The sequence below is a fragment of the Paenibacillus sp. FSL R7-0313 genome, assembly GCF_037969885.1.
Lineage (GTDB): Bacteria > Bacillota > Bacilli > Paenibacillales > Paenibacillaceae > Paenibacillus.
The window spans coordinates 3112293-3227635 of record NZ_CP150219.1 but is presented as its reverse complement, the minus strand read 5'-3'; the positions used below and the strand labels follow the sequence as shown (position 1 = coordinate 3227635).

Genomic DNA, 115343 nt, shown 5'->3' with positions numbered 1-115343 from the left:
GGCATATCTTCCATTAATTCATCATACACATAGGCAAATTTCCGGTAAGACATGTCAGGCACCGCACTTTCAATTTCATTTTCGAATTGATCTATATAAATTGAACTAAAGAATATTTACACTGGACACTCCAATGACAGAACAACCTTCCGATCGCTGTTATCCCCAGATTTTTTTGATTCCTTTTATAAAGGATTAAATCCGGGGATAAAGGCGAACGCTATACTTCTTCAGGTTCTTTCTGTCCTCTCCGTTTCGTGTAAATGTTTAGTTCAATTTATATAACAAAAGCAAAGACAGGGGTATCCGGTATTTACCCAGCCTAGCCCTGCCTTCTCCGAGTTTCATATTACGAAATATTCAATCAAGAAAATTACTTATTTTCATTCTGATCCGCAGGAGCAGATTCGGACAGATACGTCCAGCTTTCCTTTTGAACCACCAGTCCGTCCTTCATCAATTTGCCCAGGGCACGCTTGAAAGCGGACTTACTGATGCCAAAGCGCTGCTTGATGATATCCGGCGGAGTTGCATCCGAGTAAGGCATGCCGCCCATAGGACGCTCTTTCATAAAGGCGAGCAGCTTGTCTGCATCTTCGTTACGTCCAACTTGTTTGAGTTGAGTCATGGCCAGATTCACACGTCCGTCTTCACGTACCAGTGTAACCCGACATTTCACTTTCTCACCAAGACGCAACATATGACTACGTTCGGATGAATGAATCATACCAATCGCGCCAAAGCCCAGCACACCGCCCTCTACAAGTACAAAAGTACCCATCTGCAGTGGCTTGTATACCGTCGCTTCAACCCACTCGTTTAACCATGAAGTTGGAGCATGGAAAGCCAACGGTGAAAGCTCACGTTCCCCGGCCAATTTGGCACGCAGACGTCCCTGCTTGTCATGTTCCATGATTACAAAGACTTCATCCCCCACTTGAGGACGAAGTTCTTCCAGTTCAGGCAATTCACGAATAGGAAGCAGCAATTGCCGTCCAAGTCCCATTTCCAGGAAACAGCCCAGTCGTGGGTGAACATCAGCCACAACCAGTCGTGCCATTTCGCCAAGCATGAGATAAGGCTTTTTCATCGTTACGGCAAGACGATCTTCTGTATCAAAGAATACAAATACCTCAAGCGTCTCACCAATTTTAATATCCCGTGTTAACTCGGTGTAGTGAAGCAGTACATCTTCCGATCCTGTCGTCAAAAAGAAGCCAAACGGAGACACTTCACGTGAAACCGGCAGAGAGACGACTGTTCCAGCAATCAAACTCATACAGTTTCCACCACTTTGGCATCAGACCATAGTCGTTCAATGTTGTAGTATTCACGCTCGTCACGGTGGAAGATATGAACAACAACATCGCCCATGTCCATCAATACCCAACGTGCGGAATCCATACCTTCGATACCTTTAATCGTCGCTCCGGCTGCATGAGCCTGTTTGCGAATTTCAGTGGCAATGGCTTGTACCTGTGTATCGGAATTCCCGTGACAAATAACAAAATAATCTGCCACCAGAGAAACATTAATCAGATCCAACGCTACAATATTGGATGCCTTTTTGTCGTCAGCGGCAGCAACCGCCATATTCATAAGTTCTTTCGATGATACTGTCATGAACCAACCTCCATAATCTATAATTGTGTGTTCAAAAAGATCAGTTTTCAGTACCGAGAAGATGGAATAAAGCTAGAAATGGAGTAGCGGAGCGTAGGCAAACTACGTGAGCAACGGACATTTCAGCTGAATTTCATCTTCGATGCTGATGATGCCGCTAGGCATCCTTCGTAATCAAAAGTGGACTTTTTGAACAACCTCTATAATTGTGCAATTAAGTCATTCCGCGACAGCATGGTCAAAGGATAAATGACACGTCGCTGCGAGATCAGCAAGCTGATCGTCGAATCGAATCCGGCAATTAAACCTTCCTCCAGACTACGTTCAGCCTGTTCGCGAATGTGTTCCACTCCCGGGAAATCCCGTCCCGGTTCAATGTAATCGGCAAGACATACCACTTTGTCCAGTAAGCTCATGCCTACCCGACCCGAGGTATGCCACCGGATGGCATTAATCACTTCGGAATCCTCTACACCGTAATCACGCTTGGCTACAAAAGCACCGACTTCCGAATGCCAGAGCTGCTTGTCATGCTGCAGAAGTTCCTTGTTTAATCCGTTATCGCGGATGACCGCTTCCATCTCCGCTACGGGCCAGTACTTCGCCACATCATGCAATATCGCTGCCAGATCCGCTTTTACAGGATCAGCACCGTATTTTTCAGCCAACATCACTGCCGACTCCATCACGCCAAGTGTATGCTTCCAGCGTTTTTCCGGCATTTGCCCGGATACGGCTTGTATTAGTTTCTCACGGCTTAGTCCCATATAAACCGCTCCTTACAATGTATTGGTGCACCTCATCAGGAATCATGAAGCGTACCGAATGACCTTTGGCAAGACGTCTGCGTACGGCTGTTGATGAAATATCCACCAAGGGCATCTCGGCCAGCAAGACCCGATCCTGTAACTCGTCTGGTAGATCATCCAGATGTAACTGGAAACCCGGCCTACCAACCCCGATAAAGGTTAGGCGTTCGGCAAGTTCTTCAATCTGCTCCCATTTGGGAAGATAGTTCACCATATCCGCCCCGATAATGAAATAAAATTCATGTTCAGGATGGCGCCGCCACAGTTCCTTCATCGTATCAATTGTATAAGACACTCCGCCCAATTCCATCTCAATACCCAGCACCTCATATTGCTGCACACCCTTCACAGCCGCTTCCGTCATATCGAGACGTTGTTGTCCCGAAGCTCCGGCTCCGCGTTTGTGAGGTGGAACATGGGAAGGCATGAACCAGATCTCATCCAGTGCATGCGAGTCCCTTGCCGCTTCAGCTGCCAGGAGGTGTCCCATGTGGATCGGATCAAACGTACCACCCATGATGCCGATCTTCACCTGCGTCACGCTCCCTTATCTAGGTAGTTCGATTTGTTTGTTATCGCGAGATTCTTTGTACAGGATGATTGTGTTACCGATGAGTTGTACAAGCTCACTTCCCGTTTCACGGGCAACTTCTTCTGCCATCTCTTTTCTGTCCTCGTCATTGTTGTTCAATACTTGCACTTTCATCAATTCGCGCTTCTCAATCGCATCTTCGATGTGACGGAACAGGTGCTCATTGGTTCCACCTTTACCAATCTGAAATACAGGGGTCAGGTGATGTGCCTGTGACCGCAAAAAGCGCTTTTGTTTACCGTTTAACATGAATACTCCATACTCCTTATGTTGAGCAGGCCCTGATCGACAGCGCAAAAACTGTCCGGACCTGACCATTCAATTATTATTTTTCAATGGTGAAAATGATCACTGAGTACACAAGGTGACTCCGATTGCAGTACCATCTTCCGATCGCTGTTATCCCCAGATTTTTCTGATCCCTTTTCACAAAGGGAAAATCCGGTGATAAATGCGACCACTTCGTTTCTTCAGATTGGTTCTGCACTCGTTGTCTGCCTGTACTCTTAATATCATTTTCACACTTCAAAACTTTTTAACACCGCTCGTCTCATCGTCTCCACAGGAGCCGGGATGCCAAGCCAATGTTCAAAGGCCACTGCGCCCTGATATACAAACATCCCCAGACCACCGTGAACCGTGCATCCGCGCATCCGCGACTCTCGAAGCAGACGGGTCTCCAGCGGATTGTAGATCAGATCACTCACCGCTGATCCTTCACGGATCATTGCAGGATCAACCGGTACGTCATCAACATGCGGATGCATTCCGGCAGCCGTTGTGTTAATCACGATATCAGCCGTAGCCAAGACCGTCGCAGCGTCTTCCATGCCACTGCCCGAGATTTCTCCCAAGCCATGGCCCCGCAAATCCGAAGCAAGTGCAATAGCCCTGTCTGCTGTACGGTTCAAAATGTGAATCCGCTCAGGCTTCTCCAGTGCAAGTGCGTATATGACACCTCTCGCTGCTCCACCTGCTCCCAGTACAGCAATACGCTTGCCCGCAAGCTCAGGCACTGCCTCTTCCTTCAGGGATCGGACATAGCCAATACCATCGGTATTGTACCCTGTCAGTGTTCCACCTTCATTAACGATGGTATTCACCGCACCAATCAGGCGAGCACTTTCATCGATCACATCCAGATACTGCATCACCTGCTCTTTGTGCGGGATGGTGACATTGACTCCACGATAGCCAAGTGCCACAATTCCCCGAACTGCTGCTTCCAGTTGATCCGGATGAACATGCAGTGGCATATACATTCCATTCACTTCTGCAGCCTGCAGAGCCGCATTGTGCATTGCCGGAGACTTGGAGTGAGCAATCGGATCACCCATAACACCAAGCAACACAGGAAGTGAAGAGTTGAATTTGTTCTGCTCAGACATAGGTCCGCCTCCGATCCATCTGATGTACAGATTCTGAGAATTTACTAGATCAAGGATGGGCGGATCTGTACACGAATGCCTTTTGGAGCATGAACCGCAACCAGCGCTCCAATATCGCCATTAACCTTAATCCAGCCCAAGCCAGAGATGAAAACATCGGATTGACTGCCGCGTTTGATGCGGAATTCATGTCTGGTCCATTCAGCCATCTCTGCTGCATTCTCACGGGTTGGCGGAGATAACAATTCTCCCAGGTGGTCGCGGTACAGATCATCTGCACGCTCCAGCTTCGTCCGGTGAATATCAAGCGCAGTGCTGATAAAACAAGTGAACGACTGGCGATCACCTTCCACAAAGTCAAATCGAGCCATGCCGCCAAAGAACAGCGTCTGACCGGAATTCAACTGATACACAGCCGGTTTAAGCGGTTTTTCCGGCATGATGGCAGCGAGATCCTTACGTGAAACAATCTCGCTGAAACGCCATGGATATACGATTCCAGGCGTATCAATAATATATTTTCCATCATCCAGCGGAATGTTCACCATATCCAGCGTTGTTCCCGGATAACGGGATGTGGTCAGTTCCTGCTCCAGATCGCTGTAATCACGGATCAGACGGTTAATCAGTGTGGATTTGCCCACATTGGTACCGCCAACCACGTACACGTCACGATCTTCGCGATACGTTCCTACAAGCTCAAGCAGTCGGTCGAAGCCCTGATTTTGCTTTGCACTGCACAAGACGACATCCACGGTACGCAAACCCTGTTCTTTGGCTTGCTTCTGTACCCAGTTGCGAACCTTGTTCCAGTTGGTTACTTTTGGAAGCAAGTCCGTTTTGTTCACAGCAAGCAATACCGGATTGTTGCCTACAAAACGTTGCAGACCGGAGATAATGCTGCCATCAAAGTCAAACAAATCAACGATATGGATGACAAGTGCATCCTTATCCCCGATTTTGCTAAGCAGCGCCAGGAATTCGTCCTGATCCACCGTAACGGATGATGACTCATTGTAGTTTTTGATGCGGAAACAGCGCTGGCATATAACCGGTTCACGATCCAGTGCCTTCTCGGGGATAAACCCTGGTAATTCCGAATTTTCTGTTTGCAGATGCACGCCGCATCCGCTGCACCTTACGGCAAGATTGCCGTTATGCGGTTCTGTCATTTCTTCTTTTCCTCCTCAAGCCATAAGCCTTTCCTGCGTAAACTCGTTAGAGCAATCCGTTCCACGCGTCGATTGAAGCGGGTCATAAAACCTTCGTCCCCAATGGAGATTGGCAGTACCAGAACGGTATATAACCCCATTCGGTTCCCTCCATAAACGTCCGTAAGCATCTGATCGCCTACTACAATCGTGTTTTCAGGAGATAACTCCATCATTTTCATTGCTCTACGAAACGGTACATTCGATGGTTTGCGTGCACTATGCACAAACTGGATATCCAGCGGGGTCGCAAACAGGGATACACGATTCAAATTGTTATTGGACACAATCATCAGCTTGAAACCTGCCTCTTTCACACGTGCAAACCATTCAATCAGTTCGGGCGTAGCGTCAGGGGCTTTGGCTCCAACGAGTGTGTTATCCAGATCAGTTATAATTCCACGGTAGCCTTGAGCGTACAGCTCTTCCAGATTAATGTCAAAAACCGTGTCTACACGCAGCTTGGGCATTAACATTTTAAACAAAGAAGTCACCTCAGTTTCATACGACACACTATATCACAAATCCGTCTTTCCTGAAAATGCATACAGCGCCTGATGGCATAGGAAAAAAGGAAAAACGGGACGGGCAACAACTATGCCCGTTCCGCTTTCAGTTCCTTCCGCAGCTTCAAGGCGGTCTGATAGACGGCCTTCCAGTCGTCGGCTTTTACGGACGCCGGACTGTAACGAGTCTGTTCAAACTTCGTGAGAAGCTCATGCAATGTAGCTTCTGCAGTAGGTTTTGCCTGGCTCCAGCGGGTTACCGATTCACGAAGTGTCTCGTCTCCGCTCCGGGTCAACCCTTTGCGTTTCACATACTGAATCCAACGCTCGGTCTCTGCCACTACCTTCTGTTCAGGGGTGAGCGGTCCACCTGTCCGTAGACGAAGCAGGAAGAATCGCATGGAGAAACGATTACGCCAGAACATATAGGCTACCCACAATACAATAATGGCTCCTGCAGCCCAGATAACAAAAGTCGGGATGGCAGACGATGTCTGCTCAGGTGCAGGGGTCTGCTCTTCCTCTTGTACCGGCTCCTCTTCTGGCTCTTCTTCTAACTCATCTACAGGCTGTACATCAGGCTGTTCCGTCAGCAGCGGCATATCAAAGCCCGGCGTTGCTTCAACAGGAATCCATCCATACTCACCAAAATAAACCTCTGCCCAGGAGTGTGCATCTGCATTCGTAACGGTGTAGGTCGTCTCAATCTCAGCGCCAGGTTGACGTGGAGCCTGCATGTCCGAATTCAGGGACAGTTGTCCAGGCGCATAACCTTTAACCCACCTTGCAGGAATGCCCTCCGAGCGCGCCATCATCACCAGCGCAGTCGAGAAGTAATCACAGTAGCCTTCCATAATATCGAACAGGAAACCTTCCACAAAGTCGCCGCTTACTTTTCGAGATAAATCCGGATTGTTCGTGTATTCAAAATTAGTTTGTAAATAGTTTTGCAGTAATGCCACTTTTTCATACGGCGTATTCGCAGATGCCGTTATCTCGGCTGCCAGATTCGACACCCGGTCAGGGAAACGGGATGGTAACTGCAAGTACATATCATCTGCCGGATTACTGTTATACAGATCTTCAAATGACTTTGTACGAAGCTCATCTTCCACAATCACAGGGGCTTCCGATACGATAGTATATGTCTTGGGATACTGTGGTTGCTGACGGTCTGTCACCACATGCAGTTCAGCCTGTTCGGCATTCCACAACATCCGATCCGTTCTGTCTTCACCATTAATCGAGCTAACTTCCGAGATTGAATAAGCACCAAAGAGAATCGGATAGACATTATCATTCAGCATCGTTACGTTCTGAGTCACTTGTTTGGTATTCACATTACCGGATTCTTGGTTCTCGAGAGGCTGTCCGGCTTCAACATTCTCTGTCGCACCCCGTCCACGGTCATCCCAGCCTGTACCTGTATACTCTGCACGTGTCTCACCACGCCAGTAACTGCGCTCATTGGTGGTGACAGACATAACAGGGGTATAGTCGAAGTTGAATCCTCCACCAAGCTGATTGTCTTCCCTGCTGTATCCCGATTCGGTAGCCGCGGGAATATCAAGGTTTCCGTTACCAGCCTGACTTGTGGAAGTTCCGGTATAGTTACGCCACGCCGTATATGGGTCCGTCAAGGTGGGTGGAATCTCCGGCATATTGACGCTGGCTACAATAATCAAAGAAAAGATAATGGCAATATTGGCCAGGACTTTATAAGGATAACGGATGATTCGTTTCCAACCTTGTGGATACTGTAGCTGATAGTTACGGAAATGCTGGCATACGAGCCATCCCATCCCCGCAAACATCACCCAGGCGATTTCAATCCAGAGTGGAATCTGGGTGAAAGAATCGAGAATCCCCATCGAAATGATGTTGACTCCCAGAAAAACAAGAATGCGACGTGTTGTGGTCACGAGTCGAAGCGCAGCTTCAAGCATCACCCATGCACACAAGGAGAACCAGATGTACGGCGTCATATGCAATATGAATTGCTCCGCTCGGTCTGTTAAAGAGCCATAAGGGATGTACACCGTATAATCGATCAGCGTTTTATGCAAAATGTAACCAACAACGACCGACTTGATCATCGCGCGATATATCGTTTTGAAGGGCAGAATGACCTCCAGCACACTGACTGCTGCAAGTGTCCATAACACCAGAGAAGTGGTCTCCGTGTACCACGATTCCTGCGTGAATGAAATCCACTGCATTCCAATGAGGAAAATCCAGAGCAATGACGCTGCATGATACCAGGATCGTTTGCCTGCAACATTTTCATTTCCTTTTGTACTCATACAGAACCTCCCCCCATCACCGTTGGAAGCTCCTGCAAGTGAGAAACAGTGAATGACCTCGTGCCTCTTCCACGCAACATGGCATTCCACTCGGCACTCCGGCGGGATTCACTGGTATCGATCAGAATATGACATGGAGTCATGCCCCGCGTATCGGCCCAGCGCAACAGTTCCATTATTTTTTCATCCTTCTGGGGAGAAATGACAACAAAATAAGCTCCCTGAGGCAGTTGACGTGCGATTCTTTCCACGCCGGGCAACAGATGGGTATCCTGACCGTTATATTGAATATCCACCAGATGATGCATCATCTTCTGTCGTTCCATCAGACTTTCACTGGGGGCCATGAAGGATGTCTGGTCTGACAATGTCAACAACCCCATCCCCATTCGTTCCCTGACACCATACTCCAACAGAGAGGCAGCCGTGGAAACGGCAATTTCAAATGCATCCCCATGTTCGTAACTTGATGCCAGCGCATCCAGAACCAGAATGGTTTTGGGCACAGACTCATGTTCAAACTCCTTGGACTTCCAGTTCCCTGTCTTTGCCGTTGCATTCCAGTGAATGCGGGAAAGTCGATCTCCGTATACGTAGTCACGTACACCATTGATCTGAGTGGTCTCTCTCCGTGAACGGGTTAACGCCGTCTGAGGACCGGATAACCGTGATTTTCGGTCGTAAAGCTGCCAATATGGAATAAATACCGTTCTTGGCAGGACGCGAAACTCACCTTTGGCCTTAAACTTTCCTCGATGTTCGATCAGTCCAAATATGTCCTCGCTGGCACATTCCGTTTCTGAAAAAACATACTTCCCCCGCTCAAGTGGTGGCGTCTGGAATGACAGCTCTCCATTACCTCGCATATTGGGAATCAAACTTTCCTTGAACGACCACGATTCTCCGTTATGCCGATGCAGCATTTCACGCACAACAACATAGGGAAGCGGGAGGAATCCCGGAATCGTCAGACTCAGCTGTACTTGAACCTGGTCACCCGCATGCAGCAATTCTTCGTGGTCTGGACCAGAAGATAACCTACGAACTCCTTGAGCGCGTCTTACCCCGCTAAATCCAGCAATGGCAAGGTACACACAGAGCAGGGTCACCATCGACAGCAACATAAGGGATGTCTTCCCGCCCTGAAACAAAACATAAGCCAGACAGCACATCCACACCATTGCGATGCTCCATACGCGTGGGTGGCGTAACCCTCTATTGACTGTTCTCAAAAGCGGCTTCATGAACTATTGCCCCATGGAGACGGGCACGCGTACTTGCTGGAGTACGGCATTCAAAACGGCCTCGGAACTCATACTGTCCAGTCTCGATTCGGGACGAAGCACAATACGATGAGAGATCACATAAGGGGCCATCGTTTTCACATCATCCGGAAGCACATAATCACGTTCCTGCAAGAAAGCAAAGGCTTTTACGGCCATCATGAACGATATGGCTGCCCGTGGGCTGGCACCCAGCAATACAGATGGGTGGGAGCGGGTTTGACGAACAACATCCAGCAAATAGTCCATAACCGGATCACCGATAAAGACCTCTCTAATCTCCTGTTGAATTGCAGAGATCTGATCCATATGAGTCACGGATTCAAGACGATCTACAGGCTGACCGAGCTGATGCTGTTTCAATAGGATTTTCTCAATTTCCTTATCGGGATAACCTAGACTTATTTTCAACATAAACCGGTCGAGTTGTGCTTCCGGCAAAGTATACGTACCTTCAAAATCAATAGGATTCTGAGTTGCACAGAGCATGAATGGATGTGGCAGATCATACGTATCACCATCAACGGTTACGCTGCGCTCCTCCATAACTTCGAGCAGAGCCGATTGGGTTTTTGTTGTGGCCCGGTTAATCTCATCAGCTAGCAAAATGTTGGTCATAACAGGACCTGGCCGGAAATAAAAACGCTCATCCTTCGGATGGAACACAGATACGCCCGTAATATCACTAGGTAAAATATCAGGATTACATTGAATACGCCGGTACTCACCACGCATGGATTTCGATAATGCCTTGATCAACTGCGTTTTGCCAGTTCCCGGTACGTCTTCAATCAGAACGTGCCCGCCTGCAAGCAAAGCTGTAAGTAAAAGTTGAATTTCAAAGGATTTCCCCATAATGCAGGATTCCAGATTTGAACGAACTGCGGATATGATTTGGATCGACTCTTTGCGCACAGGCATGTGGTCTAACCTCCTAAAAAAGCATACAGATTTCCTTTTATTGTACATGATCCAGAGTCACGAGTACACTCGAAGGAACTCACAATTTGTTTCCAGCCCGTCAGATTCACCGCAGTTCTCGCATGAATACGACAAAAAAGGCCCGGATAGAAGTTATCCGAAGCCTCTGCTGAATCGCAATATGTTCAAGTAGATTTCCCATTCTATGTTAGCCTTTTGGCCTAACCACCAATGCCGCGAGAAAAGAAAAGATGATCGCTGACGAAATTCCCGCCGCAGTCAGATCAAATATCCCCGTAATCACACCCAGCCATCCCTCTTTTTCCAGCTCCGTCAATGCCCCGTGCACCAAGGAATTACCGAAACTTGTGATGGGGATTGAAGCACCCGCACCTGCAAATTTAACCAAGGGGTCGTACAGGCCAAATGCATCCGCAAGCGCACCTGCTACAACAAGTGTGCTCATCGTATGTGCCGGTGTCAGTTTGACACCATCCATTAGAAGCTGTCCGACAACACAGATCAAACCGCCAACAATAAATGCCCACAAGAATTGCATTACCTTTATCCCTCCTTTTCTATGGCTACCGCATGAGCAATACAGGGAATACTTTCACCCTGCTGGTACGAAATCGGAGATAACAGCGCCCCCGTAGCAACGACGAGCACCCGTTTAAGATCACCCTTCTGCATCCGGTTCAAAATGTGACCATAGGTGACGGTGGCAGAACATCCGCAGCCACTTCCCCCGGCAACAACATAAGGCTGTTTCTCCCGATCATAGATCATCAGGCCGCAATCATTAAAAACCGTCTGTTCCATGGGAATGCCTTCTTTTTGCAAAAGCTCTTTCGTAATTGGCAGACCGACGGAAGCCAGATCCCCAGTCACAATGAGATCATAATAGCCGGGTTCCAATCCCGTATCCCTGAAATGAGAGATTATAGTGTCGGCTGCTGCTGGCGCCATGGCTGAACCCATATTAAAAGGATCTTTGATGCCCAAATCCATAATGCGTCCAATAGTGGCTTTGGTAACAACGGGACCATCACCAGTACGGGAGACCACACCACACCCTGATCCTGTGACGGTATATTGCGCATAAGGCGGCTTCTGGGAGCCATACTCCGTCGGATACCGAAATTGTTTTTCAACCGTACAGTTGTGGCTCACCGTTCCTGCAAGGACATAATCTCCAGCTCCAGAGTCAACAATCATGGACGCTAACGCTAACGTTTCCATGGAAGTAGAACAGGCTCCAAAGACACCTAGGTAAGGCACACCCAGTTTTCGCGCTGAAAAGGAACTGCTGATAATCTGGTTCATCAGATCTCCACCAACAAAAAATTGAAGCTCTTCCTTGGTGATATTTGCATTTACCAAAGCCAGCTGAGAGGCCTGTTCGAGCAGTTTGCGTTCTCCCTTTTCCCACGTTTTCTCGCCGATCTCGAGGTTGTCGTAGACATAATCGAAATCAGATGACAGTGGACCCTCGCCTTCTTCTGGTCCTACAACTGCGGCTTTACCGATGATCCGCGGACGATTCTCAAACTGCCATGTCTGGCGACCCAATCGTTTCACAGGTGCCCACCTCCAAATCCCAAAAAGGCGTAAACAATCCCTACGACAAATGCTGCCACGACACCAAACACGATAACGGAACCAGCAAGTTTAAACATGTTGGCCCCTACACCGAGCACCAGTCCTTCAGCACGATGTTCCAGTGCAGCAGAACACATGGAATTGGCAAAGCCGGTAACCGGCACAGCAGTTCCTGCTCCTGCCCATTGAGCCATTTTATCGTAAACGCCGAGACACGTTAGAATAACCGATATGAGAATCATGACCGCCACCGTAGGACTGGAAGCTTCCTTCGATGTCATGTCGAAACCGGCCATAAAAGCCTCTTGAATGGCCTGTCCAATCAAACAGACGGTACCCCCAACCAGAAATGCTTTGAGGCAATTTTTCAGGATTGGACGAGGTGGCTCATGTTTTTTTGCGACTTTTTTGTACTCCTTTTCATCCATGGACAGGGACGATGATTTTTTTTCGCTTCCGGATGCAGATTGAGCTGGCAAGATACAAGACCTCCTCTATGTGAAAATGGTTCAAAGCTACGGCTGAATGCCAATGTGTGTAATCCTATATTCATTGTTTGTTAATAATCGGAAGGTTATGTATCCGGCGACAGACAGTATATGTTTCCAACAAGATCATGTTGTGGAAGCAAGATGGGAATACGCCGGTTCTGAGGACTTTTAGATACGTTCTATAAATAAAGAAGAACAATCACGAGCAAGATAAAAAGAACGATAAACAGTACTTTTTCCGTGCCCTCTTCTGGAGGCTTCATTGGATATATAGCTCCTTCCTATAAACAGACAAACAAATATTGAAATAAAGAACTTCACAAAATGATGACATCTCCTCCATATATTCATATTCATTGAAGTGGCATCAGGACTGCGACTACAGCGGATAGAGTCATGAAACTTGGACACGGTAAGCGCCCAAAATATGCCTTAAATACGTGACATAAACATGGACAATCACTTGCGCAAGGTTCATACTGTAATGTGACCAGTGGTTAAATAACAAGTCCTCAGCACATTAAAGTGCATGTTCAAAAAGATAAAAGACTTTTTGAACTACATCTTAAAAGGACAACAGGCGGGTAGCCGTTCTACTGTGACCTGAAATACATACCAACAGAGGAGTTGTTGACACATGAATGAAAAAACGATGGATATGTTCCGTACGTTGACGGAATTTCCTTCCGCATCCGGTTTTGAACGTGAGCTTCGCGGCTGGATGAAAGATAAGCTTTCTGCTTATACCGATGAGTTCGTCCAGGATCGCCTGGGGAGTCTATTTGGTGTATTACGCGGGGAGGAATCCGGTCCTAAAGTTATGGTAGCCGGACACTTTGACGAAGTTGGTTTCATGACTACAGGCATTACGGAAACGGGTATGGTCAAATTCCGTCCACTGGGTGGATGGTGGAGTCAGGCTGTACTGTCTCAGCGATTGGAAATCATCACACCGGATCGTCGCATTACCGGAGTTGTAGGTTCTACACCTACACACTTGTTGGACGAGTCCCAGCGGAACAAACCTGTTGATCTGAATTCCATGTATCTCGATATTGGGGCAGACAACCGTGCGGAAGCAGAATCCTGGGGCATTCATCCAGGGATGCAGATCGTACCAATCTGTGAATTCACGCCGATGGCAAACCCGAAAAAAATCATGGCCAAAGCATGGGATAATCGTTACGGCGTAGGACTTGCACTTGAACTGGTTGAAGCGTTGCACAAGGAAAAACTGCCTAACACGCTTTACGCTGGTGCAACGGTTCAGGAAGAACTGGGGCTTCGCGGTGCACGTACGGCGGCCAATCTGATTCAGCCTGATATTTTCTTTGCACTTGACTGTAGCGCGGCGAATGATATGACAGGTGACAAACAGTCATTTGGACATATCGGAGAAGGCGCATTGCTTCGTATTTTTGACCCGGGTATGTTCACCCATCGCGGAATGGTGGAATATGTTCAAGATACGGCTTCATCCAATCAGATCAAAATGCAGTATTTCATCTCACCAGGTGGTACCGATGCAGGTCAAGTACACCTGAGTGGAATTGGTGTACCATCAACAGTTATTGGTATCTGCGCACGTTATATCCACACCTCTTCTTCCATCATTCATACGGATGACTACGATGCGGCCAAAGAACTGATCGTGAAACTGGTCAAAGGTCTGGATCGGACAACAATGAATACCATTATTAATAACGCGTAACAGTTGACAAGAGACCTCCTAACTATTCGGGAGGTCTCTTGTTTATATCCACAACTATATCCGTTGGACACATTTACACGAGAAAGGCTATTCTGTCATTCGGAGTGGCACGTGAAAATATTTTTTAGTTCAACGTACGTAGATTAATAGGTCGAACATTATAGGGAATTACACATAAGATACAATAACGGAAGATGAATTAAACACCAACCAGTGGGGGACCTGTTATGGCAGTGGGAAGGAACGGAAAATCAAATAAAGGTTCTAACAAAAAACCAAATGCTGCTAATACCCTCCTTAATGGAAGCCTTAAAGGGAAAAATCTCGAACTGATTGTAGCAGCGCTATTGGTGAGCGGAAAGTTGAGAGTGGATGCAGTCACGTTGTTTCGTGAGGCTACATTGGTTGTAGAATTGGTTGGTCAATATAAAACACTTCAAAAGGTCACACCCTCCAATTCAGACAAACTGGTACAATTCCTGGATGAAACTGGCGGCGATATGACGCTTAATGATGTTATACAGGCATTTCAACAGAGAATTAATTCCTAAACGCCAAGAAATGAGGTTGAAGTGATGTCTGACTTTGACGGAAATGGGTTCGCTGAGCTACTGATCATTGTCATTCTTGTTGTTTTATTTGTATTTGGTTCTTCCGATATTGACGACCTTACTGATTCACCATCTTAATCCTGAATTGGCTAGGTTATTACGATCCATTCATTATGAAATGCATACCTATAAACGCCAGCCCACAATATGCAGGCTGGCGTTTATAGGTATGGCTACAGAAATAGCGGCGAGAATGCAATCCAGGCCAAAATAAGGGTAAGCACAATGCAGACATTCTCTACAACGGCCCCACGCTTGGTCCCTGTACTCATCAGATCCACCCGTATGCGCCACTTGAGCGGTGGTAACGGACGAATCCCCCGATTGGTTAGTGAATCGGCCAACAGATGCATCGCATATGCCGTGCCTCCCGCTACCCAGATCTCCGGTCCCTGCTGCTGGGTCGTGCTGTAAAGTAAGCCGGCCCATATCGCAGTTCCATATAAGGTATGCGTCAATCCCCTATGAGTTAGCGTGGTGCACAGCATAAGCAGGCTACCTGCAATCAGATTCCACGGGGCAAATGCGTGACCGTAAAACACCAGTCCGAGTCCAATCGCAAACATCAACACTTTGCGAAGCGAACGCGAAGGCAGGAATGACACAAGCGCAATGAGGATCGCAAGCAACAGGTTCCATGGTTTGGCATGAACATAAAAGTACACAAAGACAGCTGTAGGCAACAGAATCGTCTGTAATAACCTGATCAGACTGTTAGGCAAGGCTCTGGATACCAGCAGCGAATTTGGCTCATCGATGTCAGGCAATAACGAACCAATCAGAGCAACCGTAACGGCCGGCGCAGTCACCGGCATACCGGCCAACTGCAGAACAGAAAGCGACACGCCTGTCCCGATAATGAGGTGGGATCTTCCCATCATGATGCAAAAACGTCCTTTCGAAGAAATCGGGAACAATACGGCCCTGTTCCGATTTTACAACGAAAACAAAATAAGAACAATAGTTCGCATTTCTTATTTTAGTGACGATCAATTTGTCAACAACACGATACGGGAATGCCTATCCTTTCATACAACACGGCTTCACACGCCATCTCCGTACCTTTCCGACAACAGAACGGCAGATTCCAGACTGGTCATTTGTAGTGCAGCAGTACGTGCCTTAGCAAAAGCCTCTCTCGCCAGATCTGACAAAACCTGTCCCGGAGGCATCTCCAGAAAAAGTCTTCCTCCCAGTTCATAAATTAGCGTGGACACCTCATCCCAACGAACGGGATGTGCAATGTTGGTTGCAAGATCCTGTCCAATGTCATTGGCCGTCCGCAGTACACGTCCTCTGACGTTGCCCGCGTAAGGAATAAGAGGTTCATTCATTTGAATATGACCGATGACTTCCGTTAACTTCAAGGAAACGGGGTCCAGCAGCTTGCAGTGGGAAGGCACGTTCATATTCAGCCGTATGCCTTTGCGGGCTCCGTTCTTAAGACATGTAGCGAGCACCTTGTCGATGGCCTCCAGTTTGCCTGCGATCGAAATCTGGGTAGGTGCATTCAGATTCGAGATGTACACCGGATTCTCTTCAGTATGAATCTGATTCACCACAACCTCTACCTCACGCCGAAGAAGTCCGGTCACAACGCCCATGCCATAACCTTCGGGGTAAGCTGTCATCATGCCTTCACCTCGTAACCGGACCAACGGCAACGTGTCCTTGAGCGTTATTGCACCCGATATAACCGCTGCCGCAAAAGCCCCAGCAGAATGACCCGCAACATAGGCCGGCTTCACGCCTTCCTCCAATAGGGCCCGAGCCACAGCAACGCCGCTGATACATAATGCCAGTTGTACGTGGTCGGTTGTTTCCAGTGATGCCTGTGTGTCCAGTTCCAGCACGTCCATGTTCAGAATCTCACTGGCCTCATGCAGTGTCGCCTGAATTGCCGGATGAGAGGGTAATTCATGGAGCATGCCTGGACGCTGGGCTCCCTGACCAGGGAATAAGAAGACTACGCTCATTCCATTTCTCCTCCCTTATTTCGAAATCTCCCATGGATCATTCGTAAGTATAGGACCTGAGCATGTTTTTAACATCACCTTCGAGCCCCCTCTGGCCCACTCCGCCAGCGAGAACGATCCTGCCGCAGTTTCTGCCTGAATATCCAGCCGAACTCCGCTCCATTTATCCGAGATGCTCAACGGTGAAGTTAGCTTTGCCAGCAATTCTGTTGCCTGCTCAGGTGTAAGTCGTTCGGGTAAACGAAGAATCAGATCCAGATCGCTTTCCGGACGTGTGACCTCTTGCCCTGTAGCCAGCTCAAATCCAACACTGCCTCCCGGACCCCAGATCCGTTCCGTCCTGCTCCAGAGTTCAGCAACCTGCTGTAGCATACCGATCGCAGGAATATTCCAACGTTCCTCCGGGAGGTTATACCATGCTTGATCTGCCACCAGCTGCTCAGGGCTTACCCTGGCAATTACATCGTCCGGCGAGATGGAAGCGGCCCAGCGTAAATGCCGCGCTGGCCCTCGAACACCAACTGGAATGTTCCCCGCCGTCTGTTCTGCCCTGCGAACTACAACCCAAGGGTTTTTCCTCATCGTAGTGGTGACCCACGCTGGAACCGGCTGCTCTCCTCTCAGCACGGCATTCCCGTGAATCTTTAACAGGTCATGCACTTGAAAAGATCTAGCTATTGGTTCCACTGTTCCTTCAGCAGCTTGCGCACATGAACGGAAGCTGCACGACCAGACTGAGCCGCCTCGGAGGTCAGACGGGAACGGAGGTCCACCGGGGACTGACGTATTTCCTGTATGGTATCCGTAAGAATACGCTGAACCTTCTCTACATCAGACGGACCGGGTGAGGATGCGTTAATCCCATCGACCAGTTGGTGTAGGGCACCCAATTTGGCAAAAGACTGCACATCATATGCCGCCCCTGGCACTTTGGTCGCTGCTTCATTAAGCTCATCAATACTGCGACGAGTGATGCGCGCGGCAGATTGTTTGGACATGACCTGAACCGTAACCTCTGGGTCATTGAATGCGATAAGGCGATTGGACTGCATTCCGTGTGCCAGGAAAGCACCGGAGATCGCGTTGCCCACAATCAGGGCAATCACCGGATGGCCTGCTAATCGAGCCGATGCATAAGCATCTGCTGCTGCTGCGCAAGCCAGGTGTATGCCTAGCAGTTCCTCACGATAACCATAGGCCTGACTTGGTACATCAACGATGGCTACAATTGTACGGCGCTGACCATCTTGATCTGCTTCCATGGCTTCACGCACGTAAGCTGCAATACTCCAGCCCTCGTCCAGCCCCACTTCGCCGTTGCGGGCACGAACAAATCTGGCATTGGGATCAGGAACAACCGAGATAAATCTGACGTTTTCCTCACCGATCCGTCCATCTGCGCACAGCACAGAAGGGGCTTCTCCCTGTCTGATATCGCCATGATCCGCCAGCAGGTTAAACCACTTTTCTCCCCGTGTACCTGACGCATTGGAAATGGAGGCCCATCCTTGACGAAGCTGCTCCAGCTTCTCTGCGCCCGTCTCGTCCCTGTGATTCTTCCACAACTCGCGCACATCTTCCGGCTTGAGATTCTCAGCGCTGCCAATCTCGGCAAGCAGATGCTGATAGAGCTTCACTTGTGCGCTCCGGTTTATTTTTTTGACACCTTGCTCGAATGAATCCCGAATGGCTTGTTTAATCTGGCCGATATCATCTTCAACCAACTGATCTGCAAATCCGGCTTCAACACGCTGTTTACCACCCACCATGGACCAGATCTTTTGTTTGTCACCCGAATCGAGTTCGGCGATCCCTGCCTCTTGTTCAATAACCTCGGACCCGTTCAGCTGCATGCGGCCCTGACGTGTCATGATTAGATGACTGGACAAACCTGCTGCACAGATTGACATCCCGCCGTAACAGCCAATCATCCCCGAGATCACACTGACGACAGGTGTATGCGGACGCAAAGCAACAATCGCTGCGCCAATCTCGGCAATAGCCAGCAGACCATAATTCCCCTCTTGCAGACGTACCCCGCCGGTTTCAAGCAATAACACGGGACGTGTCGGCACACCCTGTTCATGATCCTGCAACGCCAGCTCCAGAGCCCCGGCGATTTTGGCACCACATACCTCGCCTATACCGCCCCCCTGGAATGCACCCTCAAGCGCAATCACAACAGCAGGTTGTCCATCAATGGTTCCCCGAGCAGTAACTACACCATCATCACTTTGCGGGACGATGCCCTGAAGCGGAAGATGGGGGGATTCCACACGCTGAAACGGATCAATCAATTCGCGGAATGTGCCTTCGTCCAATACCGACTTGGCACGATCACGCGCACGCAGCTCAATGAAGCTCTCTTTTACCGCCATCCATTCTGCCTTATTGTTCATTGGTCAGCACCTCCATCGCTTGGGCCAAACGCAGATTCACAACACCCGGCGTTGCGCCGAAATCATTGATTTGGATCGATACCGCCACGTCGTGCTTTTGAAAAAAACGGTCCAATCCTGCCCGCCATATATCGCCAAATCCTTTGGCCGTTGTTCGGATCTCGACATGTGCCTGCCCGTCCGCAGACGGTTCCATCAACAGCTCCAGATCTCCTGAACCAGCTACCCCTACATGGGCTTTACCTTCCAGCTTACGTGATGTTTTATAATTAAAAGTCATGGTTTCCATGGTGTCCTGCACCTCCAAATTGTTTCTGTTATAACTGACTCGTTGCGAGCGGACATGCACCAAGCTCGGTTGACGCACTCTGATCTATGCGGTCGAGAAACAAGACCGCAGCCAGCAAGTCCGCGCTTCCGCCAGGGGAAGCGCCGATGCCAACAAGGCGGCTGCCCAGTTGTTCCAGGGCAGCCATGCCTTCCGCGGTGCCGCTGCCTCCCAGCGACAGCACGGTGGCGGCACCGCTTCTTGCGGCGGCGAGGGCTTCGTGCCCGCCGCGGTGCAGCAGGCAAGTATCTTCGAGACTTGCCATGATGGCCAAAAGCGCATCCAGACGCGCCTGCGTCTCTGTGCGCCCTGCACTCCGGGCTGCGCGTAGCGCTGGCAGCCCGATGTCCACGACGTGCGGGAAGCCTGCTTCGGCTTCTTCCCGCGCGCCGCGTGCGCCGTAGCGGCGCTGCACACGCTGCCCGTTCGACGTCCGCTGCTGCGGAGCATGCCGGTCGGGCAGCCTGGCAAGCGCCCCGGCGACGGCTGCAATCTCAGCCGCGCTATGGCCGGGCCCACTCACCGCGGCAGCGCCGGTGAGCAACCCAAGTGCCCACACAGCTCCGCGATGTGTGTTGGTCCCGCCTGTGGCTGCGAGCATGCTGGCTTCGCCGTCACGCCCAATCGCAGCCAGGCGTTCACGCAGCGATTGATCCGCAGGCTGTGCCCATCCTGCCTCACCCATCGCTGTAAAGGCAGGCCGCAGCGCCCGTGCCGAGCGGCGCATCAGCTCCACGTTCAGATCTGTATGTGCGCCATTGTCACGCAGATCTACAAGCCCCGGTTTTGGCGTCAACTCCGCCTCATCAATCAACGCCTGCACGGCCAGTTCACCGAGCAGCACGCCGCATCTCTGTGCTGCCGAACTGGCCCAAGCCAGCTTCATTGGCTTCAAGTCCTGCCACATAGAGACAGGTGTATTCCTCTTAGGGCTTACCAACTGCGGAACTTGGATGGTGGATTGTACAGTCCACCGGACCATTCCACCAACTCCTCGACACTTTTGGCCGCCAGAAGCGACCGTTTGGCATCCGTGCGGCGAATGTCCAGTTGTTCCGGGAACGCAATCAGTCCATCACTGATCAGACGTTCATTCAAGCTTGCATCATGAGCCTGTCCGAGCGGAGTAACACCGGCAACCGCCGCGAGTGCAAGTTTGCGTTCTTCAATGTTCTGTGCCTTGTACAGATAGGCAATTCCCTCTTCCGTCACCACATGTGTTACATCCTCACCGTAGATCATGACAGGTGCAATGGGCAGATGCGCTTCCTGACCGACATGAATGGCATCCAGGGAATCTACAAAGGTTGGCCGCTCTCCGTTCTGGAATGTTTCCACCATCTGTACGACCAATTTTTTACCCCGAACCAGCGGACCATCTCCATTCATCATGTTCAGCCAGGCTTCGGTATCATGTCTGCGTCCATGTGGATCATGTCCCATATTGGGCGCGCCGCCAAATCCACTGAGACGACCGGAGGTCACCGTTGATGAGTTGCCCTCGGGATCGATTTGTAATGTTGAACCAATAAACATATCTACTGCATACTGACCTGCCACTTGGCAGAGTGCACGGTTAGAACGCATGGAACCATCAGGTCCTGTGAAAAATACGTCCGGACGAGCCGCTGTATACTTCTCCATCCCTACCTCGCCGCCAAAAGAATGGATACTTTCAATCCAGCCACTCTCAATTGCCGGAATTAATGTGGGATGGGGATTCAGCGCCCAGTGTTTGCATATTTTGCCGCGCAGTCCAAGTGACTCCCCGTAAGTCGGAAGCAATAATTCAATTGCCGCTGTATTAAACCCAATGCCGTGGTTCAAAGATTGAACATTATGTTTGGCGTATATACCTTTGATCGCCATCATGCCCATGAGAATATGAGTCTCTTTGATCTGGCGCGGGTCCCGTGTAAACAGAGCTTCCAACTGATACGGCCGATCCGATTCAACAACCAGATCTACCCATGCGCCAGGAATATCTACCCGTGGAACCTCATCCACCAGTTCATTCACTTGCACGATGACGATTCCGTTACGGAAGGCTGCTGCTTCGATAATGGTTGGCGTTTCCTCCGTATTGGCTCCGGTGTACAGGTTCCCCTGACGGTCTGCTTTATCCGCCGCCACGAGCACCACATTTGGAATCAAATCAATGAACAGTCGACCATATAACTCCAAATAGGTGTGAATCGAGCCAATCTCGATACTGTTATCCTCAATCATCTGCGACATGCGGAGACTTTGTGAACCCGAATAGGAAAAGTCAAGCTTGGAAGCGATCTTTTTTTCAAAGATGTCCAGATGATCCGGACGTGAAATACTCGACATAATCATGTGTAACTGATTGACCTTCTCCGGATCGACCTGAACAAGTGCAGCGGACAAAAAACTGGCCTGTTTCTGATTATTTCCTTCCAGTACAACACGATCACCCGGTCGGATGAGCAACTCAAGTGCATTTACAATTTGCTCTGTCGGCAGTACCTTTCCCTTAAGTAAAGACTCTACCTTCTGCATTCTGTTATGTTTCTCATCTCTTCTGGTCGTCCAGCTTGATGGGCCCAAGGGCTGTTGCTGCTGTTTGGTCGTACTCATCTCTGACCAGCCTCCCTTAACTATGATTTAATGTTCATCTGCCATTTGGTTTCATTATCATGTTCTCTAATTCAATCTGAAATTCGTTCATTCACATGCGGTACAGGTTTTATTTTACTCCTCACATTAATAATGTATAATATATAGTTATACATATATACATAACCAAATTGATATGGATGGTGATTGACATGGATTTACTTCAACTTCGTTATTTCTGCAAAATCGCCCGGCTGGAGCACATTACACGAGCGGCAGAAGAACTGCACGTCTCCCAGCCAGCTTTGAGCAAAACGTTGAAACTGCTGGAACAGGAATTAGGAACCGAATTATTCGATCGAACAGGAAAGTTCATCCGGCTGAACAACTATGGTCGTGTATTTCTGAAATATGCCGAGCAATCTCTTGAAGCACTCGAAAATGGAAAACGGGAACTTGCGGATATGTCATCTGGTCAGGCAGGCGATATCCGTCTTGCATTCCCTGTAGGCTCTCACGTGGTTCCCGCCCTGTTATCCCGATTCAGACAACAATATCCGGATATCACATTTACGTTAATCCAGCATTTTGGTCCTTCTGATCCTCCGAGGTTTGATCTCTGTATCTCTTCGCTGCCCTTGCAGATTCCCCGAGTGGAGAGCTTACCTCTTCTGACAGAGGAACTGTTCCTGGCTGTGCCCGCTGACCACAAGCTCGCCGGGAAAACATCCATCCGACTGGAAGATGCAGCTGAGGAACACTTTGTCACGCTACGCGCAGGGAACGACCTTCGTGAACGAACCGACAGCCTGTGCCGGATTGCCGGTTTCAATCCGAAACGTATTTTCGAAAGTGATGATCCGGCAACCGTACGTGGACTCATTCGCGCTGGACTTGGTATTGCACTTGTTCCCGCGGTATCCTGGGACGGATCTGTGGGTGAACATGTACGATTGATTCGGATTGAACAGCCTGTATGCGAACGAACGATTGGGATTTCCTGGTTGGAAGATCATTACCTGTCCAAAGCTTGTCTGATTTTTCGCGAGTTTACGGTCGCTTATTTCCGTGAGCTGGCGCTGGCTGATGCCCCTGGTGATTCCTCGCTCTGAGAAGTCGCATCACTGCCTTGCACAATTTCTCAATGTAATACACCATCGTGAAGGCTAGAATCGCAGTGCAAATCAGCAAAAACACGATGCTGATGCCGAGCGGCATCTCCTTCACATAACTGCCCATCATCCAGATCGTCAGATTCAGTGCAAAATAACTGGCGAGATATGCCCGAAACGCATATTTGGCAATCCAGCGAAAAGCAGGCAGGAATCGGACATTCATACGAATCAGTCCCGTTGCACCAGCGTACAGGAGCAAGATTAGCGCCATGTTAAACAGCACCATCGACGGTTTCAGATACGAAGACTTCAACAAATTCATATCCTCAAATCCATAAGCAAACAATTCCCGGTTCACCCAAATAAACAACAGCACACCGATGGGCAGCAGTGCCCACTTCATTTTGTCCAACCAGACAAGGCAAACTTCCTTATATATGGATGTACCCATTCCCAGCAATGCAAATAGTCCATACATGGCAAAGATTCGATCCGTGTAGACCAGATCGGGATGCAAAAGATCCAGCAGAACATATCGGTCATAGAGCAGAATCAGAATGGCATACACGATGATGGATACTACCCATGCCACAGCTGCTTTTTTTCGATTCCGAATCATGAGCAGAGCCAGTGCAGTCACCAGCGGAATGAGCAAATGATATTGGAACATCATGACCGTATACCACAAATGCGGGGCTGCCGTTCCCAGCAGAAAGGCTTGTACAACATCCCCCACCTGCTCATATCCGCCTGCATTCACCGTTAATATATATACGGTAGTCCAGAAGAGATAAGGCCCGATGATCTCTTTGGCTTTATGCCATACATAGTGTCCATACTTTACGTCTCGCAGTTGTGCCACATCATACAAAATGGCAAAAATAAAGGCAGGTGCCGAGAACTTCGCCAGATTGTACAACATGCCAATCTCTATTCTGTGAGATACATCGGGAAACTGCTTTAAGAGAACCGACAGGATCAGCTGCATCATCACAGCAGTTACTGCAACCGCTTTAATAATCTCCGGCTGTGTTGCAGCCGGTGAGGTATCGTCCATTCTTTTTACACCCATAGGTGATCTCCTTTCAGCCATGTCAACACAATGAGAATTCACGTCCCCATCTTCACTTCTGAAACTTCATTAAGCCCTAGTAGTGTGTTTCGTGTTAGCAAAAAAAATACCAAATTTTGAAAAGATCATATCGACGCGTCGTTATGCCTCGTAGTATATGCCTTGATTAATCAGCCTGTATAATATCCATTTGGATATGTATATATGTCGCTCTGGAAATATATATAAAAATCTGTGACCGGGATCACACCAACGAATAGTTGACTGAACTATCTTTATTAGTGAATTAAATCACATAAACTGTCGTCAACTACTTGTATAATTTCAAATATAAACCACTAAAATTTTGAGTAATGTACAGCGTCTATTCAAGGAGGCATACACACATGAACGGAAAAAAAGAGAACCTCATCATCATTGGTAACGGTATGGCAGGAATCAGTACTGTTGAACAAATTCTGAAATTAACTACGCGATTTGATATTACCGTTTTTGGCACCGAGCCCTATCCTAACTACAACCGCATTATGTTGTCGTACGTACTGGAAGGAAGCAAAACGCTGGACGATATCGTGCTGAACGACCTTCACTGGTATGAAGATTACGGCATTACATTGCACACAGGCACAACGGTTACACGAATCGATGCCGAGACACATGAAGTTGTAACTGAAGATGGAACTCGCGTTCCTTACGACAAAATCATCATTGCAACAGGCTCCAACTCCTTTATTCTCCCCGTACCGGGGCATGACAAAGAGGGTGTTGTCGGTTTCCGTGATATCGCCGATTGTAATGTCATGCTGGAAGCTGCTAAGCAGTATAAACGAGCGGCCGTTATCGGGGGCGGTCTGCTGGGTCTTGAAGCTGCCAAAGGTTTGGTACAACTCGGCATGGAAGTTACCGTAGTGCATCTGATGGAAGATCTGATGGAGCGTCAGCTTGATCCGCAAGCTTCAGCCATGTTGAAGGCAGAACTCGAACGTCAGGGTATCCGGTTCAAAATGGGTGCGCAGACTTCCGAACTGCTGGGTGGCGAACGGGTTGAAGGAATTCGTTTTGCAGATGATACGGTTCTGAATGTTGATTTTGTGGTCATGGCTGTAGGCATTAAACCCAATACGGCTGTAGCCCGCGAAAGCGGTATGGAAGTCAACCGGGGTATTGTCGTGAATGACTATATGCAGACTTCACTTGAGAATGTGTATTCGGTCGGGGAATGTACAGAGCACCGCGGGGTATGTTACGGCCTCGTTGCCCCATTGTTCGAGCAAGGCATGATTCTCGCGAAACATATCTGCGGAGTTGAGACGGCTCCGTATGAAGGTTCTGTGGTATCCACGAAATTGAAAATTTCGGGTGTGGACGTGTTTTCAACTGGTGAATTCATTGACAGTCCTGAGCACACCGTCATTTCGCACAAAGACGACTGGAAACGGACTTACAAAAAAATTCTGCTCCGCGATAATAAAATGGTTGGTGCCGTTCTCTTTGGTGACATTACGGATTCTGCCGAATTGCAGAAACTGATCAAACAACAGGCCGAAATGACCGAAGAATTGTATGGTTCACTCATGGGTACAGACTGCGGCGGTCATAAGAAAACCACCTCTGTAGAAACGATGGCTGAAGACGAGATTGTCTGTGGCTGTAACGGTGTAACCAAAGGAACGATTGTTGATGTCATTACCAATCAAGGACTAACCAGCGTAGATGAGATCAAAGCCTGTACAGGTGCAACACGCTCTTGCGGTGGATGTAAACCAGTTGTGGAACAGATTCTGCAATATGTACTTGGTGACAGTTTCAGTACTGGAGCCAAACAGGGCATCTGCGGATGTACTTCCATGGGACGGGATGAGATTGTAGCTGAGATTCGTGCAAAGGGATTACAAACAACCAAAGAAGTCATGAATGTTCTGGGCTGGAATCAACCTGAAGGTTGTTCCAAATGTCGTCCGGCAATCAACTATTACCTTGGCATGATCGCACCGGATACTCACGAAGACGAAAAGGAATCCCGTTTTGTTAACGAACGTATGAACGCGAATATTCAAAAGGATGGAACGTATACGGTTGTACCTCGGATGTACGGCGGGGTGACTACTCCAGCGGACCTCAAACGCATCGCTGACGTTTCAGTCAAATATGATGTGAAAGCAGTCAAAGTTACTGGCGGTCAGCGTCTCGACTTGATTGGTGTTAAAAAAGAAGATCTGACTAAAGTCTGGGCTGAACTGGATATGCCTTCAGGTTATGCATACGCCAAATCGCTGCGTACGGTCAAAACATGTGTCGGCTCCCAATTCTGCCGATTCGGTACACAGGATTCCATGGCCATGGGCGCTCGCATCGAACGTAAATTCGAACGTCTGGATCTGCCAGCCAAGTTTAAATATGCCGTCAACGGTTGTCCACGGAACTGTGCAGAGGCATGTACCAAAGATATCGGTATCGTTGGTAACGACGGAGGCTGGGAAATCTTCATCGGTGGTAACGGCGGTATTAAAGCAAGACTTGCTGATTCCTTATGCAAAGTGAAAACAGATGAAGAGTTGATTGAACTGTGCGGAGCCATCATGCAATATTACCGCGAGACAGGTAACTATCTGGAACGGACTTCCGAGTGGGTGGAACGCATGGGTCTGGAGCATATTCGTTCGGTTGTCGTGGATAACCTGGAGGAACGCAAAGCGTTGATGCAGCGGATTGAATTTGCACTTGAGCATGTTGAAGAACCTTGGCAAAAAGCGATTCGCAATGAGGAAGGCGAAAGCAAAATGTTCCATGGAATCGAAGTATCGGCTCGTCCATAAGCAAGCTTGCAGGATTAATACTGGAGAATGTTAAATAGATAAGGAGTGGTTTAAGATGACGACAAAACAATCAGGCATCTACTTCCCCGCCGGAGTAGTTGAAGAATTCCTGCCACGAATTGGAAGAGTAGTTGAGATTCGGGACCATCAGCTTGCTGTCTTTCGTGCATCGGATGGCACCATCTTCGCCGCTGATAATCACAACCCCCACCCCAAGGGTGGGCCGCTGGCAGAAGGCATCGTGTCCGGACATTATCTGTACGATCCGCTGTATGATTGGAAAATTGACTTGACTACCGGTGTTGTGCAAGCACCGGACAATGGGCAAGTGCAGATGTATCCGGTGAAGGTAGAGAACGGCCAGGTCTGGATTGAAATATAGCTCCATCGAAACGTTCAAAGATTGATGCAAAATAATGGGGGAAACCGTGATGTATACACCAAGTGTTGAGGGAATTATTGAAGCTGCGGTTAAAAAACGGGATCAGATGAACTCAAATCTTTCACGCTACATGGTTGCCGCCTTAATGGCGGGTGCCTATGTAGGGCTTGGCATCGTACTGATCTTCAGTATTGGTGCCCCGCTCCTTGCGGCACAGTCACCACTGCAAACCATGTTAATGGGCATGTCCTTCGGACTCGCCCTCACGCTGGTCATCTTTGCCGGATCGGAACTATTTACAGGCAACAACATGTTTTTCACCATGAGCACGCTCGCAGGCCGGACCACAGTTAAAGATACACTGAAAAACTGGGGACTCGTCTTCCTCGGCAACCTGCTAGGTGCGATCCTGCTCAGCCTGCTTATTGTAGGCAGCGGCCTGTTCAAAACGGCTGCGCCTGAACATCTTTTATTTGTCTCTTCTGCCAAAAAGATGGCCGCTCCCGTATCGGAGTTGTTCTTCCGCGGCATTCTCTGTAACTGGCTCGTCTGTCTGGCGATCTGGATGGCAGCTCGCACAAAAGAGGATATCGCCAAAATTGCTCTCATCTGGTGGTGTCTGTACGCCTTTATTGCAAGTGGGTATGAGCACAGTGTTGCCAATATGACTTTGCTGTCCTTGTCCTGGCTGTTGCCAAACCACCCGGATACCATTACTCTGGCGGGCTGGTTTCATAACATGATCCCAGTGACGCTTGGTAATATCATCGGCGGTGCCCTCTTTGTCGGAATGGCGTACTGGTATACTTCACCGGTACGTAAAAAAGCATAATTTTTTATTCAACTGAACTTATGTAGCACTAGGTAACACAACATCTACACACTAAAGCCACGATGGATGCTGAACTCACGTTCAATCACACATCGTGGTTTTTTATTGTTTGTTGATAACCTGCGTACTCTCTCGTACGTTCCCTTTCATCCTCTCGTCCTTCTATAGAATTAAAACTTCATTTTACCTTCGTCGCTATCCGCGTTAATCCACAGTTGACATAACTGGCGTATAGTCGATGGATACTCACACTTATACTCAACCAGCAAAGGATGAACGCTTATATGGGAATTCACACATACTTCAGGTCACTAAACGATCTTGAACGTATTATTCGTACACCTGGCAAATTCAAATTCGAAGAACACAGCGTATCCGCCCATTCCTGGAAAGTGGTACAGTACGCCAAAACGCTCGCAGATATTGAGGAGCAGCATGGAGTCACCATTGATTGGAAGAAGTTATACGAAATTACGAGCAGTCATGATTATGGCGAAATCTTCATCGGTGATATCAAAACACCAGTCAAACATTATTCACTGGAGCTGCGATCGATGCTGCAAAAGGTGGAAGAAGGCATGGTTGAACATTTTATTAATGAAAATATTCCTGAAGAGTTCCAGCCTATTTTCCGCAGACAGCTGCGTGAGGGTAAAGACCAATCGGTTGAAGGACTGATTCTCGAAGTCGCAGACAAGATGGATCAGGTATATGAAGCCTTTGCCGAACTCCAACGTGGCAATACGGAGAAAGAATTTATCGTTATGTACCGTTATGCCTTGGTCAAAATCAAAAATATCGACCTCCACTGTGTGCAGTATTTCCTGGAACAGATTCTCCCCGACATGATTGAAGAAGGTATCCGCTCCCCGTTTGATATTCGCAAAATAACCGAAGAAGCTCTGGCCCAGTGATCAGCTCAAGTCAACATGGTTCTCATCATCCATGGACAGGGCTTTTTTTCGTTCCTGCAATTGCAGTCGGTACTCGCTAGGGTACATGCCCGTTTTGTTTTTGAAAATCCGGCTGAAATAGTGGGAATCACTGTACCCTACCGCTCCACCAATGGTCTTGATATCCATATTCTCGTGTGTGACGAGCATACGCTTCGCTTCATTAATCCGCAGACCTGTCATATATTTCAGCGGAGTCTCGCCCGTTACTTTCTTAAAACACTTTCCCAGATAGTCCACACTAAAATGCATCTGTCCTGCCATGTCCTGGAGTGTAATCTCATGCATGTAATTCTGCTTCAAATACAACTTAACGGCCTCTGCGATATCCTCCGGCTTCACCTGTTCATCCAGCACGGCACTGATATGGGCAAGCGAATCCACAGCGCTCCCAAGCTTCAATTCCATCGCATCCAGCAGTGTCCGAAGCTGTTCTTCCGATAATGGTTTGAGCAGATAATCCTCCACCTTGTAACTGATCGCCTGCCGCGCATATTCGAATTCATGATAACCACTCAGAATGACAATTTTCACATGCGGATAGGCAAAATACAGATGTTTGGCGAGTTCCAATCCATTCATTACCGGCATCTGTATATCCGTTACAACCAGATCAGGTACGGATTGTTCAATGAGCTGTAACGCTTCCTGACCGTTCCGCGCCTCACCAATCACCTCGAACCGGGTGTCCAACTCTCTGAATTTGCGTGAGACATTCCGGCGAATCAGGGCTTCATCTTCCACAATAATCGTTCTATATTTGATTGTCATGGGTTCAGTCATGCTCCTTTCGAATGGAACCACCTATGGTAATCTGGACACCGCCGGAAGGCTTGTTTGTAATCAGCATGTGGGCTGCCGTGCCATACCATAATTTCAATCGGACCCATATATTCTTGAGTCCCATTCCGTTAATTTCAAGGTCAGGCATACGCTCCCACTCCTGTGATTGTTCGATGTAATGCATGATCTTGGCAAGTGCTTCTGGTTCCATGCCAGGCCCGTTGTCTTCCACGTGAATCTGCCAGGTCTGCTGTACCGCATCCATATCTCCAGTAATATTCAGTTTCCATGGAGGGGTATCGCCCAGTCCATATTTCATGGCATTTTCGAGGAGTGGTTGTACCATCAGCATCGGAACCTGAATAAGCTGCATTTCTTCCGAAATATGAAACTCGTAGTGCAGATCATCCTCGAACCTAATCTTCATACACTCCAGATATCGCTCACAATAATCCAGTTCTTGGGACAGTGGAACCCCATTCTTTCCCGGAGTAGAAATATAACGCAGCATAGACGCAATATTGGCGCAGAACGCAACAATCTGCTCATTCATGCCTTCTTCCGCCATGATGCTGATATTTGTGATGTTGTTATAGAGAAAATGCGGGTTCATCTGGGATTGCAGAGCCAGTAATCTTGCTTCTGTCTCCTGAGATTTCATCGCCAGCCTGTCCTGAAAAGACTGCACAAGCTGTTGATTCAGCCGGATAAACGTATCATTCAGCTCATCCATCTCCCGGATAGAACCGGGATGCTCCAGTTTGAACAACTGACCGGATTCCTGTCCCGATAACAGATCATTCTCACCCGTTTTCTGAATAATGCGCTGCAAACGATGCAGCGGCAAAGTGACCCGTTTGGAAATCAGATACGAGAGAACCAGAATCAGCATGAGAGTAGCTAGCGTGGCACCGATAAACATCACAGCCATCCGGTTGAGACTGGCGAAAAGGGACTGTTTGGACTGCATGACAATAACGGTCCATCCCGTCTCCTGTGACGTCATGTACGTCATCATTTGTTTGGACTGACTCAAAGGATCGGTGATCTCCTGCATCGTATCCGGTGGAAATGAAAGATTCTGAATCAAGTCCACATCATCGAAGTGGCTAGCTTGAGAAGCATCATCAACCGAAGAAAGTGGATACAACCGTGTATTTTGTTCATCCACTACATAGATCCGAAGATCATCGTTACTCGCCTGTAAATCATTCAAATGCTGGAACAGGGTTCCGGCATCCTGCAAAATCTCAACAACACCCTGGCTGACATAGTTGCCATCTTTGTACACCCGAGTAAGGGAAATGTAGGATTGATCTGATTTCCCCTCACCTGTTGGCATGGGCAAAGCTCCCCCCTCTAACAGTTGAATCACCCGCCAGCCGCTCCGCTCCCAGGTTTCCTTGTACCACGGTCGCTTAGTCAGATCCACAGACAGTTGACCGTTGAATGCACCCGCTCCCAGCATCTTGCCATTTACATCATAGATATTGGCCTGTTTGGCTGTATTGGAGCTGCTAATGATCGCGAGAATGACATCAATTAGTGTGGTTGTATCCTTATACAATGCCGGATCACTCGTCATTGTCTGCTCGCTATCCTCCGCTGGTGCCAAGTAGTGACTGAAGTGTTCTTTGACCAGATTGGAGTACACGATATTCATGGAGAAGTTGTTCATTTTCACCACTTCCTGATCCAGGTTACTGACGATTGACACCCCCAGTTGTCTCTGTTGTTCTTCACTTCGATGACGAATGTCACTTGCGAGAAAAACATACAGAAGCCCCGCCACAATCAGCGAAAAGATAATAAATACCGCAGAGTAATAGGCAAACAGACTTTGCTGAAGCGTTCCAAATCGATATCGCAATTCCCACACACCTCGTTCTATGATGATATCTGTCACACCATTCGAAAATGTCCACCCAACTGAACGCTTTTGTCTATTGAGCACATCCGCTGTTCACAGTAAAGTTATCCACATAAGAATACGCTTACATTAAGCGTTTCGGCAAGTGACAATTTTCTTTATATTCCGGGAGGTTTAATGATGAGAAAACGATTTCTATTTTCGCTTGCAAGTGTGCTCCTGCTCTCCACTCTGCTGCTTGCCGGGTGCAACTCAGGTAAAAGTACGGAAGGTTCGGGTAAGGTGACGCTCACGTTTGGAACAAGCCAATCCGGTATACCGCGTACAGGCATCATGCAGACGATGGCCAAGGAATATGAGCAGGAGACCGGTGTCAAAATTGATTTTCAGGTCGTACCTGACGCACAGTGGCGTGACCTGATCAAGGTAAAGCTGGCCTCTGGCGAAGCACCTGACATTTTCAATGTCGATGTGGACCCACTGAGCATGCCGGCTAACGTAAGACCGGAGGAAAATGCCATTGACCTGACCAATGAGGAATTCACAGGTCGGATGTCTGAAGAGATTTTGCCAACCGTCAGTCACAATGACAAGGTATACGGGGTTTCTTTTGCCCCATCGAAAATCTGGTATGTGTACTATAACAAACGTATCTTCGCAGAGCTTGGCATAGAGCCTCCTACATCCTATGCCGAATTCAAGGCGATCAGCCAGAAAATTAAGGATAAAGACATTATTCCGTTCTATCAGGCACCTGCCAGCGGGTGGTATCAGGTTCTGCCTTTGTTCGAAACGGGACCTAACTATGAGCAAACAACAGCGGGAACCTACGAGAAATTAAACAACAATGAGATGAACATCGCAGATATGACGCAACTCAAGACGGTCATTGAACAATTGAAGGAATTTGCGGATCTCGGTTATTTCGGCAAAGACTTCTTGTCCAATACGGTAGAAGCGGGAATTGAAGCGTTTGGTCAGGAAAAAGCTGCTATGTTGCTGCGGGTTCCAGGGACGGAAAAGGAAGTTTCCGAAGCGTATCCGGCAATGAAAGACAATATGGGGTTCTTTGTCATGCCGTGGGGAGATAATCAGACGATTGGTGTGAATCCCGGCGGTTCAGCTGCCATGTTTGGTAACAAAAACAGTAAACATTCTGAAGAAGTGCTGAAATTCTTCCGCTGGATTACCGAGCATGATCATCTGCAACGTGTGTTCGACGAAGGTGAAGGTAATCTGACGATCTGTTGGCCGGAAATCGAACCAAAGCTGACACAGGATTATATTGATTATGAGAAAAATCATGAAAAAGGTACGGTCATGCAGGCCGCTGTGAAATATATTGATCCACAATGGATGGATATTGGCAAGGACTTATCAGGTATGTTCGCCGGAGCCATGACACCGGATCAGATTCTGCAAAATATTGATAAACGTCGTGCTGAACAAGCCAAAGTGCTGAAAGATGAGAAGTGGCAGTAACAGCGCATATTTCAGATAAATATAAACGCTGAACAGTGTTACATGCAGCGGGCGTTTGCCCGCTCATGTATTTTGGCAGGAAGGAAAGGTGTTACCGGTTATGAATGCAAACAAAATCTATCCCTGGTATTTCTCATCTGGAGCGATTGTATTATATCTGCTGTTCATCGTTGCTCCCGCCCTGCTGGGCATCTATTATTCCTTCACTGACTGGAATAGTTATAGTTCGGAGAAGAACTTTATCGGTCTGGAGCATTTCCGCACTATTCTGGCGGGTGATCCGACCTATCTGCTTTTTATCAAAAACACAGTCCTCTTCACCCTGGTTACATCCATCGCCAAGACGGTTCTCGGCTTGTTTCTGGCCCTGCTGCTGGTCAGCGGTGTAAAGGCCGCGAATCTGCACCGGATGATCATCTTCTCCCCACAGGTGCTGTCGTTCCTGATTGTTGGGCTTGTGTTCAAAAGTCTGCTCGACCCAAACAACGGGTTCGTTAACGTAACCCTGCGTTCATTAGGGCTGGATGTTCTCGCCCAGAACTGGCTGGGCTCCCTAACCTGGGCCATGCCATCCATCATGGCAGTGGACACGTGGAAAGGCATGGGGTACATCATGGTGCTGTTCATCGCCGGACTGCTCGCCATCCCCCGGGATTATTACGAGGCAGCGTCCATTGACGGCGCCGGATTTGGGCAAAAGCTGTTCCGGATCACCATTCCGATGCTGATGCCTACCATTACCATCGCCACGGTACTCAATATTACGTATGGGCTGAGAGTATTCGATGCCGTATACGTGCTAACCAACGGTGGCCCCGGTAACGCAACAGATGTCATTAACACGGCTGTCTATTCCTCTTTTGCCAAAGGGTATTGGGGACTGGGGAGTGCGCTATCTACCATTCTGTTTGTCATCATGGCGATCATCTCCTTTTTCATCATTCGTTTGATGAACCGAAAGGTGGAATACTGACATGCGATTGAGAAAAAGATTGGCTTCGATCGGGTTAAATGCACTCGCCTGGCTGCTTAGCCTGATGGTCTTGATTCCTTTTGTGGTCATTGTACTGAATTCATTCAAGTCGGACGCCGAGGCCAAAGTGCTGAAGCTGACGCTGCCCGAGAAGTTTATCTTCGAAAATTACAAAATCGTCTATGAACAGGGACACTTGGGCGGTTCTTTTTTCAACAGTCTGCTGCATTCCGGGGCTTCTTCTCTGCTACTGGTGTTTGTTGTGGCCTTCTCAGCCTTCACGTTATCACGCAACCATTCGAAGCTCAGCAAGTTTCTGTACTTCTTCCTGATTCTCGGTATCACACTGCCGCTAAACTACATTCCGCTGATGGAAGTCATGAAGTCCATGGGTATGATCAATTCACATGTCGGCATGATTCTGCTCTACACGGCTATGGGTATTCCAATCTCGCTGTTCATTACGTATGCGTTTGTGTCTAACATCCCGAAGGAGCTGGATGAAGCCGCGATCATGGACGGATGTAATGGGATCAAGCTGTTCCTGAGAATCATTGTACCTTTGTTAACCTCGGTGCTGGTAACGGTATTTGTTCTTAATTTCCTGAGTGTCTGGAATGAGTTTACTGCCCCACTCTATATGCTGAATACAGTGGAGATGTGGCCGATGACACTGGCTGTATATAACTTCTTTGGGCAATTCAGTGCCCAGTGGAATCTGGTCAGTGCCGATATTGTGCTCACCTCATTGCCTGTGTTGATTGTGTTCCTCATTGGGCAAAAGTATATTGTAGGAGGACTAACTTCTGGGGCTGTTAAAGGGTAAGCTCCACCGACAATCCAATACACAAACACATCTTGTCTAATTACATCTGCTGACTCCTCAGCACAAAAAAGCCCTTGTCTGCTCATCGTGTGAATAACTTCTTCGTACAGAAGAAGCATCACACGCTGCTGCGGACAAGGGCTTACGCTGTTGGATTCGAATTAATCGTGCGCCAATCCGCCAACATCGGATGGAGTCGCTATATCTGGGCTCTGCTCCAGAGATTTGATCATTTTCAAACGGGATGTGATTATTGCGATCAGAATAACAAACAGACCCGCGATGATAAACAGAAAGGCAATACCTCTGCCTGGCCCAGTTCCAATAATTTGACCAACAGACGAAGCCAGTGCTCCCCCCTCCATCAGCAACGGATTAAACACATGGTCGGCCAGAAATCCAGCCAAACTGTACGCGATAATAAACCCGAGTTGTGACAGAATACCAATGATTCCCCATACCCTGCCCTGCTTATCGTTGGCGATATTGTTTCGCACCAGCACATCTGCGCTCATATTGACAAACGGCAGTGATGACAGGAACAGAAAACCTGCGAAGATAATAAAATAAATGTTGGTGGATATCCCCAGAAGCGAAAAGGACAAACCGCACAAAATCAGACCCATCACAAGCACACTTGCATATCTCTTTGTTATTGTAAATATGCCGATGCACAAGCTGCTAATCAGCATGCCGATGGCGCTAACAGACTGAAACGTTCCAAGTGTCTTTGCATCCGTGAATGACAGAAGCATCGGACCAATGAGTGTCTCCAGGAATCCCAGATAAAAGGTGACAAGTGAAATAATCACCACCAGCAACAGTACTCCCTTGTTGGTTACAACTTCCCTCCAGCCCTCTTGCATATCGGTGATCCAGTTTTTGTCTTCTTGATCCTCTCGCTCCACCTTCATGCTCTTCCGAATAACCAGCACAGCCAGAATGGCAACCAGGAATGTCAGAATATTAATAACCAGAATGACTTCAATGGTTGTTATACTAAGCAGAATGCCCGCAATGATGGGTGAAAACAGAAACTTCGAGGATTCAGCCAGTTGTACAAGACCGCTTCCTTTCGAGAACTGATCCTTATCCAGCAGGTCCGTAGCAGAGGCCTTATATGCCGGGCTCTGCAGCGCGGAAAACACGGAACTAAAGGCCACTCCCACATAGATATGCCATAATTGGATATCACCTGTGAGCATAATCGACAGAATGAAAATCAAACCGGCTGCCGACCCCAGGTCGCCGATAATCATCATCGTTCGACGGTCGAATCGGTCTGCCAGTACCCCTCCAATAGGTCGAAGCAGGATATTCGGCAGAAACGTGAATAAGGTAATCAATGCAACACTTGTTGCCGTATTCGTTTTTTCGAAGGCATACACCCCCAGGGAGAAGGCTGTCAGTCCAATCCCAATCATGGAGATGAGCTGACCGAACCATACTACCAGAAACTTTTTAAATGATTTTTGAACGGTATGTTCCATGGATGATACTCCTTTCTCGGCTAACCTTGATTCGGAAAATAAAGACGAGTGACGTAGGCGAAGCTTCCTTTTTCTGCTCCCAGCACACGTTCCATAATATGTGTGAATGCTTCAACCTTTTTTTGGAGTTCTTCCTCCTCCCATTGAAAGATGCCTCGATCCAGCAAAAATTGTGACGATACAAGCAGGAATTCGATGGATTCCTTTGGGTTAGGTGTATGAAATACCCCCTCCTGAATACCCTGCTCTACCACCTCGGCCAAGATGGGACTTAATCGAATTACCGTCTCTACAAGACTCTTTTGGTGCATCTCCACATTATGAACACTGTGCAATTGCTCGATGAGATCATGTTTTCTGCCGTCTGGCTGATTCTGCGCCATCATGATGCGAAAAATTTTGTCATGGGCATTCAGTTTGGGATCGGACACCACGTGCCTAGCCGATGCCTCCCCGCTCAGAATAAAACGCATAACGATGGCGTTCATAACCTCTTCCTTGGACTGAAAATAATAATAAAATGTACCCTTGGCAATGTTGCACGCCTGAAGGATATCCATGACCGTAGCTTTGGTATATCCTTTTGTCACGAACAGAATCTCGGCGGCATCCAAAATCTCGTTCCTGCGTTCTTCCGGGTTTTTTATCAGTCTCATATCCTGGCCTCCGATACGTTCGACCGACTGTCGGTCTATTGTAGTCATGGAGTTCTTTTTTTAGAACCCCATTTCAGTCAACCATTGCGCCAAATGGCTTTCCCTTGTTTTTAGATCCTGACGCTCTCTTGCATATTTTCCAATATTTTTGTCTGCAACCAGCTTACCGTCCATCATAAACAGTACACGTTCCGATCTGGCAGCGACTTTCACATCATGGGTCACCAGCAGAATGGTTGTACCCGTTGCATTAATATCGCCCAGAATATCCATGATCTCATACGTTGATTTGGAATTCAGCGCCCCCGTTGGTTCATCGCCGAATAAAATATCTGGATTATTAATCAGTGCACGGCAGATGGCAATCCGTTGAAGCTGTCCGCCTGAGGCTTGGGTGATGTTATGCCCAGCCAGCTCATCAATCCCCATTTTTTTCATTAATGACATCGCCCGTGTATTAATCGTTTCTCTGCTGCTATTCTTGGCCAGATACGCGGAAAGTACGATATTGTCTAACAGATTCAGATTTTTGAGCAGATGAATATTTTGAAAGATGAACCCCATTTTGGTCAAACGTAGACTTGCCAGATCTCTCTCCTGGAATGCCGATATTTTTTTGCCATTAAAATAGACACTTCCAGCACTAATCTGATCCATACCACTTATGTTGTAAAGTAAGGTAGACTTGCCTGAGCCAGATGGCCCCATGATGGAAACAAATTCTCCCTTTTTTAATTGAAGGTTGATATCTTTCAAGATGTTATGTTCTTCATTCTCGCCGATCGCTACCGATTTATTCACGTCTTTAGCCTCAAGTATAGTTGTCATCGTTGATCCTCCCTATTCGACAATCATTTTGGATATGCTCGTTTCCTTGATCGATTGGATGCTAATCCATGCTGTTAGTACAATCGTGCCTGCAAGTAACAATGGACACAAGATATATGCCTGTAACGGGTTAACAACAAAAACAATATTGGAAGCACCGAACGTCGACATAATGGCACTAACCAGCAACGGACCCAACGTATTCGACAATATCGTTCCAGTAACAACCCCTAAGATTAATATGACAAGTGACATCACGACATACTTGAACTTGATTTTAGACAAGGCAAACCCAAGGCTTCTTAGTACAGCAATGTCGTTGTTGTCCTTGGCTACTAACATCTGAAGGAACAGTGCTGTAATTAAAATAGATATGAAGACACCGATGACCAAGGCCAGCATCGTCACCAATTTCAATTGTTGGATGGTTCCGCCTAACGTCTGATCCAGATAACCTTGAAGATCGGTTACTTTGGCTGGCGAGAAAGCCGACTCATATTCAGCAATTTTGGTAGCCATGTCCCCGCGATTATTCAGATCCAAACTGACCACATACCACAACACACTATCCTTGTTGTAAGGTAATAAGGCCTTCGCCGTTTTGCCACCATTCGTAACGTCCTGGTATATTCCGCTGACCGTCATCATCTGGTCCTTGCCATTAACCAGCAAGGTAAGTTGCTCACCAGTCTTCAGGTGCAGCTCGCTACTGTTTGCATCAGATAACGCAATTTCATTCTCGGTTGTTGGCGCATTACCGCTAACATAAGACAATGGGAAAATACTGAAATCCCCAGTTTCTACACTCAGATTGTCGTAACTTCCTTCCGCATTTTTAATCTTGAACTGGCTTGTCACCAATGGGGAATACGTTTTGATGTCTTTATCATTTTGGATCTGGGCAACCAGATTGTCATAACGCTGCTCCACATCATCTGTGTGCCTCAAGTCAATGCGAATATCACTTTGTCCAACACCCATATAAGAGATAAAACTTGGCGCCTGCAAAGTGTTCAGGAAGTTAACCGGCACAATCATGATAAATGAACTGACTACAAAGACGAACAACAATAATCGGAACATCTTGATTCGCTGTATCACTTCCTTCAGACCAAGAAAGACAGGTACGGAAGACCAGCGATTGCGGGACAAACTGAGCCGGTTTCGAATGATCTGTGTATCTCCAAGGCTCCCGGTACGTAGAGCATCCACTGCGGAGATGGAACGAAAACGCCTCAGTACCGTTCGACAGAACAGAACAACCATGGCAAATATTATTCCAGCGGCTAATAACGGAATCGCGAAATGCAACAGGGTTGCAGGTGCTTTTCCCATATACAACATGATATTGGAAACAAATAATCTGTTAACGCCAAGTGATGCAATGTAACCAAGCACGGATGCAAATCCAGCCATAAATACATACTTCATCAGATACAGTCTCTTAATATCCTTCTCTGCGATCCCTATCGCTTTCATGACACTAATCTCACGATAATCCTCTTCGATGGTCGCAAGCATTGTGAATCGGATGCAAAGCATCGCGATCAGAATCAGCACAAGACTGACCAAAATAATAACGGCTGCAATAACTCCGTCGGTCATGGCATTCAGTACCTGGAACAGCCCATAGGTTACGACTGGACCCGCGTTGGGAAGTCCGGCATTTTGGTAAGCCTGGGTAAATTCACTCGTCAGTCCGGGATCCGTCAACCGGAATTCGATGAGATACTCCATCTCTCCGATGCTCTGCTTCAATTCCTGCAAATTCCCATCACTCACAATAAAACGTTTGGAGTGCACAACCGATGGATTCATCTGAGCATCACGGACAAAATCAACGATGGTGTAAGAACGCTCAAATTGACCATTATCGATCCGAACCTGGTCGCCCACGCTCAATTTATTTTGCTGCATGTAATATACCGGAACCGCGATCTCGCCATCATTAACCTGAATAATCTCACTGTCCAGATTCAACAAATAGTCGAAACCCTGATTCTGTGTAACAAAGTCAATGTCCATAACACTGTTCTTTTCGGACTCTGCTCCGAGAAACAGATTAGAGCCGTCAATGTTGACCATTTCCACAATCTGATGCTGCTGGACCATGGCATTTTCTTCAGCCCATGTGTTCACTTTGGCCTGATCGAGTTCTCCGGCATGCATTTGCACAAAGTGTGGTGTTTTGGATTCAGAAAATAGATATTGGATGGAACTCGTCAGTTCCATAATCATTCGTGACCCCGAAGATACCAGCAAGGCGGCCAGCAGTACAAAAATAAATAACGCAGCCGTAATCCCTTTTTTTCTCGTTATATCGTTTCTCAGCATTCGTAGCAGCATAAACGAACATGGCTCCTCTCATCTACAAGTTGTTCCTATTTATCTGGAGTCATAAAGCTTGTCAGACAATGCGCCACCGTTGAAGGTTGATGCATCATGAACATGTGAGCACCCTCTTTGATGGTTTGAAGCTTCATGGATGATTCAAAATATCGGCCCCATCTCAACGCTGATTGAAGGGTAACGGTACGATCTCGTTCTCCCCACAGATACAACACCGGCAATGAGAGTGGCTCATACTCAAGCGTTGCTGCAGATTCCAGCATCCTGAAATCCGCCCGGATGACGGGCAGAAAATAATTCAATAATTCTTTTTCGTGTATCAGTTCTTGCGGAAGAGCTTCATAGGAAAACAGATGATCAATCAGATTTCCGTCTGACATCCGATCATAATTCTGCATCCCGCATTCGTCAGGCGTGTTGCAGGCAGATAAAACAAGCCGTAGCGTTTTAGCTACATCTGGACGTTCCTGACATAAGCGCTGCGCAACGAAGTAGGCTGTAATTCCTCCCAGACTATGTCCAAATAACAGACTGCCGGGCTGTATAACATCCAGCAGCTTGCTGGTATACAGTTCTACGAGTTGCTGCATATGCTCCAAGGGTGTTTCGGTGTTCAGACCATGACCCGGGGGCGTAAACGCCCAAATTTCCGTGTCAGGAAGGTACGGCACTAGGGGCTGAAAACTGTTGGAGTTGCCACCGAGATAAGGAAAACAGACTATCTGTCTGTTTCCCTCCCCCTTTTGTAGCTGCTCCAAATAGATCGGTTCCATCACTTATTCACCACCATAACCAGGCTTACTTTCTTTCCAGAACATATGCAGGGAATGTCTGAAGTGAAGTATCCACATTTTTACGCTTGAAGATGACATGTATGACAATAGCCGATATTACAAAAAAGAAGAATTGCATAATTTGAACTTGCGGATTAAAGTAGTACAAATCAATTTGACTTCCTGTAGCTACAAGCCAAAATGCAAGCAGATAAAACAGAAGTGTACCTTTGGTTGCATTGAAGATATAACTTTGGAACACGATAAATGCCATAAGCTGAACAACGTAGTATATGTAAGTGGTTGAGGTGCCAAAAGAGGAAATCAAGTATCCCGGAAGCACCCATAATCCGAACAACAGGCCGGTAATCAGACCACTTGTTATATTATTTTTTAACTTCCCTTGCAAGAATGGAAGCAAAAATCCGATCCAGCCAAACAGCCCACCAATCAGCCCCGTCTCCTTGATCAGATTCACAATCCCCAACCAGATCATTTCAGGTACACTATATGTCAACTCAGGGACCGGTATGCCGAATAACAAGGAACCAAAGTGCATTGTTGATGCAAAGATGATGGAAATTCCAATAATGAGCGGTATCCAGAACAGGTCCTGTCTGCGCGGAACCAGCTTCATAAACATTCCTTTTAATGCTTCCGTTCCGCCCATCACATAACATGTAATTAATCCGGCAATGGAAGGTGAATACAGAGCAACGATCGCAAGTGGATGCATCAGGGTTAACTCACCTGTTATGGGTACAATAAAATCCGCAAAGAACATGAACAAACTTGCGATTCCATAACATGTGCCAAAGGAAATTCCCAAAAACAAATACATATATTTGTTGGACGGGCTGGTTGCCGGACTTGTGACTGGACGAATGGATGCCTGATTAGCTGTAATCATAGTGCCGCCTCCTTCTCAGTCAACTTTCTCTCAATAAGATCATGCAAACGGTTAATTGTGCAGAAATTCGCCAAATCCAGATCTTCATTTGCTATCTCAATCTGGAATCTACGCTCTACAAAGTCCACCAAACGCATCGCAAAGAGCGAATTGACGAACCGCTGCTCAAAATAATTGTCATTATCATTAATCTGAGCGTCCTCATGATCCATGGTGAGATTGTTCCCGATAAACTCCCGAATTTCCTGACGATAATCCACTGCCCTTCCCCCTTGTTATTGATGTTGCCCCTCGGGCACTAAAACCTCAATGTAGTCTGGAAACTCTACAGCCTGCTGCAAATCATGATGAAACAGTACTCTTCCTTCCTGATCTGCAGATTGCTGCTTGAAACCGGCAAAGCGATAGCTGATATTCATCATCCGGTTCCTTCCGGTATCCCTGAAGTCCGCAAGCATCTGTTTGCCCTGCTTCTGAGCTTCACGCATGATATACGTTAGCAGTACACTCCCTGCACCCCTGGACATCACTCTGCAAGACATCAGAAGCATGTTTAGCCGCCATACTTTCTGCTGCATGTGAATAAGTGCAAGCCCAATTTTGCCATACGTCCCGTATTTGTCTTCGAGTTCACACACCAATAACATATGGTCCTGCGAGGTCATCAGTTGATGCAGCTCCTCGTAACTGTAGGTAATTCCGGTTGCATTTAGCTGATTGGTGCGAACGGTAAGTTCCTCTGCACGTTGAAGATCATCCTCAGTAGCCTCGTAGATGGAAAATTTCATGCCCAGCGTAGCCAGAAATTGTTCTGAAGGTCCTTCATACTGTTCCTCAGCCTGTTTACGGAGCGTATCCGCCTGATACATCTGCCTTCTGCACGCAGAGTCGGCTGTAATGAATCGGGGCATCAGCCTTGGGTCATCAAGCATGGTTTCATATTGATCCGCATGAAGTACCTGAATGTCAGCATGTACACTTTGCACTTCTTCCAGTTCAAAAGGTTGATCATCCACAAACAGAATGGCATCCATACCGATATTAATGTTCTGCTGAATCCGCTGAACAGAGACAGACTTCGCATCCCAATGGATTTCGGGATATAGAAAATATTCGGCGATGCCCAGTTCGTTTAGTTTCGTCCAAGCCAGCTCTGCATCATTTTTACTGGCAACAGAATGCAAAATACCTCGCTGGTCCAGTTTTTCAATCACCTCCTTTAAGCACGGCTTCAGTTGCACATCTGCAGATTCAAGCAAAACTCCATCCCATATGGTGTGGTCCAGATCCCAAACGATGCATTTGATATCCTTGAGCTTTTCCATGGTCATGCCACCCTTCATCTTAGTAGGCATAGAATCCTTGACCCGTCTTCCGCCCCCACTGTCCTGCATCAACCATTTTCTGCAACATCGGACAGCATCTGAATTTGGGGTCCTGATAGCTGTCGTACAATACTTTCAATGAATGCACGACCGTATCCAGACCAATCAGATCCGCCGTCTCCAGCGGCCCCATCTGATAATTGAAGCCTTTCTTCATAATGGCGTCCACCTGCTCGGGTGTAGCGATTCCATCCTGTACAATGTACGCCGCTTCATTCATTAACAAGTGCGAGAGGCGATTAGAGACAAACCCAGGCAGATCCTCTATGACAACTGGACTTTTATCAAGAGTTTCCAAAAACGCTACCATCTCATGTTCCGTTCCCTGCGTTGTATGATGTCCTTTGATCACCTCCACCATGGATTTAACGGGAACCGGATTCATCAGATGCACCCCAATGACTCGACCTGGGTCAGGCAAAAATGAAGCGAGCTTTGTCACGGAAATACAGCTTGTATTTAGCGCAAATAAAGCATCCGGACGAACCTTGTGGGACAAGCGTGCGTAAACTTCCTTTTTCAACTCCAGGTTTTCGGTTACATTTTCAATAATGATACTTGCCTCTTCCACACCTTCATCTTGTGTCTGGAACGAGATTCGTTCCATGATCTGATCCAGGGGAACCTGACCGTACCCTTGCTTCAGAAAGCAAGCTGAACGATATTCACGACGTATAACATCAGGGGCATGTTCGATGACCGACGCCGAAATATCCTGCAAAATTACACGATAACCAGCCCTCGCGACATCCAGTGCCGTGGCGCATCCCATCACCCCTGCGCCAATGATTGCAATGAGTCGATTATGCATACCTAATCACCTCCGTATTGAGCTACCATCAGACCAGCTCGTCGTAGAGCTCTTTCATTTCTGCAAGTGCTGCAGGGACACGCTCACTGAACCAGGCAACATCTTGCATATCAAGCAGGATATTCGGATACATCCGCGAGAGCGTAGATACCAGAATACCGTGCTCAGCAAGCTTGCTATTTAGCAAAATATCAAAAGACATCAATTCAAACGTATAATCAGCCGTATCCGTAAGCGGCTCCGTGCAGCAGTGATAAGAAGCACAGCCGGACGGCCCCTGAACAATTAAAGGCAGACCCACCTTCACTGCTTCCTGGCAGAGTATGTCATGCATCATCTCAGCGTGGCGGTTCATGCTGTGCATCGCCTGTCCTCCATTGCGTCCTAACATTTCCAGCGTAGCTTTTACAGCAGCTGTACCTAATGGATAGCCATTAAACGTACCCGCATGAATTACTTTTTTGTCTACAAGCAACTTCATGATATCTGCTCGGCCAACCAGGGCTGACACCGGAACTCCGCCACCGGCGATTGCCTTCCCAAGTGTAGTCAGATCGGGTGTTACACCGAATAACTGTTGGGCACCACCGAGTCCCATACGGAATCCTGTTATAATCTCATCAAAAATGAGCACGACCTGGTACTGGTCACATAACTGTCTGACTTTTTGCAGATAACCCGGAGCAGGCATGACTCCGCCTCCATTTACACAAACCGGCTCCATGATTACTGCTGCAATGTCGTCTCCATGCTGGCGAAATAGTTCCTCCAGACGGGCTGCGTCATTCCATGGCAGGAGGTAGGATTGAGATTCCATGGCATCCCTTGCCCTCCCCTTTGTTCCTTTCATGTCACCAGGATAGTCTGAGGGTACAGGCAAACCTGTACGTGCAGTCTTGCCACCCATAATATTGTCCGCATTGCCATGATAATGGCCTTCAAAACGTACAAAGCGATTTTTACCTGTCCACGCCCGGGCAAGACGAAGTGCATTCTGGACAATCTCCGTTCCTGATAACCCAAAACGAATCATCTCTGCTGAAGGTACATATTGATGGATCAGTTCCAGAGCCTCTGCATCCAGATCGCAATGACTTACGGAAAGAACACGGTCAATGGTATCCTTCAGACACTCGTTATACTCCTCGTTGCCGTGGCCAACAATGAGGGCACCAAAGCGGGCATATAGATCCAAATACTCGTTGCCGTTCATATCCGTCACTCTGCTTCGGGAAGCATGTTTGAAATGGAGCGGCGTCTCTTCCCAAGGAAGGTGAAAATTATAGTGCACACCTCCAGGCAGCCATTGTTTCACCCGCTGATTGTACTGCATCATCTCCGTGATCATCCCTTATCGCCTCCCCCACTTGTCTGGTTTACTGCTTCATATCGCTCCAGTAACCTGGACCGATCTTGCGGATCATCCAGCGAATAGGCTGCAGGCAAGGTCTTATTTTCAGCCAGCATATTTCTTACGCTCTGGCCTGGACCGATATCGATCCATACCGTTGCTCCCAGATTTTGAACACGTGCCAATGCCTGATTCCAGCGAATGGGTTGCAAAAGCTGGCTGCTCAGCAGCTTAGGAATGTCCTCGGCTCCACGAATGAACTCCCCATGTACTGTAGAGCAGATGGGAAACACCGGTGCAGAGAAGGAAATCCCTGCAAGCATCTCTTCAAGCTCAGGCTGAATGAACTGCATCAACTCGCTATGATAAGGTGCATCTGCCTTCATTGGCATCATGCGAAAAGGAATGAATTCCCCACCGTAGCCATCCACCTGATCATCCAGCAATTGAAGCCCCTTTGCAGTACCTGCGACGACAAACTGTCCCGGTGAATTATAACCGGAGATCGTCACATACTCGTTCTGACGAATATTCTCGACTAATTCTTCAAGCGTTTCCTGGGTTACATCAACAACAATACCCGCTCTTCCTTTTTGCTCCTGAATGGAGCGATGCATCAACGCACCACGCTGAGTTGTAAAACGGATTCCATCAGCAAATCGCAATGCTCCCGCCGCTACTAAAGCCGAAATCTCCCCCAAACTGTGACCTACTGCATAATCTGGAGTCATTCCTGTTCGGCGAACAAATGAATCAAATAAAACGTAGCTTGCTGTCAGTACAGCAGGCTGAGCATATTCAGAGACCGTCAATTGATCCAGGGTTCCTTCCATAACGAGTGCCTTCAAATCAAATCCGATCACCTCGCTCGCTTCCGCAAAGATCTGATTCGCCTCCGGCTCACTTTCCAACAACTCACTGCACATTCCGATATACTGGCTTCCCTGGCCGGGAAATAGCACACAGAACGTCATACGCTACCGCCACGCTTGTAATAGGCTTTTAATCCGTAATGCGAGATCATCTCCTGCTGCATCTGAGAAGAGCCTTCAATAATCTCCAGAATTTTGGCTTCCTTATACAGCCTGGCAACAGGATATTGGTTACTAATTCCGTTCGCACCATGGACCTGTAGCGCATCACTTGCAACTTCAACAGCAACTTTGGACGTAAAATATTTGGCGATCGTTGTCTCCATGGCGGCCTGCGGGTCCTTGGCTTCTCTCAGCTCGGCTGCCCGTAAACATAATGCTCGTGCTGCATGGACTTTTGTCACCGCATCTCCAATCATGCCGCGAATCAGCTGAAAATGACTCAGCTTCTGATCAAATTGCTTCCGCTTCCTTGAGTAAGTCACCATGGCATCCAGCGCTTCCTGCGCAATCGCCAGCCCTGCCCAAGCTATGCTATATCTGCCCTGGTCCAGCGCCCCGGTTACGATGTACTCAAAACCTTCATTCAGGCGTCCAATAATGTGATTTTTTGGTACACGCACCTCATGGAGATCAATCTCAGCTATACCTGTCTCGCCCGCAACCATGACACCTTCAATAGGTTTGGTCTGTACACCCTCAAACTGGCGTTCGACCCAAAAAGCAGTGCTTCGTCCCTGATTCGAGGCAATAATGATAAATACATCTGCCAAATGTCCAAACGTAATCCACTTCTTTTTTCCATTCAAAACATAACAGTCCGATTCTTCTCTCCACTCGGTCTTTACACTTTTTGCATCCGAACCAACTTCCGGTTCAGTCAGGCCAAAGGCAGCAATCCATTCTCCCTTCACCAACTTGGGCAGCCAGGACGATTTTTGCTCAGGCGTTCCGAAACGTACCAAAGTTTCACTTACAAGTGAAGTATGTACCGTTAACAAGCTGCGAACGGCTGGAAGAGCCTTGCCAAATACTTCAGTCAACAGCCCGTACGACTTGGGACCGAGACCCATGCCGCCATATTCAGCCGGGATCGAGGCAGCCAAGTAACCTTTTTCAGCCATGGCACGGATCAATGTTCTGGGAATGGCTTGCTGCTCTTGAATCTGTTGAGCATAAGGACGAATTTCACGGGCAGCAAACAATTCAGCTTCATGAATGATCTCTTGCTCTACATCCACTTCAATCATTCGGCAACCCCCTCTTGAAGGAGAGATTCATTGAGATATGTGGCGAACTCGGCAATTGTTTTGTATTCAAACAACGCAACCGGACTGATGTCAACTTGAAGATGCTTACGCGCACGATTAATGATCTTGAGCGCCTGCACAGATGAGACACCAATTTTCAAAAAATTCATCTCTTCATCGATGTCCTCTGGCTCCTGATTCAACGCTGCAGCAATCTCGCTTTTGAGAAAAAGCTCAATTTCTTCTTTTGTCATATCATGACCTCCGTTCCCTGATTCACATCTATCCAATGTACATACGGCTCGAATGGATGTGCTGGCAGATGTACAATCTGGCCAGAGCCATTCGGATGTAACTGTTCCCAATCCAGCGCAGCACCACGTACATAAAGCTGTCCCAGCAATGCAGCAAGCTGCTCCTCCATGGTAAGTGTCGGCTCGGCAGACAGGCGGATGAAGCTCTCCTTGCCACTGTATTCAAGCTGCTGCACTGTCTGATCTGCAGCAATCATAATTACAATGTCGGCGTTTGCCATCTTGCCAGGTGTGTCTTGCAAACTGTCTAAAGTCACTCTGTTGTTCACTGGAATGGATTGGCTTGCATGAGCGTTGTGATGTTCCTCGCCATCCAGATGTAAACGGGATACAAGCTCCTCTCCTGCAGCTATTCCTCGAATCTCCTGAATGGAAGGGACCAGACGTACAAGTGTCTCAAGCAAGGTCACCCAATAGTTCAAGGTAGATACCGTATCTTCATTAGAAACGTCTGGCCTGATTACTTGGCGTGCTTCCGCTTCATCTTCTCCGCGAATCTCATGCCCCCCAACCACAATATTGACACGAGCAGCTCGGTTTCTAGGCTTGAAGCCAAATTCCATCTCTTCGATGTTCCACTCTCCGGTGGGGCTGACAGCTACTGCTGCACGATACCGATAATGTTTTCTATATCTGTTCCGGGTAAAACAAAGATCCTCTGGTGCCAGGTCCGCATGTTTCTTCACATACTGCTCCGTATTATCAATCAGCTTTTTTAAAGCCTGCTCTGATTTCGCAGAGAACGTTAACAATTGGCCTCGTGCCGGGGCATCTGCACGGACAGGGGCTTTCCATTCTTCCAGCACAATGTGGGCATTCGTACCTCCCAGGCCAAACGAACTGATGCCTGCCTTCCGTGTTTTTCCTTCAGGTACATCCCATGATCTACGCTCGCTAACGATATGGAACGGCGATTGCTCCAGTCGGAGGGCTGGATTCGGATTATCCATATGCAGACTTGGTGCCAGTTCCCCATGCTGCATACTGAGCAGAACCTTGGCAAGACTGGCTCCACTGGAGGCTGCAAATAAATGACCAATATTGGTTTTGACTGAACCTAATCCAATTGAATTGTCGCTTGTATATCCCTTTTCCCGGAATAGTCGGAGCAAGGCATTCACCTCAATTGGATCTCCAATCCTTGTCCCTGATCCATGTGCTTCAATATAAGAAATCTCGCTCGGGTTTAGGTTGGCATCGCGATAAGCGGCACGGAGTACCTCATATTGCCCCTGAGGGTTGGGTGCCATAATGCCCAGGGAATATCCGTCGTTATTCACCGCTGTCCCGCGAATCACACCATAAATATGCTTATTGTTGCGAACTGCCTCTGTTAGCGGCTCCAGATATACAACAACAGCACCTTCCCCCAAGACTGAACCATCTGCTTCCCGGTCAAATACCTTCGTATGTTGAGTGGAAGAACAGATTCCAGCATTGCGTGATAGTTGATGAACATGCGGTGTAGCCAAAATGTTCGCTCCACCTACAACCGCCCCAGAGATACGCTTGTCCTGAATGGCCGCCACAGCTTGTGTCAGTGCTACCAGAAAAGAAGAACATGCCGTATCTATGGACAGTGCCGGTCCTGTGAAATTGTACATGTGTGAAATGGAGGCCGCTGCTATATTGGACATATTGCCTACCATAGCGTGAGAATGAACAGCCTTTCCAAGACTCCGGTTCATATAATCAACAACCAGATCGAAGTATGTGCTTGGGTTAATCCCTACATACACACCCACATCACGCTTATCCTCATGGTCCACGAGCATACCCGCATCCTCCAGCGCCTCATGAGCAACTTCCAGCAGCTTGCGATGCTGCGGATCCATAAACGCAGCTTGTTCAGACGGGATTTCAAAGAACTCATGATCAAACGTATCCGGTTGCTTCAGTTCCCCAATCCAGTCATCCCAATCGGGTTGCTTTGAACGTGTTGCACGCTCTAAGCTAACCCGGTCAACACTATCTAACCCGTTAACCAGATTGCTCCAGAACTGCTCTTGGGTGTCGGCATCAGGCAGACGCAGAGACAGTCCGGTAATAGCAATAGCACGATGTACATTCAGGTGATTATCTGTTGTTTCAGCCTGTTCAAAGTCCTTCGTATCTGCTGGAAGTTCCTGCAGATATTCCACCATCTCACGTACTGTACTGCAAAAAACAAGTAGTTCTTGTCCTAATTCACGTCCCATATGTGCAGACAGCTTGTCAAGTAATTGATAGGAGAGAATGGAATTGCCTCCAAGTGCGAGAAAAGAAGTATCCATCTCAATCTTTCCTGCGGGCAATTGAAGAATTTCGGCCCAGGCTTTACGTACGGTATACTCCAAAGACGATGCGGAAACCGTCTCGTGTCCTTGCTGTTGTGTGTTTTCGCGAATCAGCTCTTCAATGGCCTCGATGTCCTTGGTAAATACTCCACGCTCATATTCGTTTCTCAGCATGAAGCGCTGAACCTTGCCACTCGTCGTTTTGGGAATAACTTTGATCGGGAGAACATGAGTGATCTCAATACCCAATCCAGCCCTCATACGTTGGATCAGATCCTGTCGTACCTCCAGAAACTGTGGAGTGCCCGATTTGTATTTAACAAATACAAGTAGCTCCTCTACTTGTTTGAGGCTGTTAAAGTGCCCAACTACCGTCAGATTCCCTCTAGGAATGCTGCTATTCTGGTACAAAATTTCTTCAAGATCATGCGCATAATGGTTCTGTCCCCGAATAAACACAATGTCCTTGATTCGTCCGCTTACAACCAGGGAGCCATCAGCCATATAACCCAAGTCTCCAGTGCGAAGCCACCCATCCACATACATTTCACGATTGATCTCAGGGAGACTGTAATATCCGGAAGTTACCGATTCCCCACGGATCTGGATTTCGCCAACGACCCGCTCATCCAGCACTTCACCCTGTTCATCCGCAATCCGGATCTGAATCCCTGTCATGGGATATCCTTCATGGACAAATTCAATCACATCCGAAGTATGGCTATCACTGCTAGGCAGCTGGACTGGCACAGCCAGTCCTTCCTGCACCAGCCGCGAACGCGAAATACGTTCAATTCGTGGCTCTTCCCCCAGTCTGGAGGTACATACACCTACTGTCGCTTCAGCCATGCCATACGCAGGAAACATCATATTGGGACGATAGCCACAAGAGCTGAATTTTTTGACAAATCGCTCAATAACAGACGTTGATATAGGCTCTGCACCATTCAAGGTCATACGCAGTGAAGACAGATCCAGCGTTGAGAGCTTGGAATCCGGGATCTTCTGAACCATCCATTCGAAACCGAAATTGGTACAGCAAAACCATTTTCCCTGATGCTCCGTAATCTTGCGTAAGAACAGATAAGGCGACCGTACAAAGGTATAAGGTGACATCACCATGATGTTGGCTCCACTCAGGACGGGTGTCAGGTGTTGTCCAAATATCCCCATATCATGCGTATGCGGCAACCAGGTAAACACATTATCTCCTTCTTCAGCTCCAAGAAAAGTCTTGCATGCAATACTGTTGGCGATAATATTGTGATTTGTTAACTGCACACCTTTGGGAATTCCCGTGCTTCCTGATGAGAATTGCAGGAACACAATGTCGTCAGGAGAGGTTGGGCATAGATCAGCCATCTGTTGGCCTGCTTGAAGCTGGTTCACGCTAATCAACATAAGACCTTTGAATACCGGACTTTCCGCAAGCTGCTTATACTTGGGCATGTAGGCTTCCTCGACGATCACTACCGGACGCCCGAGTACCTCCCACACTTTCGTGAATTTCTCCAGACCGGCTGAGCCTGGTTCCCAGGCAGCCGGAGGACTAACCGGGGCGACAATAATGCCCCCCAGCATACAAGCCCAAAAGGTACGGTAAAATTCCTGTGACTGGTCAATTTCCAAAATAACGACCTGTCCTTGTTGAATGCCTTGCTCCTGAAGAGACTGCAGGTACTTGCGCGCCTGCATCAGTAATTCAGGATAGGATTCAAACTGTTCGTCACCTGAAGAGCTGATATAGGTCATTCCCTTTTCTGGATGAGTATCTGCAATGTAGATTAGCATCTCAGCCACTGTTGAATAATGCTCTGGCACAATCAGCTCGGGTCCTCGCTGTATGGATTTACTGGACATGTTGCACCTCCATTGCCTCATTGTGAACTACCACTTTCACATCGCTACCAAGCTTGTCATCAATCAGTTGTTTCATACGTTTGATGTCCAGACCAGCCTGACAGGCCAGATGTACGTACAGACACTCTTCATCGTAGCGAATAACCCATTCGAATTGGGCGAGTCCCGAATTCGAATCTTGGTCATCCGACGACTGAGACGACATTGGGATCGCTTCGCTGCTGGAGATGAAGCCTTGATAATTAAACAGAATCATCTGACGCGGCTTCTGTTCTGCTTGCCTGTAGGCAGTTCCCAATTGTTCCTGTATGCCATCATATTGTGCCGAGAGGGAAGAATCATGTGTAAGTGCCATAAAGTTAATGCTGTGTTGCTTCGTAAATTCCAGACGTTCCAACAGATCTTCCTGTGTGAATTCACTGTCTACCAGCACTGGAATCAGATCAAGGAATTCTCCCACATAATCATAGTAGGATTCTTCGCCGTACTCCCTTCCGTAATGCACCAGGGCTATTGGCAATTGGCTTAAGTCCAGATAAGCCGCAATGATGTTGGCAAAAGTTTCAAAGCATGTCCACCAAACATCGGCAGGCTCCTTCCCTGCAAGGGACAACTCGGCAGTCATGGCTGAAGGCGACAATGTTTCTGTTTCCTTCAACTTGTTCATGACGATGGTGTTACATCTATTCCATGCTTGAAGTGAAAATTGTTTCTCTATTTCATCTTCAGATACACCTATGGGACCTTGAGACAGAAAATTTACGTAATCCTCATAATTTCGCACTTGGTACAGAAGATCACTCTCGATCCCTACACCTTGCGGTCTATATAATGCCTTCGACTCAAGTTGCTGCTTGATGATTTCAGCACTCATACCATCAAACGCAAGATGATCAAAACTCCAAATCAACTTATGCTCTGTGGCTCCTGTACGCAAAATACACAGACGCCAAGGTAGTTCCTTCAGCGTATACGTTTTGTGTAACAGAGACTGAACCAGTTTGTACTCCAACTGCTCAATCGTAGCCGAAGCATAATGACGAATATCAAGATATGGGATAAGCTGTTGCAGCATGTCCGCCACTAATGACATATCACATGGATGCCAATACAATTGTTCTTCCTCATATATCATGCTGTGCAGCAACTGATGCCGGGATATAACCCCAAGAATCAGGTGTTTTACAGCTTGTTCATTCATTTCGCCTTCCAGCGTTGTTGTAAATCCGCTTGCTCGTGAAGTCGTAGAAGCATGTGCTTGTTGAATTGGAGATAGTGGGAATCGACCCATAGGGGTCATGCCCGCCATAAAAGATGAAACCTGATTGCAGCTGTTTAAAACGTGCAGGACCAGGCTGTCCAGTTGTTTCTCATGAAGTGTTATGTCCTGTGGTATGACTATCGGGGACTGAATATGCAGGCTATCTTCGGACCAAACTGACGCCGGAGGATTAATGTCTACCAATCGGGCAAGTCCTCTAACTGTCGGATATTGGAATAATTCGTTCACATTGATGGCAATTCCTTCTTTTGCCAAAATTTGAGTGAATGCAATCGCTTTGAGCGAATGCCCCCCATTTTGAAAGAAGTGATCTTCCACACCAATGCCTGGATTACTCAGGATCTGTCGCATGGCGGCAAGAATGACACGCTCTGTTTTTGTCCAAGGTGAACTCACTTCCAGAGACCTCCGCTGCTCTTCAACCAAATGCTCGGACAATGCCCTTCGGTCCACTTTGCCATTGGCATTAATCGGAAGATGATCCATTCGAATAATTCGTGCAGGCACCATGTACTCTGGCAGCTGCTGGTGAAGTTCTCTTCGAATATACTCAGCATCTGCCCCAGTATCGGTTGTATAAAAAGCGGCAATGTGTAGACTTCCTGATGGTTCTGTAGCTGTCATGACAAAGGCATCACGAACTCCCGAAAGACGCTCCACGCAGTTGCCTATCTCCGATAACTCAATGCGGAAACCTCTAATTTTGACCTGAAAATCCGAACGTTCAATAAAAATCAGACTGCCGTCAATCAGACGTTTGACGATGTCACCTGTCCGATACATTCGTTCTCCCGTGCGGAAGGGATCATCAAGAAAGTGTTTTCGGGTAAGATCCTCACGGTTAAGATATCCAATACCTACCGCATCCCCACTGATATACAGTTCACCTGGAACGTTGGGTGGTACAGGCTTCAGCTCATCATCCAGAACATACAAGGCTGTGTTAGACAGGGGGTAACCTATGGGCAGTGAGCCAGTATAAGGCTCTGTTTGCATTAATAAGTGGTAGGAGGCAAAAAAGGTTGCTTCCGTTGGCCCATATCCATTTAACAGCCTGCCCGGCCCTACACATGCAAGCGCTTTGTTGGCATGACTCACCGATGCAGCTTCACCACCAAACATCACTCTACGCACACTCTTCAAGCAATCAGCATCCCAATCCACCAGCATATTAAACAAGGATGTCGGAATATAAAATACTGAAATCCGTTGCTGTCGGATGACATCCGCCAAACGAGCCATATCCAAAATGGTCTCTTTTGAGATTAATACAAGAGTAGCGCCATTTATTAATGAAGCAAAAATATCAAAAATGGAACCGTCAAACGCATAGTTAGAAATTTGCAGGATACGATCCTCTGGCACAACGGTGACAAAATTGCTATTTTTCATGACTTTGGTCACATTGCGATGACTCATCACAGTCCCTTTTGGGGTTCCTGTTGACCCTGATGTATAAATGATATAAGCCGGGTCAAGAGCAGTCTTGTTCATATGTTCAACGGGCTCCTGCATATCTCCTGAATCAAATGCTGCCAGTTCATCTGCCGGCACGATACAAGGAACTACAGATTGCCATGTGGAGGCATACGCCGTTTCAGTCAATAACACAGCCGCATCGCAATCTTGCAAAATAAATTCAATTCTCGATGGCGGCGAAGCCGGGTCGATCGGGACATAACTGCAACCCACCTTGAGCGTAGCAAGAATACTGATCATCTGGATCGGTCCACGGTCCAGAATGAGAGCAATACTGGAGCCTGATTTCACCCCTTGTCCAAGCAACCTGAATGCCAGCCACTGAACACGTTCATACAGATCCGCATAGCTCCATTCACCGTCTTCCCAGACCAATGCTGTCTTCTGTGCATGCACATGAACTTGTTCCTCGAATAATTGGGAAATGGTCGCATCTCGCGGATACTGGGCGGCATTATCGTTGACTCCGTACAGCAGCCATTCCTCTTCCTCCGGTGTAGTGAGCTTAATCTGACCAATTCGTTCATTATCCCCTGTTGTGATCTGAGACAGGATATACCGGAATTTATCCAGCATCAGTTCCATGGACTCCGCTTTAAACAAATCCGAGCGATAGTCAAGTTCAACCGTGTAACATTGCTTGTGCTCGACCAGTGTCCAAGTCAGATCAAATTTGGCATCCACCCTACCTTCGACCCATGGTTCAAGCATCAGTTCCGCGGCTTCAGGATCATCGGTTCCCATATTAATGTAATTTAACACCACATCAAATAGGGGGTTGCGGCTTAAATCACCGAATAGACCAAGTTGTTCCACCAGTGCTTCATAAGGATAATGCTGATGTTCATAACAGGATAACAGCTTGCCACGCATCTCATTCAAATACGTCTCTGTGGACCATTCTCTGTCCATGCTGGTGCGAATGGCGAGCATGTTCACGAACATCCCCATAACGTTATTGAGTTCTGGCTTCTCACGCCCCGCAACCGCTGTACCTACGACCAAATCGTCTTGACCCGTATACTTCCAGATTAATAGATTCAAAGTTGCCATAAACAACATATAGGGTGTAAGCCCTTGTTGAGTACAGAAATCATTGACCTGTGTGCTTAACGACTCACCAAGTTCAATGGAAAGTCTGTCTCCGCTATAAGATGACGCGCCATGTCTTGGGAAGTCTGTAAGCAATTCAACCGGTGCAGGCATGTCCTCGAATTCCTGTATCCAAAACTCGGCGTCTTCAACAGATTGTGCATGTGACGCAGCTCCATCACGCCATTCCGCATAATCCTTATACTGAATGTCAAGAGATTGCAATGTTTCTCCTCTGTACATGCGTGCAAAATCCTGCATCAGGATGGCAATGGAACTCTGATCCGAAATGATATGATGCATGTCGATGAATAAGATGTGTTCCTCTTGAGAAAGGCGAATGAGCTTAACACGAACCAATGGTGCGCTGGTCAGATCAAAAGGCTTGATCCATTCCATGACCTGCTCTAACCCTGCTGTTTCTAATTCCAGCGACTCCACAACACTTGGAACCCGATCCTCGACAACCTGGAAAAGCTCACCGTCAATCATTTCAAACCTGGTACGGAATGCTTCATGTCTCTCTACCAGTGCATCCATTATTAATGTGAATTGGGTAGGGTCAAGTTTTCCTCTTACCCTATAGGAACTGGCGAGATTGTACGCCGTACTCTCACCTTTCATCCACTCATGCACCACATACATTCTTCGCTGTGCAGAAGTGGTCTTGTATTTCTCTTTCTTAGGTACAGGCAAGATTGGGTTCACTGAATCAGAGTCACTTGTAGCCTGATGTTCAGCAATCCATTGAACCATGTGTTCAAACACAGAATGATCAAAAACCTCTTCCAACCCCAAATTTAATCCAAACATTTCTTTAATCCTCGACGCCAAGGAAATCGCTTTTAAAGAATGACCTCCAAGCTCAAAGAAATCATCTTCAAGGCCGACTTCTCCATTACCAAGCAACTCCTGCCACAATTGCGACAATACATGCCTTATCTCATCATCAGTCCGTTGAACCCGGACTTTCCCAGATGGAGATTGGTCTAATGCTGCGATAGAACCCGCTGCAACCTGCGACATACCTGCAAGCTGATACAATGCAACATCATGTTGATGAACAATCGGATCAAAGGAATACGTCGGCAGGGAGATTTTTTGCCTGCGCCCCGTTCCGTTTAACTGTTCCCAATCAAGCTCCATGCCAGAGCACCAGCAAAAAGCAAGTACTTTCATTAAATACACGTCTGCCTCAAGCAAGCTCTCACGATCTCCAGTAAGAGCAATGATGTTTGGCTCTGAAAATGAATCCGGGGCTATTTGGTCTGTATCCTGCTGCTGATTCGAAACGATCCACAGCGTATGCCCAGCAGATTCAGAAAGCGTCTTGCGATTTAGCAGCGTAAACAGGAAATTTGGAGATAACAGTGGTGCAATACTCGACGCATGGTCTGTTACAGTTGCATCTGTCATCCTTCCTGTCAAAGCATCTGACAATGCTCCTTCTTCTAGTGACCAATCCTCTAGATTGTATAGAAGCCCCACGGCATGTACTGGATCAAGTGCATCACTAATAACCAACCCCACCAGTTCGCCAACGCCTTGTCCACAGACAGCATCTGGCTTGACACCAAGCTGCATCACGGTTTTATAAAGAGCATATTGCACAACAAAGCACTGCATGCGCTCAAGCCTTGAATCGGTTAACGATCGCCCTATGCCTTGGCGAATGGCATACTGTTCCTTGGACTCAAAGAGGTTCAGTATCTCTTCAAAGTGCTGTTTGAATATCTCTGAGACCTGGCTGCGATACACAGAAGCATATAGTTCCCGAATCTTGCGCGCTTCCCAACTTGCATTTCCGCTGAGGTAAAACATGACCTTAGACTTCCCATTCATCACACTTGCCTGTGTCTCAAACTCCACAGACTGCTCGCTTGGCGGAATATAACCGTCTACAACGATTAGTGCTTTACGATGAATGAATCTGCTTCTTCCCTTCTGTAGCGTCCACGCAGCATTGGGCAACTGCTCCGGCAATGCATGGATCGCCTGTAGAACCGAATCGTACGTGCGTTCCAGCGCCGATTCACTTTTGGCCGAGAAGGGCAGCAGAAGCAATGACTCATAATTGGCTTGGCTCTCTTGAACAGGAGGCTGCTCCAGAATGACGTGAGCATTGGTACCCCCGATCCCAAACGAACTGACACCTGCTCGCAGAACATGCTTCGCGTCTTCTAATGGCTGTGGCTCCCTGTTGATATAGAAGGGACTATGCTCCAGCTCCAACATTGGATTCGCCCGATTCATGTGAATCTGTGGCGGAACCACCCGGTGATAAAGCGTCAGTACGGTTTTAATAAAACCGGCGACACCTGCTGCCGCATCAAGATGCCCGATATTGGCTTTTACAGAACCTAGAGCACAATAATTCCTAAGATCTGTTCCCCATGACTGCCTGAGCGCTTCGATTTCAATCGGGTCCCCCAGCTTGGTTCCTGTTCCATGCGCCTCCAGATAGGAGATCTCTTTTGGAGACACTCCCGAACGATGCAGGGCAGATTGAATAACCTTGACCTGCCCGGCCACACTCGGTGCCGTATATCCAATTTTGTCCATGCCATCATTATTAATCGCCGAACCTTTAATGACTGCATAGATATGATCTCCATCTCTCTGCGCGTCGCGGAGTGACTTGAGCACAACCATTCCGCATCCATTACCAGACACAGTACCAGATGCCTGCTCATCAAATGGTCTGCAATGACCATCCTTTGAATAAATCATGCCTTCATGCCAGTGATAACCTTCTTTGAGCGGATAGGAGATAGAGACACCTCCCGCAAGTGCCACATCACACTCCCCCCGAATCAGCGATTCAGCAGCTTGGTGGATAGCAACCAAAGAGGTCGAACATGCGGTCTGTACGGCCATACTCGGCCCTCTCAGATTTAATTTGTGAGATACCCGAGTTGTAATATAGTCCTTTTCATTTAAAGTCATGGCTTCAAAAGCCTGTAGCAAATTACCGGAACGACCTAGAAATTGCACCATCCATGGTAAGCTTAGTCCACTTCCCGCAAACAATCCTATAGATCCCTCATAACTGTAAGGATCACACCCGGCATGCTCAAGCGCCTCCCATGAGCACTGATGCAGCAGCCGTATTTGCGGATCCATCATGTTGGATTCCTGATGCGGATATTCGAAAAATCCGGAGTCAAAATACTCAGTATCTTGCAGTACACCTTTGGCCCGTACATAATCAGGATGTTTGAAGTCTTCCGGTCGTACACCCGCAGCGGTTAGATCCTCCTCATTCAGACGGGTGATACCGTCCTTACCTGCCATTAGGTTATCCCAGAACTCATCAATATTTCTTGAGCCGGGAAAATGCCCTGCCATGCCAATGACTGCGATATCCGTCGAAGAAGAAATTCTGCTACTGTGTTCTGAAGCAAACGGGATACTCTGTTCCGGTCTGCCCTGCTCCACTTTGCTGTGTTCAACTGTGCTCCTCACATACTCTTTTGGAGCTGTTGTCGGCTCCGGGTTCGTAACAGGATATCCAGCCGAAGCGATATGTCCGCTCTCCTCTTGTACCTGTTGTGTAACTGTCGGCAGCATCTGCTCAGCCACCAGATGATTGACCAGTGATGCAATAGAGGAATGCTCAAACAATTGCACCAGCGGAACGCTTTTATCCAGATAGGCATTCAGGCGATTATTGATCAGAATAAGCCCCAGCGAGTTGCCTCCGATGTCAAAAAAGTGATCATGGATATTAACCGTATCCAGATTCAACATTTCCTTCCACGCTGCAATGAGCATCTGCTCCAGATCAACCTTTGCCCGCTCGATTCCTTGAATGGATGAGCCATAAACCAGAGCCGGATTAGCTTTCTCTCCCGTTTCAAAATCAGCCAGACGAAGGGCATTGCGATTCAGTTTGCCATTAGGCAGCACAGGCAGATTTTCCAGACGAATCAAGCGAGAAGGCATCATGTACTGTGGAAGCCGCTGCTTTAACCAGGTCCGAAGCTGTACGTCTTCATCTTCCATAACGGAAGGCCCAATCCCAGGCTTCAAACTGTAGAAAAGGATTAATTGCAATGAATGTGGCTCGGCCCCTTCTACCTTAACGACAGCCTCCCTTACACGTTCATAATTCATCGCTGCCTGCTCAATCTCGTTCAGTTCAATCCGGTAGCCTCGAATCTTCACCTGCTGATCTAACCGCCCCATCAACTCAACATCCCCATCCGGCAGTATAAGGGCCAGATCGCCAGTTCGGTACAAACGGCCTCCCAAAACATTGGCGTTTGCAATGAATCGAGCATCGGTCTCAGCTGCATTGTGCAGATAACCGCGGGATAATCCTTTTCCTGCAATGCACAGCTCTCCATAGCTGCCAGGTGGCAGTATTTCACCTTCATCATTCAGAATATAAATCTCTGTATTGGTAATGGGCTTGCCAATGGTAATCGCGGTTGTGTCATTCAATTCTTTGGTCGTTGACCAGATCGTAGTTTCCGTTGGTCCATACATGTTAAAGACTCGAGCAGGCGTAAGCCGCTTCAGATCGGTGAGGAGTCCTACAGGGACATTTTCCCCTCCGGTAAGAACACACCGCAGATTGCCCAGCGCCTGAGCGAATTCCGGATTTTCGACAAATGCCTTAATGCGTGAGACCGTGCTAAGAATGTGCGTAATACCATGTTCACGTATTCGACGTGAAGCAAGAGCCGGGTCAAGCTGCTCCTGCTCATTGGCCAGATACAGCGAATATCCGGTGCATAATGGTGTCCACACTTCAAATCCGAAAATATCAAAAGATATGGTCGTTACACTGATGATGCGATCTGTCTCATGTGCAAAAATATGTCGGTGCCTGATGTCCTCAACAAAATTGACCATCGCCTCATGAGTAATCATGACCCCTTTGGGACGCCCCGTTGATCCTGAGGTAAAAATCACACAGGACAGGTCCGAAGACAGGAAGCTTATGTCCGGGTTAACGGATGAACGCACATCCTGGGCAGTTGGATCATACACGAATCGCTCTCCGCTAAAAGTCACTGTTTCTTCTTCATCAGGCGTACACAGCAGTACGTTCATCCGGCTGTCTTCGATCATATTCACGATGCGCTGCGACGGAAAAGCAGGGTCCAGAGGCACATAAGCCGCCCCAGCTTTCAGCACTGCCAATAGCATAATGATCAATGATTCATCTCGTCTGGATAATATGCCCACAGGTTCATCCCGGCGTACACCTTGATCAATCAGCTTCCAAGCCAGCGTATTAGCTTTTTCATTAAGCTCCCTGTAGGTAAAAGAGGCTCCGGATGATACAAGGAGAGCTTTCTTGTCTGGTGTGTGTTCTGCCTGCAGCTCAAACAGCCGATGCAGACCCCCCGCAGAATTGTAATCCAGACGTGGACCAGCAAGACGATGGACTGGGTGCTCATGAGAACGTTCGTTTCTCTCAAACAGTTCGCTCAGAGACAGATTAGGCTGTTGTACAACCTCTTGGCAGAGTCCGATAAACTCCTGCATCATACCTTCCACTGTGTCCCGGTGGAACAGATCCAGCGAGTATTCGATATATCCTTCAATCACCTGCTTCTCCCTGTTTTCTTGACAAGTCATTAACAGATCATAAGTAGACGTACCTGTCTCCACCGGAAAAGAACTGAATTGCAAACCATGAAGTTCAAGTCCATGCAAATCCATGTTCTGATAATCGAAACAAACATCAAATACCGGATTTCGGTTCAACTCACGTGTCACGCCCAGTTGTGCCACAAGCTCATTAAACGGATACTCCTGATACGCAAAAGCATCCAGAGTATGTTGTTTAAGTTCGCGTAAAAAATCAGTGTACGTACGATCAAACGTGGGAAAATTCCGCATCGCAATCATATTGACAAACATGCCTACCGTCTCTTTCCACTCCTCTTGCATCCTTCCTGCAACAGGCGTTCCTACCACAATGTCCTGCTGACCTGAGCGGTGTGCGAGAAGAAGATTCCACACACTTAGCATTACCATATACATGGATGCTTCCGATGAGGAAGCCAGCTCGTGCAAGTCTTGTGTTACCGAACGATTCAACGTGAAATGGAGACGTCCCCCTTGCATGGATCGCTGTGATGGACGCTCATGGTCAAGTGGAAGCTCCAGCACAGGTAAAGAAGGGCCAAGATGGTCCAGCCAGTATGTTTGATGTGAATTGTATTCCTGTGAAGCGAGACGCTGCTGCTGCCATACCGCGTAATCTTTGTACTGCAATCGGACTACATGCTCTTTGCCAAAATATAAATCATTGAAGTCACGAGTGATGATTTCGACAGATGTACCATCTGCGATAATATGGTGAATATCAAAGAATAGCAGATGCTTGCGCTCGCCTATCTTAATCAGTTCAACCCGCATAAGCGGAGCACTCCCCAGATCAAAAGGACGAATCAATGTCTCGATCATCGCAGGCAACTCTTGGTCATCTGCCACATGCTGCTCTGTATAGCCCATACTTAAGCGAACCGAAGGTTGGATGATCTGAACGATCTGACCGCCCCGTATCTCAAACGATGTTCTGAGCGCCTCATGATGCTGTATCAACTTCTGCAAAGCAGCCTCAACTCTTATACGGTCCAATTCACCTTCAATAATGGTTGCAGATGGTAGGTTGTAAGCCGTATTGCCTGGATCAAGCATCGCTTGTGTGAACATACGCATCTGTGCAGAAGAGATTGGATACGAATCCATAGTGGGTGCTGATTGAATGGTCTGTTGGTCCACTTTTGGTTTCGCCATGACATAGAGATGCTCCGCCAGTTGAATAGGCGTTGAATGATTGAAAATATCTGCTACCTCAGGCTGAATTCCTAAATGAGACCGGATCCATGCAGACAAGCTGACTGCTTTGAGAGAATCTCCTCCGACCGCAAAAAAATTAACCTCTTCATCTAGATCATCGATGCCAAAAATCGTTCGATATGCGTCCAGGACAATCTGTTTCAGTTGGTCGGAATCACCTGTATAAACTGTCCCTTTTACTAGAGTAGAGCCACTTCCCTTACCCTGCTCTGCATGCCCCGTATCATCCCCGGTACCCATTCCTTCCGCTGCTGATGACCCAGAAAGAGAAACACTGACAGGATAGGATTGTTTGTTGAAAACATAAGTAGGCAGAGAGCATTTGCGTCGTACCGTCTGCCCTTTGAGCACCTTCCAGTCCGGTTCAATGCCTTCGCACCATAACTCCGCAAGTCTGCGGTTCACATAGATACTATCCTGCTCCGTTTCCCTTACGTGACGCAGCATGTTCAGTACCGCCTGGGAATCTCTTGATTGACTGTGCTGTCTGGCAAAGGAACTTAGCGTTCGTCCTGCACCTACTTCAATTAATACAGCCCGCTCATCCTTCAACACTTCAGCCAGGTTTGATTCAAACAACACCGGCTGTAAAATATGACGGGACCAATAGTCAGGTTGTGTGATTTCATCTCCAAGCGCCCATGTTCCACTGGTGTTGGACAGTAATGGGATCTGTGGCGTATGAAGTGAATGCTCTGCTAGATAACGTCTAAATTCCTCGGCAGCCTGATTCATCATTGGCGTATGGAATGCATGGGAAGTCTTCACACGAATGCATTTCCAGCCCAGTCCTTCAGCCTTGGCTTCCATCCGTGAAATGGCTTCAGCTGTCCCACCAATTACACTGGAACCTGTAGTATTCACCAGGGCAAGCCACATGTCTTCCTCCAGTTGTGACTTCACCTGCTGTGCATCCGCCATAATGGCAAGCATGACCCCGGGTTGTTGTTGCTGCATCAGACGTCCGCGAAGTCGAACTAACTTGACAGCATCTCCGAGTTCGAACACCCCCGATACCGCTGCGGCAGCCAATTCACCAATGCTATGCCCGATCATGCCATCTGGCTTGATGCCCAGATCCAGCAGCGAATTGGCCAGCGCATAACTGGTCATGAACAGTGCGAATTGGCTGTACTCTGTCTGGTTTATTCGCTCAGGCTGCTGATCTCCGTATACAACGGACAGCATATCTTCTCGTTCTTCCGCGGGCAGAAGGTCCAATACTTCCTGGATATAACTTCTGAAGATTGGAGCCAGGCCTGATTGCTCTGTAGATCTGTATAGTTCTGCACCCATTCCCTGATACTGACTGCCCTGTCCGGGGAACATAAAGTATACGGGACGGGTGCCTTGAGCTGAATGGTATACGCGTGCTTTCCCCAGCTGCTGTATCAGCTTGTCCGGATTATCCTTCCATGTCTTATCCAGAATGAGTGCCTTACGATACGCAAAAACAGATCTACCTGACTGCAAGGTCCACGCTGCGTTCGACACAGATGGCTCCGGCTGCTGAGTCAGATGTTCCATAATCCGTTCAGCGGTGCGGTTCAGCGAGTGCTCTGTTTTGGCGGAAAAAAGCAATATATTTACGTCATCATCGGGACTGCACTTCTCCATCTCGGGAGCCTCCTCCAATACCATGTGAGCATTCGTGCCCCCCACACCAAATGAATTGATTCCTGCGCGCATGACTCCAACATTGCCCTGTTTCCAGTCCACCCCTTGTGCATTAACTTTAAAAGGCGTATTCAAAAAATCAATTTTGGGATTAGGCTGCTCATAATTCGCTGTTCCAGGGATATAACCTTGTCCAAGACTGAGCGCTACCTTGATTAAACCAACCACACCTGCGGCTGTATCCATATGTCCCACATTGCCTTTGACCGAACCCAGATAGCAAAATTGCTTTTGGTCGGAAGCAAAGGCCCGAGTTAACGAGTTTACTTCAATGGGATCACCAAGCAACGTTCCCGTACCATGTGCTTCGATATAACTCACCGTTTCCGGGTCTACTCCGGCTACCTTATAAGCATCCTGAATGACTTCAGCCTGTCCGCTTACGCTAGGAGCAAGAAAACTGAGTTTCTCTTGTCCGTCATTGTTAATTGCTGAGCCTTTGATGACCCCGTAGATATGATCTCCGTCCCGCAGAGCATCCGTTACCCGTTTCAACACTACAATTCCCATACCATTGGAGAAGACGGTTCCACTGGCTGCCGCATCAAATGGACGACAGTGTCCATCTGTGGAGAACATCATGCCATCCTCAAATATGTAACCTCCTTCATTGGGCAACTCCACGGTGATCCCACCAGCCACGGCCACATCACATTCTCCAACGATCAAAGATTGACATGCCAGATGAGGTGTAACCAGTGAAGTAGAACATCCCGTCAGAGCGGTATAGGCCGGCCCTTTTAAGTTAAGCTTATAAGCCATTCGGGTAGCGAGAAAATGATTGGTACTGAGGGTAAATGCTTCGTATTTACTGCTATAGTTAGCATCGTTAAAAAGTACTTGACGGTACCATTCGAAGTCATCGGACCCGCCAAGGAACACACCCACCTTACCCGCTTCATCCGGTCTACAGCCTGCATCCTCCAGCGCTTCCCATATTCCCTGATACAAAAGTCTGAATTGGGGAGACATCATTTTGGCTTCACCGGGAGTATAGTCAAAGAACCCTGCGTCAAACTCATCGATGCCGTTGGCACGTCCTTTTGCCTTGACATAACGAGGTGAACGCAGCAATGCTTCCTCCACACCAAGCTCCCTCAATTCATCATCACTATAAAAGTGAATGCTTTCCCGCCGTTCAACAAGGTTACTCCAGAACTCCCTTATATCCTCAGCACCCGGCACATTCACCGCCATGCCCACAATTGCAATGTCCTCACGCAAAATGCCGTCTTTTCGTTGAAACAATTGTTCCCTTTCAGTCGGTATCCGAACTCCCTCATCTTTTGATCCCAGCGCCGCAAATTGACGCAAAGTCGGGCATTCGAAAAAACGAGGAACAGGGAACTCCACATCGGTATAATGTTTTAGTTTATTGTGAGCCTGAATGACAGAAAATGAATTTCCGCCCAATTCAAAGAAATGGTCATCGCGCCCTACTCTCTCAACACCGAGCACTTCGGCCCACACTTCAGCTATAACCTTCTCAAGCTCAGAAGACGGGGCGGTATAAAACGTACTGGAAGCGTGAGCATGCGTGATATCTGCCATGAGTGCCTTCCGGTCAATCTTCCCACTGCTATTCAATGGAAATTCGGATTTATGTACAAAAACGGATGGTATCATATATGCCGGTAACAAACGAGACAGGTGCTCTCTCAATTCGACAGAAGGCAGCTCCTGCTCTGACAGATAGTAGGCATACAGCAAGCCGGACCTACCTTCAAATGATTTCATGACTACCACGGTCTGGATGACACCCGGATAGGTTGACAGGGTATTCTCAATTTCGCCTGTCTCCAGTCTGGCTCCCTGAATTTTAACCTGAAAATCAATGCGTCCCAGATATTCGATCGTACCGCTTGGGAGTGAACGTACCAGATCACCTGTGCGGTACATGTACCTGAAATGCTCTGCGTCCTGTCCTTCTTGAAAGAAAGGATTAGGAACAAACTTCTCTCGGGTCATCTGTTCCAGATTCAGATATCCACGTGCAAGCCCAACACCACTAAGACAAAGCTCCCCTGGAATACCTAACGGTTGAAGCCCATCATGATTTCCGACGACATACCATCTGGACTCATTGAGAGGGTAGCCAATCGGCACATTGCCCAAGCCATCGTAATGGCTTAACGGATAATGAGAAACCCATATGGTGCATTCGGTTGGACCATAAACATTTTCCAGACTTGCTCTAATGCCTAACCTGTTAAATTTCTCAATGATGTCTGGCGTGACTGCCTCCCCGCCAACAAACATCCATTTCAGCGTTTCCAATGCTGACAGATCGGAGCGAAGCTCCATCGTTTCCAGAAAAAGACGGAATAACGTTGGAACAAAGTTGATGTGGGTCACCTTATGTGATGCCACCGTAGACACAATACGAGCAGGGTCCTTTTCTGCTCCAGGCTCAAGAATACTTAGTGCGCCTTCACCCATGAACCAGCCGAAAAGTTCCGTGGCCGACACATCAAAGGTATATGCTGTTTTCAGCAAGTAAACATCCTGCGCCTGCATTGGAAAACGACGCTCCAGATCAAGCAGTGTATTGACTACGCTATGATTTTCAACCATGACTCCTTTTGGCTTGCCTGTTGATCCGGATGTGTACATGATATAGGCAAGGCTATGCGGATTCAGCGCCTCTTCAAGATTTGAGGCATCCCCCGTATAGGCCTGATCTCCCTCAACGTAGATGTACTGGACATCCAGAGTCTTGTCATCTTTTTCGGGCTGCATAGCCAGCACTATGGATATGTCTGCATCCGACATAATATAGGCCTTTCTGGACAAAGGATAGGAAGGGTCCACAGGCACAAAAGCACATCCGGCTTTTAATACAGCCAATAGGGCAATGACCATATCCGAGGAACGTGGCATCTGAACGCCGACTGCCGCGTTATCACTCTTCTTACTCGCAACGATCTGCCTAGCCAATTGGTTCGCTTTTGCGTTGACCTGCGCATAGGTCTGATGCTGCTTCCCTTCCATTAGAGCTACCCGCTCCGGGAAACGCGCTACTTTATCGTGAAATATATCCATAATATGTTGTGGAGTGTAGGGAAAATAAGAAGTTTGATTGAATCGGTACAATAGGTTTTCTTTCTCATCCTGCATCAGAAGGCTGAACTCACTGATTTTTTGATCAGAATTGGTTACTAGTTGATTTAGCAAGTATAGAAATCGTTGGCCCATTCGCTCCATTGAATCTTCACGGAACAAGCTCGGTTTATATTGTAGCTTTAACTGAGCTCCTTGCGGTAAACGACTCAACACCACCATTAGATCTCCTGGAAACGTAACCTTATCCTGATCCAGAATACGAGTTCCGAGCATATCTTCCTCATAGGAATCATAAACAAAGGAGATATCAAACAACGATGGTGATCCGGGTTGAGCCTGTAACATGCTGTCTCTGACAATGAGGTTATTCGGATATCCGATGTTCCTATACGTATCCATCCAGGTTGTGGCTACTTGTTGCAGCAGAGGTTTTAGAGTTGATTCGAGGTCAATATGGAATCGCATAGGCAACATATGGACAAAACATCCAATCGTTTCTTCCAAGTCCATACCGGGACGATGAGAATATGGGGAGGCAAAGGTGATATCGTCTGTACCGACATATTTACTCATAAGAATGCCAAAGGCACCCATAAAAAACATAAAAACGGTTACTTCATTATCTTTGGACATCTGTGTAATATCAGCCATTAACGATTCTGAAATATCAAATCGCAGTTCATGACCAATTCCTTCTTGTAAAGAACCTGCTGGAAAGTCGTGCTTTAGAGAAAGCGGTTCCGCTCCCTTCATTTTGTTTAACCAGTATTCCCGCTCTTTGGAGTACTTGTTTTCGTGCAGTTTCTTGTTCTCTGCCTCAACATAAGAGATGAACCCTTCATCCAGCTTGACATCCACAGGCTGATCTTCAAGAAGACATGTATATGACTGGATAAGTTTGTTTTTCATCAGTTCAAGCGACAGGCCATCACATATTAAATGATGAATACATAAGGTCAGAATATATCGGCTTTTATCCATCTGAACAATCATCATACGGAACAGAGGGCCTTTCTCGAGTTCAAAAGGTGTCCCGATGCATTCATCCACCAGTGCTTCTAACTGTTGTTCCTTGGGATTCTCCTGATGCTCGCTACTTAGGTCCCACAAGGCAAGTGAGTAGTCCATATCTTCATGAACGGATAACACGGGTACATCATTTTGAATCTCAATCCGAGTACGCAGCACCACTTGCTCATACATAAGCAATTCGATGGCACGGCGAAATATCTCCATTTGAAGATGATCAAATTGCATCGAAGCTGAGATGTTATACGAAGTGGGATCATTCACCTGACAATCAAAATAGATTCCCTTTTGTGTTTCGGAAAGTTCAACGGTTTTTTGTACCATCACGACCACACCTCATCGTTTAATTGAGATTCAAGCTGTGTAAGGCAAAAAATCAATTACAGCTTAGTGCATTACCCAGATTCCGCCAGCCAATACGGAGAGAACCGTGATAAACGTTTGATACACCACATCCATAATGAGATTCCCGATACTGTCTCCATCTGCCTTGCGATTTTTAATCATGACATAAGTATGTGACCAAAGACCACTTAATCCGTATATGTACATCGTTACCAATACACCCACCCAAAAGTTCCCCTGGAACCAGATGGCCATAATCCCCATAACTCCAAGCCCTACCTGGGAAAAACCGTATTTAACCTGAAATGGTCCACCAGGCCATCCTAACATTTTGGCTGTCTGATCCGCTCTGGCAATGTTGACAACATAACCAATCACTCCAACCAATCCAAACGTAACCACAAACTGATGAAGCAGCAATACTCTGCTAATCTCGCTCATTTCCCCGGGAAAACCTAACACATATAGGTGTACTCCCCCTGAGATTAGACCTAACAACCATAGAACCAAAAACCACATGCCTGTCCCACTCCCGCCGTTTGTTATTTGGAATCATTTGTAACTAAATGTACAATCTTGTAGATACACACATTATATAATCGCTTTTACATTTGTCAATTAATACATAATTTTCTATTTTGTCGAAGCCTTTGTCATTTTTATTCTTCTATACGCAAACAAGAAAACCATATAGTTCCATTTAACTTGAAAATAATAGGAATTAAGCCCTATTATTACATTAAAATGTTTGAAACCTACTTCTTTTTTAACGCTTCAAAAGAACCACAACTCATTTATTTGACATAGGTGATAGTTCAATTATCATCTGTTTGATCATCTACGATTACAGGATAACAGCAACGATCAATTCACATATGATATAAAAGAATTGACATCCGATCACTTTGTAACTATTATAGTTACAACGGTGGTGATTATCCCATGAGACAAATCAGCAGTCGCTTTTCCATTGCGGTTCATACCCTGTCCCTGATCGCTGTTATGCCCAATGAATGCACCGGAGATGTGATCGCGCAGAGTGTGAATACAAATCCAGTGATTATTCGGCGGATTATGTCCAAGCTGAAACAGGCTGGTCTGATTGACGTCAGACCCGGTGTGGGCGGTGCTTCCTTGTTGAAAGATCCGGCTGACATTACCCTTCTTGATGTATATCGAGCGCTTGAGGTCGTGGAGGATGGGGAATTGTTTAACTTTCACAAACATCCGAATCCGAAATGTCCGGTCGGCAACATGATTGAACACACTTTGCGTGCCGAACTCATTGAGGCTCAGACAGCCATGGAACAGCGCTTGAATCGTGTAACCATACAGCAGATGATGGATCAGATTCATGTCTCTGAATAAAAAAAAGCTCATAATGAGCTTTTTTTAACCCTTTCGTTGTAATCACACCTGTTATAACATTTTTGATTACAATCATATGCAAACAAAACACATACCCTAGGAGGAAAAGAAAATGAAAATTTTGGTTACTGGCGCAACAGGTCAATTGGGTTCACTGGTTGTAGAGGCATTGTTAAAAACGGATTCTGCCAAAGATGTGGCAGTAAGTGTACGTAATCCTGAGAAAGCGGAAGCACTCCGCACCCAAGGCGTTGACGTGCGTCACGGTGACTTCGATCAACCGGAGACGTTGCAGAAAGCTTTTGCCGGTGTAGACCGCCTGTTGCTCATCTCCACCGATGGTGACAATGAAACGCGTATTCGCCAACATCAGGCTGCCATTGACGCTGCCAAGAGCGCAGGTGTGGGTTTCATCGCTTATACAAGCGTTGTGAATGCAGAGAAAAATACCCTTTCCCTGGCTGAAGTTCACCGCGCTACAGAAAAAGCTATTCGTGAATCCGGCATTCCGTATTCCTTCCTGCGCAACAACTGGTACCTGGAAAATGAAGCAGGCAGTGTGCAAGCCGCTACGCAAGGCGCACCTTGGGTTCATGCCACCAATGACAGCCAAGTAGGCTGGGCTACCCGCAGTGACTACGCCCATGCTGCAGCAGCTGTACTTGCAGGCGAAGGACATGAGAATACCGTATATGAATTGTCCGGCAAACTACGCACGCAAGCTGAACTGGCTGCCATTGTTGGTGAAGTGCTTGGGCAGGACATCAACGTGCAGAACGTGGACGATGCCGCTTACGCTGACATCATGAAAGGTGCAGGTCTACCGGACTTTGTCGTATCGATGCTTGTTGATATGCAAAGTGCCATCCGTGAAGGCGCATTGGCTGTAGAAAGTGATACATTAGAGAAATTGCTTGGCCGTCCGGCTCAGCCACTTAGCGAAGGTATTAAAGCGATTGTAGGCAAGTAAGTTTTGAATATAAGAAAGGGACACACCAACAAATGTTGGATGTGTCCCTTTTTTGTGTAGCTAGAGATCAATACAATGATATTCCCGTTGTAAGAATGACCGTACACTCACCCGTTGATTGCGACTGCTGTAATTCGAGATAGGTATTTATGTTTTCCACAACAGTTCATCACTCATTGTACACTGCTCACTGCTCAAGAATATAACGTGCGGGAATATGATCGGCCAGCCAGATATTTTCGTTTCCATGATAAAAGAGGATTCCATCTGTGGCCGCTTGAGCAGCATTGATTTTCAAAAGGACAGGCTGATCATCCCGTCTTCGTCCCACCTGATTGGCCGTATCAATATCTGCGGACAGATGTACATATTGCCTTTGCCGCGGCTGTAAGCCATGTTCCCTAATAGAGTTCACTGCGCGTGCCGGGGTCCCATGGTAAAGGGTTTCCGGTGGCTCAGCAGATATCTTTGATATCTTATGGGGTGTCGAATGTCCATACAATGCCCGGATACGGCCAGAACGGATTTCATGTCTCTTTTTCTCCGAGGCTTGAATCATCTGCTCCAGATCGGCTTGCGTGACTTCCTTCCACTGCGGACTTTCATGTAAAGCCACCAGCAATTGCGAGATCTCCACCCAACCCTCTTCATCCAGTTCCAACTCATACTCCCATGGTGCATGTCGCAGAGCGTATGAGAGTTCCTTGCTTAATTTCATCAGATCCAATGCAATCATCTCCCACATCTAATAAAACCGTCTAATTTTGCGATTGAACCGCTGTTAAAATCTCCTGAATGTTACGTTCCAATCCTTCATCGTCTTCCTGATTGAATTGGCGGTGTCCATCAATCCCACGTTGGATAATCGTATTCATCACCGGATGAACCTCACGATCGGAAGCCACCCGAATCAGATCATCGGCAAAATCAACCGCCTGCTGTTCACTGTAATTAAACGGTTTAATCAGCATCCGAATGCTCAAGGCATGGGCCTGGGGCTCCGCTAGCTGATCCCGATGAGTGATGCCATACACCGCGCCAAAACCAAAAGCAGCCATTACCTGACGCTCCAGTTCAGTCGTCTGTTCCAGTGGCGTGCCAATCAGCTCACACATTTTGTCCACCATCTGCTCCAGCTCGTTTGCTGCCGCAGCCAGAATTACGTCATTAATATCGTCAGCGTTAATAAATTCAGTCATATTGGTTTTCTCCATTTCTGCACCGTATTTGATCCATTCTCTCAGACTCTATGAGAACATTGTATCGGAGTTGGGGTGTTCGTTTCAAACCACTCATAGGTCGTCGACTTCTCTTACTCTATTATTACCCTTATATAAGGGAAGTCGCTTGTGATTTGAAGCGATTTTTGGCGAGCCTGAGCGCCTTGTCCTTTTCACCATGATCCATATAGTACTGAAACAATATCTCTTCATAACGTTCAGCGAGATACTGGGAACCAAGTTCACGATAATAAGGAAGAATTCGCTCTTCTATCATTTCGTAATACGTTTGCTCCTGCCCTTGTAAAATGACAGACTGGAGTTCCAATTCCATATAACTTGCGTCTGAAACAAGTTTAGAATTGCGCAAGGCTTCCAGAGACATGTCCAACAGTTTGTTTGCAGGAATGAGGTTCCCTAGCCTATTCGATTCTATGTAATTATTGAGTACCATCAGGTATAACGGTTGTTTCTCCGGAATGATATCAAGCGCTCGTCTGTACCAGTAAGCAGCATCCTCATATTGCCTCCGCCGGTTATATTCATAACCCAGATTGTTTAACAGCTTGGCTTTTCGGTCAGGGAGCCCACAATCATCACTAATCCGAATCAGATTCTCATATCTGCGTTTCGTCTCAGGAAAATCATGATACTCGCGGGAATTGAGCTGTACCAGCATAATGGTTTCGGTGTCAATGATTCGCACCATATTGAGCGTTTTCCGAAAATGCTGAATAGCTTTCTCAGCGTAATAGTACGACGTAATATTCGAATATATCGAGTGATATGCCAGAGACAAATGATAGAAGTACTCATGATTCGTATATTTGGACTGATTAATTGAAGTTAACGTCTCAATGGACTTGCGATAATGTCCTGTAAGGAAATAATAAATCCCCATCACATGGTGATAAAAATAATGTTCATATGAATGCTCCGATTCATCAGGAATTTCAACTTCGGCTATAAGTCTCTCGGCTTCATTGATATTATTCATAAACAAGTAAAATCGGATCCGCAGCAAGTCATAGGATAAACGCAAATCAGGTATACCTTTTAACGGTTCTTCTTCCAACTTGTCTTTGAGACGAATAGCTTCAGCTGTTCTCTGCATAATAATGGCCTCTTGCCATGAATCCAGAAGATCGTTCATTTGATGATATCTCGCTACTTCTCTTGCCATATCAATACATAGTCGATCACAGAGCATGTCCATAATTTCTTGTGAATACTCTGTCATTCCCCGTTCAATTTTGCTCAGATGTGTGACTGAACAGATCCCTTTCACCAGTTCGCCTTGAGTTCGTCTACTTTTCTCCCGGTAAAATTTAATAATCTTCCCTTCAAACATCACTACACCTCGTTTTAATCCATCATTTTATTCCTAATTATAGGGTTCGAATATGGACTCTGCCAGTTATATATTGGAGTCTGACATACCTGGGAAGAGAATTTCAGGAGCTTAACTAAGTAAAATAACAATAAAATAAGAGGCCCCTCTAATGTTAGAGGAACCTCTTATCCTTGTACTTCTTATTTCAGCAGCGCAAGTAAATTGTGAACCGTTTGGGCCGTTTCGGCACGAGTAGCACTATTTTGGGGTTTGAATTTCCCGCCAGTAGAACCTTTCATTACACCAAGCTCGGAAGCTTTCGCCACAGCTTCTTTTGCCCAAGATGCAATGTCTGCTTCATCCGTATAACCGGCAACAGCCGACTGGGTATCGTTTGATTGGGATTGATATTCGTATGCTCTCATCATGAGCACTGCCATTTCTTCACGTGAAATGGTTTGGGTCGGAGCAAACTTATCATTCGCTATTCCCTGAACCAAACCTGCTTGATATGCAGCTGCAACGCTGTCTGCATACCAGGCATCCTTACTAACATCACCAAATGGCAATTCGTTACCTTTCACCTCTAAACCAAGAGTTCTCACGATTAAAGCAGCGAATTCGGCACGAGTCGTTTGACCTTGTGGATCAAACGCGGTCTCTGTTTTGCCTGTCAGCACATGTTTCGCCGAAAGAGACTTGATTGCTTTACTTGCCCAATGCGTTGGTACCACGTCTTCGAAGGATTTATCGTAAACGAACGGTGCATACATGCCCATATCAGACAATTGGGAAGTAACGGTACCCTTCTCTTCATCTACAATCCCACCTGCGTAATCCCATTGATCCGCAGATGAATGTTCATGATACATTCCAATCAGATCGCTGTTTAACATTCTGTCGTAATGGAGTGTCAGTGAAAAATCTTCAGGAAGCGAGGACAGAGATAATTTCTCACTGGAAACCTGGAGATACAGTTCAACTTCATAAGCAGCACCTGCGGTTGTCCACGTAAGACCTTGTTTCGTTTCTGGTGCTTTCACATCTTGTTTCAATATATCCAAAATGATCTTGCCCCCAGCAGCACCAGAACCTCCTTTGGTCTGCAGTTCTTTCAATACGCTAGATGGAATGGTGAGCGATAATACACCTTGCTGAGAAATTGTGAGTGAATTCGCACCCAACAAGTCCCCCGCATTAACAGGCAACTCAATTTTCTTACCAACTGTAATATCCACATTTGCGGTACCGTTTGTCACAGCTTTCAATTCTTTTTCTGTAATGACCTGATTTTGGCTTGGATCTGGGTCTGTGGTTGGTGCAGGTGTTGGGACAGGTGCAGGGGTCGTAGAAGATCCGCCGCCACCGCTATTTCCAGAACCACCCCCATTATTACCAGAACCACCATTATTCATTTCCTGAATTTTATTGAGGAAGTACCCTAAGTCTTTGTCCCCAATTTGCAAAACAGGCTTCTTGGTAGAATAGTTAGCAGTCATTCCAAAGTTATTTGTAATATAATTCACTTCGGCGTCTCCTACAGAGCCATCCTGGTCAATATCGGCGATCTCATCCGAAGTATGATAATGTTTCGTTACAAGCTCCATGTCATAGATATCGATGACTCCATCCCCATTAATATCTCCTGCATACGTAAAGTCTGACGAATTCATTTGATTGATGCCATAATATTCGCCATCAATCGTCTTGCTCAGAACCACTGCCAGCCTGGAAGGTAAATGACCCGGAACTCGTGTGTAGATGGTCGTCATTTCTCCTGTTGCCGGAATCCCATCGATCAGGAACTCACCATAATTTTGCACAGTCCCCTCATATTTCTCACCGGAAGCCGTCTCGGCATAAACTTCAATGCCCATTGCCGAATAGTCATTTTCAAAATCCAGATACTCTCCATCGACCATAAAAGCTTCCGGACGTACAAAACCATATGTTCTTGAGGATTTGGAGATCACTTCATAACTGTCTGTGTTAAACGCGGTTAATGTCAATTTCTCTTCGTTCTCTTTCATGCCAACAGTCGTGTATTTCACTTCAAGAAATGGTACGTCGCTTTTCTTAAAATAGAATTCATCCTTCGGTACATCAAAGACAACATGGAACAAATCAAGATCCCCTGTGATTCCTTCAAAGGACCCACCTGAGATGGATGCCTCAAAGCTGAGTTCTCTTTGGTCCACTACAGGCTCACTGATTTTCACTTGAGCACCTGTGGCATCCAGTAATGCCTGCAGCTCAGGCGTTGGCTCAATCCGGTTAAATTGTTTGTAGTCATACATCGATTCCAGGGTAAACGAAATACCGTTTAACTTCTCGACATTGTTCAATTGAATAGTTTGGGTAATTGTATCTCCTTTACGCACTTGTTCTTTGTCATATTTGCTGGTCACATAAGGTTTACCTTCGGAAATAAAGCCATAGCGGTGGTCCTTGACGGGATTGGCCGCTGTACCCACATCCAATCCAAAGAGTCGAAGTTCGTAACCATTATCATATTCTTCTTTGGTAATACCAAAAGATATATGTCCTTCTTTGGAAACAGGCAAATCACCGGAATAAAAGGGACTGCCATTCTCGTAGAAAATGACACGATTGGAAGATTGATCATAAGCCGTGATCCCATTATCAACAAAGGTTTGGATGGTTGAATCGATAGCTGTGCCATCATACCAGACGCCCTGTCCACCTTCCCTTTCCGTCAGCATACTATCATTGAGTTCGTGTACACCAGGCTCAATACCCAAATCAATCTCGGGGGCTGTATTGTCCACAACGACCAATCTTTCGGATGAATACTGCTTGGAGTCCGAATCTGTCCCGATGAATTCAAGTGTGTAGTTGCCCTCAGGGACAAATGTTGCAACGTTGGAGATTTCCCCGTTTTCAATTGGAAATGCATAACCTCTAAACACATTCAGGATCAGATATTCCACTCCCGGTAGCAGGGACTGCGAATTCAAGGTACCTACAAACCCGATTTCCTCGCCGGTTGCGCGATCCTTCAGCAATACATCCACAGAGTCAATGGGACTTCCCAATTGAATAGCACTCAGTGTAATACGATTCAGGAACTGATGAAAAGGAGTATCGTTTGTGATGGATGGTGGAATCAGTTCCACCGAAGTTATACCCTTTTCGCTAATACGGATGGAGAATGGGATCTGAATATGATCCGCCGCATTTTCCGTATCCAGATATACATATCCTTCATAACGACCACTTGGCGTGTCCTGTGGTATATCCACTGAAACAGTCATCTCTTCCGTACTTCCGCCACTTACAGTAATGGATTCTGGAAGATGAACATTTAAGTTCATATCGTTTAACAGCTTCATGGAAGTGTTATACGTTTTGGCACCGTCCCCTTTATTCTCGATCTTAACTGTTCGGCTGTCAGATACGATTCCCTGGTCGTTTTCTTCCAAATATGCACTATCAAATACGATGGAACCTGTAATTTCATCAATAAGGATGGATTCGTCATTCGAGAAGTGAATCGTTTTATCCTGAACTTTGGCAAACACGGATGTGTGGACTGCCCGGTACGGATCTACACGGCCTGCACCTACTTCATATACGGAATAATTCCCGTTCAGATCAACAGCTGTATTCATAAGAGCAGTCTTCACATCAAAAGGTGTGTATTCTTCATGTGCCTGGAGCATAAGTGCAGCAATACCCGCCATATGCGGGGTTGCCATGGAAGTACCCGAAATTCGTGCATAGGCAATATTATAATTCTCACCCGTATGATCATTCACAAATACAGGATAGGTTGAAAAAACAGCTACGCCCGGTGCAACGATATCGGGTTTAATATCATCATTCACGGCGGCTGGGCCTCGGGAACTGAAATCGGCCAGTTTATTTCCTTCCGTAACGGTTTGGCCTGCTGCGCCAAAGGTGACCGTCACGCCGTTCAACACTTTTAGTTTTTCTCCAAGCTCTCTCATCATTTGGAATGTAGGAATATACCCGTTCATTTCACCCAGATAATTAGGGATTGTTCCTTCAACATTGTTATAAATGATTGCTGCTGCCGCCCCCGCTTTTCTTGCGTTGACAATCTTGGCATCGAGTGCAATATCTCCCCGAGCGATTAGGGCCACTTTGCCTTGTACTTCAATACCTTCAAAATCAAAAGCATTACCAAGCCCTGCATAAACAAGTTCGTAGGTTTTGCCTTCAAGCGTGGTCAGATCGTCAGCAAAATCTTTACCAAACAGTGTTAACACCTCAGTAAACGTTGAAGCAGGTGCTTCTTTTGTTGGCGCTTCTTCTTCTGCTGCTGGTGGTGCTTCTACTTCTGCATCAGGTGCATCTTCTACTGATAGTGAAGTTTCTACATCTGCTGCTGGTGTCTCTTCTTCTGTTGTCGATGCTTCTACATCTGCTTCAGATGGTTCTTCTGCTGTTGGTGGAGTTTCTTCATCCACTATAGGTGTTTCTTTTTCCTCTGCCGATGCCTCTTCTTCTACTGCAGGTGTTTCCTCCCCCCGAATAGGTTCTTCTTCAATTACAGGTGTTTCCTCTGTCTCTCCCGCACCTGGATTGTTATACACATCCAGAGTCACAGTAGCCGTAGGAAGAGTTAACGGAACATCGGAAGCACCAATCGTAATGGCCAGCGCGCTCGCTCCCGGTGTACCTAACGTACCTTCATTGGGTCCATCATTACCTGCCGCAACCATACTCACCACGCCTTGCAGCATCGCATTATTCAGTGCAATTGAAGAAGGATCCAGCGGATCATTCGTGGCGGCCCCTAAGGATAGATTGATAACATCAAGTTCATCTTCAATAGCCTTGTCAATTCCGGCAATAATGCCACTCATCTCACCACTTCCACCAGGGCCAAGTACACGGTACACATATAAGTCTACGTCTGGAGCGACACCTTTTACAGCATGCCCCACATCATTTTTGGCCTGCCCAGCGATGGTTCCCGATACGTGTGTTCCATGGGAAGTATAATAATCTTCTGCTAATACACCTTGCTCCTTATAGCCCGAATTCTCCCAATCTTTATAGGTCGTCTCCATCGGGTCTGCATCGTTATCAACAAAGTCCCATCCTTTAACTGTCGTTGGATCTACTTGCTTTGGATCCTCACCCGCATGAGCGCGATACCCTTTATACGCCCCTGTTAAATCCGGATGATTATAATCAATTCCGGTGTCCAGTACACCCACTTTGATTCCCTTACCAGTGATACCCTCTTCATGAAGTTTGTCGATTCCGAGATATGGCACACTATCAGCCATTCGAGGTTGTATTCCGGATGCAGATGCAAATTCACTTGATGTGTCTGTTTCTGGCAGATCAAGTACCACTTCCTGGTCAGCCCATACTTTTTTCACAACTCCGGATTTCATCAGATCTTCTACGGCTACGCCAGGGACTGTTAACGCAACACCATTTAGTGCGTTTTCATACTCCTGAGTGATTTGGATCGAGGCAGCATCATAAGATAGCCCTCTCTTCTGCTGCAAAGACTTAATGTGCTGCTTGAATTGCTGATGATTTTGTTTTACTCTGCTTGCGGCCGTAAGCTCTGACAACTTCTCATTTTTTAGTCCAGCCCGTTTCAAGGCAACGGCAGCGGGTTCGCTATTGAATTGGATGATCACTTTGACCAAATCGTTACTTTTGGTATTCACCTTGGAGTCGATCACTTCACCATCCATGACTTGAAGCTGATTCAAAGCTTGTCTTTCCTCTGGCGTCAGTGATTGAAGAATGGACTTAGCGCTTTCACTCTGCTGTAGAGGACCATAAGAAGGTGCTGCGTAAGCAGGTAAGGAGAACATGGAAGACAACATGACTCCTGCTGCTACTAAACCGGATAACCATCGGGTTGATTTTCGTTTCATTTTATACCTCCTGCGATTTACGATCAGATTAGGCTTATCGTATTCCGCAGCGTAGGGGATGTAAATTGGGGTAATTGAGTATGTTAATAGATGAATCACTCTATTACCCTTCAGAAAAATTTACATATAAATAGACCGAATTATCTAATTTAGTGACTTTATTTAACAAATTCAGGATTCTATTCTTTTATTCACAACTGAATTTGATAAACAAGTTTCTTTAGACCTAAAATCACTTTCGAAAATGAAGAGTTTTTTCAAAAATAAATTACTTTTTTTGTTATTTTTTTGATTGGATTCAATTAAATATCTGTTAAAAAACGCGAAAAAAGCTTACACCATTGTTCTAAACAGAACGAGACATGTAAGCTTTTTTAACGTATATCTCGAATGGATGGCATTGGTAAAGAATGATGTATTCTATAAGCTATAAAAGAAAACAAGCCAGTTCGCCCCATATGTAAGGGGAAGAACTGGCTTGTTTATATTTTACACCTATTTAATAGCTATACTTTCATTTAAGCGTATCTAAACATAGGTCACGCCTGCTTACGCCGTCTCATGTTGCTTTTTCGACTCCACTTCATAGACCTGCGTATGTTCATTCTCGGCTAAAGACCATTCCACTGTACCTGGCTTGCGCACTTTCCATACCCAGGCTTGAATTCGCAGCGAGCTTCTGACCCAAGCTAAAGAGGCACAGCGTTTCTCAGAACGAACCGTCAAACCCCAATGAATAACACGAGCGAGCCAAGGATTCACATACTCATTATGTGAGCGAACTGATGGTAATTCATCCTGGAACAACCGCTGTTTCACGTCCATAGGGGGTTGCCCGCATGTCCAATAATGGAGCAGAGCTGCCAAACTATAGATGTCCGACATCGGTCCCTGACTGGATTTCTCCGAATAGAACTCCAGCGGAGAATAACCTGCCGATGTAAATATCACCTGTTTCTCTCCGGATTGCATAGGCCAACGGGTAGCTGAGCCAAAGTCCAGAAGTTTGGGTGTACCATCCTCCATCACCATAATGTTGGAAGGTTTCACATCCCGGTGAAGAATGCCTTGCTTATGTATGTAATCCAATGTATCCACCAGTGGAAGCAGCGTCTCTGTTATGAAGGCAGCATCAAGAGCATGGTTGTGTTCATTCAGATACTCGGTCAATGTGATTCCCGTGCAGTATTCCATAACCAGATACCCCGTATCATTCGCTTCAAAATGATCCAAATACGAAACAATATGAGGATGATCCAGTTTCGATAACAGTTCACCTTCAAGCAGAAATGCAGCCAGTAACTCCTGATATTGCCCACCGTATCCTCGCGAAGAGCAGAACACCCCACGCTTGTCTGCCTGACGTTCAGCCAGTCTCTGTGGGAAAAATTCCTTAATGGCTACCTTGGCACCCGTATTACGATCTCGCCCTGCATATACAATAGCCAACTCACTGCTGGCTAATACCTGTCTTACCTGATATGTATCATTTATAATCACATTGCGCTGCAATGCCATTTTACAATTGTCTTTTCTCATAACAGACCTCTTTTCAACCTTGTCGATCGGAAGACTTTCCGCGTAAATGCATCATTTGGTTCAACCGGTCAGCAATTCATCGCCAACTATACATATAAACCAAATGATGCAATTTGAAACACCTTAACGCGAAATATTTAAATATTGATGATATCAAGCCTTCTACGATCCACTGCTAATCCCTATCCACACTATTCTATAGTAGAAAAGGACTCTCTTATATAGAGTATCGACAGAAGGATGTAATTACTTAATTAAACTGGAGAAAAACATTTCTCATCCTTCATTTGCAGCTTTTATTAATAATTATTCTGTAAAAAACGTCCGATTTCCTCGTTCATCTGAACCAATACGTCCTGTGAAGGAAAATGTCCTGTATCATACTTGATGGCTTTTACATTCGTAATAATCTTTTGAGCTCGCTCAATACACTTATCCGCAGGGAAAAAGACATCCTTCCCCCCTACCAATAACAAGGTTGGTGACGTATAATTCACCAGTTCTTCTCGATCCGTGAGCTTGGGCAGATCCTGCTCTATGCTGACGTATTTAAAAAGTTTGCCGATAATGTTTTTATCCATTTCTTTCATGCAGTTGCACGACATGTTGTCCGTAATTTTTTGCAAAGAAGATGGTGAAGACGTCATGCGGTACTTGACGAGCGGCAGCGTGATATCCTGAGCTGTTTTAATTTTGGAATTGACCGCAAGACCAGCAGGAGCAACCAATACAGCACACGAGATGCGTTCCGGAATATAGGTAGCCAGTCTGAGGATAATGCCTCCTCCAAACGATGGACCGATAAATGCACTCTTTTCAATATCATAGTGATCCAGCAGATCCGACACCCATAAAGCCAAGCTATCAAACCGTGTGGAGATACTCGCTTCCTCACTATAACCAGGATGACCAATCGTATCAGGAGCAATAATCCGGTATTCCTTAAATAAGGAAGAGAACCATGACAACGTCATCGGATTCACACAATTACCGCCCTGGAGAATAAATAACGGCTTGCCATCTAGAGGACCCGTCAGTAAAACATGCGTCTTGCCAAAACGCGTCTCTACATACTCACGCGTAAAATCCTCACCCAACTCGTTCAAATAAATCTCATACTCTTCAAGTATGCTGCTCTTGCCTTCTTCACTTCTATAAATGGAACTCATGTCTGCCTCCTGCAATATATACTCAAATAACCCATTCTAGTGAATGGACTTGCTAATCGATGGACCAAAAAGATAAAGAGGGCCTGCAGATGACAGGCTCCTCCATATGTTTAACTAATCATATTCAGATGATTATAGAGCGGAAACTGGAAATTGTAAATAACGATTCTAATAGACCAGAAATAAAGGAGGCATCCTTTGGATAAATCAATTTTACAACTCACTAAAAATGGATTTTTGTGACTAGATATAGATAAATTAAAAAGCTTTGATCTATATCTAGCCTTGAGTGAAGCAGCTACAGGTATTATGAAATTGATACGGATAAATACTTACTTCCGGCCGTAATCCGCCTTGATTTCGCCCCACTGCTTGGTCTGCCATTTTAGCACTTTATTGCTGTACGTATTTGTCTGGAGCCACTGCTCCGCACGATCGATCATCAGCCAGATTTCTTCCGTGGAGTTGTCTCTTGGTAACGTTGTGGCTACTTTTTTCTGCTTTAGCCATTTCATGGCATTGACCGAGTCGGTATACACCGTTTTGGTACTACCTTCTTTTTTCAAATGTGCGAGGGCATGTACAATGGCCAAAAATTCGCCCAGATTGTTCGTGCCTTTGGAGATCGGTCCGACCGAGAAAATAATCTCACCTGTGCGGGTGTCTACCCCTTTGTATTCTACAGGTCCGGGGTTACCACGTGTGCCCACATCAACAGAGATGCTGTCGTAATCCACTTCCTCCGACGTTTCCATGCCTGCACTTCTTCCGGTACCAGCCGACTTCGTCTTCGACGCTCCGCCTGCACTAGAACCCCAGTTTCCTTTCCATCCGGCACGATACGCTTCTTCTGCGGCTGCTTTGGACTCATAGGATTTATATTTTGCTCCAGTATAATGATCCGTCTGTGCTTTGCAATCTGCCCATGTGTTATACACACCAGGTTTCTTGCCTTCCCAGACAACATAATATTTCTGTTTTGCCACTGTGACCCACTCCTTTGTTCACTTCATCAATACCCTATTGTAAACGATTGGGAGGGGGGAATGAAAGTTAAGTTGTTCGTCCAAGCTAAGGAATACGAAACATGATTTGGTATAGAAAGGAATACAACCAATGGACTGGATATGGAAATCCATCTTGCTTGTACTGATTGGCATGATTCTGCTACGGATTGCTGGACGTAAATCCATCTCGCAAATGAGTGTAGCCACGACAGTCATTATTATCTCGATCGGAACAACGATCGTGCAGCCAATTGCGAATCATGAGTTAGGCAAAGCGATCGGGTCAGCGGCGGTATTTATCGTCATGCTTCTGATCGTTGAACAATTACAGTTGAAGTTTAATTGGTTTGAAAAAATGATGAGCGGAAAATCCAAGGTTGTCGTGGAAGATGGGAAGTTGAATTTACCGAATCTGAAACATATGCGCTTTTCCGTGGACCAATTGGAGATGCAGTTGCGGGAAAAAGGAATTACAAGTATTACCGATCTGGAAACGGCCACGATGGAACCAAACGGGCAACTCGGTTATGTGCTCAAACGACACGCGCGCCCAGTAACCATTGGTGATTTGGAATCACTCCTGAAGCAAGGTACGTGGCCCACGGAATCCAAAAAACTGTTCCAGGAGGTCATCCAGGATGGACACTCTCGTCCGCTGGACTCCACACTGGAATAGCTACTGCCTGTCCCTAGTCGCAAAAGAAAAGGAAGAGGCTGTCTCAAAAGGAATTCCGCCTCGTTCCAATGGCTAACGAACCTACCGCACCTTAAAAGGCAGATCATCAACGGTTGCAAGATTTAACGAACCTCAGTAACGCTATTTCGTCATAAAAGGGCTCCCAAACCTAAAAAATCCAGTGAATCGACGAAATAGCGTCTCTATGATTCGTTAGATCTCAGATCTGGGCAAAAGGGAGCGAATAGCGTGTGTCAGGTTCATTAAACCAAAACAAAATAAAACTGCAAAGAGGATGTCCCCGTCATATTCATGACTTATGGGGCATCCTCTTCCTTTTCAGTTTCTGTGTGAATTAATCCCCTCCCTCGTACCACAGCTCCAGTGGCAGACCAACCAGAGACTTGCCAATCCACTCTCTGGCGATATTGTTGGAGGGCCCCATGGCAATGCCTGCACGCGCGTCACGGAAGAGACGTTCAAACACGCCTTTTTTATAACCATAACCTCCGGTAACATCCAGTGCTGCTTTGGTCGCTTTATTCGCAACTTCGGCAGCATGAATTTTGAATTCAACCAGCGGCAGGAACAGCTCAACTTGCGGTCTCCCCTGTGCCTGAAGTTCGTCCAGCTGCCGCGCAAGTGATAACTGCCAAGGCTTCAGGCTGGAGATTAACACCTTCACTTCAGCCAACTGCTGGCGGATGATCTGATAATCGGCTAAGCGCTTGTTAAAATCCCGATGAACCATGCCCTTCACATATTCGGATGCAGCCTCAAGCGCCGCCTCGGCAACTCCAAGCCAGGTTGAGCCCAGGCCTATCAGATATACGGGCGATACACCACTCTCCAGAATTTCGCGACCCTGCCCCTCGGTTCCGAGCTTATCCTGAGCTGCTATTCGGACACCTTCATATTTAATGGGTCCGCTGTGATTACCACGAACGCCGAGCGCATCCCATACGCCGGAAGTAATGCCTTCCAGTTGTCCATCGACAAGGAAGAAGCTCACATCTGTCGGGGTTTGCGCTCCTGGCGTGCGAGTCTGGGTCACATAAAAATCAGCCTGTCCCGAGCTTGTCGTGAACGACTTTTCGGCATTCAGAATATAATCCTCGCCGTCTCGGGAAGCCTCGCTGAAATTAAACCACCAGTGACCTCCCGAAGCACGCTCACTTGTGGAATACGTACCTATAGCGCCATTACGTACCGGCTTCAGCCAGCGCTCCTTCTGATCCTCATCTCCGTAGAGAGCTATCGTCTGAACGGCTCCAACATGCATGACATACACCAGTGAAGTCGAAGGGCATCCCTTGGCAATTTCTTCTGCCGCAATCGCAAAGGCAACATGATCCAGTCCCCGTCCACCGAAGCGCTCGGGAATCAGCACCCCATTCCATCCAGCCTCAGCAAGGGCGGACAGATTCTCACGCGGGAAACGGCCCTCACGGTCAATCAGTTCAGCACGTGGTTTAATGACTTCGTCAACAATCCCCCGAATTTCAACTCTCAATTGCTCATAGTCTGGCTGGGTGTGAATGGTGTTTGCTTGAATACTCATTGCATCAACTCTCCTCATGATTAGAATAGGGATACATCCCTCGATAACAGTGATACAGATATGCCAATCCATTCCTTCTATTGAAGATCGATCGTTTGATCAGGAAGTTGCTACCCGGTTTAGTGCAGCCTCCTTCTCTCTAACCAGCGGGATTACCTTCTCACCGAAAGCCCGAATATCCTCATCGTAATGAAGAAAGCCAGTAAGAATGAGATTTACTCCAACCTTTTTCAACGCAATGATGCGGTCTGCCACCTGCTCCGGGGTACCAATCAAACCGGTTTTGAACCCGTCATTATATTGCACCAGGTCGTCGAAATTGGAATTCGCCCACATTCCCTCCTGTTCAGGTGAAGCTTTGCCTGCAAATTGAACCTGACTGCGGAAGCCCTCCACGGCCTCGGGGTCAGCATGCAGAATAATCTGGCGCAGTACTTCCAATGCTTCTTCTTCCGTATCCCTCACGATGACAAAAGCATTTACTCCGAATTGCAGCTTGCGGTTGTAGGACGCAGCCCGCCCAGTCACATCCTCAATCTGGGTACGGAAGCCTTCGATGTTATTCCCGTTCATGAAATACCAATCCGAGACTCGTGCAGCCATGTCACGTGCAGCCGCCGAATTCCCTCCCTGGAACACAGGTGGAAGTGCACCCGGTTTGGGTTTGTGTGGCGCTTCATGAATACGGTAAAAGTCTCCCTGGTGATTGGCTTCTTCTTGCGTCCACAGCTCCTTTATGACACGGATGAACTCTTCCGAGCGACGATAACGCTCGTTATGGTCCAGCCACGGTTCTCCAAATCCATGAAACTCTCCCTTGAACCAGCCGCTGACAATATTTACGGCAGCTCGTCCCTTGCTGATATGATCAATCGTCGTGATCGCTTTCGCTACTGGACCGGGATGCCATAATCCAGGCAATATGGCTGCTATCAGTTTCAAGCGATCTGTAACCACAGCCAGTGCGGAGGCAAGAGCAATGGCTTCCAGTTGATTATCAGCGCCGTAGCTGGCCATAAATCTGGTTTGCAATAACGCATAATCAAAGCCCACATCTTCTGCGATCTTGGCATACCTCGCGTTATCCTCAAATGACCAGCCTGTTTTTTGCGGGATGCTGGAGATAACCAGACCCCCACTTACATTAGGAACCCAATACGCGAATTGCATGGACATGTTGAATCACCTCTTCAATGGAATGATTTATAGGCAAGGGCCAAGGCCCTCTCTACCGGAGTGGAATACAACAAAAAAGACACCTACAACCTATAAGTTTGAGGGTGCCTTTAGTTCGTCTAATCGGCCAGAATGTATGATGTTTTCAATGGAGATATCGTAAAAAACAGACCCTATCATTTGGAAGCCGCAGGCGCTTTTACCACATGAGCAGGAATGTTATTATTGGCGATGATCTCGCCAAAAGGGCTGATAAACGAGCGCTCGCCGTTGTCGCCATATTGCGCATAATTGAGCTTTGGAAACAACAACTCAGCAGTACGATAAGCTTCTTCCAGATGCGGGTACCCCGACATAATGAAGGTCTCAATCCCCAGTGCTTCGTACTCCCTTATTCTCGCTGCAACCTGGTCAGGATCACCTACAAGCGCTGTACCGGCACCGCCTCTGACCAGTCCAATGCCTGCCCACAGATTTGGGCTGATCTCCAGATTGGAACGATCCCCATTATGCAGTCTGGCCATTCGCTGTTGACCGACGGAATCCATGCGAGCGTAGATCTTCTGGGCAGAAGCAATCGTCTCTTCATCCAGATGAGCGATCAGGTCATTCGCGGCCTGCCAGGCCTCCTCTTCGGTTGGACGAACGATTACATGAAGTCGGATGCCGAAGCGCAGACTTCTTCTCTTTCTGGCAGCAAGCTCTCGCATTCGGTTGATCTTGGCCTCTACCTGGTCAGGTGGCTCACCCCACGTCAGGTATACGTCTACATGCTCGGCAGCCACCTCCATGGCAGCTTCAGATGAGCCTCCAAAATAAAGTGGAGGATAAGGCTTCTGAATGGTCGGATACAGAACCGATCCACCGTTGACCTTTAAATATTTGCCCTCAAAATCAACTTCTTCGCCCGCCAGTTCCTTGCGCCATATGGTTAGAAATTCATCTGTCAATGCATAACGTTCATCATGATCCAGGAACACCCCGTCTCCCTCAAGCTCGATCGGATCCCCTCCGGCTACGACATTGATCAAAAGTCTTCCTTTGGAGAAGCGATCCAGTGTACTCGCCATTCGTGCCGCCGTGGTCGGAAGCATCAGACCCGGACGTGCAGCGACCAGAAACTTCAGCTTGTCCGTTACCGACACCAGAGAGGAAGCAACAACCCAGGCGTCTTCACATGATTTTCCCGTAGGTAGCAACGCACCGGCAAACCCAAGCTCATCTGCAGCTTGCGCAACCTGCTTGCAATAATGATAGGTCACTGCCCTGGCACCTTCTCGGGTGCCCAGAAATCTTCCATCCCCATGTGTCGGGATAAACCAAAACAATTCCATTTTTCTCTCTCCTCCTGCTCAATTGGTGGCTACTCTGCCCTTGCTGTTCTCTTGAATCAGCTTCCAGACAGGACCTGTTAACGACAATTTGTCATGTCGAGTGTAATGGGACGCGAGCCCCCGGATCGGATCACCTGCGTAAAATTTTTCATATAACAGATGTCTTGCGCCAAGCGGACTGCCGATGAGATCCCAAGCCAGCTTGAACAGCTCCACTTTTTTCTCTGCACTTACCGCAGCGCCTTCAAAATACAAATGCATAAATTCGGAAATCGGACCGTAGAAGTCCTCAATTCCGGAAGGGGTCTGAACAAAGCCACCTGCGCCGACTTGTTGAAGTATCTCAACAGCCCGTGGATAATATTTGGTTCCCAAACTTCGCGCCGTCTCTACATACGTCAGATCAGGAACGAGCACACCTGCCGCATCAGGCAAGGCTTTGGCCTCCGCTGCAATAATCAGCGCCTTGATTACGTCAATTTGTGTCAGCAGCTCACCCAGTTTCTCCTGAATATGCAGAAATCCGGTTACGCCAATCGACTCAGCCACCGCAAAAGCTACACCCGTGACAAATTCCAGCTTGGCTACAAAGCGCACAACATTTTGGTGGAAGGCCAATCCATTGGCTGTACGGTTCCCGCGAAGCTTCAGGACCTTGTCAGAATCGCCGTAGAGAAGCACCCTCTCCCAAGGAATCAGGACATCATCGAAAAAAAGGACTGCATCCATCTCATCGTACCTTGCACTGAGCGGATGATTGCGTTCTCTGGCATCAGCAAATGACTCCCTGCACACAATATGCAGTCCTGGTGAATTGGCGGGTACAATCAAGACATGCGCATGTTTCTGATGTCGGGTCTGAAATTGCAGGAACGAAAAGATCAGAAAGTCATGCGTATACGGTGCACCTGTCGCAATCATTTTGGCTCCTCTAACCACAATCCCTTCCGAAGTTTCCTTCACCACATGCAGGAATCGCTCTGCAATCCGCTGGTCATCCAGTCCGCTGGAACGATCAATCTGGGGATCAATAATGGCTGTTGTCAGAAAGAGGTCGCGGTCTCTGGCCTCATGGTAATAGGTGCTGATTTTATCCGCAAATTGCGGGTCCAGGTCGGATAATTCGTGCCGGGCAGCATACCATCCGGTTACCATGGAACGGGCATAGTCGGATAACCGGCTCATCATGCCATTGGTGCTGGAAGACCAGACTGCAAAGGACTGACTGCGTTTGTTCAATTCGGCTGCTGTGTGCGGTATGAGAAATGAGCTGTGTGCATATCGCTCCTGTCCCTCGAGAGCATAGCCCACTTGCTCCCGTTGAAGAGGATCATCCAGCATATTAAACAACTGCCTGATGGTGGATAGTGTGCCTTTAAAAGCCGCATGTTCGGAAATATTCTTCACCTGCTGCCCTTCCAGCCAGACACGTCGTCCATCCTCCAGACTGGATATGAAAGTATCTCCCCTCAAAATGTCACCCCTTACTTAAATTTTATTTTTCCGATTGATTTGCTATGTTTTATTGTTTATCATAGCTAATATCCATTGGATCGCAACAATCAATGAGTCCAAATTTGACGGTTAACAAACACAAATGCTTGATCTGTCGGGCAACGCCAAAATAAACTACAATCCGGCTTGATTTGAAGGTACCTGCATCTTAAGCGCATTCCCATGGATGCATGAAATGCGGATCTAGACGATGTTGCTTAACCAACAAAAAATACTAATCTGTTGTTTTGAGGTGATATGGAATGAATGAAACTCGAGGTGTCGACCGAAGAATTTACAGAACCCGTGTCATGATCTCTGAAGCTTTTTTGAAAATGATGAAGAAGCAGGATTACGTGGAAATCAGTATCGTGGACATTGCTGAACAAGCGAACATCAACCGTTCAACCTTCTACGCCCACTTTATAGACAAAGAGGATTTACTGGACAAGATGGTCAACGAGAAATTGGAGTTGCTGGAACATGTACTCAGTGAACGGTCTGCTGCCATGGATGTGGCCCTTTCTTTTACCGAGCCTGACCCGATCTTTGCGGTCCTGTTTGAGCACATCTTTGAGCATGATGAGTTCTACCGGGTCATGCTACTGATCAATCCTGTCGGCAATTTCAGTACCCGGCTGAACGAGGTGATTAAAGCTTATTTTTTTCAACGGATTACCCAACTCGGGATGGATCAGAAGGTTCAGGTACCGCTGGACATTTTACTCGATCATCTCAGCTTCTCCACCAGCGGAATTATTCATAAATGGCTTGAAAACAACAAAGTATACTCTCCCCATCATATGGCTTTGCAGCTTACCCGTCTTGCCCGACTAGGTGCCTACACGGCCATGGGCGCGCAGGCCCAGGATACACGCTCCCCCCATTCCTGACCTGCCTGTTCTGGAGCCAAAGGCTAACTTGACCAACCTCCTCTGAGAAAGCTAAACGCAAAAAAACTGCCTTCCAAGCTGAAAATCAGCTCGAAAGACAGTTCACTGGAACACTAGACATATCACCGTGTACTCAGGTAAGCGATGCCCAGGCCGCCCGTAACCGGATTTGTATAGATTTCACATTCTACATCAAATACCTCACCAATCATCTCACGAGTCAGGATATCGGCGGGTTTGCCATGGACCACAATCTGTCCCTTTTTCACCACATAGAGATAATCACAATATTCTGCGGCGAGTTCGAGATCATGCAGCGCTGCCAATATGCCAATGCCGAGTCCGCGGACAATATTTAGAATCTGAAGTTGGTATTTGATGTCCAAATGGTTCGTCGGCTCGTCCAGGATCAGGAATTCGGGTTGCTGTGCCAAGACACGCGCCAATACCACACGCTGTTTCTCCCCACCAGACAGAGACACGTAATTGCGGTCTGCATGTCCAGTCAGATGTACTTTTTCCAAAGCCTGCTCCACGATTTCGTGGTCCCGTTCATTATCCGTCTCCAGCATTTTTTTATGCGGGGTACGCCCCATCATGACCATCTCGCGCACCGTAAAATCAAAACTCAATTCATTAAACTGGCCGACAACGCCCATGTGTCTGGAAACAAGCTTTGGACTGGATTTGAGAATATCGGTATTGTCCAGAAAGACCTTGCCTTGCTGCGGTTTGATCACTTTATAAATGCTCTTGAGCAGCGTTGACTTGCCACAACCATTGGGTCCGATCAGTCCAACGAACTGTTTACCTTTTACCTGTAATGAAATATCCTTAATGATGTCCGTGTTCAGCACAGAGATGGATACATTTTCTACGTTCAGTTTCATGGTTAATTTCCTCCAAAACCGTAGCCTTTTTTGACCAGCATATACATAAACATCGGCGCACCAATCATGGCTGTAATGATCCCGATTGGCAACTCCACGCTGGATATGAGGGATCGTGCAATAACATCCGTCCAGATAAGGAAAATGGCACCAAACAGCACGGATACAGGCATCACTTTACGATGGTCGGAACCCACCAGACCTCTGACGATATGTGGAATAATGAGTCCGACAAAACCAATCATGCCACAGCTCGCCACCATAACGCCTGTCACCAAAGCGGTTAACAACATGTACACTCTGCGGTACACACTCAGATTAATGCCTAGTGTAACGGCTGCTTCGTCCCCCAATAACATCGTATTAAGAACTCTGGACTGTAAAAGGAAAAATAGAATCGCGACCAGCACAACGATACCAACGAGTGGAAGCTTGTTCCATCCGGAAGCCGCCAGGCTGCCCATGGTCCAGAATGTCACCGTTTTGATGCCTTCAGCATTGTTGGCAAAATAAATAATAAAGTTCGAAAAAGCGCTGCACAGCGCGTTAATCACCATCCCGGCAAGCACCAGCTTGACCGACGTCATTTTCCCCCGAATCCCTGCCAAAGTCAGGACCAGTAAGGAGGCACCCATCGCTCCAGCAAAGGCCCAGAAAGCAACCCCCGTCTGACCAAGCCACCCAATCGCACCGAAGCCAATGAGTATTGCAAAGGTTGCTCCAAGTGAAGCGCCTGAGGATATACCCAGTATGTAAGGGTCAGCGAGCGGATTCTGCACAGCAGCCTGCATAACAGCACCGCACAAGGCCAAGCCTGCACCGATAAACATTGCCATCAGCACACGAGGAAAGCGAATCTGCCAAATGATATCGGTAAAGGAACCTGCCTCAATGGGTGTTGTCCCCCACTGAAATCCCGTTAATTTGTATAAAAGGATACGATACGACTCCGCCAGTGGAATTTGTACCTGTCCAATGGAAACTGCAATACCTACAGAAATAATCGTGATTATGACTAAAGCTGCGATCAGTAAAGCAAACCCGGATTTACTATGAATCAGAGACTCTCTTTTCCCCCTACGCTGTGTCTGAACCTGAACCGTCTGTGCCATCTCTTCCCCCATCAATTCGCGTAAAATGTAGAACAAATTAAATTCAGCTATTTACAAAGCTTTTTCTCGGATTATAATTGAGAATGATTATCTTTGTCAATTTAAAACACATAGAAAAGGGGTTCATCATTTAATGAAATTCACATCCAGAACCATTGGCTTCGCTGCTCTAAGTCTCCTGTTAATGCTGCTTGCAGCCTGTTCGAATGCATCAACTTCTTCCCCTGCCGAAGAAACAACTTCAACAACTAATACGACAGAAACTTCAGCTCCTGCTGAGAATACAAATAAAACGACGTACCCGCTCACCATTGAGAACTACACAATCTCGGGTGAGGGCGGCGAGTGGAAACCAAAAGTGCAAGTATTTGATAAAGCACCTGAACGTGTTGTTGCGAATACCCAATCTGCGGCTGAGATGCTCATCAAATTGGGTCTGACCGATAAAATGGTCGGCGTTGCTGCTCTATACGGTTCCGTTACACCGGATGTGGCTGATGATTTCGCCAAAATTCCGGTATTGTCCAAGGATTATGTAGGTAAAGAACTGGTTGTAGGTGCAAGCCCGGATCTGGTACTCGGACGGGGCGACCTGTTCGCTGATGCAGACTGGGGTGTGGGTACCGTCGATGGATTGAATGACATGAATATCCGCACATTCCTGCAAACGACGAATCACAAAGGCACACTCGATAGCCTGTATAGCGATATTGCACAACTTGGGCAGATCTTCGACGTTCAAGAAAATGCCGCAACATTCACAGAAAATCTGAAGACTCGTGTTGAAGCCATTAAGGCAAGTGTAGCCGATCAGCCTGAGCGTACTTTTGCCTACATTGTACCCGCTACAGAAGACACCATTACGGTAAGCAGCATGCAGAACGATACGTATCAGCTTGATGCACTTGGCTTGTTGAAGCTGAAAAATACGTTTGATGGTGTGCAAGGTGAAGTTAGTGTAGAGCAGCTGATTACAGCGAACCCGGACTACCTGCTCTTGTCCGCTTATGCCGGTTCACCGGATATCGACAAGCTGATTCAGAATCTGTATGCCAACCCTGCCCTGCAAAGTATGAATGCAATCAAAAACAAACAGATCTATGTCACAGATTTCAGCCAGTTCTGGGGTTATGGATATCAAATTCTGGATGGTATTGAGAAAATGGGACAGGAAATGAAAGCTAATCCAATCAAGTAATCGCCGGATGTTGGCTTGTAATGTAGTATTGCAGTGAAGTATTAAAATGAAATAAAAGCAAAGGAGCAGGAGAAGACATTCTCACTGCTCCTTTGCTTTTATCCTCGTGTGCAATAAGTCATGGAACAAGGGCTTGACATTAGTTTGATAACAAACTATATTACACGTATGAAAACAAGAGACGCTATTTCACTCATATCCAAAATTAAAGAGAAGGTCAACCGCTTTATTCTGGCCGAGATGGCTGAGCAGGGAATCCAGGATCTCGCTACGTCCCATGGGGATATTATCTATGCCTTGTACAACAATCACAGGATGACCATGGCTGAGATTGCCAAAAAAATTGGCAAGGATAAATCCACGGTGACCGCACTTGTGGACAAATTGGTGCGGACAGGATACGTCCTCAAGGAGCGTGATGCAACAGATTCACGAGTTGTTCATGTGGCTTTGACTGAAAAAGGCGAAGAATTAAAACCTGTCTTTGAAGAGATATCTCAGCGCATGCTGGACGCGTTCTATACGGACGTTACGGAAGCGGAGAAAAAAGAACTGCTGCGAATTTTAATGAAAATTCATGGCAACTTCTAATTTTTTTTGGAGAAATAGTTTGATATCAAACTAATAGTTTAGAGGAGGTTTTTGGTATGATGGACTACACTCAATTATTACCGAAACATGAGGTAAAGAAGATCGGAGAACATGATTTACACTTGGAAATATTCGAAGGAACCCCGCCTCATGACGAAGAAACAACGACCAAGAAGCCCCCACTGCTGTTCGTTCACGGTGCATACACAGGCAGCTGGATGTGGAGCAAATATATCCCCCACTTTGTCCAGCACGGTTGGACTTGTTATGTCATGAACCTGAGAAGTCACTACAAGAGCCGGGTCATGGACATGACAAAGATTACGTTTGACGATTATTTGGAGGATATTCGTGAAGTGTTAGCCGGGATCAACGAACCTCCTGTTCTTATTGGCTTTAGCATGGGTGGGATTCTCAGTCAAAAGATTGCAGAAACCGTTACTCTGGCAGGCCTGGTTGTGATTGACGCCAGTCTGAGCAAGGAAGTCCATGAGCTAATCCCCTACCCGGAAAGCAATCGTATCACACCTGGGATCATCATGCCTGCACCTGTCCGTGATGAACTGACCAGTATAGATGAGACGGCAGAAGACATTGCTTTTCAGCGTAAATATCTGCAAACGGAGTCTGCGAAGGCATTTGCTACCTTTTCAGTTCTGTGTGGAGCCGATGGAGTATCCATTAATGGTGATCTGATCCATTGCCCCAGCTTGGTGATCAAAGCTGTTTCCTCTGAAGACGAAGATCGGAGAGGCAAATTAACTGCCAAGCAGCTGCATGCCGAATATGCCGGACTCTGGGATACAACACATACGGGTTTACTGGTAGGCCAACGGTACATGGAATCTGTCGAACTCATCCTTGGATGGTTGAACAGACAGCATCTTTTGAATTAACGGAGAAAATTTCAAAATAAAGTAAATATCATGTTAAAACCTCCTTCCTGCCTTTCATTAAGGCTGCAAGAATATAAAAAATATAAATACCCGCCCAATCTAATTGGACGGGTCTACTTATTAACAAAGCTAAGTTCTACTGTCTGTTACTGCTCAAGTTTCTCTTTTTGAGAAGGTAGATCCCCGCAACCAGGATAAACCACACCGGCGTGACAAATAACGCCACTCGCGTGTCCTCAGCCAAAGCCAATACTACCAGCACAAATGCCAGAAAAGCTAAGATCAAAACGTTCGAGAACGGATAAAGTGGCAGTTTGAAGCGGCTGCGACTCGCCAGTTCGGGCTGAGTACGACGATATCTGAGATGACAGATCACCATGATGCCCCAGACAAAGATAAAACACACGGTAGACACGCTCGTGATCAGCGTAAATACGCCCTCCGGCATGATATAATTCAGAACAATTGCAATTAAAATAACAATCGTGGAGAAAAACAACGCGTTGGAAGGAACCTTCCTTCTATTCAGTCGTGCAAATGACTGGGGCGCGTTGCGATCCTTTGCCATGGAGAACACCATACGGCTTGTACTAAAAATCGCACTGTTACACGCTGACGCTGCGGACGTTAGCACCACAAAGTTCACAATTCCAGCGGCGGCCGCAATACCTACAGCTGCAAACACTTGTACAAACGGACTTTCAGTAGGTACAATGGCGTTCCACGGGTAGATACTCATAATAATCAGCAATGCGCCAACATAGAAGAGCAGTACCCGGATCGGAATCTGGTTAATCGCTCTAGGAATAACCTTCTCCGGATTCTCCGTTTCCCCCGCTGTGAGTCCCACCAGTTCCATGCCTACAAAGGCGAACACCACCATCTGGAACGATATGATGAACCCATGCAGTCCATTCGGGAACCATCCCCCATGACTCCACAGATTGGTGAAACTCGCTGGACCCTGATCCGTTGTAAAACCTTTGAAAATCATATATAAACCAACAACAATGAGTGCCAGAATAGCCACGACTTTAATCAGGGCAAACCAGAATTCCATCTCCCCAAACAACTTGACCGTTGCCAAGTTCATGATCAGCAAAATGACTAACGCAATTAACCCTGGCATCCACTGAGGTACATTTGGAAACCAAAACTGTGTATACAATCCAACGGCCGTAATATCAGCCATGGCAATGGAGATCCAGCAGAACCAATAGGTCCAGCCTGTAATAAATGCCGCCATATTTCCCAGGTAATCACGCACAAAATCGACAAAGGAATGATACTGCAAGTTACTTAACAGCAGCTCCCCCAATGCACGCATGATCAGGAACAACACCACACCCGTAATGATGTAGGCCAGCAAGATGGATGGCCCTGTCAGTTGGATCGTTTTGCCTGCTCCGAGAAACAGACCTGTACCGATCGCACCACCTATCGCCATCAACTGCACATGCCTGTTCTTTAATCCCCTTGTTAACGTTTCTTGCTGCATGATCAACCACCACTCTCTTTCTGCAAATACTCTCTACGATGCAAAATATTATTACTCATCATATAATAATCTGCCCAGAATACATATCCCCCATTTATATATTTTTATTGCACAGCAAATAGGCCACCTTTCTAAAAAGTGACCTCTGTTTATGTACACGTTTATCATACATACCTAATAAAATATTTTAAAATATAAACCAAGCTTAGAACGGCAACGACTAAAAAGGCAATGGCTAATGAACGTTCGGTTTTCCAAACTCGAATAGCATTAGCAACACTAATCATCAATAGCGCAATCAAGTTAATGGTACCCGAGTTTGATTGAAACGAGTTGAACACGATAATCATAAATCCTACAATCCAGATTAACAAAAACCACAGTGGAGTTTTCCGAAAAAGCTGCTTCATTATGATGTACTCCTTATATATTAAATTGGTCAATTTACAATATATTCTTCAACATAGATGTAAGTTCCTTTATTTAGGTTATAATCCCAAATAATTAATATTAAATAATCAATACTACTTAGACCCCATTTTAAATATCTTCACAGTAAAAAGGGCTCCCGCTAAAGGCGCCCTCTGGTCTGTTCAGCTATTCCTTATGCTTATTCAATCTGTTCTGAGGATATCAATTAGTGTAATTTCATTTCCCTCTTTGTCCGTACCATTTTCAGAGAGCGCGGTGTATCAAATTTTCGATCTTAATGCATCTCCCTACAAATGCGGAAGGTTCAGAAAGCACCATCTTTTTAACGAAAAGTGCTATCTATCCAACAACTACTTTTGCTTATAAAACTCGTGATACAGCTTCATTAACGCCCGTTTCTCAATCCGTGATACATAAGAACGTGAGATGCCCAGTTCCTTCGCAATTTCGCGTTGAGTTCGTTCCTCCCCGCCTGCTTCCAGGCCAAATCGACCGATTACAACTTCCTTCTCCCGATCATCCAGGATATCTAGATTGCGATAAATTTTGCTTTTTTCAATCTTGAGCTGTACCCGATCTACAACATCATCAGCTTCTGTGCCAAGGATATCGATTAATGTAATTTCATTGCCTTCTTTGTCCGTACCGATGGGGTCGTGCAGGGATACGTCTTTGCGTGTTTTCTTCAGGGAACGCAGATGCATCAAAATTTCGTTTTCAATACATCTCGCGGCAAATGTGGCAAGCTTTGTGCCTTTGCCTTGTTGAAAACTTTCGATCGCTTTAATCAAACCAATGGTTCCGATGGAAATCAGGTCTTCCTGATCTTCACCCGTATTGTCGAACTTTTTGACGATATGCGCGACGAGGCGCAGATTGTGTTCAATGAGCAGATTGCGAGAGTGAGCATTGCCTTCAGCCATAAGGCGCAAATGTTTGGCTTCATCATCCTCAGCCAGTGGCTGGGGGAACGCATTATTTTTGACATACGAGACGAGTAACGTTAACTCTTTAATGAATAGAGCAATTGCGGTAAACAATCCGGGCACAGATGACACCTCCTGCAGTTTTACAACGATCTGGCCTGAGCACATGTGGGAACAGGGTCGATCTATTGTATGTAGGCAGAGGCCCAGAAGTGCATGTACGGGGAAATAGGTACGGGCTATACAGCTTTTAAAAATATTATTTTATGTAAATGGAGTGGGTAGCATATCCAACCTTTTAATATTGTCATTCTCCTTTCTTAATGAATTATCAATTTTATTAAGATACGATAAAAGAAATTTATTCCATTAAAGTTGTAAACATGCTAACATAATAAAGCGCTACTTTTCGACTAGCAAAATAGTACATAAGACTCAGGAGGTTGTTATGGGAACCGTATCACAACAGAAAGCGAAAAAGGAAATCAAGAAAGTAGACAGACTTGGCAGAGCAGTAGTATCCTTTATATTTAGCTTTATTGGATTAGCCTCCCTAGCTTTATTCCATATGGCAATGGAAGCAAATAAAAGCTACAATGCAAATGGAAACGGAATAATGATCACAATTGCATTGGTTTTATTAATTAACGCAACTAGTTTTTTTCTTGGCATGAGTGCTAGACGCTCAACATCGGGAAGAGGGTTGGCTATTGCGGCAATTACTATAAGCGCAATCCCACTGACTCTTATGCTTCTATTAATAATAGCTACATTACTTGCGATGCTTTTAATGAACTAAGCCCTCACTGGGCTTATATTTATTTCATCAGTACTATTGTCAAGTGGCTAGATCCCAGTAAACCATTATAAGTGGTGTTAGATTCCTTAAGTCACAACTGATTATACTTCTTTTGGGTTTATACTTTTATCTACTCTTTTGGTTACATAAATAAGACTTGTTGTTTTGCGAATAAATTTATTTTTCATCTCTATCCCCCTTCACTCTAAATGTCTATTTTAAAGAAAACTAAAAAAAAGCGACACCCTAGGGCCAAATCACACTAAATAAATTTTCAAAGATCTCGCGAAGAATTCACAGACTCACAGAAACTATGGAGCCAACCCGCTGAAGCAGAAGAAATTCTTTTTCCACACTTTCGATAAAATACTTCTTTTCACCAAATAGGACAACATCATTCTGGGCTAATGAAACATCGCTTTTAAAATAGATCACATTGTCCGTTTCACGGAACGCACCTTTGTAATAAAACATCATATCCCTCTCCTTCTTAACAGTACCTATGTAATAAATTAAACCAATACTTACACTCTCAGTAACCCCTTCCTCAAAAATAAAAATACCTCATATGTTCCATTCCGATCACTTGATTCATAACAAAAACCCCAGCTCTGCACAAAACAGAACTGAGGCTGCGGTTTATCCGTCCCAGTAAATATCTGAGAATCCCTAGGAATACCGGTTAATCACTTGAAGATTCGTTGTGAGAACTGATACAAACCGCTGTTCCAGACAGATGGTTCGTGTCCACCAACATCCTGATACCAGGTATGCGGAATGTTCATGCTGCTCAAGCCGTTTTTGAAATTCTGGCTGACCCATAACAGACCGTCACTCGATCCACAGGAGATCCACAACAATTTGAGTTGGCTAGCGACTTGTCCCGGGTTGGAAACCAGCTGCGATACAGATTGCGTGTTCGGTGCAGCCGAGAAGGCCCCTACCCAGGCGAAGGTATTCAGATTTTTCAATCCAAAGTTAAGCGACTGCCCACCACCCATGGACAGACCGGCCAACGCACGACTATTCTTGTCTTTGTACACCGGATAATTGGCCTCGATATGAGGAATCAGATCCTTGAGCAAGTCTTGCTCAAATCGTTCAAACGCAGCCACTTTGTCTGGAGCAAAAATGTCACCAACTGGACGATCGTCCTTCATGGCACGGCCATTCGGCATGACAACAATCATATCTGACAGCTTACCTTCAGAATACAGGTTGTCCAGAATGTTCTTCGGTTTCATGGCGTTTACCCACTCATGCTCATCTCCACCGATACCGTGCAAGAGATACAGGACGTTATACTTTTTATTTTGTGAATATCCTGGCGGTGTATACACCGTCGCTTTCCGTGTATTGCCTACCGTTGTGGAATAATAGGAGATCAGATTGGTATTGCCGTGCGGAATATTGTTACGATACGCATCATAACCCGGCGGTGCAGGCACAACCGGAGTGTTAGCCAGCGCATTTTGTCCCGTATTATCCATGGTGCCGGTCGCTCCCTGATCGATCACCGCCTGAATGGGGGTTGTAGCTGGAGTTTCCTGCATATCGGCTGCAGACGCCATCGTTGGTACAAGGAGTGCTGCTGTGATGGAGAGACTCAGAATCTTGGACAGACGTTTTTTCATCAATATCAATCTCCTTTGGAATATGATTTTCAACCGTGTTCGAACCTCGTAACAGGTCTTTCAGATACACACAAAACTTCAATTGAAAGCCCTTACATTTTAGAGTAAAGTTCCTCCTTTCCACGCATGAATACGGACCTGCATCCTTTGCCTTTCCCAATATGGAAGTAAAGATCCACGATCCATAATTTACAATGAATTCCAATTACAATTTTATTATATCATCTCCCAAGACTTGTACATCATCAAAAAACTTAAATAACTATATCTTATACTTTAAAAAGTATACTTCTGCACACCACCATACCCTCTATTCGCTTCCCCAGCTTCGGATCTCATCATGATATAAAAACGCCTCAACTCTCCGTGTTCAACGGAAGAATTGAGGCGAACCGATTCCATTTTCAGCTTGCCGACGCTGCCTCTACTACCTCAACAACCTCTGGCCCATGATGTTTACGATCCATGAACAGACTAAAGAGCAGTCCTAGCAAACCCAATCCGGCAATAACTGCTGCATACAAAGGTACCGATATAAGACCCGTGTGGGTAATTGCATACCCGCCCAGATAGGCACCACCTGCATTCCCCAGGTTAAATGCGGAGTGACTTGATGTTGTCGCCAGCAGTGGCGCTTCGCGGGTCATATTCATGATTCGAATCTGCAATCCCGGCATGATGCCAAAAGCTGCAACGCCCCACAAGAATATAGTGATTACAGCAAGATAAGGGTTCTCCAGGGTAAGCGTAAGTGCAGCCAGAAGCACCGCCAGTATCCCAAAATTGACGATTAGGGAAGGCATCAGCTTCCAGTCCGCCAGACGGCCGCCAACCATGTTCCCCAAGGTAACGCCGAAGCCAAAGAGCACCAGAATCCAGGTCACATTCTGTTCGGCAAAACCACTAATGTCCACAAGCATCGGCGTGATGTAAGTAAACACGGCGAATAGACTTCCACATCCCATCGCTCCAACAAGCAGAACCAATAATACTTGGGGACGAACCAAATTCCGAAATTGCTGTCCGAGGTTTGCCGGTGCTCCTTGTGGGAGGACGGGAATGAAACGAATGATACCAATCAACGAAATGATGCCCAAGATCGTAATCGCCCCGAAAGATGACCGCCATCCGAGCTGCTGCCCGATAAACGTACCAAACGGAACGCCAATGATGTTAGCAATCGTTAGTCCCGCTAGAACAACCGATACCGCTCCTGCCCTTCTCTCGGGCGCAACGAGCCGCGTTGCCATGATTGAACCTACACCGAGGAACGTACCATGGGCAAATGCCGTTAATATCCGTGCCGAGATTAACAACCCATATGTAGGAGCAATGACAGACAATGCGTTACCGATAATGAAAATGCACATGAGCAGCACCAGCAGTTTCTTCTGTGGAATCTTGTGAGTAAACACGGTTAATATTGGTGCACCTACCGCTACACCAAGAGCATATCCCGTAATGAGTTGTCCTGCTTGTGGAATGCTTACATTCAAATCTGTTGCTACATTGGGCAGCAGGCCCATAATAATAAATTCAGTCATACCAATCGCAAAAGCTCCAATAGTCAAGCATAACAGGGACAATGGAAACGCCCCTCGTTTACCTGACTGTGAAACATGTGGTTGTATTGTGTGTCCAGTCGTGCTCATAGATGTTCTCTTCTCCTGTCTCTTAATCAACGATGTTCTGTCGCCTTCGACCACAAGGCATCTGTTAGTTGTTCGAACGTTACACGCATAGCAAGCTTGTCCCGCCAGTGTGCCGGAATACCACTCAGTCCATAATAAGCACCTGCAATCTGCCCATACACCGCACCTGTAGTATCCGCATCATCACCCAGATTCACAGCTAACAATGCGCCTTCTTCAAAACTTGCCGACTTATGGAACGCCCATAGTGCTGCCTCAAGTGAACGAACCACATAACCACTGCCCTTAATTTCGGGCGGTTCTTTCCTCTGATAGGACCCCCTAACAACCTCTTCAATAGCGGGTGAAAATGAAACCTCTTCCCTCCACTGTAGGCATGTCTCCGGCATCAGCATGACGTTTTTGTTCGCTCCGCGCAGACCAGCAACAAGTATGGCAGCCAGCACTTCACATGCCTCCACGCTTTCCGTTGCAGCATGTGTTGTCCGAGAGCTCAGCCCGGCATAGCGGATCGCCTCGTTCGGTTGATTGGCATAAGCCATCGCGATAGGCGCAAGCCTCATAATAGAGCCATTGCCAGCCGTCATCGGGTCAGTTGATCCGCTGTAGGCTTCCCCAGTTATCTCAAACCTCTCCAAGGCACTTCGGGTGGCCCCGCCGATATCGAAGCAATCGCCTGTGCTGCTCATATACCCGACCTTGTACCAATTGACGTATCTGCGCATCTGATCCGCAGGATCAAAGTCTGCCTTGCGTACCAAACTTTCTGCCAGACATAGAGCCATGGATGTATCATCTGTCCACTGCCCTGCCTCCAGCCCGAATACGCCGCCTCCCACCATATCCGTCACAGGTTCGAACGTGCCTGGACTGCTGAATTCCACTGTAGTTCCGAGCGCATCCCCCACTGCAAGCCCGATGAAGCAGCCATTGAAACGGTCCTTTTGCAGCATGTTTGTCTTCCTCCCTTAGTCCATATACTTTCAGAATCTTTCTTCCATTCTCCCACATGGCCTGATCTGGCGTAAAGCTAATAAAATCCAATCAATGAAGCTCCATTTCTTCTATTATAAAAGTGTCGAAAGCTGTTGAACGGCCTGATTATCAAATTTTCATAAAAAAAGTTTTATTTTTTTGAGCTGAAAATACAGTTTATTCGGTACACCGCTTACATGCAAAGGGGTTAACGGTTTGCAACGTTCATCATTTTCTGAAAACAAATCATATATGTGAAATTTTTCAATGTAAACAATCATGACGCGCTTGACCCCTCAGTTTGTCCTATGTTACGGTTTTATTAGCTTAAAACGCATATTTTTTCCCAAATTAATATTCATTTTCGATTTACTGCGTCAACTAACTTCCCGCAGGTTAATGAATATACGGAAATGAATTTGCAGAAAATTTTCATTCGTTTTTATTCCCAAACTAATTCTGAAACAGGAGGAACAAATTTATGATTAAGGCACTGGTGTTTGATTTCGACGGAACAATTATTGATACAGAGACAGCATGGTATATTGCTTTTCGTGATGCTTACAAGGAACACGGCGTGGATCTAACCCTGGAGATGTATTCACAATGCATCGGTACCAGTCTGAAAACATTTAATCCGTATGAGTACCTCATCACAGATTTGAATCTTCCGATCGATCGGGAAGCGTTCAGGGAATCCGTTCAGTTGCAGCACGCTGCATTGATGAACAAAGAGAAGGTTCGTCCTGGTATTCAGGAATATCTCGAACAAGCACGTGAAGCCGGACTGAAACTCGCTGTAGCATCCAGCTCCAAACGGGATTGGGTTGAACAGCATCTGGAACAACTGAAACTGAAAGATTATTTTGAAGTCATTCGTACGGCAGATGATGTTGCCAATGTGAAGCCTGACCCAGAACTCTACACTCAAGCGCTTGAAGCCCTTGGAGTAACTGCAGACGAAGCCGTAGCGATTGAGGATTCACCTAACGGCGCGCGTGCAGCTGCTGCGGCTGGTATGCACTGCGTAGTCATCTCGAATACCATCACAGGAACACTGGAATTCGATATGCCTCACCAACGGCTGTCTTGCTTGACTGACCTCTCATTTAACGATTTGATTTCGAAGCCACTCGTCACTACCGTCTAAGGTCTGCACGAATTTCGCGATTTAATCCTTAAAGGGGGAGTTCACACATGAAAGCTGTACATTTTGGTGCGGGCAATATAGGCCGCGGTTTTATCGGTCATATGTTGTCCGCTTCCGACTACGAAGTCTGCTTTGTCGCACGTAACCCGAAGAAAATCTCCATGCTTCAAGAGAGACAGGAATACCCGATTACACTTGCCAACAGCGAACAGGATACAACGATTGTCAACAACGTGACGGCTATCAACGTAAGTGAGCAGAATCTGGTTGCTGAAGAGATCGCTTCAGCCGATCTGATCACAACCGCCGTCGGTGTATCTGCACTTGGAGATATCGCAGAGCCTATTGCCAAAGGCATTCAACTTCGCATGAAAAACAATAACCAGGCGCCACTGCATATTATCGCTTGCGAGAATGCTATAGGTGGGAGCACCCGGCTGAAGAAACGCATCTATCCATTTCTGGATGAACAAACTCGCAATAAAGCGGAACGTTATGTTTCTTTCCCCAATGCAGCTGTGGATCGGATTGTTCCGGCCCAAAACCACAAGGACCCGCTGCAGGTCACTGTTGAACCTTTTTACGAATGGGTCGTTCATCGTCCAGCACTTCTGGATGGTTTTAAGAAAATTGATGGCGTCCACTATGTGGATTCGCTTGAACCTTATATCGAGCGTAAAATGTTTACGGTCAATACAGGCCATTGTGTCGCCGCATACTTCGGCTATCTCGAAGGATTCAAGACGATCCGCCAGGTGATGAGTAATTCCACCCTTCGGGCCAAAGTGCGCCATGTTATGGAAGAGACCGGTCAGATGCTTATCCAGAAGCACGGATTCAACGCTCAGAAGCATAACAAATATATCGACACCATACTGGAACGCTTCGCCAATCCCAACCTGACGGATCAGGTCACCCGGGTCGGACGTTCCCCCCTTCGCAAGCTTTCGCCTCATGATCGGCTTGTTCGCCCAGCGCTGCAGGCCAGTGAATTCGGAATTGAAATTCCTCATTTAACTTCTGCTATGGCGGCCGCAATGCTGTTTAATGACAAACGCGACGAGGAAGCCATGAAGCTACAACACATGATTCGCGAAGATGGCGTCTCTGCCTTTATCCGTGAACGCATGGGAATTCCCGACGAACATCCCGTTCATCAGAATGTAATCGCCCGCTATCAGGAACTCAGAGGGCGTAAGGAATCGACTATACTAACCTGAGTAACGGATCAGGGCATGGGTTCGATCCTGCAAACTGAATAGAAGCACGGCCAAGAAGCCGGGAGGAACCTATGCAGCGCATCGCTCCTTCCGGCTCTTTGTCTATGCACGGCACGGTACATCCTATCTATATTGCAGTAACGTTAATAAAACAGCGCATCTCCTCTCTCAAGGAAACACGCTGTTTAGGGAATCTTTTTAATTTACTACATCGTTTGGCTCAGCCTTGAGGCTCATCCCTTTTCTACTCATTCATAATGGAATTGAGAGATGCGTATGCCATGGGCAGGAAACCTTCCGATGGTTCACCAATAGGTGCTTGGATGTGGAAAATGTAACCATTGCCGTCCAGTTCTTTGACAATAAAATACTCTGTTTTCTTATCATTCTGGGACATCATGTACAGTTGCGCATCCTTCATCGGGCCGTTGCTGAGTTGTTCAGCCGTTAACTGCTTCACTTCTCCGGTCTCGGACAACTCTTCCTTGGCATCCATCTTCAGTGCATCCAGATTGTAATTCGCCGGCAGCTTCTCAATCTCTACCTCATAATCCGGATCAATCTTCATTGTTAATTCATGGTCTTCCACATCAAAAGCCATCGGTTCAAACACATACAGTGAATAACCTTTCGCTTGTGCCAATGTCACTGGGCGTTTCTCGGTCATGCCTTCTACCGTCACTTCCAACTCTGATGTCTTCGGACGATCGGATGTTACTGTACCGCCTGCATTGGAACCGTTATTGTCATCACTCGATTCCATCTTTGCAATCTCTGTAAGTACCAACTGTTTCGTTGTTGCATCAATCGTTTTCTCTACATATTTGAAACGAACGGAATCTTCGTCATCGATATCATCCAGAGACTTCTGCAGATCTTCGCTCACCTGGAATGACATCGGCTTCTCATTCACTCGAATCTCAACGGTATGCGGATCAGCCCATCCAGTCAGAATACCTTCTGCTTCTATTGCAGCACTTTCATTCGGTTGTTGCTCCGGTGCTGGTGACTGTTCTTCCGTATTATTCACTGGTGGCTGTGCAGCAGGATTACTGTTCCCACAGGCCACAAGCGAGAATCCCATAAGTAAAACCAGGAGTGATGCACTGACTTTCATTGTATTTCCTTTTCGCATATGAACACCTCCGTTAGCTTATACGCAATGATGCTTGTCCATGTTGCTTCTCATCCATTGGCTTGGCTGTATACTAGTACTTACACGGGAGACAGGCAGCTCAATCATGCAAAATGTCTGAACAGGTGCTGAGTTTCTCGACTTAGCTAGCCTGATCCATCTGTACCAGTTTCGCATTAGCTCCGTTAAATGCTTTGGTCTGAAGGTTAAATTGCTTTCGGAATTCAGCAAGCTTTGCATATTCGCTATTCCGTACCCGAATGGCTCGTTTAAGCTTAACCAGATTAGGTTCTGCACTTTCTCTCATCAGATCATACAACTGCTCATCGGCACTCAGACTCAACTGATACGAAGCAACAAAATTTTCCAATGCACGTGCTCTTGCTTCATATTGATCCAGCACCTTTTCAGCCTGTGCCAACGTTTCTTCTTTTTCGAATGATAGTTCTTTCAATGAACTGCGCAGGGCCACCGTCTTCTCGTTGGTCAGTTTCATGGCCTCTTCCGCCTGCTTCAACAACGTTCTTCGTTCATGAATATGACCTGCTGCCTGATCCAATAGTGCTTCGAGATCACTATTTTTGTTCTTGCCTTTGTCCAAAATAGACTTGTATAACTTCATATCTTCCTGCTCATGACTGGCCAGCGTCTTCAAACTCTGATCGATCTCCTGACCGCTGAGCACCAATTGGTTTACCTGATTTGCCGCAGGCTCCTGCGGATCTCCACAACCACTCGCCAGCAGAATTAGCAATACACTAACTGCCGCAAGCGCCACTTTTTTACTCGTTAGCACCAAAGTCCTTCCTCTCTTGCATCATCTTGTTGTTATATTACAAGCGGCTATCTCCGCTAAAATTGGCTACCCAGTGTGCATCCGGATCGTATACTTCAAACTCGTAACCTCGATCTTCGAGCAGCTTCAGAATACGTGGCAAAGCCTGAACCGTCTGCTCCCGCTCATGCATCAGAATCACTTCCTTATCCCGATGTACACTTTTGCTCACGCGGGCCACAATTTTGTCCGGCTGACCGGGAAGATTCCAATCCAGTGAATCTGTCGTCCAGTCCCACATTTTGAACCCGGCCGCTGCAATGTCACCTCTGAACTTTTCACCGATCTGTGGACTGCTGCCATAAGGTGCACGAATAAGATGAGGTGTAAAACCAATCAAGTCTTGCACCATCTTCTGCTCTTTCTTGAACTCTTTCACAAAGTTCGCAGAGCTGCCGCTCTTATACAGCTTTTTATAGTTATGCGTTATGCTGTGAAGTCCAGGGTAACTGCCTTCTTTCAACAGCCGTTTCACTGCCTCTGGATGCTGGTTCAACTGACGTCCGATCATGAAAAAGGTAGCCTTCGCCTCATGCTGCTTCAAAATATCCAGCAGTTGTTCCGTATATTCAGTTGGGCCATCATCAAACGTTATGTATGCCAATTTGCGAACCTGACCCTGGAACCGTACCGGCTCCTCCTTCGCATCCGGAGTAACTTGTATCATGCCGAGCTTGGCGGGCTGTTCGATTACAGTCATTGGAGGCGGCGCCACAACGCTTTTGATCCAATGCGTCATGCCAAGGAATATATATGTTATACCGGTAACGAACAGTACCAGGAGCATTAGAGCTATGCTAATCCTTCCATACCGGATTTTTCTTCGTTTATGTGTTTTCGTGCGACTTGTGCTAGGCGGAATACTTCCACGTTCTCCCGCTCTCTCTTGTTGGACTCTCACTTTCATGCCACTTCCTTACTTTCATTTTTTCCCGATTATTGGTAGATTATCTCGTTTCATGTCTCTATATAGAAGATTAATAGAAAAATGGATCGGGAGAATGACAGAATAGTTACAAGGCCGGTTACAATCTACTTATCTATTCGTTCTCTTTATCTTTCCTGCGGTTACCTTCTCCTGTATAATGAAGTGATTTACGCTATCAGACTTCAAGAAGGAGCTACACCCATGACAAGCTTGAACCGTGCCGGCAGATCCATCTATCTGTTATTTTTTGTCGGCATTATCGCCATTTCTTTTTCTTCGATCTTTGTACGTTGGTCTACCGCAGATGTTGCGGTCATTGCCATGTACCGTCTATTTTTGACCAATCTGCTAATGCTCCCGTTTGTCTGGAAATACAGACACGAGATGATGCGTCTGAGCTTACGCCAATGGGGCTTGCTGCTTGCATCCGGTGTGATGCTGGCCCTTCATTTCCTGCTCTGGATGGGTTCGCTGCGGCTCACCAGTGTTGCCAGTTCCACAGTTATTCTCGCGCTGGAGCCTATACTGATTCTTGCCGGTTCGGTATGGCTGTTCAAAGCCAAAATTAACCGCATGATGATCATCGGCATGGGCATCGCCCTGTTTGGATCAATTGTCATTGGCGCAGGAGATTTCCAGTTGGCAGGTACTGCCCTGCAAGGTGATATACTGTCTTTGCTTGGCACAATTGCAGTCGCTGTCCATATGCTGCTGGGTCAATTTTTGCGAGCGGGACTTAGTGCATTCTCGTATAACTTCTGGGTGTTCTTCGTAGCTGCTTGCACGCTGGCGGTATATAATCTGATCATGGGCCATCCGTTCGGAGGTTACGCTGCGTCAGAGTGGGGAATCTTCCTGCTACTCGCCATTGTGCCAACGATCTTTGGACATTATCTCTTCAACTGGCTGCTTCAATATATGAATGCCACAACGGTATCCATGGGCGTACTTGGGGAACCCGTATTCTCTTCCTTACTGGCCTGGATGCTGCTCGGCGAATCCCTCAGTGCATTACAGATGTCTGCCGGGGTTGTCATTATATTCGGGGTATGGATCTTCATTCGATATGGAAAAACCAAACCTCAACTCATTCCTGCTGATGCTCCTATCGCTGGCAAAGGGCCTGTTGAACCTACCACGGTATAACGTATTTTGTCGTAATGCATAGTTATAAACGACTCTACCACTCTCATAAGGCGGTGTATTTTGATGAAAAATATTGTATCCATGCGCTGGCTGCTCGCCAGAATGTATGAACCGGATGTGGTCATTGCAGATTGCCGATTCTTGCTCGGTCAGCCGGAGGCTGGAAGACAAGCCTATGAAGCTGGACATATTCCAGGAGCTGTCTATCTCGATTTGGAAAAAGATCTGTCCTCTCCTGTCTCTGCGCACGGAGGACGTCACCCGCTTCCTGATCCGGCTGTGCTCGCAAGTCGTCTCTCCAAAGCTGGCATCGGCTCCAATAGTCGTATTGTTGCTTATGACGATCAAGGCGGGATGAATGCATCTCGTCTTTGGTGGCTGCTGCGCTACATCGGTCATGAACAGGTATATATCATGGACAAAGGTTTCTCCGCTTGGAAAAACGCCAAATTCCCTGTGACCACGGACGTACCGGTTCAGATCCCATCTTCCTTTGAGGTGAATATCCAGCCAGCCATGCTGGCAAGTGTTGAAGATGTGCAACAAGCCTCGGCAAGTGGCAGCTCCGTGTTAATCGACTCTCGCGATGCTCGCCGCTATGCAGGTCTGGAGGAGCCGATTGATGCCAAGGCCGGACATATTCCGGGTGCGGTGAATTATTTTTGGAAAGATGTGTTGGATTGGGATGGACGTTGGACAGGTACTGAGGTGTTAGAAGAACGTTTCAGCAAGCTAGACAAGGATGGTGCGATTATCGTGTACTGCGGCTCCGGCGTGTCGGCTTGCCCGAACGTGATTGCACTGGAAGAAGCGGGATATACAAATGTGAAATTGTATTCCGGGAGCTGGAGCGACTGGATTAGTTATGAGGAGAACCCGGTGGCGGCGGGGGAAAAATAAAATAATTGTAGGAAAGTACAAAAAGCCCACGCTCACCGTGGGCTTTCACTAATGTCTAAAATCTCTTCTTCAATAGTCTATCTGTTTTTTCATGGATCAGGGCTAATTATTATTTTTTCACTTTCCCATCAAATCCAACCTTATACACGGTATCTTTCTTAAAAGATAGGACTGCAAAACCACCCTCTACTTTCCCCAAAAACTGATCATTAGTATCCAAAGAAAGCAACTTGTTCGTTTTACCAGTATAGCGACTATAAACATGTATATCTGTCTTAAAATTGCCTACGTCGTCTTCGGCCTTAAAAGTTGTATAATAGAACTTATTATCGACATATGCTACAGGGTCAAGAGTATACTCCTTCGAGACAAATGTTGTCTTTCTAGTTCCGTTCGGATTTACAAAGACACCTATATAACTGTCATTATAGCGTCCTTCCACCACCTCCGAAAAAAACAAAACATCGCCATAAAATTCGTATGCCGAAACACCTTTTGAGGATATGACCTTAGCTCCTGTACCATCTTTCTTCATACGATACAATTTGTCATTATCATAGTTTTTATAGTATATATACCCTTTATTAATCGTGATAAATTTATCAATTCCCATATCGTTAAAAGGAGGTTTAGACATAACAATCTTTTCCTTTGTGCCATCTGTTCTCATTGAACCAAAAGACAAAGGGGTTTGAAAATCCTCGTCGCCTTTTCTCCTTTTCAAAAAGTAAATCGTATCTCCTACAACATCAATACTTGAAAAATCTGGATCTTGGCTTATATAAGTAAACGCTGAACCATCTTTTTTAATTTTAGCGATCTGAAAAAACCACTCATCTGTCCCGTCCGATACCAAGAAATATATCCACTCTCCAGCCATTTGTGAATCTCGAACATACTTAGGATAAATAGACTTTGTTGTGCTTTGGTTATCTGTGAATGTCGTAACGTTAATTCCAAAGAATCTGCTAAACTCATTTTCACTATCCCAAACTAGAGAATCTTCAGAAGCTCCTGTCCCATATGCAGGTACTACTCCAAACAACATAATCACACTTAACAACGCTATTATATACTTTTTTCTCATCTAACTCTCCTTAAAATATGTATTATTCTACAGTCATTATTGTAAATTGTATTTACATATAACACAATCATTCCCTATCGATTCCGATTTCACTTTCAAAATTCAATATAAATTATTGCTGGCAGAGAAAAGTTTTTTCCTGTATATGGCCAACTTTGGTGCAGGCATGGGTGTTCTGATGATCGATTCCTCCAATACCCCTTCGTTTGACCGCTGGGAAGGGAACTTGTAACCCATGGGATTTGCGCACGGAGGACGTCACCCACTTCCTGATCCGGCTGTGCTCGCAAGTCGTCTCTCCAAAGCTAAATTGCTCCAATGCACTCATTATTGCATACGATGACCAGGGCGGCATGAATGCCTCAAGATTGTGGTGGTTGCTTCGCTACATCGGTCATGAACAGGTGTATATCATGGACGAAGGGTTTTCTGCTTGGCAAAATGCCAAGTTCCCGGTGACCACGGATGTGCCGGTTCAGATCCCGGTTTCGTTTGATGTGAATGTGCAGCCACAGATGCTGGCAAGTGTGCACGATGTGCAACAAGCCTCGGTAACTGGCAGCACTGTGTTGATCGACTCTCGCGACGCCGGTCTGGAGGAACCGATTGATACCAAGGCCGGACATATTCCGGGTGCGGTGAATTATTTTTGGAAAGATGTGTTGGATTGGGATGGACGTTGGACAGATACTGGGGTGTTAGAAGAGCGTTTCAGTAAGCTGGACAAGGATGGTGCGATTATCGTGTACTGCGGATCAGGCGTGTCGGCTTGCCCGAACGTGATTGCACTGGAAGAAGCGGGATATACGAATGTGAAGCTGTATTCCGGGAGCTGGAGCGACTGGATTAGTTATGAGGAGAATCCGGTGGCGACGGGGGAAGAAGACTAATCTTTATTCAGAATACGGAGCTACTTGAATCGTCGAGCCTTGTTTGGCTTTGCTGAGGAATATCGCTTTATACTTCAATATCGCCACATTTGCTCTAGCTGCACTCGTACTGCAATTTAATCTTCAGCAAAAGGTACCAAGATATTAATATCTTTTGTAGTTATGTTAGTTGCAATTTGAGGAAGAAGTGAAGCACCTGTCTGATTTCCGCGAGCTGGCTGAATTGACTTCGGCTTCTCCAGCCCATTTTCATAACGGGCTGGAGAAGCCGGATATACGAAATTAAAGCTGTATATCATTAGCTAGATGACTTTTGACTCCCAACATTATTAAGTATGAAGCTCCTTCAGATCGGCTGTTTACATGTCCACTTGTCATTAAATCATCGATAATATTCATAACATCATCTGAAATAGGAACTGAAACGACATTTTTTTGTATAAGAACTTCAAGCATAGTTTCATCAATTGGAACTCCCATTTGCATTTTACGTTCAAGCTTTTCTTCCGTAGCTTTTTGACTATCCATTTTTTCACACTCCCTCATATCGACATTACATTATTACACATAATTTATAAAGTCATTAGGTCGCGTTTCTCCCCCAAAAATCGAGTAAAATTCTTCGCAAGTTGATTCCTGTGATGTTTTTTCCTATAACACGAAAAGAAAACATTTTATTGCTATCGGACCGTAATCCCAATTCAGCATTTCATAGTTGCACACCACGCTTACCTCATGTAGGACATATGTCTCCTTTTCTACGAAAACGATTAAAAAATCTTTATAATCCACACAAAATGTTCGATATACAACAAATGAACATCCGCATATCCCATGTATGCATCCTGAAATCTACCTCAGAAATGCGGTACGGGAGAACAGAACAATACATATAACAGGTTGTTAGGAAACAGAGAAAGTTCTGTCTGGTTGAAAGGCAGGAACTAACAAAGGAGAAGAAGATATGAAGGGACGAACGAGTCACAAACGAAACACACGCAGCATCTGCGTGAACTTGCTGTTATCCATGCTATTGTTGGTCAGCAGCTTGCCGCTATGGCCTAGCAAGGCAGCAAACGCTGCTGCAGAAGGGTCATATCTCTTATCCCTGAACAGACCGGTGTATAGCTCCTCATCCCTTGGTGGGAATACAGCCGATCATGCCGTGGATGGCAACAAAAATACCCGATGGGAAAGTGTGTGGCAACAGGACCCTCAGTGGATCTATGTTGATCTGGGTGCAGTTGCTTCCATCTCCAACATCTCGATTGAGTGGGAAAATGCCTATGCTTCCGCCTTCGACCTTGAAGTGTCGGATGACGAAGTCAACTGGAAGCAAGTGTACTCCACAACGAAGGGGCAAGGCGGTCTGACAGAAGTGGAGGTTTCCGTCAATGCACGATATGTGCGTTTGTTCAGTCATGAACGGGCGCAGCAAGCCTATGGTATTTCTCTGTACGCGTTCGATGTGTATGGAACGGGTGGAGCAAACCCACCTCCAAAACCAACTGCCGCAAACCTTGCCCTTGGTAAATCGGTTATAGCGTCGTCGGAAGAGATTGACGAACCTAGCCGCTCCGCCGAAGACAAGGCCAAAATGGAGAAGAGCGATTATGAAGCGCGCAATGTGACAGATGGTGATCCAGGTACACGCTGGTCTTCCATATACAAGGATCAGGAATGGATTGTTGTGGACCTTGGTCAACGTCAGGAAATCGGAGAAATTTCTCTGCAATGGGAAAATGCGTTTGGACGTGCTTACGACATTCAGGTATCCGACGACGCAAAGCAATGGACTACGCTGTATCGGGAGTTACACAGCAATGGAGGACGGGATGACATTCCTGTATATTCAGAAGCCAGATATGTCAAACTCGCAGGTCATGGCCGAGGTACAACCAACGGTTATTCACTCTATGCCTTTGATGTATATGAGTATATTCAAGGAGATGAAAAACCGGTCTACACCATTCCGTCTATCCCGGAGATGAGCTCGGTACAAGTCGGCGCTGGCAGTTATGCCATTAATGACATCACGATGCTGCAACCGAAAAACCCTAAAAATCGCACAGCTGACATCACCGCACCGATTCCATCCAATGACTGGTGGCAATCGATTCTCGTTTCGGATTTAGGAGATGGAAACAGCCTGGTCACGCTCCCATTCAAAAATCGATACACCAAACAGGGGCTTCATATTTTGAATCCTGGTGCTGGATACGTTTCTGCTGATGGCAACTCGATGGATGCAGACGGTGAAGCAGACCTCATCCTGATAACAAGCGATATGAACCCAGCCGAGGTCAATACCAAGATCGCAGGATACGGGGATTACTCCGCTAACATCATCATGAGTGATGATGACACGGCAAAGGTCAATACAACCTTTGTAAAAGGCTCCCCTTTCCTGTACAACACGTTTGAGAACCCGGACACCATCCTGATTCGTTCACCGAACATTACACG

General features: G+C 46.7%; 88 protein-coding genes and 1 pseudogene (2 of these 89 cut by a window edge). 24 read left to right on the top strand and 65 right to left on the bottom strand.

Features of this window, described 5'->3' with window-relative positions:
• The 15 genes from NSQ38_RS14105 to spoVAC form a co-directional block, all read right to left on the bottom strand.
• Positions 1–53, bottom strand: the 5' end (the start) of a protein-coding gene (locus tag NSQ38_RS14105; protein WP_339790111.1) for a class I SAM-dependent methyltransferase. 718 nt of this gene lie to the left of the window's left edge; the window shows 53 of its 771 coding nt (coding positions 1–53); the start codon lies at positions 51–53; the stop codon falls past the left edge of the window.
• A gap of 320 nt (positions 54–373) precedes the next feature.
• A complete protein-coding gene (locus NSQ38_RS14100) occupies positions 374–1279 on the bottom strand; it encodes a S1-like domain-containing RNA-binding protein (RefSeq protein ID WP_338588023.1) in 906 nt (301 codons plus the stop codon).
• Entirely contained in the window at positions 1276–1623 is a 348-nt protein-coding gene (gene rsfS, locus NSQ38_RS14095; protein WP_036615136.1) for a ribosome silencing factor, read from the bottom strand. The genes NSQ38_RS14100 and rsfS overlap by 4 nt, the downstream gene beginning before the upstream one ends.
• A gap of 200 nt (positions 1624–1823) precedes the next feature.
• Entirely contained in the window at positions 1824–2390 is a 567-nt protein-coding gene (gene yqeK, locus NSQ38_RS14090; protein WP_339790109.1) for a bis(5'-nucleosyl)-tetraphosphatase (symmetrical) YqeK, read from the bottom strand.
• Positions 2374–2964: a nicotinate-nucleotide adenylyltransferase gene (locus NSQ38_RS14085; protein ID WP_074095918.1), complete on the bottom strand. Its 591-nt coding sequence runs from the start codon at positions 2962–2964 to the stop codon at positions 2374–2376. The genes yqeK and NSQ38_RS14085 overlap by 17 nt, the downstream gene beginning before the upstream one ends.
• Before the next feature lie 15 nt (positions 2965–2979).
• Positions 2980–3273 (bottom strand): ribosome assembly RNA-binding protein YhbY, encoded by a 294-nt coding sequence (gene yhbY, locus NSQ38_RS14080; RefSeq protein WP_017687186.1) that lies wholly within the window; start codon positions 3271–3273, stop codon positions 2980–2982.
• 269 nt (positions 3274–3542) lie between these two features.
• Positions 3543–4412 carry a shikimate dehydrogenase gene (gene aroE, locus NSQ38_RS14075; protein WP_339790107.1) on the bottom strand — a complete coding sequence of 290 codons (870 nt, stop codon included), beginning with the start codon at positions 4410–4412 and terminating at the stop codon, positions 3543–3545.
• Positions 4413–4456: 44 nt separating this feature from the next.
• A complete protein-coding gene (yqeH, locus tag NSQ38_RS14070; RefSeq protein WP_249912122.1) occupies positions 4457–5584 on the bottom strand; it encodes a ribosome biogenesis GTPase YqeH in 1128 nt (375 codons plus the stop codon).
• Positions 5581–6108, bottom strand: a complete 528-nt coding sequence (locus tag NSQ38_RS14065; protein WP_036615148.1) for a YqeG family HAD IIIA-type phosphatase — start codon at positions 6106–6108, stop codon at positions 5581–5583. Before NSQ38_RS14065 ends, yqeH begins: the two co-directional genes overlap by 4 nt.
• Before the next feature lie 110 nt (positions 6109–6218).
• Complete coding sequence (locus tag NSQ38_RS14060; RefSeq protein ID WP_339790105.1) at positions 6219–8432, bottom strand: transglutaminase domain-containing protein; 2214 nt, start codon at positions 8430–8432, stop codon at positions 6219–6221.
• Positions 8429–9613 carry a DUF58 domain-containing protein gene (locus tag NSQ38_RS14055; protein ID WP_235431636.1) on the bottom strand — a complete coding sequence of 395 codons (1185 nt, stop codon included), beginning with the start codon at positions 9611–9613 and terminating at the stop codon, positions 8429–8431. The genes NSQ38_RS14060 and NSQ38_RS14055 overlap by 4 nt, the downstream gene beginning before the upstream one ends.
• A gap of 66 nt (positions 9614–9679) precedes the next feature.
• A complete protein-coding gene (locus NSQ38_RS14050; protein ID WP_339790102.1) occupies positions 9680–10636 on the bottom strand; it encodes a MoxR family ATPase in 957 nt (318 codons plus the stop codon).
• A gap of 208 nt (positions 10637–10844) precedes the next feature.
• Positions 10845–11195 (bottom strand): stage V sporulation protein AE, encoded by a 351-nt coding sequence (gene spoVAE, locus NSQ38_RS14045; protein ID WP_062835568.1) that lies wholly within the window; start codon positions 11193–11195, stop codon positions 10845–10847.
• 5 nt (positions 11196–11200) lie between these two features.
• Entirely contained in the window at positions 11201–12217 is a 1017-nt protein-coding gene (gene spoVAD, locus NSQ38_RS14040; RefSeq protein ID WP_076214289.1) for a stage V sporulation protein AD, read from the bottom strand.
• Positions 12214–12666, bottom strand: coding sequence for a stage V sporulation protein AC (gene spoVAC / locus NSQ38_RS14035; protein ID WP_047844446.1), 453 nt, complete (start codon positions 12664–12666; stop codon positions 12214–12216). The genes spoVAD and spoVAC overlap by 4 nt, the downstream gene beginning before the upstream one ends.
• A 700-nt stretch (positions 12667–13366) precedes the next feature.
• On the opposite strand from spoVAC, the gene NSQ38_RS14030 reads away from it, so the two are divergent.
• Positions 13367–14440: a M42 family metallopeptidase gene (locus tag NSQ38_RS14030; protein ID WP_074095923.1), complete on the top strand. Its 1074-nt coding sequence runs from the start codon at positions 13367–13369 to the stop codon at positions 14438–14440.
• 227 nt (positions 14441–14667) lie between these two features.
• Positions 14668–14991 (top strand): hypothetical protein, encoded by a 324-nt coding sequence (locus tag NSQ38_RS14025; protein ID WP_074095924.1) that lies wholly within the window; start codon positions 14668–14670, stop codon positions 14989–14991.
• Positions 14992–15224: 233 nt separating this feature from the next.
• Here the strand turns inward: NSQ38_RS14025 and NSQ38_RS14020 are convergent, their stop codons facing one another.
• From NSQ38_RS14020 to mdcA, 7 genes are all read right to left on the bottom strand, one after another.
• The gene (locus tag NSQ38_RS14020) at positions 15225–15932 is read right to left on the bottom strand and encodes a metal-dependent hydrolase (RefSeq protein WP_339790099.1); all 708 of its coding nucleotides are present in this window, start codon (positions 15930–15932) and stop codon (positions 15225–15227) included.
• Positions 15933–16094: 162 nt separating this feature from the next.
• Positions 16095–17027, bottom strand: a complete 933-nt coding sequence (locus NSQ38_RS14015) for a malonate decarboxylase subunit epsilon (RefSeq protein ID WP_339790097.1) — start codon at positions 17025–17027, stop codon at positions 16095–16097.
• A gap of 15 nt (positions 17028–17042) precedes the next feature.
• On the bottom strand, positions 17043–17687 hold the full coding sequence (locus NSQ38_RS14010) for a malonate decarboxylase holo-ACP synthase (protein ID WP_339790535.1): 645 nt from the start codon (positions 17685–17687) through the stop codon (positions 17043–17045).
• A 14-nt stretch (positions 17688–17701) separates the two neighbouring features.
• The gene (locus NSQ38_RS14005; RefSeq protein ID WP_338588031.1) at positions 17702–19426 is read right to left on the bottom strand and encodes a biotin-independent malonate decarboxylase subunit beta; all 1725 of its coding nucleotides are present in this window, start codon (positions 19424–19426) and stop codon (positions 17702–17704) included.
• On the bottom strand, positions 19416–19715 hold the full coding sequence (locus tag NSQ38_RS14000; RefSeq protein WP_339790095.1) for a malonate decarboxylase subunit delta: 300 nt from the start codon (positions 19713–19715) through the stop codon (positions 19416–19418). The genes NSQ38_RS14005 and NSQ38_RS14000 overlap by 11 nt, the downstream gene beginning before the upstream one ends.
• Before the next feature lie 28 nt (positions 19716–19743).
• The gene (locus tag NSQ38_RS13995) at positions 19744–20640 is read right to left on the bottom strand and encodes a triphosphoribosyl-dephospho-CoA synthase (protein WP_339790092.1); all 897 of its coding nucleotides are present in this window, start codon (positions 20638–20640) and stop codon (positions 19744–19746) included.
• A gap of 47 nt (positions 20641–20687) precedes the next feature.
• Positions 20688–22355 (bottom strand): malonate decarboxylase subunit alpha, encoded by a 1668-nt coding sequence (mdcA, locus tag NSQ38_RS13990; RefSeq protein WP_338588033.1) that lies wholly within the window; start codon positions 22353–22355, stop codon positions 20688–20690.
• 191 nt (positions 22356–22546) lie between these two features.
• Between mdcA and NSQ38_RS13985 the strand changes: the two genes are divergently transcribed.
• Entirely contained in the window at positions 22547–23446 is a 900-nt protein-coding gene (locus tag NSQ38_RS13985; protein WP_339790090.1) for a LysR family transcriptional regulator, read from the top strand.
• Here NSQ38_RS13985 and NSQ38_RS13980 read toward each other — a convergent pair.
• Positions 23385–24521: an acyltransferase gene (locus tag NSQ38_RS13980; RefSeq protein WP_339790088.1), complete on the bottom strand. Its 1137-nt coding sequence runs from the start codon at positions 24519–24521 to the stop codon at positions 23385–23387. The genes NSQ38_RS13985 and NSQ38_RS13980 overlap by 62 nt on opposite strands.
• A 386-nt stretch (positions 24522–24907) precedes the next feature.
• On the opposite strand from NSQ38_RS13980, the gene nirB reads away from it, so the two are divergent.
• The 4 genes from nirB to NSQ38_RS13960 all read left to right on the top strand — a co-directional run bounded on the left by nirB (position 24908) and on the right by NSQ38_RS13960 (position 29465).
• Positions 24908–27337 carry a nitrite reductase large subunit NirB gene (nirB, locus tag NSQ38_RS13975; RefSeq protein WP_339790085.1) on the top strand — a complete coding sequence of 810 codons (2430 nt, stop codon included), beginning with the start codon at positions 24908–24910 and terminating at the stop codon, positions 27335–27337.
• A 55-nt stretch (positions 27338–27392) separates the two neighbouring features.
• On the top strand, positions 27393–27719 hold the full coding sequence (gene nirD / locus NSQ38_RS13970; protein WP_338588038.1) for a nitrite reductase small subunit NirD: 327 nt from the start codon (positions 27393–27395) through the stop codon (positions 27717–27719).
• 49 nt (positions 27720–27768) lie between these two features.
• Positions 27769–28551 (top strand): formate/nitrite transporter family protein, encoded by a 783-nt coding sequence (locus NSQ38_RS13965; RefSeq protein ID WP_339790082.1) that lies wholly within the window; start codon positions 27769–27771, stop codon positions 28549–28551.
• Positions 28552–28835: 284 nt separating this feature from the next.
• The gene (locus NSQ38_RS13960; RefSeq protein ID WP_133385582.1) at positions 28836–29465 is read left to right on the top strand and encodes a YfbR-like 5'-deoxynucleotidase; all 630 of its coding nucleotides are present in this window, start codon (positions 28836–28838) and stop codon (positions 29463–29465) included.
• Here the strand turns inward: NSQ38_RS13960 and NSQ38_RS13955 are convergent, their stop codons facing one another.
• Together NSQ38_RS13955 and NSQ38_RS13950 are read right to left on the bottom strand one after the other, a co-directional pair.
• Positions 29466–30275, bottom strand: a complete 810-nt coding sequence (locus tag NSQ38_RS13955) for a response regulator (protein ID WP_339790079.1) — start codon at positions 30273–30275, stop codon at positions 29466–29468.
• Positions 30276–30279: 4 nt separating this feature from the next.
• The gene (locus tag NSQ38_RS13950) at positions 30280–32193 is read right to left on the bottom strand and encodes a histidine kinase (RefSeq protein WP_339790076.1); all 1914 of its coding nucleotides are present in this window, start codon (positions 32191–32193) and stop codon (positions 30280–30282) included.
• Between the two features lie 141 nt (positions 32194–32334).
• Here NSQ38_RS13950 and NSQ38_RS13945 point away from each other — a divergent pair, with 141 nt between their 5' ends.
• From NSQ38_RS13945 to NSQ38_RS13935, 3 genes are all read left to right on the top strand, one after another.
• A complete protein-coding gene (locus NSQ38_RS13945; protein WP_339790072.1) occupies positions 32335–33639 on the top strand; it encodes an ABC transporter substrate-binding protein in 1305 nt (434 codons plus the stop codon).
• Between the two features lie 100 nt (positions 33640–33739).
• The gene (locus NSQ38_RS13940; RefSeq protein WP_091028318.1) at positions 33740–34612 is read left to right on the top strand and encodes a sugar ABC transporter permease; all 873 of its coding nucleotides are present in this window, start codon (positions 33740–33742) and stop codon (positions 34610–34612) included.
• Position 34613: 1 nt separating this feature from the next.
• A complete protein-coding gene (locus tag NSQ38_RS13935; protein WP_289389914.1) occupies positions 34614–35438 on the top strand; it encodes a carbohydrate ABC transporter permease in 825 nt (274 codons plus the stop codon).
• 161 nt (positions 35439–35599) lie between these two features.
• Here the strand turns inward: NSQ38_RS13935 and NSQ38_RS13930 are convergent, their stop codons facing one another.
• From NSQ38_RS13930 to NSQ38_RS13855, 16 genes are all read right to left on the bottom strand, one after another.
• A complete protein-coding gene (locus tag NSQ38_RS13930) occupies positions 35600–36928 on the bottom strand; it encodes an MFS transporter (RefSeq protein WP_339790070.1) in 1329 nt (442 codons plus the stop codon).
• A gap of 20 nt (positions 36929–36948) precedes the next feature.
• Positions 36949–37584 carry a TetR/AcrR family transcriptional regulator gene (locus NSQ38_RS13925; RefSeq protein ID WP_133385585.1) on the bottom strand — a complete coding sequence of 212 codons (636 nt, stop codon included), beginning with the start codon at positions 37582–37584 and terminating at the stop codon, positions 36949–36951.
• Between the two features lie 60 nt (positions 37585–37644).
• A complete protein-coding gene (locus NSQ38_RS13920; RefSeq protein ID WP_091028310.1) occupies positions 37645–38412 on the bottom strand; it encodes an ABC transporter ATP-binding protein in 768 nt (255 codons plus the stop codon).
• 12 nt (positions 38413–38424) lie between these two features.
• Positions 38425–40758, bottom strand: coding sequence for an ABC transporter permease (locus NSQ38_RS13915; protein ID WP_249912113.1), 2334 nt, complete (start codon positions 40756–40758; stop codon positions 38425–38427).
• 35 nt (positions 40759–40793) lie between these two features.
• A complete protein-coding gene (locus NSQ38_RS13910; RefSeq protein WP_339790067.1) occupies positions 40794–41534 on the bottom strand; it encodes an alpha/beta fold hydrolase in 741 nt (246 codons plus the stop codon).
• A gap of 25 nt (positions 41535–41559) precedes the next feature.
• Complete coding sequence (locus NSQ38_RS13905) at positions 41560–42444, bottom strand: hypothetical protein (RefSeq protein WP_176872545.1); 885 nt, start codon at positions 42442–42444, stop codon at positions 41560–41562.
• The gene (locus NSQ38_RS13900; protein WP_091028302.1) at positions 42441–42704 is read right to left on the bottom strand and encodes an acyl carrier protein; all 264 of its coding nucleotides are present in this window, start codon (positions 42702–42704) and stop codon (positions 42441–42443) included. The genes NSQ38_RS13905 and NSQ38_RS13900 overlap by 4 nt, the downstream gene beginning before the upstream one ends.
• Positions 42705–42719: 15 nt before the next feature.
• Positions 42720–43799, bottom strand: coding sequence for an HAD-IIIC family phosphatase (locus NSQ38_RS13895; protein WP_339790064.1), 1080 nt, complete (start codon positions 43797–43799; stop codon positions 42720–42722).
• Complete coding sequence (locus tag NSQ38_RS13890) at positions 43789–44640, bottom strand: 3-hydroxyacyl-CoA dehydrogenase family protein (protein WP_100526999.1); 852 nt, start codon at positions 44638–44640, stop codon at positions 43789–43791. The genes NSQ38_RS13895 and NSQ38_RS13890 overlap by 11 nt, the downstream gene beginning before the upstream one ends.
• 28 nt (positions 44641–44668) lie before the next feature.
• Positions 44669–45988, bottom strand: coding sequence for an aminotransferase class III-fold pyridoxal phosphate-dependent enzyme (locus NSQ38_RS13885; RefSeq protein WP_249912112.1), 1320 nt, complete (start codon positions 45986–45988; stop codon positions 44669–44671).
• A complete protein-coding gene (locus NSQ38_RS13880; RefSeq protein ID WP_339790061.1) occupies positions 45985–46965 on the bottom strand; it encodes an ACP S-malonyltransferase in 981 nt (326 codons plus the stop codon). Before NSQ38_RS13880 ends, NSQ38_RS13885 begins: the two co-directional genes overlap by 4 nt.
• Positions 46962–48113 (bottom strand): acyl-CoA dehydrogenase family protein, encoded by a 1152-nt coding sequence (locus NSQ38_RS13875; protein ID WP_339790059.1) that lies wholly within the window; start codon positions 48111–48113, stop codon positions 46962–46964. Before NSQ38_RS13875 ends, NSQ38_RS13880 begins: the two co-directional genes overlap by 4 nt.
• Positions 48110–48367 (bottom strand): acyl carrier protein, encoded by a 258-nt coding sequence (locus NSQ38_RS13870; protein WP_036615207.1) that lies wholly within the window; start codon positions 48365–48367, stop codon positions 48110–48112. Before NSQ38_RS13870 ends, NSQ38_RS13875 begins: the two co-directional genes overlap by 4 nt.
• On the bottom strand, positions 48364–52563 hold the full coding sequence (locus tag NSQ38_RS13865; protein ID WP_339790057.1) for a beta-ketoacyl synthase N-terminal-like domain-containing protein: 4200 nt from the start codon (positions 52561–52563) through the stop codon (positions 48364–48366). The genes NSQ38_RS13870 and NSQ38_RS13865 overlap by 4 nt, the downstream gene beginning before the upstream one ends.
• Positions 52553–69331 (bottom strand): amino acid adenylation domain-containing protein, encoded by a 16779-nt coding sequence (locus tag NSQ38_RS13860; protein ID WP_339790534.1) that lies wholly within the window; start codon positions 69329–69331, stop codon positions 52553–52555. Before NSQ38_RS13860 ends, NSQ38_RS13865 begins: the two co-directional genes overlap by 11 nt.
• A gap of 63 nt (positions 69332–69394) precedes the next feature.
• Positions 69395–69871, bottom strand: coding sequence for a DUF6790 family protein (locus NSQ38_RS13855; protein WP_026080959.1), 477 nt, complete (start codon positions 69869–69871; stop codon positions 69395–69397).
• Positions 69872–70294: 423 nt separating this feature from the next.
• Between NSQ38_RS13855 and NSQ38_RS13850 the strand changes: the two genes are divergently transcribed.
• Both NSQ38_RS13850 and NSQ38_RS13845 read left to right on the top strand, forming a co-directional pair.
• On the top strand, positions 70295–70720 hold the full coding sequence (locus NSQ38_RS13850; RefSeq protein ID WP_036668516.1) for an Rrf2 family transcriptional regulator: 426 nt from the start codon (positions 70295–70297) through the stop codon (positions 70718–70720).
• Positions 70721–70832: 112 nt separating this feature from the next.
• Positions 70833–71690, top strand: a complete 858-nt coding sequence (locus NSQ38_RS13845; protein WP_339790054.1) for an SDR family oxidoreductase — start codon at positions 70833–70835, stop codon at positions 71688–71690.
• Between the two features lie 187 nt (positions 71691–71877).
• On the opposite strand, the gene NSQ38_RS13840 is transcribed toward NSQ38_RS13845, so the two are convergent.
• The 7 genes from NSQ38_RS13840 to NSQ38_RS13810 form a co-directional block, all read right to left on the bottom strand.
• A complete protein-coding gene (locus tag NSQ38_RS13840; protein WP_339790051.1) occupies positions 71878–72435 on the bottom strand; it encodes an RNA 2'-phosphotransferase in 558 nt (185 codons plus the stop codon).
• Between the two features lie 13 nt (positions 72436–72448).
• Positions 72449–72889, bottom strand: a complete 441-nt coding sequence (gene imm48 / locus NSQ38_RS13835; protein WP_133385592.1) for an Imm48 family immunity protein — start codon at positions 72887–72889, stop codon at positions 72449–72451.
• A gap of 130 nt (positions 72890–73019) precedes the next feature.
• On the bottom strand, positions 73020–74261 hold the full coding sequence (locus NSQ38_RS13830; protein WP_339790049.1) for a transcriptional regulator: 1242 nt from the start codon (positions 74259–74261) through the stop codon (positions 73020–73022).
• A 182-nt stretch (positions 74262–74443) separates the two neighbouring features.
• Complete coding sequence (locus NSQ38_RS13825) at positions 74444–80134, bottom strand: S8 family serine peptidase (RefSeq protein WP_339790047.1); 5691 nt, start codon at positions 80132–80134, stop codon at positions 74444–74446.
• 549 nt (positions 80135–80683) lie between these two features.
• Positions 80684–81673, bottom strand: a complete 990-nt coding sequence (locus tag NSQ38_RS13820) for a serine/threonine-protein kinase (protein WP_338588061.1) — start codon at positions 81671–81673, stop codon at positions 80684–80686.
• A gap of 299 nt (positions 81674–81972) precedes the next feature.
• Positions 81973–82842 carry an alpha/beta hydrolase gene (locus NSQ38_RS13815; RefSeq protein WP_339790046.1) on the bottom strand — a complete coding sequence of 290 codons (870 nt, stop codon included), beginning with the start codon at positions 82840–82842 and terminating at the stop codon, positions 81973–81975.
• A gap of 332 nt (positions 82843–83174) precedes the next feature.
• A complete protein-coding gene (locus NSQ38_RS13810) occupies positions 83175–83828 on the bottom strand; it encodes a ribonuclease H family protein (RefSeq protein WP_339790043.1) in 654 nt (217 codons plus the stop codon).
• Between the two features lie 130 nt (positions 83829–83958).
• Here NSQ38_RS13810 and NSQ38_RS13805 point away from each other — a divergent pair, with 130 nt between their 5' ends.
• Entirely contained in the window at positions 83959–84525 is a 567-nt protein-coding gene (locus tag NSQ38_RS13805; protein WP_339790041.1) for a DUF421 domain-containing protein, read from the top strand.
• A 355-nt stretch (positions 84526–84880) separates the two neighbouring features.
• Here NSQ38_RS13805 and NSQ38_RS13800 read toward each other — a convergent pair whose 3' ends face one another.
• The 4 genes from NSQ38_RS13800 to NSQ38_RS13785 form a co-directional block, all read right to left on the bottom strand.
• Entirely contained in the window at positions 84881–86086 is a 1206-nt protein-coding gene (locus tag NSQ38_RS13800; RefSeq protein ID WP_339790039.1) for an acyl-CoA dehydrogenase family protein, read from the bottom strand.
• A 99-nt stretch (positions 86087–86185) separates the two neighbouring features.
• Positions 86186–87262 carry a dimethylsulfone monooxygenase SfnG gene (gene sfnG / locus NSQ38_RS13795; RefSeq protein WP_339790037.1) on the bottom strand — a complete coding sequence of 359 codons (1077 nt, stop codon included), beginning with the start codon at positions 87260–87262 and terminating at the stop codon, positions 86186–86188.
• A 176-nt stretch (positions 87263–87438) separates the two neighbouring features.
• Positions 87439–88596, bottom strand: a complete 1158-nt coding sequence (ssuD, locus tag NSQ38_RS13790; RefSeq protein ID WP_339790034.1) for an FMNH2-dependent alkanesulfonate monooxygenase — start codon at positions 88594–88596, stop codon at positions 87439–87441.
• An 18-nt stretch (positions 88597–88614) separates the two neighbouring features.
• A complete protein-coding gene (locus NSQ38_RS13785) occupies positions 88615–90069 on the bottom strand; it encodes a 4-hydroxyphenylacetate 3-hydroxylase N-terminal domain-containing protein (protein WP_339790032.1) in 1455 nt (484 codons plus the stop codon).
• A gap of 284 nt (positions 90070–90353) precedes the next feature.
• On the opposite strand from NSQ38_RS13785, the gene NSQ38_RS13780 reads away from it, so the two are divergent.
• Positions 90354–90983, top strand: coding sequence for a TetR/AcrR family transcriptional regulator (locus NSQ38_RS13780; RefSeq protein ID WP_339790030.1), 630 nt, complete (start codon positions 90354–90356; stop codon positions 90981–90983).
• A gap of 122 nt (positions 90984–91105) precedes the next feature.
• On the opposite strand, the gene NSQ38_RS13775 is transcribed toward NSQ38_RS13780, so the two are convergent.
• Together NSQ38_RS13775 and NSQ38_RS13770 are read right to left on the bottom strand one after the other, a co-directional pair.
• Positions 91106–91873: an ABC transporter ATP-binding protein gene (locus NSQ38_RS13775; RefSeq protein ID WP_339790028.1), complete on the bottom strand. Its 768-nt coding sequence runs from the start codon at positions 91871–91873 to the stop codon at positions 91106–91108.
• Between the two features lie 2 nt (positions 91874–91875).
• Entirely contained in the window at positions 91876–92985 is a 1110-nt protein-coding gene (locus tag NSQ38_RS13770; protein WP_339790026.1) for an iron ABC transporter permease, read from the bottom strand.
• Positions 92986–93118: 133 nt separating this feature from the next.
• Here NSQ38_RS13770 and NSQ38_RS13765 point away from each other — a divergent pair, with 133 nt between their 5' ends.
• The 3 genes from NSQ38_RS13765 (at position 93119) to NSQ38_RS13755 (ending at position 95670) form a co-directional block, all read left to right on the top strand.
• Positions 93119–94183 carry an ABC transporter substrate-binding protein gene (locus tag NSQ38_RS13765; RefSeq protein WP_339790023.1) on the top strand — a complete coding sequence of 355 codons (1065 nt, stop codon included), beginning with the start codon at positions 93119–93121 and terminating at the stop codon, positions 94181–94183.
• A 168-nt stretch (positions 94184–94351) separates the two neighbouring features.
• Positions 94352–94774 carry a MarR family transcriptional regulator gene (locus NSQ38_RS13760; protein ID WP_339790021.1) on the top strand — a complete coding sequence of 141 codons (423 nt, stop codon included), beginning with the start codon at positions 94352–94354 and terminating at the stop codon, positions 94772–94774.
• Between the two features lie 56 nt (positions 94775–94830).
• Positions 94831–95670 (top strand): alpha/beta fold hydrolase, encoded by an 840-nt coding sequence (locus NSQ38_RS13755; RefSeq protein WP_339790019.1) that lies wholly within the window; start codon positions 94831–94833, stop codon positions 95668–95670.
• 136 nt (positions 95671–95806) lie between these two features.
• On the opposite strand, the gene NSQ38_RS13750 is transcribed toward NSQ38_RS13755, so the two are convergent.
• Positions 95807–97168, bottom strand: coding sequence for an amino acid permease (locus NSQ38_RS13750; RefSeq protein WP_339790017.1), 1362 nt, complete (start codon positions 97166–97168; stop codon positions 95807–95809).
• Positions 97169–97950: 782 nt separating this feature from the next.
• On the bottom strand, positions 97951–98649 hold the full coding sequence (gene sigK / locus NSQ38_RS13745; protein WP_090915017.1) for an RNA polymerase sporulation sigma factor SigK: 699 nt from the start codon (positions 98647–98649) through the stop codon (positions 97951–97953).
• A gap of 325 nt (positions 98650–98974) precedes the next feature.
• Between sigK and NSQ38_RS13740 the strand changes: the two genes are divergently transcribed.
• Entirely contained in the window at positions 98975–99325 is a 351-nt protein-coding gene (locus tag NSQ38_RS13740) for a hypothetical protein (RefSeq protein ID WP_338588072.1), read from the top strand.
• 294 nt (positions 99326–99619) lie between these two features.
• Here the strand turns inward: NSQ38_RS13740 and NSQ38_RS13735 are convergent, their stop codons facing one another.
• From NSQ38_RS13735 to NSQ38_RS13720, 4 genes are all read right to left on the bottom strand, one after another.
• Positions 99620–99802: a hypothetical protein gene (locus tag NSQ38_RS13735; RefSeq protein WP_249912092.1), complete on the bottom strand. Its 183-nt coding sequence runs from the start codon at positions 99800–99802 to the stop codon at positions 99620–99622.
• A gap of 209 nt (positions 99803–100011) precedes the next feature.
• Positions 100012–100959, bottom strand: coding sequence for an alpha/beta hydrolase-fold protein (locus tag NSQ38_RS13730; protein WP_339790014.1), 948 nt, complete (start codon positions 100957–100959; stop codon positions 100012–100014).
• 404 nt (positions 100960–101363) lie between these two features.
• Positions 101364–102611 carry an MFS transporter gene (locus NSQ38_RS13725; protein ID WP_339790011.1) on the bottom strand — a complete coding sequence of 416 codons (1248 nt, stop codon included), beginning with the start codon at positions 102609–102611 and terminating at the stop codon, positions 101364–101366.
• Between the two features lie 26 nt (positions 102612–102637).
• Positions 102638–103564 carry an ADP-ribosylglycohydrolase family protein gene (locus NSQ38_RS13720; protein ID WP_339790007.1) on the bottom strand — a complete coding sequence of 309 codons (927 nt, stop codon included), beginning with the start codon at positions 103562–103564 and terminating at the stop codon, positions 102638–102640.
• A gap of 503 nt (positions 103565–104067) precedes the next feature.
• On the opposite strand from NSQ38_RS13720, the gene NSQ38_RS13715 reads away from it, so the two are divergent.
• Together NSQ38_RS13715 and NSQ38_RS13710 are read left to right on the top strand one after the other, a co-directional pair.
• On the top strand, positions 104068–104736 hold the full coding sequence (locus tag NSQ38_RS13715) for an HAD family hydrolase (RefSeq protein ID WP_091028223.1): 669 nt from the start codon (positions 104068–104070) through the stop codon (positions 104734–104736).
• 47 nt (positions 104737–104783) lie between these two features.
• Complete coding sequence (locus tag NSQ38_RS13710) at positions 104784–105956, top strand: mannitol-1-phosphate 5-dehydrogenase (RefSeq protein ID WP_339790004.1); 1173 nt, start codon at positions 104784–104786, stop codon at positions 105954–105956.
• Between the two features lie 244 nt (positions 105957–106200).
• On the opposite strand, the gene NSQ38_RS13705 is transcribed toward NSQ38_RS13710, so the two are convergent.
• The 3 genes from NSQ38_RS13705 to NSQ38_RS13695 form a co-directional block, all read right to left on the bottom strand.
• The gene (locus NSQ38_RS13705) at positions 106201–107091 is read right to left on the bottom strand and encodes a hypothetical protein (protein WP_339790001.1); all 891 of its coding nucleotides are present in this window, start codon (positions 107089–107091) and stop codon (positions 106201–106203) included.
• A gap of 142 nt (positions 107092–107233) precedes the next feature.
• Positions 107234–107887 (bottom strand): YkyA family protein, encoded by a 654-nt coding sequence (locus NSQ38_RS13700; protein WP_338588078.1) that lies wholly within the window; start codon positions 107885–107887, stop codon positions 107234–107236.
• Positions 107888–107924: 37 nt separating this feature from the next.
• Positions 107925–108833: a polysaccharide deacetylase family protein gene (locus NSQ38_RS13695; RefSeq protein ID WP_339789999.1), complete on the bottom strand. Its 909-nt coding sequence runs from the start codon at positions 108831–108833 to the stop codon at positions 107925–107927.
• A 222-nt stretch (positions 108834–109055) separates the two neighbouring features.
• On the opposite strand from NSQ38_RS13695, the gene NSQ38_RS13690 reads away from it, so the two are divergent.
• Both NSQ38_RS13690 and NSQ38_RS13685 read left to right on the top strand, forming a co-directional pair.
• Positions 109056–110000 (top strand): DMT family transporter, encoded by a 945-nt coding sequence (locus tag NSQ38_RS13690; protein WP_339789997.1) that lies wholly within the window; start codon positions 109056–109058, stop codon positions 109998–110000.
• A 63-nt stretch (positions 110001–110063) separates the two neighbouring features.
• On the top strand, positions 110064–110900 hold the full coding sequence (locus NSQ38_RS13685) for a sulfurtransferase (protein WP_339789994.1): 837 nt from the start codon (positions 110064–110066) through the stop codon (positions 110898–110900).
• 109 nt (positions 110901–111009) lie between these two features.
• Here NSQ38_RS13685 and NSQ38_RS13680 read toward each other — a convergent pair whose 3' ends face one another.
• On the bottom strand, positions 111010–111987 hold the full coding sequence (locus NSQ38_RS13680) for a DUF5050 domain-containing protein (protein WP_339789992.1): 978 nt from the start codon (positions 111985–111987) through the stop codon (positions 111010–111012).
• A gap of 232 nt (positions 111988–112219) precedes the next feature.
• Between NSQ38_RS13680 and NSQ38_RS13675 the strand changes: the two are divergent.
• Positions 112220–112877 (top strand): annotated as a pseudogene (locus NSQ38_RS13675) (sulfurtransferase); the annotation flags it as partial.
• Between the two features lie 282 nt (positions 112878–113159).
• Here NSQ38_RS13675 and NSQ38_RS13670 read toward each other — a convergent pair.
• Positions 113160–113405, bottom strand: a complete 246-nt coding sequence (locus NSQ38_RS13670; RefSeq protein WP_339789990.1) for a hypothetical protein — start codon at positions 113403–113405, stop codon at positions 113160–113162.
• Between the two features lie 436 nt (positions 113406–113841).
• Between NSQ38_RS13670 and NSQ38_RS13665 the strand changes: the two genes are divergently transcribed.
• A protein-coding gene (locus NSQ38_RS13665; protein WP_339789987.1) for a discoidin domain-containing protein crosses the window boundary here: on the top strand, positions 113842–115343 show its 5' end (the start). The gene runs 3472 nt beyond the window's last position; only the first 1502 of its 4974 coding nucleotides appear in the window; its start codon is at positions 113842–113844; the stop codon falls past the right edge of the window.

Bases quoted from the DNA above. Each gene is read 5' to 3' on its own strand.
- NSQ38_RS14025 (WP_074095924.1), top strand. From the start codon at position 14,668: ATGGCAGTGGGAAGGAACGGAAAATCAAATAAAGGTTCTAACAAAAAA.
- NSQ38_RS13730 (WP_339790014.1), bottom strand. From the start codon at position 100,959: ATGAAAAAACGTCTGTCCAAGATTCTGAGTCTCTCCATCACAGCAGCA.
- NSQ38_RS13965 (WP_339790082.1), top strand. From the start codon at position 27,769: ATGTATACACCAAGTGTTGAGGGAATTATTGAAGCTGCGGTTAAAAAA.
- NSQ38_RS13940 (WP_091028318.1), top strand. From the start codon at position 33,740: ATGAATGCAAACAAAATCTATCCCTGGTATTTCTCATCTGGAGCGATT.
- NSQ38_RS13680 (WP_339789992.1), bottom strand. From the start codon at position 111,987: ATGAGAAAAAAGTATATAATAGCGTTGTTAAGTGTGATTATGTTGTTT.
- NSQ38_RS13910 (WP_339790067.1), bottom strand. From the start codon at position 41,534: ATGGAACCGATCTATTTGGAGCAGCTACAAAAGGGGGAGGGAAACAGA.
- yhbY (WP_017687186.1), bottom strand. From the start codon at position 3,273: ATGTTAAACGGTAAACAAAAGCGCTTTTTGCGGTCACAGGCACATCAC.
- NSQ38_RS13840 (WP_339790051.1), bottom strand. From the start codon at position 72,435: ATGTGGGAGATGATTGCATTGGATCTGATGAAATTAAGCAAGGAACTC.
- NSQ38_RS13780 (WP_339790030.1), top strand. From the start codon at position 90,354: ATGAATGAAACTCGAGGTGTCGACCGAAGAATTTACAGAACCCGTGTC.
- spoVAC (WP_047844446.1), bottom strand. From the start codon at position 12,666: ATGGATGAAAAGGAGTACAAAAAAGTCGCAAAAAAACATGAGCCACCT.
- NSQ38_RS14060 (WP_339790105.1), bottom strand. From the start codon at position 8,432: ATGAGTACAAAAGGAAATGAAAATGTTGCAGGCAAACGATCCTGGTAT.
- nirB (WP_339790085.1), top strand. From the start codon at position 24,908: ATGAACGGAAAAAAAGAGAACCTCATCATCATTGGTAACGGTATGGCA.
- NSQ38_RS13955 (WP_339790079.1), bottom strand. From the start codon at position 30,275: ATGACAATCAAATATAGAACGATTATTGTGGAAGATGAAGCCCTGATT.
- NSQ38_RS13995 (WP_339790092.1), bottom strand. From the start codon at position 20,640: ATGAAGCTGGCTTGGGCCAGTTCGGCAGCACAGAGATGCGGCGTGCTG.
- NSQ38_RS14050 (WP_339790102.1), bottom strand. From the start codon at position 10,636: ATGCCTGTGCGCAAAGAGTCGATCCAAATCATATCCGCAGTTCGTTCA.
- NSQ38_RS13740 (WP_338588072.1), top strand. From the start codon at position 98,975: ATGGGAACCGTATCACAACAGAAAGCGAAAAAGGAAATCAAGAAAGTA.
- NSQ38_RS13670 (WP_339789990.1), bottom strand. From the start codon at position 113,405: ATGGATAGTCAAAAAGCTACGGAAGAAAAGCTTGAACGTAAAATGCAA.
- mdcA (WP_338588033.1), bottom strand. From the start codon at position 22,355: ATGAGTACGACCAAACAGCAGCAACAGCCCTTGGGCCCATCAAGCTGG.
- NSQ38_RS13960 (WP_133385582.1), top strand. From the start codon at position 28,836: ATGGGAATTCACACATACTTCAGGTCACTAAACGATCTTGAACGTATT.
- NSQ38_RS13980 (WP_339790088.1), bottom strand. From the start codon at position 24,521: ATGGGTGTAAAAAGAATGGACGATACCTCACCGGCTGCAACACAGCCG.
- NSQ38_RS13895 (WP_339790064.1), bottom strand. From the start codon at position 43,799: ATGCCTACTAAGATGAAGGGTGGCATGACCATGGAAAAGCTCAAGGAT.
- NSQ38_RS13905 (WP_176872545.1), bottom strand. From the start codon at position 42,444: ATGATTACAGCTAATCAGGCATCCATTCGTCCAGTCACAAGTCCGGCA.
- NSQ38_RS13930 (WP_339790070.1), bottom strand. From the start codon at position 36,928: ATGGAACATACCGTTCAAAAATCATTTAAAAAGTTTCTGGTAGTATGG.
- rsfS (WP_036615136.1), bottom strand. From the start codon at position 1,623: ATGACAGTATCATCGAAAGAACTTATGAATATGGCGGTTGCTGCCGCT.
- NSQ38_RS13715 (WP_091028223.1), top strand. From the start codon at position 104,068: ATGATTAAGGCACTGGTGTTTGATTTCGACGGAACAATTATTGATACA.
- aroE (WP_339790107.1), bottom strand. From the start codon at position 4,412: ATGTCTGAGCAGAACAAATTCAACTCTTCACTTCCTGTGTTGCTTGGT.
- NSQ38_RS13915 (WP_249912113.1), bottom strand. From the start codon at position 40,758: ATGCTGCTACGAATGCTGAGAAACGATATAACGAGAAAAAAAGGGATT.
- NSQ38_RS13705 (WP_339790001.1), bottom strand. From the start codon at position 107,091: ATGCGAAAAGGAAATACAATGAAAGTCAGTGCATCACTCCTGGTTTTA.
- NSQ38_RS13695 (WP_339789999.1), bottom strand. From the start codon at position 108,833: ATGAAAGTGAGAGTCCAACAAGAGAGAGCGGGAGAACGTGGAAGTATT.
- NSQ38_RS13720 (WP_339790007.1), bottom strand. From the start codon at position 103,564: ATGCTGCAAAAGGACCGTTTCAATGGCTGCTTCATCGGGCTTGCAGTG.
- NSQ38_RS13860 (WP_339790534.1), bottom strand. From the start codon at position 69,331: ATGGTACAAAAAACCGTTGAACTTTCCGAAACACAAAAGGGAATCTAT.
- imm48 (WP_133385592.1), bottom strand. From the start codon at position 72,889: ATGACTGAATTTATTAACGCTGACGATATTAATGACGTAATTCTGGCT.
- NSQ38_RS13855 (WP_026080959.1), bottom strand. From the start codon at position 69,871: ATGTGGTTTTTGGTTCTATGGTTGTTAGGTCTAATCTCAGGGGGAGTA.
- NSQ38_RS13725 (WP_339790011.1), bottom strand. From the start codon at position 102,611: ATGAGCACGACTGGACACACAATACAACCACATGTTTCACAGTCAGGT.
- NSQ38_RS14020 (WP_339790099.1), bottom strand. From the start codon at position 15,932: ATGATGGGAAGATCCCACCTCATTATCGGGACAGGCGTGTCGCTTTCT.
- NSQ38_RS14100 (WP_338588023.1), bottom strand. From the start codon at position 1,279: ATGAGTTTGATTGCTGGAACAGTCGTCTCTCTGCCGGTTTCACGTGAA.
- NSQ38_RS13845 (WP_339790054.1), top strand. From the start codon at position 70,833: ATGAAAATTTTGGTTACTGGCGCAACAGGTCAATTGGGTTCACTGGTT.
- NSQ38_RS13770 (WP_339790026.1), bottom strand. From the start codon at position 92,985: ATGGCACAGACGGTTCAGGTTCAGACACAGCGTAGGGGGAAAAGAGAG.
- NSQ38_RS13775 (WP_339790028.1), bottom strand. From the start codon at position 91,873: ATGAAACTGAACGTAGAAAATGTATCCATCTCTGTGCTGAACACGGAC.
- NSQ38_RS13850 (WP_036668516.1), top strand. From the start codon at position 70,295: ATGAGACAAATCAGCAGTCGCTTTTCCATTGCGGTTCATACCCTGTCC.
- spoVAE (WP_062835568.1), bottom strand. From the start codon at position 11,195: ATGCAATTCTTGTGGGCATTTATTGTTGGCGGTTTGATCTGTGTTGTC.
- NSQ38_RS13945 (WP_339790072.1), top strand. From the start codon at position 32,335: ATGATGAGAAAACGATTTCTATTTTCGCTTGCAAGTGTGCTCCTGCTC.
- NSQ38_RS13985 (WP_339790090.1), top strand. From the start codon at position 22,547: ATGGATTTACTTCAACTTCGTTATTTCTGCAAAATCGCCCGGCTGGAG.
- NSQ38_RS13685 (WP_339789994.1), top strand. From the start codon at position 110,064: ATGAAAAATATTGTATCCATGCGCTGGCTGCTCGCCAGAATGTATGAA.
- NSQ38_RS13935 (WP_289389914.1), top strand. From the start codon at position 34,614: ATGCGATTGAGAAAAAGATTGGCTTCGATCGGGTTAAATGCACTCGCC.
- NSQ38_RS13870 (WP_036615207.1), bottom strand. From the start codon at position 48,367: ATGACAAAAGAAGAAATTGAGCTTTTTCTCAAAAGCGAGATTGCTGCA.
- NSQ38_RS13890 (WP_100526999.1), bottom strand. From the start codon at position 44,640: ATGCATAATCGACTCATTGCAATCATTGGCGCAGGGGTGATGGGATGC.
- NSQ38_RS13805 (WP_339790041.1), top strand. From the start codon at position 83,959: ATGGACTGGATATGGAAATCCATCTTGCTTGTACTGATTGGCATGATT.
- NSQ38_RS13765 (WP_339790023.1), top strand. From the start codon at position 93,119: ATGAAATTCACATCCAGAACCATTGGCTTCGCTGCTCTAAGTCTCCTG.
- NSQ38_RS14015 (WP_339790097.1), bottom strand. From the start codon at position 17,027: ATGAGCGTAGTCTTCTTATTCCCTGGTCAGGGAGCCCAGCGTCCAGGC.
- NSQ38_RS13825 (WP_339790047.1), bottom strand. From the start codon at position 80,134: ATGAAACGAAAATCAACCCGATGGTTATCCGGTTTAGTAGCAGCAGGA.
- NSQ38_RS13880 (WP_339790061.1), bottom strand. From the start codon at position 46,965: ATGACGTTCTGTGTGCTATTTCCCGGCCAGGGAAGCCAGTATATCGGA.
- NSQ38_RS14030 (WP_074095923.1), top strand. From the start codon at position 13,367: ATGAATGAAAAAACGATGGATATGTTCCGTACGTTGACGGAATTTCCT.
- NSQ38_RS13735 (WP_249912092.1), bottom strand. From the start codon at position 99,802: ATGATGTTTTATTACAAAGGTGCGTTCCGTGAAACGGACAATGTGATC.
- NSQ38_RS13750 (WP_339790017.1), bottom strand. From the start codon at position 97,168: ATGCAGCAAGAAACGTTAACAAGGGGATTAAAGAACAGGCATGTGCAG.
- NSQ38_RS13925 (WP_133385585.1), bottom strand. From the start codon at position 37,584: ATGAGACTGATAAAAAACCCGGAAGAACGCAGGAACGAGATTTTGGAT.
- yqeH (WP_249912122.1), bottom strand. From the start codon at position 5,584: ATGACAGAACCGCATAACGGCAATCTTGCCGTAAGGTGCAGCGGATGC.
- NSQ38_RS13885 (WP_249912112.1), bottom strand. From the start codon at position 45,988: ATGATCACGGAGATGATGCAGTACAATCAGCGGGTGAAACAATGGCTG.
- NSQ38_RS13865 (WP_339790057.1), bottom strand. From the start codon at position 52,563: ATGTCCAGTAAATCCATACAGCGAGGACCCGAGCTGATTGTGCCAGAG.
- NSQ38_RS13830 (WP_339790049.1), bottom strand. From the start codon at position 74,261: ATGTTTGAAGGGAAGATTATTAAATTTTACCGGGAGAAAAGTAGACGA.
- ssuD (WP_339790034.1), bottom strand. From the start codon at position 88,596: ATGGAATTGTTTTGGTTTATCCCGACACATGGGGATGGAAGATTTCTG.
- NSQ38_RS14055 (WP_235431636.1), bottom strand. From the start codon at position 9,613: ATGGTGTGGATGTGCTGTCTGGCTTATGTTTTGTTTCAGGGCGGGAAG.
- NSQ38_RS13820 (WP_338588061.1), bottom strand. From the start codon at position 81,673: ATGAGAAAAGACAATTGTAAAATGGCATTGCAGCGCAATGTGATTATA.
- NSQ38_RS13800 (WP_339790039.1), bottom strand. From the start codon at position 86,086: ATGAGTATTCAAGCAAACACCATTCACACCCAGCCAGACTATGAGCAA.
- nirD (WP_338588038.1), top strand. From the start codon at position 27,393: ATGACGACAAAACAATCAGGCATCTACTTCCCCGCCGGAGTAGTTGAA.
- NSQ38_RS13755 (WP_339790019.1), top strand. From the start codon at position 94,831: ATGATGGACTACACTCAATTATTACCGAAACATGAGGTAAAGAAGATC.
- NSQ38_RS13815 (WP_339790046.1), bottom strand. From the start codon at position 82,842: ATGAGTTCCATTTATAGAAGTGAAGAAGGCAAGAGCAGCATACTTGAA.
- NSQ38_RS13760 (WP_339790021.1), top strand. From the start codon at position 94,352: ATGAAAACAAGAGACGCTATTTCACTCATATCCAAAATTAAAGAGAAG.
- NSQ38_RS14005 (WP_338588031.1), bottom strand. From the start codon at position 19,426: ATGAACAATAAGGCAGAATGGATGGCGGTAAAAGAGAGCTTCATTGAG.
- NSQ38_RS13710 (WP_339790004.1), top strand. From the start codon at position 104,784: ATGAAAGCTGTACATTTTGGTGCGGGCAATATAGGCCGCGGTTTTATC.
- yqeK (WP_339790109.1), bottom strand. From the start codon at position 2,390: ATGGGACTAAGCCGTGAGAAACTAATACAAGCCGTATCCGGGCAAATG.
- NSQ38_RS13690 (WP_339789997.1), top strand. From the start codon at position 109,056: ATGACAAGCTTGAACCGTGCCGGCAGATCCATCTATCTGTTATTTTTT.
- NSQ38_RS13920 (WP_091028310.1), bottom strand. From the start codon at position 38,412: ATGACAACTATACTTGAGGCTAAAGACGTGAATAAATCGGTAGCGATC.
- sfnG (WP_339790037.1), bottom strand. From the start codon at position 87,262: ATGTCCATGCAATTCGCGTATTGGGTTCCTAATGTAAGTGGGGGTCTG.
- NSQ38_RS13875 (WP_339790059.1), bottom strand. From the start codon at position 48,113: ATGATTGAAGTGGATGTAGAGCAAGAGATCATTCATGAAGCTGAATTG.
- NSQ38_RS14000 (WP_339790095.1), bottom strand. From the start codon at position 19,715: ATGGAAACCATGACTTTTAATTATAAAACATCACGTAAGCTGGAAGGT.